Source organism: Paracoccus sp. SCN 68-21, from assembly GCF_001724535.1.
Lineage (GTDB): Bacteria > Pseudomonadota > Alphaproteobacteria > Rhodobacterales > Rhodobacteraceae > Paracoccus > Paracoccus hibiscisoli.
Map to the genome: position 1 here is coordinate 54,731 of NZ_MEES01000005.1, position 105,016 is coordinate 159,746.

Consider the following 105,016-nt stretch of genomic DNA (forward strand, 5'->3'; position numbering starts at 1 on the left):
AACCGGTTGACCGTGGTCCCCGCCACGCTGTCGGGCAGGCCCGCGCGGATCACCGCCTGGCGGGCGATGTTGCCGCCCGTCGCGGCCTCGGGGTAACCGCAGCCCCAGATGCTGTCCTCGATCAGGGCGGGGTCGATGCCCGCACGCTCGACCACGGCGCGGGTGGTGGCCCCGGCCAGCACGGCCCCGTGGGTCTGGTTGAAGGCGCCGCGTTTCGCGCGACCGATAGCGGTGCGGGCGGTGGACACGATGACGGGGTGTTTCATGACTGCGGTTCCTTGTTCAGGTCGGCAAACCGGCGGCCCGTGGCCACCAGATCGACCAGCAGCGGCGCAGGCCGCCAGAAATGGTCATCCATTTCGGCAAAGTGGCGGATGTCGGCCAGGATGCGGTCCAGGCCATGGGCGTCGGCCCAATGCATCGGCCCGCCGCGCCAGCGCGGAAAGCCATAGCCGTTCAGCATCACCACATCGACATCCAGCGGCCGGGCGGCGGTGCCGTCAGCCACCACGCGGGCGGCCTCGTTCACCAGGGCGGCCATGGTGCGGGCCACGATCTCGGCATCCGTGAAATCGCGGGGCGTCAGGCCCAGATCGGCGCGCACGGCCGCCAGCAGCGCGGGCAGGTCGGGGTTCGGCACCGGAGGCTTGGCGGCGTAATCGTAATAGCCGCGCCCCGATTTGCGGCCCAGATGGCCCTGTTCGTACAGGCGGTCGGCAAAGACCGGCACGCGGTCGCGCGGATGGCGGTCGGCGGCCTTGCGCTGGCGGGTCATGTAACCGATGTCCAGCCCGGCCAGATCGGTCACCGCATAGGGGCCCATTGCGAAACCGAAATCGGTCAGCGCGCGGTCCACGGCGATCGGATCGGCCCCGTCCAGCACCATCGCATCCACCGCCGCGCGGTAATGCGACAGGATGCGGTTGCCGATGAAGCCGTCGCAGACGCCCGCCCGCACCGCGATCTTGCCCAGACGTTTCGCCAGCGCGAATCCGGTGGCCACGGCGCGAGGGCTGGTACGGTCGGCCACGACGACCTCCAGCAGGCGCATCACATGCGCCGGAGAGAAGAAATGCAGCCCCAGCACGTCGCCCGGCCGCGCGGTCGCATCGGCGATGGCGTTCACGTCCAGATAGGAGGTGTTGGTCGCCAGCACCGCGCCCGGTTTCGCGACCCGGTCCAGTTCGGCAAAGACCTGATGCTTGACGTCCATGGATTCGAACACCGCCTCGATCAGCAGATCGGCCTGGGACAGGGCGGCGTAGTCGGTGTCGGTGCGGAAGGCCCCCGACAGGATCGTGTCGCGCCGGTCGGCGGCCAGCTTGCCGCGCGCGACGGCTCCGTCCAGCAGGCCCGACACGGTGCCGCGGGCCTTGCTCGCGGCGGCATCGTCGCGTTCGATCAGCGTGACGTCCAGCCCGGCCAGCAGGCAGGCGGTGGCGATGCCCGCGCCCATCAGCCCGCCGCCGACGATGCCCACGCCGTCCAGCGGCGCAGCCTGGGCCTGGCGCAGCTGCGGCAGGTGGCCGACCGCGCGTTCAGAGAAGAATGCGTGGATCAGGGCGGCGCGCTGCGGGCTGTCCATCAACGCCAGAAAGCCCGCGCGTTCGACCGCCATGCCTTGGTCAAAGGGCAGCGCCAACCCTTCGGTCACCACATCGACGGCGATGGTCTGGGCGATCTGGCCGGGCAGCTTGCGCGCCAGCGTGGCCTTGAGCGCATCGGTGGCGGCGGGGTCCGCGTCGGGCGCGGGCAGATCGCCGGTGCGGCGCGGCGGCTGGCCCGCCAGGGTTTCGGCCAGGGCGATGGCGTCGGCGTTCAGGTCGCCCGTGGCCAGCGCGTCGATCAGCCCCAGCTCCAGCGCCTGCGCGGCGGGGATCTGGCGGGCGCTGGTGATGATGTCCAGCGCCGGGGCCAGTCCGGTCAGGCGCGGCAGGCGCTGCGTGCCGCCCGCGCCGGGCAGCAGGCCCAGGGTCACCTCGGGCAGGCCCATGCGGGCGGAGGGAGCGCTGATGCGGGCGTGGCATCCCAGGGCCAGCTCCAGCCCGCCGCCCAGGGCGGTGCCGTGGATGGCGGCGACGACGGGTTTCTCCAGCGCCTCGATGGCTGTGATCACGTCGGGCAGGAAGGGCTGCTGCGGCGGACGCCCGAATTCCGAGATATCGGCCCCCGCCACCCAGGTGCGGCCTGCGCAGAGGATAACGGCGGCCTGCGCCTGATCGTCGGCGGCAAAGGCGCGGGCGGCCTCCATCAGCCCGGCGCGCACGGCCTGGCCGGTGGCGTTCACCGGCGGGTTGTCGATGGTGATCAGGCCGATGCGGCCCTGGCGTGCATAGGTGACGGGCATGGGAAACCTCTTAGTCGTTCGGGCTGCCGGACCAGGCGGGGATGCCGTCGGTGCCGACCAGCCGCTGCAGGCGGGCCACGGTGTCGCGCAGCATGGGGCCGACCTGGGCCTGGATGCGGTCGGCGGGCAGCACGTCGTCCAGCGCGCCGCAGGAAAAGGCCACCGGCCCCGCCAGCCGCGCCGAGCGGAACGGCACCGACACCGCCGAGATGTTGGTGGAATAGCGCAGCGCCTGCGGCACCACCGCAAAGCCCTGCGCGATCAGCTGGGCGCGGGCCTGCATGCGCAGATCGGCCAGCGGCGTGCCGTCCAGCGGCGCCTCCGGCCCTTCGGCCAGCAGCGCGGCGAATTCGTCCCGCGTCGAGGCCCCCAGCAGCGCCAGCCCCGAGGACGAGCTGCCGATGGGCAGGCGGTGCCCGACCTCCAGCCAGATCGAGGCCGCGCGCTGCGGCCGCCAAGTGCGCATCAGCGCGACCTTGTCGCGGTCGCGCACGGCGAACAGGACCAGCGTGCCGGTCTGGTCGGCCAGCGCCTGCATCATGTCCTGCGCGGGGTCCAGAAAGGCCAGCGACGCCGCCGCGACATGGCCCATCGCCAAGAGCGTGGGGCCGGGGCGATAGCGGTCGTTGCGCTGTGGCTGCGTCAGATAGCCCAGGCAGCCCAGGGTGAAGGTCAGCCGCGACACGGTCGATTTCGGCAGGCCGGTGCGTTCCGCGATCTGGGCATTGGTCAGGCCGTCATCGCCCGCCCGGAAGGCGCGCAGCACGGACAGGCCCCGCGCCAGGGTGGTGGCAAAGTTGCGGTCGTCCTCATAATCGGGGCGCAGGTCGTCGGTTTGCAGATCCGGGGTCATCACATCGACCCCGGGATCAGCAGCGAGATGATCGGGAACAGGATCAGCAGCACCAGCACCAGAAAGTCGATGACCAGGAACCGGCTGACGCCCGCAAAGATCTTGTCGATGCTGACATTCTTGGTGACGTTGCTGACGACAAAGACGTTCAGACCCACGGGGGGCGTGATCAGCCCGATCTCCAGCAGCTTGACCACGATGACGCCGAACCAGATCAGGTTCAGGCCATAGCCCTCGACCAGCGGCACCATGAAGGGCAGCGTCAGGACCATGATCCCGATCGGGTCCAGGAACATGCCCAGCACGATATAGATCACCACCACGACCAGCATCAGCATGGCAAAGGACAGCTGCGCATCCGACACCATGCCCACGACCGCGCCCGCCATGCCCGTCAGCGCGACGAAGCTGACAAAGATCTTGGCCGCCCCCGCGATCAGGAAGATCGCCGCCGTCTGGACCAGGCTTTCGCGGATCGCGCGCCACAGGATCTCCAGCGTCAGGCGGCGTTGGGCGAAACCGATCAGCGTGGTCAGAACGACGCTGACGGCGGCGGCCTCGGTCGCGGTGAAGATGCCGCCATAGATGCCGCCGACGATCACGACGAACAGCATCAGCGCAGGCCATGCCGCGATGGCCGCGTCCATGCGGCTGGCGGTGCCCGCCTCTCCCGCGGGGGCCGCCTTGGGGTCGCGGGCGACCCACCAGGCGATGACCAGCAGCATCCCCACCAGGGACAGCAGGCCCGGCAGGATGCCCGCCAGGAACAGCTGCGCGATCGAGGTCTCGGTGAAGATGCCATAGAGGATGAAGAGGACCGATGGCGGGATCAGCGACCCCAGCGTGCCGCCCACCGCCACCGATGAGGTGGCCAGGCGCGGGTCGTATCCCATGCGCAGCATCTCGGGCACGCAGATGCGGCCCATGGTCGAGGCGCAGGCGATGGACGACCCCGAAATGGCCGAGAACCCGCCGCAGCCCAGCACCGATGCCATCGCCACGCCGCCCGGCAGCTGCCGCAGCCAGACCGCGGCGGCGTCATAGATGCGCGTGGTGATGCCCGCATAGAAGGCGATGTTGCCCAGGGCCACGAACAGCGGCACCATCGACAGATCGTAGGAATGCACCAGATCGAAGAAGTTCGAGAACACGACAGAGCTGGTCGGGTTCAGCGCCCGTTCGGGCATCCACGCCCCGGTGCGGGTCGCATAGACCAGAAAGGTGCCCACGCTGGCCACGCCCGCCAGCGCGAAGGCGATGGGCACGCGCATGGCCAGCAGCACCAGAACCGCCACCATGGCGACAAGGCCGATCGTCATCGGGTCCATCAGTTCACCTCGTTTCCGTCGGCATCGTGCAGGATGTCGCCGCGCCGCAATTGCGCCACGTCGCCCACCAGCAGGATCGCCAGCCGCACCCACATCAGCGCCAGTCCGATCATGAACAGCGCGATGCCCGGCCAGCGGGGCAGGTTCAGGTCGCCGTAATAGAATTCGCCCGACCGCCAGGCCTGACCGGTGACGCGCCAGGACGCGTAGATCAGCGGGATCAGTGCCAGCAGGCCGATGACATGGCCCGCCACAATCAGCCGCGACCGCACGCGCACCGGCATGCGGTCGGACAGGAAGGTGACGGCGACGTGGCTGCGTGCCGCCGTCGCCGCCGCCATGGGCAGGATGATGGCCGCGACCATCAGTTCACGCACCAGGATGATCGCGTCGGGCACGCTGGACCCCAGCACCGCACGCATCACGACATTGGCGAAGATCACCACGCCAAGCGCGATCAGCGCCAGCACGGAAAGGTCCAGCAGCGTCCGCTCGATCAGGCGCATGGGTCAGCCACGCTCCCAGGGATAGCCTTCGGCCTCCAGCTCGGCCGAGTATTGCGCGATGAGGGCGCGGTATTCCTCCAGCAGGGCGGGGCCGTCCAGACCGGCGGCGGTCGCACGGGCCGACCAGGCGTCCAGATAGGGCTGCGCGGCCTCGGTCAGGCGGGCGCGGTCGTCGTCGGAAAAGCGCACGATCTCTTTGCCGGCGTCTTCCAGCATGGCGATCGATTCGGCATTGGCCTCGCCGATGATGCGGCCGAACTCGTCGGCCAGACCCTCGCCCGCGGTCATGATGACCTGCTGCTGTTCGGGGGTCAGGTCGTCATAGAGGGCCTTGTTCATCACGATGCCCAGGGCGCCGACCTGGCCCCAGTCGATGAAGGTGTAGCTGTCGAAGACCTCATCGAACTTGAGCGCCGCGACCAGATAGGAATAGGTCTGGGTGCAGTCGATCAGCCCGTTCTCCAGGCCCTGATAGGCCTCATAGACGGTCATGTCGACCAGCGTGGCGCCGAGGTCGCGGAAGGTCTGGCCATAGGCGCCGACGCCGCGGACCTTCTTGCCCGCAAGCTGATCGACCGAGGTGACCGCCGATCCCTTGCAGCCCATCTGGACGGCGGACGTCGTATAGGTGCCCACATAGACCAAGCCCTGATTGGCCAGGTTCTGGGTGATCTGTTCATTGTTACGCATCAGCGCGTCGGTGGCCTTCATGCCCACCCAGGGGTCGGGATTGTCCAGCGGCAGGTCGGCGATGCCATAGGCCACCAGATCCTGCGGGAAATAGACGCCGATGACGCTGCCCAGATCGGCCACGCCATCGCGCAGCGACTGCACCGCGGCGCGTTCGGAAAACAGCGCGCCCCCCCAGGTGATGTCCAGGCGCAGATCGCCGCCCGACTGTTCGGCGACCTGATCGGCGAACCATTGCGTGGCCTCGGCGCGGGCGCCGCGGTTGGGGCCCGGCTCTCCGTAGATCAGCACGGTTTCGGCAAGGGTGGGGGCGGCGAAAGCTGCGGTCAGGCCGACAGCCATCAGCGCCGTCCGATACGACGGTGTGGTCATGGTGAAACTCCTCCCTGTTCCACTTTGCAGGCTGGCATTCCACTGTGCGGAACGCAAGCTGGAATTGACCGAAACGTGACCGCCACGCTATCTGGCGGTTTTCCGCCCAATGCCGGATGTTGCCCCCTCACGATCGGAGCTCCCATGACGCCCCACCCTGTCCGCCCGCTGATTGCCGCCCTGTGGCTGGCCTTTGGCATGGCCCTGCCCGCCACGGCCCAGACCCCCGACGTCCCCTTCACGGCCGCCCAGATCGAGGCGGCGCAATATGACGGCGGCCCGCTGCCCGCAGGGCGGTCGGCGCTGACCGCCAAGGTGCAGCTGCTGCTGGACCGGTCGGGTACCTCTCCGGGCGTCATCGACGGCTTCAAGGGCGGCATGAGCCAGAGCGCGATCAAGGCCTTTGAGCGGCGCACCGGTCTGCCCCAGGACGGGATCATGGACCCGCATGTCTGGAACCTGCTGCAATCCTTTGCCGAGCGTCCGGTCACCCAAAGCTATACCATCACCGAGGCCGATGCCGCCGGGCTGGCCGCGTCTATCCCGACCGATTACGCCGAAAAGGCGCTCATGCCCGCCATGGCCCATACCAGCGTGGCCGAGCGTCTGGGCGAGCGGTTCCACATGGACGAACGCTTCATCGAGTCCCTGAACCCCGGCGTGGCGCTGGTCCCGGGAGCCACGATCCAGGTGATGGCCCCGAACCCGCCGCTGCGCGGTCAGGTCACGCGCATCATCATCGACAAGGACAACCGCCGCGTCGCCGGATATAACGCCCGCGGCCAGATGCTGGTGGATTACCCCGCCACCATCGGCAGCAGCGCCACCCCCTCGCCCGAAGGGGTGCACAATGTGCGCACGGTCGCGATCAACCCCAACTATACCTACAATCCCGACGTGAATTTCCGGCAGGAGGGCAATGACCGCAAGCTGGTGATCCCGCCGGGGCCGAACGGGCCGGTGGGCACGGTCTGGATCGGCCTGACCAAGCCGACCTACGGCATCCACGGCACGCCGACGCCGTCGCAGCTGTTCTCGAACCAGTCGATGGGCTGCGTGCGCCTGACCAACTGGGATGCCGAGGAGCTGGCCGGCATGGTCGCCATCGGCGGCACCACGGTCGAGTTTCTGGATACGGGGGTGACCATCGCCGACGTGACCGGCAGCGGCACCGCCGTCAGCCCGCCCGTGGCCGACATCGCCCTGCCGCAGGACGGCACGCCCGCCCCCGCCACGCCCGAGCCCAGCCAGCCGCTGGCCCTGCCCGAGGCCGTCACCGCAGACATGCCCGCAGCCGACCCGGCGGCCTCCGCACCAGCCGCTGACCCGGCGATCCCCTCGGCCGATCCGCTGAGCGATGCGCTGACCGATGCCCTGCCCGACGGGTTCGTCGTCCCCGCGCCCGAGGCCGCCCAGCCATGACACGGGCCCTGGCGCTGGCGCTGATCCTGTCGGCACTGGCCCATCCGGCAGCGGCGCAGGATCGCCCACCGGAACGCCCCACCCCGGAAGAGCCCTTGGAGGCGCCCGATACCGAAGCGCCCGAAACCAAGGCGCCCGAATCGGAGGGGGCCGAATCGGAGGGGGCCGAATCGGAAGGGGGCGACAGTGACGGGGCGCAGCCCGAGGATGCCCCGGACCCTGCCACGTCCAGCGCCGGCACCGGGCAGGAGCCCTTTGGCCCGCCGCCCCCGCCGGTCTGGTTCACGCTGGCCGAATCGGATGCGCAATTCGATGCCTGTCGCCTGGCGCTGTCGGTGATGGGCGCGCGGTTCCGCCCGGTGGCGCCGGTCACCGACCCCGAGATGCGCGACTGCGGCATCGCCCGCCCCCTGCAGCTGGAGGCAATCCTGCCCGGCATCGCCCTGACCGGCGCGCCGGTGATGCGCTGTGACACGGCGCTGTCGCTGGCGCTGTGGACGCGCGATTTCCTGCAGCCTGCCGCCGCGCTGCTGCCCGATGCGCCGCGGCTGACCGGGCTGCAGACCGGCCCCGCCTATTCCTGCCGCGACCGCGTGGGCACCGGCGAGGCACAGCCCAAGCCGTCCGAGCATGGCTATGGTAATGCGATCGACGTGATGGGGTTCGTGTTCGACCAGGGCGATCCGGCGCCGATCCTGCCGCGCCAAGGCGACGGGGATGCGGTCGAAAGCTTCCAGAAGGCCGCACAGGGCACCGCCTGCCTGCTGTTCACCACGGTTCTGGGGCCGGGGTCGAATGCGGCGCATGACGACCACCTGCACCTGGACATCGCCGGGCGCAATGGCGGCTGGCGGCTGTGCGAATAGGGCTCAGCGGCTGTGCCGTTCCATGTCCAGATAGGTCGGGTCGAACCGGGCCAGCATGGCCAGGCCCTTCCAGTCCAGAATCGTGACATCCGCCCCCGACCAGCGCAGCAGCCCCCGGTCGCGCAGATCGCGCACCGCGCGGTTCACATGGATCGGCGAATAGCCCAGGATATCGGCCAGCTCGCGCTGCAGCAGCGGCAGGGCGAACTGATGGTTCGCCGCAGCACCCACCGCGTTCAGGCGCGTGTAGACCTCGCACAGCAAGTGGGCCAGATGCGCGCTGGAGCGCAGCGAGGCCGCCGCCACCAGCCATTGCCGATGCACCGCCGCGTCGATCAGCGTCGCCATCCACAGCAGGCGCGTCAGGTGAGGAAAATTCTCGGTGATCTTGATCAGCTCGTCATGGTCGACGAACTCGACCTCGGCATGGCCCACGGCCACGACGGAATGCTCCAGCCCGGCCAGCACGAAGCCGTGCAGATCGACGAAATCGCCCGGCACATGCAGCGCGGTGATGACGCGTTCGTCCGGCCGTCCGACCAGCTGATGCGACCGCGCCGACATGCCGCGCAGCATCATGCAGCTGCGCTTGGCCAGGCGGTCGACGGGGACGATCACCTCTCCGGGGGCAAAGCTGACATGCTGGGTCCGCAGGGCGCGCAGACGCGCCAGATCCCGTTCCGGCAGGCTGTCACGGCGTTGAAGGAAGCGGATAAAATACTCTGTGATCGCCATTCCGCCCTCCTTTCCAAAATTTGCCGGACACTTGCAAATCGCGATTCGGGGTGCAATGCCCGCCCGTCGCGTTCTAACATTGATCAATCGCCTAACGTCGCTGCGCCGCGCAAGGTTTCGCCTTGCGTGAAATGGACCGACTTACAGGCGGGCTCGCGGCAGGCGCAATGCCGCCTCCAGCGCGGCGAAACTCTCGGGAATGCCCGGACAGCGGCGGGTGACGAATTCGTCCAGCTGCGGGAACAGGCGCACGGCCTCGTCCAGCTTGGGGTCCGAACCGGGCGCATAGAGGCCCGCGCGGATCATCAGCTCTGATTCGGCATAGGCACCCAGGGCTGCGCGCGCCCGTGCGATGGCCACGTTCTCGACCGCGCTGGCGGCATCGGGCAAGGACCGCGAGACCGAGCGGACCACATCCACCGCCGGAAAGCGCCCGCGTTCCGCGATGGTGCGGTCCAGCACCACATGGCCATCCAGCGTGCCGCGCAGGATGTCGGCCACCGGCTCCTCCATGTCGGAGCCCGCGACCAGCACGCTGAAGATGCCGGTGATGTCGCCCGTGCCCTCGGGGCCTGGCCCCGCGCGCTCCGCCAGCCCCATGATCAGGTTCGACACCGAGGGCGGAAAGCCGCGATAGCTGGCCGGTTCGCCCGCCGCCAGGGCGATCTCGCGATGCGCCTCGGCAAAGCGGGTGATCGAATCGGCCAAGAACAGCACGTGGCGGCCCTCGTCGCGGAAATGCTCGGCCACGGCCATCGCGGCCCAGGCACATCGCCTGCGGATCAGCGGAGAGCGGTCCGAAGTCGCCGCCACGATCACGGTGCGGGCCATGCCCTCGGGGCCCATGGTCTTTTCGACGAATTCGCGCAGCTCGCGGCCGCGTTCGCCGATCATGGCGATGACCACCACATCGGCCTGCACCCCCCGCGCCATCTGTGACAGCAGCGTGGACTTGCCCACCCCAGACCCGGCGAACAGGCCGATCCGCTGCCCCGCGACCAGCGGCAGCAGCGTGTCAAAGACCGCCAGCCCGGTGGCCAGCCGCGCGCCAAGGCGTTTGCGCGTGACGGCGGGTGGGGCCTCGGCGCGAAAGTTCCGCTCGACCAGGCCCTGCGGCAGGGGGCGGCCGTCCAGCGGCTGGCCCAGGGGGTCGATGATGCGCCCGATCCAGGCGTCGCAGGGCGCGATTCGCGGCGCGAAGGCCAGCTGAACCTCGGCGCCGACGGACAGCCCCTCGATCGCGCCCTCGGGCAGGATCTGCGCGGCGCGGGGGGACAGGCCCACGACCTCGCCGCCCAGATCGGCCTGAGGCAGGGCGATTCGCACCCGGTCGCCCACCGAGGCGCGCCCGTTCAGCCCCTCGACCGCGATCAGGCCGGCGCGGATCGACTGGACGCGTCCGTAGTGCCGCGCCAGCCGCAGCTGCGACAGGCGGCGGGCGATCGATTCAAGTTTATCCATCAGGGCGTCCTCAACGGGGCTGCAATTTCGGGTCCTTGAAACGGTTTCTAAACCAATTGGGGTTAAGACCGGGTTTATCGAGATTGAGGAGAAGCCTCATGTTTGAGAAGATCGAGATGCTGAGAATGGCCCGCGCCATGGGCCTGCACACGCAAAGCCGCCATATCGAGGTGGCGCGCAACATCGCCAATGCCGACACGCCCGGATACCGGGCGCGCGACATGCAGCCCTTTTCGGAGGCCTATCGCAAGGCCGACGGGACGGGGCCGCTGCGGGTGTCGAATGCCCGCCACCTGGACAGCCCCGCCTGGTCGCCCGGCGGCGCGCGGGTGATCGAGACCGCGGGACCGGCCTCGCCCAACGGCAACTCGGTGTCGCTGGAGGATCAGATGGTCCGCGCCGCCGAGGTGAAAAGCCACCATGACCGATCGCTGGCCATCTATCGCTCCGGGTTGGACCTGGTGCGGTCCAGCCTGGGACGCAGGTAAGGAACCACCCCCATGACCGATCCGATTTCGCCGCTGCGCCTGGCAGCGTCGGGGATGCGTGCGCAGACCGAACGCCTGCGCCACACCGCCGAGAACATCGCCAATGCCGACACGCCCGGCTATCGCCGCAAGCTGGTCAGCTTTGAGGAGGCCGTGCGTTTCGGCCGACCCACGGGCGAGGTCGAGGCCGGGCGCATGCGCCTGGACCAATCCGTGCTGCCGCGCATCCACGACCCCGCGCATCCGATGGCCGACCAGGACGGCTATTACGACGGCTCGAACGTCGATCTGGTAATCGAGCTGGCCGACTCGCGCGAGGCGGGCCGCAGCTACGAGGCCAACCTGCGCATGTTCGAACAGACCCGCCAGATGAGCTCTGCTCTTCTCGATCTTATCCGCCGCTAGAAAGGCCGCCCCCCATGATCACCGGACTGAATGCCGCCAACGCCTATTCCGCCGCCCGCCAGGCCGTGGCCCCGGATGCGCAAAGCGCGTCCCAGACCCTGGCCCGCGTCGGCCAGGCGGCCGAGGACTTCGCCGCCCAGATGGCCCAGGTCGACCAGGTCTCGACCAGCACGATGATGGGTCAGACCAGCACCCAGCAGCTGGTCCAGACCATCGCCGAGGCCGAGCTGACCATGAACACCGTCGTCGCCATCCGCGACAAGGTGGTCGAGGCCTATCAGGAAATCCTGCGGATGCCCGTGTGATGGAAGGGACGCTGTGATGGGAGAGACGGTCCTTTTCGACATGCTGCGCCAGGCGCTGCTGATCGCGGTGCGGATCTCGGCGCCGTTGCTGGGGGTGGCGCTGATCGCGGGCGTGGTCATCGGCCTGTTCCAGGCGCTGACCTCGGTCCAGGAGATGACGCTGACCTTCGTGCCCAAGGTCGGGCTGATGCTGGTCGTGTTCTGGGTCTCCATGAGCTTCATGACCACCGCCCTGGCCGATTTCTACCTGGGCGAGATCATTCCCCTGATCGCGGGGCGCTGAGATGGACAACGCCATCTATGCCAGCCTGTCGCGTCAATCCGGCCTGATGGCCGAAATGCGGGTCGTGGCCAACAACATCGCCAATGCCAACACCACCGGATACCGCCGCGAGGGCGTGATCTTTGCCGAGCACCTGTCGGCGCTGGACCGTCAGGGCGACACGCTGTCCATGGCGCATGCGCGCGGCCGCCTGCTGGACCTGCAGCAGGGGGTGCTGACGCAGACGAACAACAGCATGGACCTGGCCATCGAGGGCGATGGGTTCTTTCTGGTCGAGGCCCCCGACGGGCTGCGCCTGACCCGTGCCGGCGCCTTCATGCCCTCGCCCGAGGGCGAGCTGATGACCGCCGAGGGCCACCGCCTGCTGGACGAGGGGCAGGCCCCCATCATCCTGCCCGCCGGCGCCAGTTCGGTCGCGGTGGGCCAGGACGGGACGCTGTCGTCGAACGGCCTGCCCTTTGGCCGCATCGGCCTGTTCACCCCGCCCGAGGGCGTGGACCTGTCGCGCCAAAGCGGCACCGCCTTCACCATCGACGGCGCCCCCCAGCCCGTCGAAGAGGGCCGCATCCGCCAGGGCTTTCTGGAGGAATCCAACGTCGATCCAATCATGGAGATCACCCGCATGATCGAGGTCCAGCGCGCCTATGAGCTGGGCCAGACCTTCCTGGATCGCGAGGATCAGCGGATCCGCGGCGCGATCACCGCCATGACCCGTTAAGGAGCCGCCATGAGAGCCCTGCAGATCGCCGCCACCGGCATGAGCGCCCAGCAGACCCGCGTCGAGGTCATCTCGAACAACCTCGCGAACATGTCCACCACGGGCTATAACGCGCGGCGGGCCGAATTTGCCGACCTGCACTACCAGCAGGCCGCCCGCCCCGGCAGCGTGACCGCCGCCGACGGCACCGTCATCCCGGCGGGCGTCCAGCTGGGCCTGGGCGTGCGCCCCACCGCCGTCAGCGTGAACCTGCAACAGGGCGCGCTGAACCAGACCGGCGGCGATCTGGACCTGGCCATCGAGGGCGACGGCTATCTGGAGGTGACGCTGCCCGCGGGCATCTCGGGCTATACGCGCGACGGCGGCCTGAAACGCTCTCCCGAGGGGCTGATCGTGACCTCGGACGGCTATCCGTTGGTCCCCAACATCACCATCCCCGACGACGCCCGCTCCATCACCATCAATGCCGGCGGCGAGGTCTATGCCTATTTCACCGACCGGGTCGAACCCGAGCTGCTGGGCCAGTTCACTTTGGCAGGCTTTGCCAACGAGAAGGGCCTGGAGGCGATCGGCTCGAACCTGTTCATCGAGACGGCGGCCTCGGGCGGGCCGCAGGTGGTGAATCCCGGCCAGGACGGACTGGGCACGCTGCGCCAGGGCTATCTGGAGGAAAGCTCGGTCGATGCCGTGCGCGAGATCACCGAGCTGATCAAGGCGCAGCGCGGCTACGAGCTGAACGCCAAGGTCATCACCGCCGCCGACCAGATGCTCGGCGCGACGACGCAGGTGCGGTGATGCGCGCCCTGGTCCTGATCCTGGCGCTGCTGCCCGGCGCCGTCCATGCGGGCGGCCTGGGCGCGGCGCGCACCCTGCCTGCGGGCAGCGTGATCGGCGCGGGCGATCTGCGCGTGGTCGACACCGACCGCCCCGGCCTGACCGATCCGTCTGCGGCCATCGGCATGCAGACCCGCATCACCATCTACGAGGGCCGCCCGCTGCACGCCAACATGCTGCAGGCCCCCCGCGTGGTCGGCCGCAACCAGATCGTCCGCCTGCGCTTTCAGCGCGGCGGGCTGCGGATCGACACCGAGGGGCGCGCCATGTCGGACGGCGCCGCAGGCGAGCTGATCCGCGTCATGAACATGGGCTCGCGCAGCACCGTCACCGCGCAGGTTCTGCCCGACGGCACGCTGGCCGTGCTGAACTGAAAGGAAAACCGATGAAACCCGCCACCCTGCTGTGCCTGATCCTGGCCGCCTCGGGCTGCGCCCGCGCCGTCAATGTCGGCCAGCCGCCACAGCTGACCTCTCCGCGCGACAGCGAGGAATTCCAGGCGATGACCAATCCGCCCCTGGACCTGACGCTGAATTCGGGCCGCCCTGAGGCCGCGGCCTCGCTCTGGGCCGGGACGCAGTCCTCGCTGATCAGCGACCGGCGCGCGGCCATCCGCGGCGACATCCTGACCGTGGTGATCGAAATCGACGACCGCGCCGAGATCAGCAACAGCAGCGGCCGGACGCGCACGTCGCGCGAGAATGTGTCGATCCCGCAGATGGTGGGCATCCCGCAGCGCCTGGCCGACAAGCTGCCCGAGGGCGCCAGCTTTGACGAGCTGGCCGATGCCTCGGCCTCGTCCTCGTATCGCGGCAACGGCAACATCTCGCGGCGCGACAAGCTGACGCTGCGCGTGGCGGCGACGGTGGTGGACACGCTGCCCAACGGATCGCTGCAGATCGAGGGCACGCAGGAGGTCCGCGTGAACTTCGAGCTGCGCGAGCTGACCGTCAGCGGCTTTGTCCGCCCCGCCGATATCGGCCGCAGCAACGAAATCGCCTATGACCGCATCGCCGGTGCGCGCATCAGCTATGGCGGCCGCGGCCAGATCACCGATGTGCAGCAGCCGCGCTATGGCCAGCAGATCGCCGACATCATCCTGCCTTATTGAGGTGCGCCCGTGATACGCAAGATCATTCCCCTGGCCCTGCCCGTCCTGGCCCTCGTGGGGGGGGCGGTCGCCGGCGACATGCTGCGCGCCCCCGCCCCGGATGCCGCCGCATCCGAGCATGCCGGCACCCCCGAGGCCGCAGGGGACGGCCATGGCGCGGCACCGGGCGGGCATGACGCCGCCCCCGCGGGCGAGGCCGCATGGTTCCAGTTCCCGACCCAGTTTTTCGTGCCGCTGGTGCGGCAGGGCGACCTGCAGGACGTGATGATCCTGACGCTGACCATGCAGACCGACAGCACCAGCCTGGGCGCCCTGGCGAAAAAGGAACACAGCCTGCGCGACGCGATGCTGCGGGCGCTGATGATCCATGCCAATACCGGCGGGTTCGACGGCAACTTCACCGCCGACCGCAACCTGGCGACGCTGCGCGAAGGACTGCTGCGCGCGGCCCGCGCCGCCACCGACCTGCCGGTCAGCGCCGTCCTGATCGAGGATATCGTCCGACAGCCCGGCTAGGCTTGCCCCGGGCGTCGCAAGACGTCACAACCTGCAGCACCCGGCGCGCGCCCCACGGCCGCGCCGGTTTTCGCATCGGTCGAAAGGGCTGCCATGACGTCTCCTCATGTGGTGATCCTGCTTGCCACCTATCAGGGCGCGGCGCATCTGCGCACGCAGCTGACCAGTATCGCCGGGCAATCCTTCGGGCGCTGGTCGTTGGTGGTGTCGGACGACAACTCGACCGATGGCACCCGCGAGATGGTCGCCGATTTCGCGCAGGATCGTCCGCCGGGGCAGATCCGCCTGATCGACGGGCCGCGCCAGGGGGCCACGGCCAATTTCCTGTCGCTTCTGGATCAGGTTCCCCCCGGCGCGTGGGCGGCGTTCTGCGATCAGGACGACCTGTGGTTCCCCGACAAGCTGGCGCGCGCGGTGGCCGCGATGGCGCATCAGACCGGGGCTGCGCATTACGCCGCGCGCACCATCATCACCGATGCCGATCTGCGCCCGCTGGTCCCCTCGCGACAGTTCCACAGGCCCTTGGGGTTCCGCAACGCACTGGTCCAGGCCTGCATGGCGGGCAACACCTCGGTCTTCAATGCCCGGGCGGTGGCCCTGCTGCAGGCGGCCGTCCCGCATGCGCGCCGCGCCGGGGTGATCTCGCATGACTGGTGGGCCTATCAGGTGACGGCAGCCCATGGCGCGCAGCTGATCCACGACCCGCGGCCCGCCCTGCTGTATCGCCAGCATGCCCGAAGCGAGGTCGGCCGCAACGATACCGCACCAGCCTTGGCCGCACGGTTCCGCAAGCTGATGGGAGGAGAGTTCGGCACCTGGCTGCGGGCGGGCCATGACAGCCTGGCGCCACTGGACCTGCCCCAAGACAGCCGACTGACGCTGGCACAGCTGGACCAGATGCTCAGCAGGCCCGGCTTGGCCGCAGTGGCGGCGCTGCGCCGCGGCGGGTTCTACAGACAGACCAGAGCCGCGACGGCGGCTCTGGTCCTGTCGGCCCTGACCGGGGCCCTGCGCGCCTGAGGCGCTATTCGACGATCAGGTCCGCATGCAGCGCCCCGGCCGAGTGGATCGATTTCAGGATGTCGATCATGTCGCGTGGGCGCACACCCAGGGCGTTCAGCCCGTCGACCAGATCGCTGAGGTTCGTCTCGCCTGCGACCTCGACAAAGCCGATGCCGGGTTCCTGCACCATCTCGACGGCAGTGCGGGGTACGGTCACCGTCTCGCCCTGGGCGAAGGGGTTGGGCTGGGACACCAGCGGCGCCTCGGCCACGCGCAGGGTCAGGTTGCCCTGGGACACCGCGACCCGCGAAATCCGCACCCGCTCTCCGACCACGATCGTGCCGGACTTGTGGTCGATCACGACCTTGGCGCGGTCCTCCGGCTCGATCAGCAGGTTCTCGATCCGGCCCACGACGCGGGCCGGGTTGACGTCGCCCAGACCCCGAAAGTTGACCACGATCGTGCCGCTGTCCAGCGTCACCGCCAACTGGCGGTTGAAATCGCGGTTGATCGCATCCTCGACGCGGGTGGCGGTGGTGAAATCGGCGTTGCGCAGCGCGATGCGGATGTCGTTGATCCCCGCAAAGTCGAACTCGACCTCGCGTTCGACGCGGGCACCGACCGGGATGCTGCCCGTGGTGGGGACACCCTCGACCACGCGGGCGGCATCGCCCTGGGCCGCGGCCCCCCCGGCAATGATCGAACCCTGGGCCACGGCATAGATGTTGCCGTCCGCCGCCTTCAGCGGGGTCATGACCAGCGTGCCGCCCAGCAGGCTCTTCGCATCGCCGATGGCCGCCACCTTCACGTCGATGCGGCTGCCAGAGCGGGCAAAGGGCGGCAGCGTCGCGGTCACGATCACAGCCGCGACGTTCTTGGACCGCAGCGCGTCATCGGTGACGTTGACGCCCAACCGCTCCAGCAGTCCGGCCAGCATGTCCTCGGTAAAGGGGGCGTTGCGCATCCCGTCGCCCGATCCGTCCAGGCCGACCACCAGGCCATAGCCCACCAGGTCGTTCCCGCGGACCCCGTCGAAATCGGCCAGATCCTTGATGCGCACCGGAACGGCCAATGCCGATATGCTGAAGGCCAACCACAGGATCAAGGCATGAATGACTGTTTTCACCGCAAATAATCCACCAGTTTGAGCTTCGACAACCGCGCCGTCACGGCATAGAGCGCTTCCAGCTGGCCCTGCACCTCGGTCAGGGCGGCAGCGGTTTCGAACGGATCGGCGCTGCGGATCTCGCCGCGGGCGCGTTCAAGCGCGTTCAGGCTGGATGTTCCTGTCACCTGAGCGCGTTCGACGACCTGCTGGGCCAGGCCGACGCGGCCCATCTCGCTCAGCATGCTGCTGTCGGCAGTTGTCATCTGCAGGCCGGCGGTCGTCATCAGCTGCCGCCGTTCGACCTGGTTTCCGGCCAGCGCGCCACGATCCATCACCGCAGCCATCGCCAGCCCCTTGAGCAGATCGCGCACCGCCGTAGAGGCTCCGGTGGTTTCCATCGGGACGGCCACCCCCTCGCCAACCGAGATGCGCTGTGCCGGGCCAAGCGTTCCGTGATAGGCAGTGTCCAGGAACCCGCCACCACCCTCCGGCGCGTCGAACCAGTCCGACACCGCCTGTGCGACATCGGCGGCCGTGGTCAGGGGCGCGGTGATGCCCTGCAGGATGTCCAGCATCTCAGCCGCGCTGGACAGGGGCACCACGTCGCTGGCCTCCCCAGAGAACAGATAGCGGTTGCTATTGGTCCCGTTCAGCCGCTGGATGACCGATTCGAAGGCATTGGCGACTTCGGCCGATCGCGTGCCAAGGACAGCAGCATCCCCGAACGGATCAACCGCCAGCGCAAATCCCAGCTCGGTCGTGCTCAGGCGCACAGACGCAAAGACATCCTGGATCGCCTGCAGGCGGATTGCGGCATCACTGCCGTTCTGGCGCAGCTGGCTGGTTAGCCGGATGCGGTTCTCGATCTCGTTCAGGGCGCGGGTGTTGCCCTCGAGGCGCTGGCCGACATCGGCCACCTGGCCCGACGCGACCTCTTGGGTCAGCGTGGACAGCGTCGTCTTGATCCGGTTCGAAGCGACCTGCAGGGCGTAGGCTCGGGCTTGGTCGCCGATACTGTTCAGGGTCACTGGCTTATATCCTCAGGATCTGGTTGATCATCTCGTCCACGGCGGACAGCACGCGGGCATTGGCGGCAAAGGACTGTTCGTATTGCAGCAACCGCTGCATCTCGGCGTCGCTGTCCACGCCCTCGGCCATCATGCTGGCCGACAGGGTGGACTGGCGGCTGCTGCGGACCGCCAGGTCGGCCTGGGCCTCGACGCGACGCGTGGCGACGCGCGATTCGACGGACCCGAACCGCGATGACAGGCTGCCATTGCCGGTAAAGCCGCTGCCGGGCTGCGCGGGACGTTGCGCATCCAGCGCGTCGACCAGCGCGTTCAGCACCGACGATTGCCCCACCGGCTCGCCATTGGGCGCCTGCAACCCCGATCGGAGACGCCACAGCTGCCCCCCCTGACCAGGATCGACGCTGGCGTTCAGCGCGATCCGTCCGGCCAGCCCGACCAGGGTGGCCGGATCGGCCCGTGCGCCTACATCGGTGAACAGACCAGCATCGCCGGCACCCAGGGTCGGATCGACCGCAGGGTCGGCCAGGCGCTGGTGCAATTCGAAGGCCATATCGTCCAGTTCGGACTGCAGCTGGGGGCCCAACTGATCGCGGATCTGGAAATTCGCCGCCAGCGACCCACCCCCGAACAGCCGCATCTGCGCGGCGCTCAGCGCGGTGCCGTTCAGCGTCAGCAACTCCAGCGGCGCGCCGACCACCTGGCCGGCAGTCACTTGGGCATTGCCCTGGACCCCCAGCCGCGCCGGGACGCTGCCGTCCAGCAGGACCGCGCCCTCGGCCGTAAACAGCGCGACCTTGCCGCCTTCGCGGGTGACCTCCTGCACCGGAACGATCCGGGCGATCCGGTCGATCTGCTGCTGGCGCTCGTCCATCAGCGGGGTGGCGTCCTTGCCATCCGCGTCCAGAACCGTGATGCGCGCGTTCAGATAGGCCACACGCTCCAGCGCGGCATTCACCGTGGCCACTTCGCTGGCGATGTCCTGCTGGGCCGTGCTGCGCGCCGCCTGGACGGCGGTCGAGGCCGCGTTCAGCCGACCGGCCAGGGCCGAGGCTGTGCTGACGATCTGGGACAGGCGGATCTCATCGTCGGGGCGGGCGGCGGCGGCGCTCAGCGCGGCCTGGAAATCGGTCAATGCGGTGGACAGGGCCTGCGGCTCTCCGGGCAGGCCCACGATCTTTTCCATCCCCTGGAAGAACGAGGCCCGCGCCGAAACATCGCCGACCGAGGATGCCGCCATCCGCGCCTCGGACAGCAGGCTGGCATTCACGATGCGGGTGATGCCATCGATGCGCACGCCCCCGCCCAGCAACTGGGCGGTCACCACCATCTCGCGCCGGGCATAGCCCGGCGTCATGATGTTGGACAGGTTCGATGCCACGACCTCGGTCCCGCGCGCGGTGGCGGTCAGTCCCGACATCGCATTCGATATCGCCTTTGCAATGCTCATGTCCGGCCTCCTGCGCGGGCCCCTGCGGGCGGATCAGCGTTTGATATTGGTGGTTTCCTGCAGCATCTCGTCCACCGTCTGGATGATCTTGGCGTTCGACGAATAGGCGCGCTGCGTGGTGATCAGATGGGTCAGTTCCTGGGCGATGTCCGTGGTGGACGCCTCGCGGGCATAGCCGGCAATCGCACCGGTCGGCCCGTCACCCGCATCCCACAGAAAGAAGCCACCCGAATCGGGCGAGGTCTTGAACGCCTGCCCCTCCATCGCGATCAACCCGTTCGGGTTCGGCACGTCCACGACCGGGATGCGGTATAGCGCCTTGACGAAGCCGGTGTCATAGGTCGCCTTGACGAACCCCTGAGCGTCGACCTCGACGCCCACCAGCTGACCGACCGGAGAGCCGTTCTTGGTGATATTGGACGGAGAGAAGCTGGCAGCCAGCTGCTTCAGCCCGCTGGCCCCGCCCGGCACGCCGATGACCAGTTCCATATTGCCCCCGCCCACATTCAGCGGAATCGCGCCGGAGGCTTCAACATACGGCCCGAAGGCACCGCCACCGATATCCTCGACAGTCGCCAGCGCGCCGCCGCCCGTCTGACTGTCGTCGAAGGTCACCCGGAAAGTCGAGATCACCGCGTTGTCCGAGGCGCTGTCGAGGATCTTGACCACCCAGCTGTTCGACATGCCGGGCGTCGTCGGCACATCAGGGGTGAAGGTGATGTCCAGCGATTCGGAGGTGCCCAGATTGCCGAAATACTCGACCTTCAGCGGCAGGGGCGCACCCGAACTGCCCGGCAGGGTCTGCGTGGCAGGAAGGTTCGCGCCCAGCATCACCTGGGTGGTGGGGTCGCCCTCGGGGCGGTTCGCCTCGATCCGGATGGGCTGCAGCGCGGCGGCCGTGTCACGCGCGACCAGTGGCATGGTGCCGTCGCCCGCGGTGGGCCAGCCCATCAGCACCAGCCCGCTTTCGTTGCGCAACAGCCCGCTGGCATCGGGACGGAACGCGCCTGTCCGCGTCATCATCAGGGATGGCGCATTGCCGCTGGTCGCGTCGTTCAGCGTGGTCACCGGCAGCATGCCGCGCCCGGTCATCGCCAGATCCAGCGCGTTCGAGGTCGTCACGATGGCCCCGTCCTGCGACACCGACCGGGTGGTCGAGGCGCGCACGCCGCCTGCGGTGTACAGCCCTGCCCCCTGCCCCACGACCAGCGAGTTGAAGGCGGTCTCGACCCGTTTGTAGCCGAAGGTCGAGGCATTCGCGATATTGTCCGAGATCGTGCCGAGACGGGACGAATTCGCCGTCAGGCCGGACACGCCGGCATTCATCGCTGAGGAGATGGACATGGACAGACACCCTTCTGATTTCGGTCTTGTCTGCCACCCTGCCCCGGAACGCTTAAGATAAGGCTAATCGGACCGCCTATCTCAGTAAAATCAGCTCAACCCGGTTGTTCAGCGGGTCCATCGGATTGGGCCGGCGCGGCTTGCGGTCGCCAAAGGCGCTGACCCGCTGCACGCGTTTTCCGTTGAATCCCTGCTGTTCCAGCAGGTTGCGCACCGTGTGCGCCCGCGCATCCGACAGCGGCCAGACCGGAGAGGCCAGCAGCGTTTCGGGATAGGCCCGCACATGCCCGGTCAGCGCCACGTCGTTGCGCACGTGACCGATCACCCGGGCGATGATTCCCATCAGCTCGCTCAGCGCAGGCTGGGGCTGGGCGGTGTCGTCCACGAACAGCGGCGCATCGGTCAGATCGCCCAGCTCGATCACCAGGCCCTCATCGGTCATGCGGGTGACGACATGCTGCAGCAGGTTGGTCAGCTGGGCCGATTCGGCGCCCGTGCCGGTCAGGCTGTCCTGGACGGCCTTGGCGACCTCCTCGAAATCGCCGGCCTTGTCGGTGTCGGGCAGCGGCGCCTCGATCGCGTGGCGCACGCCCTCATCCGTACCTTCGCCGCCGCCGCTGGTGGTCGACGAGGGCGTCTGGATCACGGTCGGCGCGAAATAATCGGCCAGGCCCGATTTCTGATCCTCGGTCGTGGCGCTCAAGAGCCACAAGAGCAGGAAGAACGCCATCATCGCGGTCACGAAATCCGCATAGGCCACTTTCCAGGCGCCGCCGTGATGGCCGCCCTCGGACGAGGCCTCGATCCGCTTGATGATGATGGACGGCCCGTTCAGCCCCTTGCCCGCAGCCATGATGTCACCCTTTGTTCCAGTCAGACTTCCTTGTCGCCGGAGCAAAGGTTTCAGGCAAGTTAACGGATCAAATGCGCCCTATTCATAGCTGCGGCGATCCTCGATGACCTTGCCGTCATTGGGCAGGCTGCCGGGCGCGACCAGCTGAACGTCGGCGCGCATCTTCAGCGTCTCCATGACCGAGGCCGCGTAATCGCCGCCCTGCCCCGCCGTCTCCAGCTGGACGGTCATCACGTCCATCTCTCCCTGGCGGTCGGCGATGACGCGGGCGCGCGACACGTCCGCATGGCGCGCGACCAGGGCCGCGACCTGTTCGGGGCGCACGAACATGCCCTTGATCTTGGTGGTTTGATCGGCGCGTCCCATCCACCCCTTGATGCGCATGTTCGTGCGACCACAAGGGCTGGTGCCCGACATCACCGCCGACAGATCGCCCGTGGCAAAGCGCACCAGCGGATAGTCCGGGTTCAGCGTGGTCACCAGAACCTCTCCGACCTCGCCCTCGGGGACCGGATCGCCGGTGCCGGGGCGCACGATCTCGACGATCACGCCCTCATCGACGATCATCCCCTCCAGCGCCTCGCTCTCATAGGCGATGTTGCCCAGATCGGCGGTCGCATAGCATTGCCGCGTCACGATCCCGCGGTCCGCATACAGCGCGCGCAGCGACGGGAACAGCGCACCGCCGCCCACCACCGCCTTGGTGAAGGACAAGACCTCGCCCATCTCGTCGGCGCGGTCCAGGATCACCTTGAGGAAATCGGGCGTGCCGGCATAACAGGTCGTGCCAATGTCGACGGCCGCGCGCACCTGCAGTTCTGTCTGCCCGGTGCCGGCGGGCAACACGGCCGCGTCCACCGCCCGCGCGCCTGATTCGAACATCATCCCGGCAGGCGTCAGGTGATAGCCGAAGCAGTTCTGGACGATGTCTCCCTGCCCCACGCCCGCGGCATGCAGGAAGCGGCCAAGCCGCCACCAGTCGCCGTCGCGCCGACCGGGTTCATAGATCGGGCCGGGGCTCTGAAAGATGTGGTCGAACTGCGCGGCGGGGCGGGTGGTATAGCCGCCGAAGGGGGGCTGCTTGCGCTGCGCCTCGGACAGCTCGGCCTTGCGGATCACCGGCAGGCGGGCCAGCGCGGCGCGGTCGGTCACTGCCTCCGGCTCCACGTCGCGCAACAGGCGCGCCATCGCGGGGGCCAGCTTGGCGCGGCTCAGCGCCAGCGGCAGGGCCTGGGCCAGCGCCTCGGCGCGCTGACCCTCGTCGCGCGTTTCCAGTTCGTCGTAATATCCCATGATGACCCCCTCAGGCCAGCCAGCGCTTGCGCCGGCGATAGCTGCGCACGTCGCGGAACGATTTGCGTCCCTCATCCGACATGCCCAGATAGAATTCCTTGACGTCCGGGTTCTCGCGCAGCTGCGCTGCCGGACCCTCCATCACCACGCGGCCATTCTCCAGGATGTACCCCTGATGCGCATAGCGCAGCGCCACGTTGGTGTTCTGCTCGGCCAGAAGGAAGGTCACGCCCTCGCCCTCGTTCACGGCCTTGACGATCTGAAAGATCTGCTCGACCAGCTGCGGGGCCAGGCCCATCGACGGCTCGTCCAGCAGGATCATCTGCGGGCGCGACATCAGCGCGCGACCCATCGCGGTCATCTGCTGCTCACCGCCCGACGTGTATCCCGCCTGGCTTTTCCGCCGCTCGCGCAGGCGCGGGAAATACTCATAGACCATCTCCAGGTCGCGCTTGATCGCCGCCGATCCGTCGCGGCGGGTATAGGCGCCGGTCAGCAGGTTCTCCTCGACGGTGAGATGCTCAAAGCAGTGGCGGCCCTCCATCACCTGAATGACGCCGCGCCGGACCAGCGATGCGGGGTCCTGGGCGGTGATGTTGTCGCCCTGATAGGTGATCGAGCCCTTGGTCACCTCGCCCCGTTCACTGGCCAGCAGGTTCGAGATCGCCTTGAGCGTTGTCGTCTTGCCCGCCCCGTTGCCCCCCAGCAGCGCGGTGATGCCGCCTTTCGGCACGGTCAGGCTGACACCCTTCAGCACCAGAATGACGTGGTTATAGATGACCTCGATGTTGTTCACATCCAGCAGCGTCTCGCGGTTCTCGGCATCGAACATGGGCGGTCCCCTTGATTGCGGAACCGGCGGCGGGGTGACCGCCGCCGGTCATGGATCAGTTGCAGCGCGCGGTCAGGCCCGCCTCGGCGGCATAGGCCGCGCTGTCCTCGGCGACCAGCGGGTCCAGGATCTCGGCATCCGGCTCGATGAAGTCGGTGATCAGCGACCAGCTGCCCTCACCGGCATTCCACTGCTGCATGCGGGCCAGGCCGTCGCCGCCGTGGTTCTCGCAAGACAACGCGATGGGGGCGCCGAAATCGGGCAGGCCCAGCTCGGCCATGCGTTCGGCGGTGATCTCCAGCGCCTCAAAGCCGTCGCGCATCTGCGCGGGCGTGATCTCGGAGGTGCCGGCCAACTCCTGCGCCTTGGCGATGGCCTCGGCGATCACCAGCGCCGCATAGGCGCCGCGCGAATACAGCACGCTGCCCGCCTGATCGCCCGCACCCGCGGCCTTGCCCGCGTCGTAGACGTATTGCTGCAGGTCGTCATACAGCGGATAGTCGCGGCCCACCCCGTGGAAGGTCAGCGCCTTGTAGCCATCCGCCCCGGCACCCGCCGCGCGCACGTCGTTCTCCGAGCCGGACCACCAGATGCCGATGAACTTGTCCATCGGAAAGCGGATGTTCACGGCCTCCTGGATGGCGACCTGGTTCATCACGCCCCAGGCATACATGATCACGTAATCGGGCCGGTCGCGGCGGATCTGCAGCCATTGCGACTTCTGCTCCTGGCCGGGCGCATCGACCGGCAGCAGGTTCAGCTCGAACCCGTGCTTTTCGGACAGCTCCTCCAGGGTGCGGATCGGCTCCTTGCCATAGGCCGAGTTGTGATAGACCAGCGCGATCTTCTTGCCGGACAGATCGCCGCCCTCCTGCTCCAGGATATGCTTGACCGCGACCGAGGCCCCGTCCCAGTAGTTCGCAGGCGCGTTGAACACCCATTCAAACACCGAGCCGTCCTTGGCCGAGGTGCGCCCGTAACCCGGCGTGTACAGCGGGATGCCGTCTTGGCTGATGCGCGGGATCAGCTGATAGGTGATGCCGGTGGACAGCGGGTTCAGCACCAGCGGGTTCTGGGTGCGCAGCGATTCATAGCACTCGACCCCCTTTTCGGTGTTGTAGGCCGTCTCGCATTCCGGGACCTGCACCAGCTGGCCGCCGATGCCGCCGTCGCGTTCGTTCAGCAGGGTGAAGTAATCGGCAAAGCCGTCGGCATAGGGGATGCCGTTCGCGGCATAGGGCCCGGTCCGATAGGACATGTTCGGCACGATCAGATCGGCCAAGGCGGGGGTCGCGACCATCATCGTGGTGGCCAGGGCGGCAAGGGTCAGTTTCATTGCGGGTCTCCTCCCAGAGATGCGATGCCGGTTGCCCGGTTCTTCGGTTTAATGCGGGAACGGCCAGAGGCGCAGCTTGTCCTTGGCCAGGCGCCACAGGCGCGCCAGGCCGTGCGGCTCGACGATGAGGAAGGTCACGATCAGCGCGCCCACGATCATCAGCTCGATATGGGCGGCCAGATCGGTGGGCCAGCCAAGCGTGCCGACCAGGGTGTTCTTCAGCAGCACCGGCAGCAGGACCAGGAAGGCCGCGCCGGCAAAGCTGCCGAAGATGCTGCCCAGGCCGCCGATGATGATCATGAACAGGACCAGAAAGCTTTTGTTGATGCCGAAGGCCTCGCCGACCTCGGCCGCGCCCAGATAGACCGCAAACAGCAGCGCGCCCGCGATGCCCACGAAGAAACTGGAGACCGCAAAGGCCGACAGTTTCGCACGGAGCGGGTTCACGCCGATGATCTCGGCCGCGATGTCCATGTCGCGGATCGCCATCCACTTGCGGCCCAGGCTGCCCCGCGTCAGGTTGCGCGCCAGCCACGCCAGAGCAAAGGCAAAGACCAGGCAGACCAGGTATTTCGCAGGCGCGCTGGCGGCGGGGCCGGTCACGGCCTGGTCGAACACCGTGCGCGTCGGCGCGGTGATCTGGCCCGAGGCCGAGTAGTTGTAGAACCACGGCACCTTGTTGAAGAGCCAGACCAGGAAGAACTGCGCGGCCAGCGTCGCGACCGCCAGGTAGAAGCCCTTGATGCGCAGGCTGGGCAGGCCAAAAAGGACGCCGACCGCGGCGGTGATCAGCCCCGCCAGCAGCACATGGATGGCGATGCTGACATCGGGGAACGCGGTCATCAGCTTGTAGACCGCATAGGCGCCCACCGCCATGAAGCCGCCGGTGCCCAGGCTGACCTGTCCGGCATAGCCGGTCAGGATGTTCAGCCCCATCGCCGCGATCGCATAGATCAGGAAGGGCACCAGCACCGCATTCGCCCAGTAATCGTTGATGACGAAGGGGATGATGCCGAAGGCCACAGCCAGGATCGCGTAATAGCCCCAGCGGTCCAGCCGGATCGGAAAGGTCTGGCTGTCGTCCCGGTAGCTGGTCTTGAAGTCGCCTGCCTCGCGATAGATCATGCGGTCGTTCCCTGTGCTGCGGTCGCCGCGGGGGCCAGCCCCCGCACCCCCGGGATATTTTTCTGAAGAAGAAGGGCCATGGTCACACCCGTTCGATGATGCGTTCGCCGAACAGGCCCTGGGGTCGGAACACCAGGAAGACCAGCGCCAGCACATAGGCGAACCAGTTCTCGGTCGCGCCGCCGACCATGGGGCCGATGGTGAATTCGAACAGTTTCTCGCCCACGCCGATGATCAGGCCGCCCACGATGGCGCCGGGGATCGAGGTGAAGCCGCCCAGCATCAGCACCGGCAGCGCCTTGAGCGCGATCAGCGACAGGCTGAACTGCACCCCCGATTTCGTGCCCCACATGATGCCCGCGACCAGCGCCACGAAGCCCGCGATGGACCAAACCATCACCCAGATGAAGCGCAGCGAGATGCCCACCGACATCGCCGCCTGATGGTCGTCGGCCACGGCGCGCATGGCGCGGCCCTGCTTGGTGTATTGGGCGAAGGCCACCAGCGCCGCGACGAGCATCGCCGCGATCAGCGTGGCCCAGAGGTCCAGCCGGTCGATGAAGAAGCCGTAGCCGAACCAGGTGGCGGTGACCTCCTCGATGCCGTCCGAGATGCCCTGCGGCAGGCCCACGTTCAGCGTCTTGATGTCGGCGCCCCACATCACGTCGCCCAGGCCCTCGAGGAAATAGGCCAGCCCGATGGTCGCCATGAACAGGATGATCGGCTCCTGCCCCACCAGGTGCTGGAGGACCAGCTTTTCGATCAGAAAGGCCAGCAGCACCATGACCAGCGCGGTCAGCGCCACGGCCAGCACCGCAGGCACCGTCCAGCCGAAATGGTGCAGCGAGGTCCCGAAGGTCGCGTTGATCAGATGGGCAAAGGGCACCTGGCCGTTCTGGATGCCCACCAGGGTCAGCGCCGCAAACAGCGCCATCACCCCCTGGGCATAGTTGAACACCCCCGACGCCTTGAAGATCAGCACGAAGCCCAGCGCCACCAGCGCATACATGACCCCGGTCATCAGGCCGTTCATCACGACCTCCATGCCGAAAATGAATTGGTCCATCACGCGGTTCCTTTCGGGTCAGTCATGCGGTCAGTCATGGGCCACCCCCAGATAGGCGTCGATCACCGCCTGATTGCTGCGCACCTCGGAGGGCGTGCCGTCGCCGATCTTCTTGCCGTAATCCATCACGACCACCCGGTCGGACAGGTCCATGACCACGCCCATGTCGTGTTCGATCAGGCAGATCGTGGTGCCGAACTCGTCGTTCACCGATAGGATGAAGCGGGACATGTCCTCCTTTTCCTCGACGTTCATGCCGGCCATCGGCTCGTCCAGAAGCAGCAGGTTGGGTTCCGCCGCCAGCGCACGGGCCAGCTCGACCCGCTTTTTCAGGCCATAGGGCAGACGGCCCACGGGCGTCTTGCGGATGTTCTGGATTTCCAGAAAGTCGATGATCCGCTCGACCGCGGCGCGGTTCTCGATCTCCTCGCGCTCGGCGGCACCCCACCAGAGGGCCTGGGACAGGAACCCCGCCTTCATCTTGTTCAGGCGGCCGGTCATGATGTTGTCCAGGACCGACATGCCTTCGAACAGCGCGATGTTCTGGAAGGTGCGGGCGATGCCCAGACGGGCGACCTGATAGGGCTTCATCGCCGGGCGCACCTGGCCCTTGAAGATGACCTGGCCGTCCTGCGGGTGATAGAACCCCGAAATCACGTTCAGCATCGACGACTTGCCCGCCCCGTTGGGGCCGATGATGGCGCGGATCTCTCCCTGCCTTATGTCAAAGCTGATGTCCTTGATGGCGACCACGCCGCCAAAGCGCAGGGTGATGTTTCGCAGCTCCATCACCACGGGGCCGATCTGGCGGCCATCGGCGGTGACGTAGCCGTCCTGTGTCATCGCGTTCATTGGGCTGCTACCTTCTGGCGGGCCGCGTCGCCATAGACGCGGGCATCCTCGATGCGCAGGGTCGCGCTGATCGCACCCTTTCGGCCATCCTCATAGGTGACCTCGGTGCGGGTATGGATGCTGGTCGAGCCGTCATAGAGCGCGGTGACCAGGTCGTGGAACTTCTCGGTGATGACGGCGCGGCGGACCTTACGGGTGCGGGTCATCTCTCCGTCGTCGGGGTCCAGCTCCTTGTGCAGCACCAGGAACCGGTGGACCTGACAACCCGACAGCATCGGGTCCTGCGCGACCGAGGCGTTCACGGCCTCCACGTGCTCGCGGATCTGGGCATAGACCTGTGGGTGGCCCGCCAGTTCCTGATAGCTGCCATAGGCGATGTTGTTCCTTTCCGCCCAGTTGCCCACCGCGGTCAGGTCGATGTTGATCATCGCGGTGCAGAAATCGCGGCCATTGCCGATGACCACGGCCTCCAGGATGTTGGGATAGAACTTCAGCTTGTTCTCGACATATTTGGGCGCGAACATCGTGCCGTCGGCCATGCGGCCCACGTCCTTGGCGCGGTCGATGATGCGCAGATGGCCGGTCGCCTCCTCGAAGAAACCGGCGTCGCCCGTTGCCACCCAGCCCTCGGCATCCTTGGTCGATGCGGTGCTGTCGGCGTTCTTGTAATATTCGACGAAGGTTCCGGGGCTGCGGTAATAGACCTCTCCGTTGTCGCCGATGCGCACCTCGACGCCAGGGCTGGGCACGCCGACCGTGTCGGAGCGCACCTGCCCGTCGGGCTGCTGGGTGATAAAGACCGACGCCTCGGTCTGACCGTAGAGCTGCTTCAGGTTGATCCCCAGGCTGCGGTAGAAATCAAAGATCTCGGGGCCGATCGCCTCTCCGGCGGTATAGCCCACGCGCACGCGGCTGAGACCCAGGGTGTTCTTCAGCGGGCCAAAGACGAAGATCTTGCCCAGGGCATAGGCCAGCTTGTCGCCAAAGCTGACCGTCTTGCCGTCCAGCAGCGCAGGACCTGCGCGATGCGCCACCGCCATGCCGCGCTTGAACAGCCAACGCTTCAGGCGGCTGGCATCCTCCATGCGGATCATGACCGATGTCAGCTGCGTCTCGAACACGCGCGGCGGCGCAAAGAAGTAGGTCGGCCCGATCTCGCGCATGTCGGTCATCATCGTGTGCGCCCCCTCGGGGCAGTTCACCGTGAAGCCGGACCACATCGCCTGACCCATCGAAAAGATGAAATCGCCGACCCAGGCCATCGGCAGATAGGCCACGATCTCCTCGACCTCGGTCAGGTTGTCGAATTCGGCGGTGTTGCGGGCGGTCTCGATGATGTTGCGGTTGGACAGGACCACGCCCTTGGGCTTGCCGGTCGTGCCGCTGGTATACAGCATCACGCAGGTGCTGTCGTAATCCAGCCCCGCGATGATCGCGTCCAGCCGCGGCCCCAGCGTCGCCGCCCCGGCGCGGCCCTGCGCCTGCACATCGGCCAGCGCCGCCATGTTGTCATGGTCGTATTTCCGCAGGCCCCGCGTGTCGGTATAGATGATGCGGGCGCTGGCGCCGGTGGTCTGCTCGACCTCCAGCACCTTGTCGACCTGCTCCTGATCGCCGCACAGCACGAACCGCGCGCCGCAATGATCCAGCACATAGGCCATCTCGGCGGCGACCGCGTCCTGATACAGCGGCACCGGCACCGCGCCGCACATCTGCGCCGCGATCATGCCCCAGTAATGCGCCGGGCGGTTGCGCCCGATGATCGCCATGTGATCGCCGGGCTTCAGCCCCTGCGCCATCAGCCCCATCGCCAGGGCGCGGATCTCTTCGGCAGCCTGGGACCAGGTCCAGCTCTGCCAGATCCCGTATTCCTTTTCGCGATAGGCCGGCCTGTCGCCGAACCGGGCGACGTTGCGCGCCAGCAGTGCGGGCACGGATTGCAGGTCGCCCGGGGGCGTTGTCTGAACGGTCATCTGTCCTCCCTCAAGGCGCTGTTGCACCCGGCCGCGCGGCACCTCCCCGTGCTGTTGCGGCCCGATCAGCTTTGGCCCCAATCCTTGCGCCAGTTTTGCCCGATTCCAACAAAATGTTACGCCGCTTTCGCAAAGGCCCCGCCGGTGCTAACGCTTTGCCCCGGAGGAGACCCCATGACCCAGCCCGCCGCACCGATCACCCCGGAGGCGATCCGCGACGACCTGACCCTGTCGGGGCTGAACCTGATCGGGCAGGCGCTGTCGATCTTTGACGCCGATCTGCGGCTGGCGGTGGCCAACCGGCAGTATCAGGCGATGTTCGATCTGCCCGACGCGCTGACCCGCCCCGGCACGCATTTCGAGGACACGATCCGCTATCTGGCCCGGCGCGGCGAATATGGCCGGGTCCAGGACCCCGAATCGGCGGTGGCGCTGCGCGTGGCGCAGGCCCGGACGTTCCAGCCGCATTACTTTGAACGCGAACGCGCCGATGGTCGATGGGTCGCGGTCGAGGGGGCACCCCTGACCCAGGGGGGCTGGGTCACCGTCTATACCGACATCACCGACATCAAGCGCCAGGAGCAGCTGCTGCGGGCGCGCTCAGACGCGCTGTCCGAACAGGTGCTGCTGAATGCCGAAAGACTGGCGGCGGCGAACCGCAAGCTGGCCGCGACCAACGCCGCCCTGTCCGAGGCGCAGCGCATCCTGACCCGGACCGAGGCCCGCACCCGCCAGGTGACCGAGATGGTGCCCGCCCATATCGCCCATATGGACGCGCAGCTGCGCTATACCTTCTCCAACCGGCGGCTGCCGGTGGTCTTTCCCGGCGCCGCGGGCAACATCGTCGGCCTGACGCTGGAGGAGGCTCTGGGCGCGGCCACGGCCCGCACCCTGCGCCCCTATATGGAACGCGCGCTGGCCGGCGATCCGCAGGTGTTCGAGATCACGCATCCGACCTCGGGGCGGCGCATCCGCATCGCGCTGACGCCGGACCGCGACGGCCAGGGCGTCTATATCCTCTCCACCGATGTCAGCGCCGAGGTCCAGTCGCGCGAGGCGCTGGCCCATGCGGCGCGGCGCAACCTGGCGGCGCGGCTGACCAGCGGCATGGCGCATGATTTCGGCAACCTGCTGACGATCATCCTGGGGCTGCAGGCGCGCCTGGCCGCCCGCGATCTGCCCTCTGATGCGGCCGAGGACGTCCAGGCCACGCTGGCCGCCGCCCGGCGCGGGGCGTCCCTGCTGGACCGGCTGGCGCAGATCACCGGCGCGCGCGAACCCGCGCTGGAGCCCACCGACCTGCCCGCGCTGCTGGACGATCTGGCGGTTCTGGCGCGCCCGTCGCTGGCCGAGGGCACGCGGCTGGACCTGGCCGTGGCCCTGCCGCCGGGGCAGCTGCTGCTGGACCCCGGCGCGCTGCAGGATTCGCTGCTGAACCTGGTGCTGAACGCGAATGCGGCGATGACCGCGCCGGGGGTCATCACGCTCAAGGCGCGGCGCAGCGGCGACTGGCTGGAGCTGTCGGTCGGCGATACCGGCCCCGGCTTCACCCCCGAGGCGCTGACCCGCGCGACCGAGCCGTTCTTCACCACGAAAAAGGGCCAGGGGTCGGGCCTGGGCCTGTCGATGGTCTATGACCAGACCAAGATGGTCGGCGGCACGATGCGCCTGTCCAACGGGCCACGCGGCGCGCAGGTGATGCTGCGCCTGCCCTGGCGTCCGGTGACGCGGCGCATGGTCCTGCTGGTCGAGGATGACGACCTGATCCGCGCGCAGGTCCGCGACCAGCTGACGGCCTTGGGCCATGCGGTGATCGAGGCCGCGTCGCTGTCGGAGGCGCGGGCGCTGACCGACCTGCCCGATCTGGGGGTGATCCTGTCGGACATCCAGCTGGGCGACGGCCTGGGGGTCGAGATGGCCCGCGCGGCGCCGGGCGGAGTGCCGCTGATCCTGATGACCTCGCTGCCGCCGGGGGACCCGTTGCGCGATCTGGCGCCGGGGCCGGTGCTGACCAAACCCTTTTCGCAGGCCCGGCTGGCGGCGGCGCTTTCCGCGCTCCGGCCCTCAGCCGAGGATACCCCATGACCGACGCCCCCCTGATCGCCATCCTGGACGACGAGCCCGAGATCCGCCGCCTGCTGTCCGCCGCGCTGGAACAGGCGGGGTTCCGCACCCAGTGCTTTGCCCGCGCGACCGAGTTCGAGGCGGCGCTGCGCCGCATCACGCCGGACGCCTGCCTGATCGACCTGGGTCTGCCCGACCGGGACGGGCTGGCGCTGGTACACAGGCTGGCCTCCGATTCGGGGGCGGTGATCATCATCGTGTCGGGGCGCGCGCAGGTGCAGGACCGGGTGACGGGGCTGGAGCTGGGGGCCGACGACTACATCACCAAGCCGTTCGAGCCGGCCGAGGTCGTGGCCCGCATCCGCGCCCGCCTGCGCAAGCCTGCCCAAGGCACGGCGCACCGCCCCCAAACCCTGCGCTTTGCTGGCTGGACCGCGGATTTCGACCGCTATCTGCTGACCGCGCCCGACGGCACCGAGACGCCCCTGTCCCACGCCGAGGCCGAGGTCCTGCGCCTGTTCACCGACAACCCCCGCCGCCTGATCACCCGGGCGCAGATGCTGGAGACCCTGGGCGGCTCAGCCGGCGACAGCTTTGACCGGGCGATGGACGTCCGTATCTCACGGCTGCGCACGAAGCTGGGCGAGGACCCGAAGAACCCCCGCCTGATCAAGACGATCTACGGCGCGGGCTACATCTTTCTGGCCGAGATCGCCTGATCCCCGCATCCCGGCCACAGGCCAGAACCGACGGCGCCCTCTGCCCTTCGGGCGGTGGCGGCGAAAGCCGGCCCCCATCGAGGGGGCCATCTTTCGCGGCGGGGGCGATGCCCCCGCGGGCAGCCCCCGCGTGCGCCATGGCGGATTGGCACCGGTCCCATGCCGCGCCTTGGCTGGCGGGATGTCCCCGCAGGGGGGTCCGGGGGGACGGGAAGTCCCCCCGGCGCCGGTTCCGAAAGATTGGGTACCACGGCCGGTATGGCGGCGCGGTCCCATCCGCTGATGGCCTTGCTGTCCATGAACTCCTCCAGCCCCATCACCCCGCCTTCGCGCGCGCGGCCCGATTTCTTGACGCCGCCAAAGGCCGACCCGGCCCCGCGCGATTCGCCGTTCATCTCGACCATGCCCGACCGCAGCTGCCGCGCCACGCGGTTGCGCCGCGCGCCGTCCTGGCTCTGGACGTAGTTCGTCAGGCCGTAGGGCGTGTCATTAGCGATGGCCACGGCCTCCTCCTCGCTGTCGAAGGGGATGATCGACAACACCGGGCCAAAGATCTCCTGCTGCGCCACGGTCATGTCGTTGGACACATCCGCGAACACCGTCGGCCGCACGAAATAGCCGCGGTTCACCCCCTCGGGCAGGCCGGTCCCGCCGGCGACCAGGCGCGCGCCTTCGTCGATGCCCGCCTGGATCAGGCCCTGGATCTTGTCCCACTGCGCGCGCGACACGACCGGACCGATATGGCGGCCCGGCTGATGGGCCGTCGCCACAGCGGTCTCCTCGGCCACCCTGGCCGCGACCTCGACCGCGCGGTCATAGACCGACCGCTCGACCAGCATCCGCGTCGGCGCGTTGCAGGACTGACCGGTATTGTAGAAGCAATGCCGCGCGCCCCGCACCACCGCCTTGTCGTCGGCATCGGCAAAAACGATGTTGGCGCCCTTGCCGCCCAGCTCCAGCACGACCTTCTTCAGGCTGTCCGCCGCCGCCTTGCTGATCGCTATCCCTGCGCGGGTCGACCCGGTAAAGCTGATCATCTCAACGTCGGGATGCACCGACAGCTGGCTGCCCACGCCCGCCCCGTCGCCGTTCACCAGGTTGAACACGCCCGCGGGCACGCCCGCCTCGTGCAGCACCTCGGCAAAGACCATCGACGACAGGGGCGCGATTTCGGAGGGCTTCAGCACGCAGGTATCCCCCGCCAGCAGCGCCGGGATCACCTTCAGCGTCACCTGGTTCATCGGCCAGTTCCACGGCGTGATCAGACCGACCACGCCCACCGGCTCCCACGCGACCATGCTGGTCGGGGCATGATCGCCCAACGGCCGCACGAACTGGAACTCCTTGAAGGCGGTGATGAAATTGCGCGTGTGCCAGGCCCCGGCCTCGGCCTGATCGGCCCGCGACATGTCCTGCGGCGCGCCCATCTCCAGGCTGATCGCGCGGGCGATATCGGGCATGCGGCGCTCGTACACCTCCAGGATACGCTCGACCACGGCCAGACGCTCGGCGGGCGGCGTCGCGGCCCAGGCCGGAAAGGCGCGCTTGGCCGCGGCCACCGCGGCATCCGTATCCGCCTGCCCGCCAAGAGAGATCACCGCCACCGCCTCCTCGGTCGAGGGGTCGATCACCTCCAGGTCGCGCGCCTGTGCCGGGGCCACCCAGGCCCCGTCGATATAGAATTTCCGCTGGTCCAGAATCTGGGACATCTCGCACTCCTCATGCATCATGCGCAAAGCCTGTCACCGCGCAGCGCCCGCCGCAACCCCGCAGCCAGTCGCATGCAAGGACGCGAATGTGTCACGCCGCCACGGCCTTCCATTTGCCGCCGCAGCGCTTATCTATGGGCGAACCGCAACCGGCTGAAAGGACATCCCCATGGGCCTGCGCATCAATGACATCGCCCCCGACTTCACCACCGATTCGACCGAGGGCCAGATCCGCTTTCACGACTGGCTGGGCGACAGCTACGCGATCCTGTTCAGCCACCCCAAGGATTTCACCCCCGTCTGCACCACCGAATTCGGCGCCGTGGCCCAGCTGGCCGGAGAGTTCGAAAAGCGCAACACCAAGGTCCTGGGCGTGTCCGTCGACACGGTCGAGGAGCACGTGAAATGGAAACGCGACATCGCGCAGTTCGCCGGCACCCCGGCCAATTTCGCGATCATCGACGACACCTCGCTGACGGTCGCCAAGGCCTATGATATGCTGCCCGCCGAGGCCTATCTGCCCGACGGCCGCACCCCCGCCGACAGCGCCACCGTGCGCACGGTGTTCATCGTAGGCCCCGACAAGAAGATCAAGCTGATGATGATCTATCCCATGACCATCGGCCGCAACTTCGCCGAGATCCTGCGCGCGCTGGACGCGATCATCAAGACCGACGGCCAGCCCATCGCCACCCCCGCGAACTGGGTGCCCGGTCAGGACGTGATCGTGGCCCTGTCGCTGGACGACAAGGCCGCCGAGGCGAAATACGGCCCCCTGGACATCAAGCTGCCCTATCTGCGGTTCGCCAAGGACCCCGCCTGATCACGGCCAGCCGTAATGGCCCATCAGGGCGGCGATGGCCCGGTCATTGCCGCCCTGCCCGGCGGCGGGGCGGTTCACCGACCGCAGGCTGACGGCCTGGCTGCCTTGCCATTCCAGAATGCGTGCCCGTCCGCCGGTCTTGGCGGGCCGCGATCCGGCCAGCCGGTGCATCCAGTAAAGCCAGATGTCATCCGCTCCCGGCGCCAGGCGCATGAACAGATCGTCCCGGGTCACATCCGCATGAAACACGCCGGGCGCATAGATCACACCCGACACGCCGGTCGGAAAGACCAGCGGTCCCGCTTCGGGCACTGCGATGTTGTGATCCCAATCCTCGTATCCGGCAGGGGCCGTGCCGGCCATCACCACCCGATGCGCGCGCAGGCAGGCGATGCCCGCGCCCCCGGCCACCACCGCCACCAGCCGCTCCAGCCAATCGGCGGGATAGAACAGATCGTCATCCGCGGTGGCGACAAAGGCATCGGGATGCGCCATCAGCGTCGGGATGATCTTCTTGTAGGACCGCCAGTCGGGACAGATGCGGATCTCCAGCCCCGGCATAGCCGCGACCTCCGGCGGCAGGCGGTGCTGATCGCCCTCGTCCAGCCATAGGATCAGACGGTCGGGCTGCACAGTCTGGCGGGTCAGCGCGCGCAATGTCGGCGCCAGCGTGGCGAAACGCGCGGCATGGCTGGTCAGCGACACGATCAGCGGGCCGGACAAACCGTGCGGGCGGCCTGGCCGGTCGGGCCGCGCGGCGATTTCGGCCAGGGCGCGGGCCTGGCGGCGGCGCCGCTTGAACCGGCGGAACGCGTCAGAGATCACGGGTTTTCCCAGGCCTTGCGCAGCCAGCCGATATCACCGATGCGCCGGTACCATTTGTGCCCGCGCCCGGAAAAGACGTCCTCCATCTTGGGCGCGCCTGCGAACAGCACGATCTTCGCGCCTTCGGGCAACGACGGGTCGCGCAGATAGCTGACCAGATTGCGCGGCACACAGTCGTTCTTGAAGCTGACGCACCAGCCCTTGGGCCAATAGTGCAGATGCCCGTGCGCGGCCAGCTGCGCCGACTGGAACTGCTGGCTGATCTCGTAGTCCCGCGTGGCCGCCGCCGGATCGGCCAGATAGGCGTCCAGCACATAGCCATGCGCACCCACCTGATAGCGGAACACGCTGGAATTGCCGACGCTGTGCAGGAACCGGTCGCGGGGCGGATTGACGCGGCGCAGCGGCTTGGCGCGGAACAGGTCGTCGTCGCGGATGATGAAGAAATCGCCCGGCAGGTCGAAGAACGGCCCCAGATCGTCCACCACCACCAGATCGATGTCCAGAAACAGCGCCGTCCCCGACAGGCTGGCATCCGGGCCGCCCAGATCGCGCCGGAACAGCGCCAGCTTGCGCCAGCGCGTGTCGCCATGCCCCTCAGGCAGCCCCAGCTCGGGCAAGGGCAGTGCCTCGATCTGCGGATCAAGGCCCGTGGCGTCGTCAGTAAAGCAGACAAAGCGATGCGGCCGGTCCAGATGACGCGCCACCTGCGCCGCCAGCCGGTTCACGTCGGCACTGGAATAGAGCGTGCCCCATTTCATCGTCAGGATCAGGAAGGGACTTTGCGTCATGGCTGTCCACGCTCGCGTCCGACGCGATTCGAGAATCGGGCCCGGACCCATTGGCCGAACGTATGTCCCCGCGGAGGCTTGGGCACATTCTGAACGGTCCGAGCACGGTCATCTTGCAGATGCGACACGTTACCCTCGGCCTCAAATGCCATCCTGGGGTTAAGCAGCCACGCCTTCGCTGCATAGAGATCGCATGGCCAGTCAGCCTGGAATGAGACGGGCGTTGCATGGCTCATCAGCACCGCTGCCGAATCACACCGCAGGGCATACGCCATGGTACTCGTCGCCCGGTTCACGGCCCGTTGCATGGATGCAGTGGGGGAAAGACGCTTTCGTGAAAATGCCAAGCCACGCCCATATCGATAATGAAACAGTATCATTGGAACCTGTTGGTGCTGCCGCATGGTCATGAGGTCCAGCAATTCGGGCGCCAAGCGTGCGTCATCTTCAAAGATAACAGCTCCGGGCAGTCCATCATCCAGAATTTTCGCGTAGATGGCACGGTGTGACAGGGCGCAAGCGAACTCACCATCTGTCATGTCCCGCCCCAACGCCTGGCGCGCGCCGTCCCGATTGATCAGAGCCTCGCAATCGGAAGGTAGTCCGTTTCGGCCATCGACACCAAAAAATAATTGTGGCGAAAACCCCGCTCCCTCCAGCTGGGACAACAGCGGCGCACGCCGCGCGTCATCACCGGGCAGGGTCAGCACAAAGATGGGCCAATAGTCCATGGAAACCTCGCATGAAAAAGCCGGCCCCGGACGCACCGGGGCCGGCTTGGGATCAGTCGATTACTCGGCCGATTCCTGCATCGTCTCGTCGATCTCGGCACCGGTCTCCTGGTCGACCATCTTCATGCCCAGACGGACCTTGCCGCGATCGTCAAAGCCCAGCAGCTTGACGCGGACCTCCTGGCCCTCCTTCAGGATCTCGTTGGGGTGACCCAGACGGCGGTTGGCGATCTGGCTGACATGCACCAGCCCGTCCCGCTTGCCGAAGAAGTTCACGAAGGCCCCGAAATCGACCAGCTTGACGACCTTGCCGACATAGACCTTGCCCTCTTCGGGCTCGGCCACGATCGAATAGATCATGTCATAGGCCTTCTTGATCGAATCGGCATTGGCCGAGGCGATCTTGATCACGCCGTCATCGTTGATGTCGACCTTGGCGCCCGAAACCTCGACGATCTCGCGGATGACCTTGCCGCCCGAACCGATCACTTCACGGATCTTGTCGGTCGGGATCTGCATCGTCTCGATGCGCGGCGCGTGCTCGCTGAACTCGCGACGGCCTTCGGTCAGGGCGTTGCCCATCTCGCGCAGGATGTGCAGACGGCCGTCCTTGGCCTGGGCCAAAGCCTGCTCCATGATCTCGGGGGTGATGCCCGCGACCTTGATGTCCATCTGCAGCGACGTGATCCCGTTCTCGGTCCCCGCCACCTTGAAGTCCATGTCGCCCAGGTGATCCTCATCGCCCAAGATGTCGGTCAGCACCGCGAAGCGGCCGTCATCCTCCAGGATCAGGCCCATCGCCACGCCGGCGACCGGCGCCTTGAGCGGCACGCCCGCATCCATCATCGACAGCGAACCGCCGCAGACCGATGCCATCGAGCTGGACCCGTTCGATTCGGTAATCTCGGACACGACGCGGATGGTGTAGGGGAAGTCCGTCGCCGCGGGCAGAACCGCCTGCAGCGCGCGCCATGCCAGCTTGCCGTGGCCGATCTCGCGGCGGCCGGGGCTGCCCACACGACCCACTTCGCCGACCGAATAGGGCGGGAAGTTGTAATGCAGCAGGAAGTTCGAACGCGAATTGCCGTGCAGCGCGTCGATGATCTGCTCATCGTCGCCGGTGCCCAGCGTGGTCACGACCAGCGCCTGCGTCTCGCCGCGGGTGAACAGCGACGATCCGTGCGTGCGCGGCAGGATGCCGACCTCGGACACGATCGGACGGACGGTCTTGGTGTCGCGGCCGTCGATGCGGGCGCCGCCGCTGATGATGTCACCGCGCAGGATGCCCGATTCCAGCTTCTTCAGCGCCGAACCCAGGTTGGCATCGGCCAGCTCTTCCTCGGTCAGGGCGTCCTTGACCTTGGTCTTGGCGGCGGTGATCGCCTCCTGACGCTCGGACTTGTCGCGGATCGCATAGGCGGCGCGCATGTCGGCCTCGCCCAGCGACTTCACGCGGTTGTACAGCGCGCTGTAATCCGGCGACTGGAAATCGAACGGCTCCTTGGCGGCATCCTCGGCCAGGTCGATGATCAGGTCGATCACCGGCTTGATCGCGTCATGGCCGAACTTGACCGCGCCCAGCATCTCTTCCTCGGTCAGCTCATAGGCTTCCGATTCGACCATCATCACCGCGTCGGCGGTGCCGGCGATGACCAGGTCCAGGCGCTGTTCGGGGTTGTTGCGCAGCTGGTCCATGTCCTGGACCTCGGGGTTCAGCACATATTCGCCGTTCGAGAACCCGACGCGCGCACCCGCGATCGGACCCATGAAGGGCACGCCCGAGATGGTCAGCGCGGCGCTGGCGGCGATCATCGCGACGATGTCGGGATCGTTGACCAGATCGTGCGACAGCACGGTGCACATCACCAGCACTTCATGCTTGAAGCCGGGGGCGAACAGCGGGCGGATCGGCCGGTCGATCAGGCGCGCGGTCAGCGTCTCCTTCTCCGACGGACGCGCCTCGCGCTTGAAGAAGCCGCCCGGGACCTTGCCGGCGGCATAGTATTTTTCCTGGTAATGCACCGTCAGCGGGAAGAAGTCCTGACCGGGCTTCGGCGCTTTTGCAAAGGTGACGTTGGCCATGACGCTGGTCTCGCCCAAGGTGGCGATGACGCTGCCGTCTGCCTGGCGGGCAACCTTGCCCGTTTCCAGCGTCAGGGTTTCCTGACCCCACTGGATCGATTTCTTCACTTCGTCAAACATCTGATGTCCTCAAGGGGTGCACCGGCCCTCCGGCCACCCATGTCATATGGCGGCCCCATTGCCGCCGCCCCTATCCTTTGCATGTGCCCCGGGGCCGGGCCTCACGTCGCAGATGTTCGGCGTTTACAGGAAATTCCCCTGTTTGGAAAGTGGCGTGACCGACCCCGCCCGATCCGGGCGGGGTCCTGCCGGGGCGACGGCGCGGCCGTCAGCCCCGCCGCGTCATGCGGCCTTCAGGTTCAGGGCCGGGGCGGCGGGGCGGCCCCCGTCCGGTGCCGCCACGCGGTCGGCGGTGCGGGTATCCTCGGCCCGGAACAGGTCGCGGATCGCGGCATAGTTGCGTGCCGCCAGGCTGGTCAGACGCTCCTGCTGCAGCTTGCCTTCGGCAAAGCTGCGGGCCTGCGCCTCCTCCGAGGCCTGGTCCACGGCGCTGCGCGGCGCGGGGGCCGGGGCGCCGGTGGTCACCGACACCGAGGCCGGGGCCGCCTCACGCTCGGCCCGCTCGACCGCGCGGGCCATCCGCTCGGGATCGCTGGCGGCGGGTTGCGCCTGACCCTGCTGGGCGGTCTGGGCGGCGGGCGCCTCGTCCGCAGGGGCGGGGGCCGCGGCCCAGCTGTCCTCGGCCGGGGCGACCTGCTGGGCGGGGGCGGTCTCTCCCTGCGCGGCGGGCGCCGTCTGGGTCGGCGTGGGTTCGGTGGTCTTGGTCTCGGTTGGGGCTGCGGTGCGTGTGCCGCCCCAGCCGCCGGTCAATCCGCTGATCAACATGATGGTCTCCGGGGGTTGTGATCCCGCAGCCTTAACGTTTGATTAAACAGAGACCAAATCCACATTGCCTCTAATTTTAACGGCCCGGCCCGGCGCAACACCCGGTTAACGGGGCGCGCGCAAGCGGTGTACGCGCTGTGCACGCCCGGTGCCTTGGCGGTGCATGCCCGGTGCGGCCCAAATCCCAGCCCCTGCTGGCCCCGACGGCACCCCGCCCGATCCGGGCACCATCCCGCGCAACAGGCAACGCGCGCCGTTGCGTTAACGCAGAACGCCCGCGACCTGGGTCGCGGGCGTTCCGGCATCGGTTCGGGTGGGGCGTCGCCTCAGCGACGCAGGCCCAGCTTGCCGATCAGGGCGGTATAGCGCGCCTCTTCCTTCTTCTTCAGATAGTCCAGCAGCTTGCGGCGCTGTGCGACCATCATCAGCAGACCACGACGCGAGTGGTTGTCTTTCTTGTGCGACTTGAAGTGCTCGGTCAGGGTGGCGATGCGCGAGGTCAGGATCGCGACCTGGACCTCGGGCGAACCGGTGTCGCCTTCCTTGGTGCCGAATTCTGCGATGACGCGGGCTTTTTCTTCGACGGTGATCGACATCGGGATCTCCTTTCGGATGAAGGGTGAGGGCGCAGGCCGGGATGTCGTCCAGCAAGGTCCATGAAACACCGCAGGGCCGGATGCCCGGCGGATGGGCGCGTCTAACCGAAACCGCCCCGAAAGGAAAGCCCCCTCAGGCCCGGACCGCGACGATCTGCACGTCCTCGGCGCGCAGCCCGCCCGACTGCAGCAACCGCCCGACCGGATCGCCATTGACCTCCAGCAGGAAGGTCCCGTCCTGGTCCTCGCGCAGGGTCACCTGCGCATCGGCGGCGATCCCGGCATCCAGATGCAGCACCAGCCGATCCTCGGCGCTGTCGAAATCCGCAATGGTGGCAAGGCCTTGCCCCGTATGGCGCAGCACGAACAGATCCGACCCGGCATTCCCCGAGGCAAAGTCGTTCGCCCCCGGCATCAGCGTGTCGTCGCCCTCTCCGCCGTTCATCCAGACGGTTTCGGGACCGTCATGGCCGATCAGCACGTCATCGCCGCGGCCCCCGTCCAGGTCGTCCGACCCGGCGGTCGAGACCAGCAGATCGTCGCCGTCATGGCCCGACAGGATGTCGTTGCCTGCCCCCCCGAACAGGGTGTCGTCGCCCTCACCGCCCATCAGCGTGTCGTCGCCGTCATCGCCGAACAGCAGGTCGTCACCGCCCTGCCCGGCCAGCAGATCGTCGCCATCCCCGCCATGCAGCACGTCATTCCCGCCCTGCCCATAGGCGGCGTCGCCCTGGATCCAGTCGTCGCCATCCCCGCCGTGGATCGTGTCGTCGCCCAGGCCACCGCGCAGGTCGTCGCCGCCACCCCCGCCGCGAATCAGGTCGTGACCGGTCGTGCCCATCAGGATGTCCAGATCGTCCGACCCCTCGATGATCGAATCGACATCCGGCTCCTCGGGCTGGGGTTCGGGCTCGGGCTGGGGGGTCAGCGGCGGCAGGGCCTCGGGGTCGTCGTCGCGGCCGTCCTGATCGTCCTGGTCCTCATCGTCCTCTTGCTGCGACGAGGACATGCCGCCGACATCGATGATCAGGCCGGCCAGCATCATTCCCAGAATTCCGCCCAGAATCACCATCGTCCCAGATCCCGCCCTTGACCGGCCCCATGCCGCAGAGCCGACAATACCGCAGTCGGAACTGCCCCCGAACGGAAAAGTTGATAAAACCTTAACGCGCCCCCGCCCCTGCGGGCCAAGGCTGTATCAAGACCCACCAGCGCGGCGGGGCACGTCCGGGGAGGCGGAGTATCGCTGTCCTTTTCTGGCGAAAAGCCCCGGTCGTTCGAACAGGAAGTCCAGTGTGAGGGTCCCGGCGGCACAGCAAAGCGCTACGAAGCGCCAATCAGCGCCGGATGGCATGCATCAGCTGCCGGATGCCGATCAGCGCGACCTCGCTACGCATGTTCTTCAGCCGCCGAGTCAGGAAGTCGGCGTGCACATCCCAGCTTTGACCCTGCCAAACGGATGCTCGACCGCGCAGCGGCGCAGCGTCATCGGATCGGGATCGCGGTCGAGCCTCTGCCAAACGCCCTCGCCCGACCTGGCCGGGCGCGGCACGGTCGTGGTGATCCACGCCTCGCGGCACTCAAAAATCTCACGGCCACTGAAACACCTCTTGTCGGTGATGGTGTTCAGCTCATCGCGCCGTAACGCCTTCTTGGTCACGATCGAAGCCTCGGATAGTGACCTCATGCGCGACGAACAAAGGCGACTGGCGATCTTGCCCCTGGTGAAATTCCGGTCGCGGTTGTTCACAGCCATGATCTGGGCTTGCCGTCGATGGCACCACCGTTCGCGCACCGGAACTCCGCGATGGTCATGTGGTTGGGCGTCAGGCGCCGGACAGCCGCATCACCGCGACACTGCGCCCGGCCTCGCGCTCGGACCTTCGTCTGGAGGGGATGCGGTTCAGATAGCCGTAGACGACAAGCTTCAGCAGCTTCACCGGATGATAACCCGGCCGCCCCGTCCGTGCAGCCAGGGCGCGAACGAACCCGAGAGCAGGCAGATCAAGCTCATCGACAAACGGATCGACAGCGCGAAGGTCATCTTCACCGATCCAGTCGCCAAGTCGATCCGGGAACAGCGGCGTCTGACTGCGTTGCACCCCTTCGATGAAGCCGGTCATGGACTGGCCTCCTGACGTCGGAAAGCATGGCACCGCCAGGTTTTGACACAGGCTCGGCCCATAGGCCACCGGCGGACACGCCAGGCCAAAGGGCCCGCGCGGACGTGAAAAAACCCGCCTTGCGGGGCGGGTTGTCTCGTCGTTTTCGTCGTGACCTGCCGGATGCCCGGCCAGGGCGCGCGCCGATCAGCCCTGGCGGGCCTTGAAGCGGCGGTTGGTCTTGTTGATCACGTAGATGCGGCCCTTGCGGCGCACCACCTGACAGTCGCGGTGCCGGCTCTTGAGCGAGCGGAGCGAATTGCGAACCTTCATCGGTCTTCTCCATCATCGCGGCGCAGCGCTGCCGCCAGGAAAACGAAATGCCCCCGGTTGTGGCCGGGGGCGGCGAAATAATGGTGGGCGGTACTGGGATCGAACCAGTGGCCACTACGATGTCAACGTAGTGCTCTACCGCTGAGCTAACCGCCCGTTCCTTGGATGCAGCCCCGTCTTCTTGCGAAAATCCGGTGCAACCCCCTCGGTCGGAATGCCTATACCGGGGGTCTTCGGGGTATTCAAGGCCTATCCGACCGGTATTTTTCGGGTTTATATGGCACCGTTGCGCCGGATGCCGGGGTCTGCCCTTGTCACAGTCTGACCTGCCCTATGTGCTGCACCGCCCCGACACCTGGCTGTCGGGCGTGATCTTCGCATCGCCCCATTCGGGCTGCGACTATCCGGACTGGTTCCTGGAGGGCACGCGCCTGCCCGTGCCCGTCCTGCGCTCGTCCGAGGATGCCTTTGTCGACCGCCTGATCGCCCCGGCGCAGGCCTTGGGCGCGGTGACGCTGGCCGCCCGCGTGCCGCGCTGCATCGTGGACCTCAATCGCGGCCCCGACGAGATCGACCCCCTGGTCGTGCGCGGCGTGCCCCGTCATCCGCTGAACCAGCGCACCCTGGCCGGGCTGGGGGTGATTCCCCGCGTCGTCAGCCAAGGCCGGGTGATTCACGAGCGCCAGATCGACCGGGCCGAGGCCGACCGCCGAATCGCCGCCTGCTGGCGTCCCTATCACATCGCGCTGGCCCGGCTGATCGCGCAGGCCCGCGCCCGATTCGGGCAGGCCATCCTGATCGACATGCACTCCATGCCCCATGACGCGCTGTCGCATCTGCAGGGCGAGCGGCCCGACATGGTGTTGGGCAACCGCCACGGGCTGTCCGCGGCCGCCCGCGTGTCCGATGCCGTCTGCGCCGCAGTCGAGGCCGAGGGCTGGACCATCCGCCGCAACACGCCCTTTTCCGGGGCCTATATCTGTTCGGCCTATGGCCGTCCGGCGCAGAACGTCCATGTCGTCCAGCTGGAGATCGACCGCTCGCTCTATATGGACGAACCGACCATCACCCCGCGCCCCGATTTCGACGATTTCGCCGCCCGGATGGCCCGCGTGATCGCCGGGCTGGCCGCGCTTGGCGCGGATCGCGCGGGCGGCCGGATCGCCGCGGAATAGGCGTGGAGGCGTTTCACGGCGCCAAGCTGTGGCTGACGCAGGCCGACCGGATGCTGGTCTATTTGCGCGACGACCGGCCCGGCCTGCCCTTTGCGGCGCATTGGGACCTGCCTGGGGGCGGCCGCGAGGGGGACGAACCGCCCCTGTCCTGCGCGCTGCGCGAGATGGCCGAGGAATTCGGCCTGCATCTGGACCCGGGCGGCTTGGCCGGGCGCCCCTTCGTGTCGCATGCCGACCCGCGCATGATATCCTGGCTGTTCGCGGGACGGATCAGCACCAACCAGATCGCCGCGATCCGATTCGGCGACGAGGGGCAGTGCTGGCGGATGATGCCCGTGGCCGAATACCTGGCCCATCCCCGGGCGATCCCGCATTTCTGCCGCTGGATCGCCGCGATGGGCGCGGGTTAGGCCAGCTCGGCCAGGATGGCCTGCGCGGCGGCGCGGGGGTCCGCGGCCTGCCAGATCGGGCGACCGACGACGATGTGATCCGCGCCGGCGGCGATGGCCGATGCGGGGGTCTCGACCCGCTTCTGATCGCCCAGGGCAGCGCCTGCGGGCCGGACGCCCGGCGTCACGATCAGGCGCGATCCGGGCAGGGCGCGGATGTCGGCGGCCTCGCGCGGGGAACAGATGATGCCGTCGGCCCCGGCATCAAAGGCCCGCGCCGCACGCTCCACGGTGATGGCATGCAGATCGCCCGGCCGCATCATCCCCGCATCCAGATCGGCCCGGTCCAGCGAGGTCAGGATGGTGACCGCCAGGATCTTCATGTCGGACCCCGCAGCACCCTGTTTCGCCGCCGCCACCACATGCGGGTCGCCATGCACCGTCAGGAAATCCAGGTCGAACTGCGCCAGCCCCCGCACCGCGGCCTCGACCGTGGCTCCGATGTCGAACAGCTTCATGTCCAGAAAGATGCGCTTGCCGTGGTCCTGCTTCAGCTCACTGGCCAGCGCCAGGCCGCCGCCGGTCAGCATGCCCAGACCGATCTTGTAGAACCCCACGGCGTCGCCCAGCGTCTCTGCCAGGGCCAGCCCGTCCAGCACGTTCGGCACATCCAGCGCCACGATCAGCCGGTCATCCATCGCCCAGTCCCTTTCTTTGTTCCGGCCTGCTTATGGCACGCTTGAAACCACCCCGCGACCCCCCCAAATCTGATCCATCAGACCCGGACCGGGGCGTGCCGCAACAGGGCGCCACCAGCACGGGGGCTTTGCAAAAGGAGTACTGCCGATGAACATGGACAAGTTCACGGAACGGTCGCGCGGCTTCCTGCAATCCGCCCAGACCATCGCGATCCGCGAGAATCAGCAGCGCGTGATGCCCGAGCATCTGCTCAAGGCGCTGATGGATGACGACCAGGGCCTGGCCTCGAACCTGATCACCCGCGCGGGCGGCGACGCCAAACGCGTGCGCGAGGCGGTGGATGCCGCCGTGGCGAAACAGCCCAAGGTCAGCGGCTCGGGCAGCGGGCAGGTCTATGTGGACCCGTCGCTGGTCCGCGTGCTGGACGAGGCGGAATCGGTGGCCAAGAAGGCCGGCGACAGTTTCGTGCCCGCCGAACGGGTGCTGATGGCGCTGGCGATGGTGAACACCAATGCCCGTGATGCGCTGAGCGCGGGAAAGGTCAACGCGCAGGCGCTGAACGCGGCCATCACGGACATCCGCAAGGGCCGCACCGCCGATACGGCATCCGCCGAGGACAGCTATGAGGCGCTGGAGAAATACGCCCGCGACCTGACCCAGGCCGCCCGCGACGGCAAGATCGACCCGATCATCGGCCGCGATGAGGAGATCCGCCGCGCCATGCAGGTCCTGTCGCGGCGCACCAAGAACAACCCCGTGCTGATCGGCGAACCCGGCGTCGGCAAGACCGCCATCGCCGAAGGCCTGGCCCTGCGCATCATCGACGGCGACGTGCCCGAAAGCCTGCGCAACAAGCGCCTGATGGCGCTGGACATGGGCGCGCTGATCGCGGGCGCGAAATATCGCGGCGATTTCGAGGAGCGGCTGAAGTCGATCCTGAAGGAGATCGAGACCGCCGCGGGCGAGATCATCCTGTTCATCGACGAGCTGCACACGCTGGTCGGCGCGGGCAAGGGCGACGGCGCGATGGATGCGGCCAACCTGATCAAGCCAGCCTTGGCGCGCGGAGAGCTGCATTGCGTCGGCGCGACCACACTGGACGAATACCGCAAGTATATTGAAAAGGACGCGGCCCTGGCCCGGCGGTTCCAGCCGGTGCTGGTCGAGGAACCCACCGTCGAGGACACGATCAGCATCCTGCGCGGCATCAAGGAAAAGTATGAGCTGCACCACGGCGTGCGGATCAGCGACGCGGCCCTGGTCGCGGCGGCGACCCTGTCGCACCGCTACATCACCGACCGATTCCTGCCCGACAAGGCGATCGACCTGATGGACGAGGCCGCATCCCGCCTGCGGATGGAGGTCGACAGCAAGCCCGAGGAGCTGGACCAGCTGGATCGTCAGATCCTGCAATTGCAGATCGAGGCCGAGGCGCTGAAGAAGGAGGACGACGCGGCCTCCAAGGACCGGCTGGAGCGGCTGGAGAAGGACCTGTCCGGCCTGCAGGAGCGCAGCGCCGAGATGACGGCCCGCTGGCAGGCCGAACGCGACAAGCTGCAGGGGTCACGCGACCTCAAGGAACAGCTGGACCGCGCCCGCGCCGACCTGGACCAGGCCAAGCGCGAGGGCAATCTGGCCCGCGCCGGAGAGCTGTCCTATGGCGTCATTCCCGGCCTTGAAAAGCAGTTGGCCGAGGCGGAAAACGGCGGGGCCGACGGGTTGATGGTCGAGGAAGCCGTCCGCCCCGAGCAGATCGCCGAGGTCGTCGAGCGCTGGACCGGCATTCCCACCAGCAAGATGCTGGAAGGTCAGCGCGACAAGCTGCTGAAGATGGAGGAGCAGATCGGCAAGCGCGTCATCGGTCAGGCCGAGGCCGTGACGGCGGTGTCAAACGCTGTACGCCGGTCGCGCGCCGGTCTGAACGACGAGGATCGCCCCCTGGGGTCGTTCCTGTTCCTGGGGCCCACCGGCGTCGGCAAGACCGAGCTGACCAAGGCGTTGGCCGAATACATGTTCGACGATGACAGCGCGATGGTTCGCATCGACATGTCCGAATTCATGGAAAAGCATTCCGTGGCCCGGCTGATCGGCGCGCCTCCGGGCTATGTCGGCTATGACGAGGGCGGCGTGCTGACCGAGGCCGTGCGGCGGCGTCCCTATCAGGTGATCCTGTTCGACGAAGTCGAAAAGGCGCATCCGGACGTCTTCAACGTGCTGCTGCAGGTGCTGGACGACGGGGTGCTGACCGATGGACAGGGCCGGACGGTGGACTTCAAGCAGACGCTGATCATCCTGACCTCGAACCTCGGGTCTCAGGCGCTGTCGCACCTGCCCGAAGAGGCGGATGCATCGGATGCCCGCCATCAGGTGATGGAGGCGGTGCGCGGTCATTTCCGCCCCGAATTCCTGAACCGCCTGGACGAGATCATCATCTTCCGCCGCCTGTCGCGGACGAACATGGACGGGATCGTCACGGTGCAGATGGCGCGGCTGGAGAAACGTCTGGCGGGTCGCAAGATCACGCTGGACGTGGACGACGCGGCACGGATGTGGCTGGCCGATCAGGGCTATGACCCGGTCTTTGGCGCGCGCCCGCTGAAGCGGGTGATCCAGCGCGCGCTGCAGGATCCGCTGGCGGAACTGCTGCTGTCCGGAGAGGTCATGGACGGCGCGACGGTCACGGTCAGCGCCAGCCCCGAAGGCCTGCTGGTGGGCGACCGCGTGGGCCATGCCGGGCCGCGGCTTGGCGCGATCGGCGAAGGCCCGCGCCCAAAGGTCCACTGAAACAATGGCCCCCGGAGCGATCCGGGGGCCGTTTTCCGTTCAGGGCATCTCGGCCAGGAAGGCCTTGACCAGCGCCGCCGAATTCTCGGAGGCCAGCGACATGAAGACGCCCATCTCGTTCTCGCCCTCGCCGCCGCCGGCCAGGTCGGACAGCGACCGGAAGGCGATGAACGGCACCTGGTTCGCCCAGGCCACCTGCGCCACGGCGGCCGATTCCATGTCCACAACCTGCGCCTCGAAGGTCGTGGACAGCCAGTCGCGCAGGCCCGCATTGTCCATGAAGGACGACCCCGACACGCCGTTCCCGCCGACGCGGATCTGCGGCGCCGTGGTCAGGCAGTCGTTCTGGGCATTGCAGTCGGCCAAATCGGTCACCTCGGCCACGCGGGCTGCGACCTCCAGCAGGGCCGGGTCGGCGGGGAACCAGAACCGCGTCTCGGGTTCGCCCCGGTCGGATGCCACGGTCGTTTCGCGGGTAAAGATCATGCCTTCGTTCGGAAAGGGCGATGCCAGAAAGCCGGGCAGTTCGAACCCGTCGCCGACCTGACGCGCCATGACTGTTTCCAGCCACTGGCCCCACTGATCGGCCACGACCACGTCGCCGATGTTCAGCATCGGATCGATGCCGCCCGCGATACCCGAGAACACGATCGCCTCGATGTCGAACCGCTCCAGCGCCATCTGGGTGGTCATGGCCGCGTTGACCATCGACACGCCTGACAGGAACAGCACGACCTCCTGCCCCGACAGGGTGCCGGTGATGAACTCGGTGCCGTTGATGGTCTGCGTCTCGGCCCCCTCCAGATCAGCCTGCAGGCTGATCCATTCCGGCTCGAATGCCGACATCACGGCGATGCGGGGCGTGTCGTCCGCGGCCTGGGCGGCCAGGGGCGCGGCAGACAGCATCAAGGCAAGGGCAGGACGGATCATGGGACGGGCCTTTCACGATGTGCAATTCCGCCCCCGGCTTAGGCCGCCCCGCCCGTGATAGCCAGAGGCCGCGCCCTGTCGCCGCGTCACGGCTTGCCCACTGCCCAACAGGCGGGCATCGTGGCACAAATCCTAGGGAGGTTATCCATGCTGCCACCGATCCTGCAGGGCCTGCGCATTCCGGTCGTCGCCTCGCCCATGTTCATCGTCTCGGGGCCCGATCTGGTCATCGCGCAATGCAAGGCGGGCATCGTCGGCAGCTTTCCAGCGCTGAACGCGCGCGAGCGTGAGGGCGAGCCGTCGATGCTGGACGCCTGGCTGACCCGGATCGAGGAGGAGCTGGACCGCCACAACCAGGCGAACCCGGACCGCCCCGCCGCCCCCTTCGCCGTCAACCAGATCGTGCATCGCAGCAATGCCCGGCTGGAGCGCGACATCGAGATCTGTCACCGCCACAAGGTGCCGATCTGGATCACGTCCCTTGGCGCGCGGGTCGAGGTCAACCAGGCCGCCCATGATTGCGGCGGCATCGCGCTGCATGACGTGATCAACAACATGTTCGCGAAAAAGGCCGTCGAAAAGGGCGCCGACGGGCTGATCGCGGTGGCGGCGGGCGCGGGGGGGCATGCGGGGCCGCAATCGCCCTTTGCCCTGATCCAGGAGATCCGCGAATGGTTCGACGGGCCGCTGCTGCTGTCGGGGTCGATTGCCACGGGGCGCGCGGTGCTGGCGGCGCAGGTGATGGGAGCGGATCTGGCCTATATCGGCAGCCCCTTCATCGCGACCGAGGAGGCGAACGCCCAACCCGACTACAAGCAGATGATCGTGGACAGCACGGCGGCCGACATCGTAACCTCGTCGCTGTTCACGGGCGTGTCGGGCAACTATCTGGCGCCCTCGATCCGCAAGGCGGGGCTGGACCCGGACAACCTGGCGGCGGCGGATGCCAGCGCGATGAATTTCAGCGACGGATCGTCGAAACCCAAGGCCTGGTCCACCATCTGGGGCGCGGGCCAGGGCATCGGCGCGGTGCGCGCGGTGGAACCGGCGGGCGTGCGCATCGACCGGCTTGCGACGGAATATCACGCCGCGAAAGAGGCCGTTTCGCGCCTGTGACCTTTGCGGATGGGCGGTCCGATCCCCATATGGAGGGACGAACTGCCCATCCGTGGAGGACCCGATGGCCTATGAGAAAACCCCCGACGCGATCGCCCGACTGACCCCCGAGCAGTATCGCGTGACCCAGGAGAACGGCACCGAGCGCGCCTTTACCGGCGAATACGACCACCATTTCGACGCCGGCCTCTATGTCGATGTCGTCTCGGGAGAGCCGCTGTTCGTCAGCAGCGCCAAATACAATTCCGGCTGCGGCTGGCCCGCCTTCACCAAGCCCGTCGAGGGCAACGTGACAGAGCATCGCGATGTCAGCCACGGCATGGTCCGCATTGAGGTCCGATCCAAGCACGGCGACAGCCACTTGGGGCATGTGTTCCCGGACGGACCGCAGGATCAGGGCGGGATGCGGTATTGTATCAATTCGGCATCCTTGCGGTTCGTACCCAAGGACCGGATGGAGGCCGAGGGCTATAGCGACTATCTGGCCCAGGTCGAGGAGGTGCATCATGACTGAGCGCGCGGTTCTGGCGGGGGGCTGTTTCTGGGGCATGCAGGACCTGATCCGGCGCATGCCGGGGGTGGTGTCCACGCGGGTCGGCTATAGCGGCGGCGACGTGCCGAACGCCACCTATCGCAACCACGGCACCCATGCCGAGGCGATCGAGATCATGTTCGATCCGGACCTGATCAGCTATCGCCGGCTGCTGGAGTTCTTTTTCCAGATCCACGATCCGTCCACGCCGAACCGGCAGGGCAATGATATCGGGCCGGGCTATCGGTCGGCGATCTATTACGCCGATGATGCACAAAGGCAGGTCGCGCTGGACACGATCGTGGATGTAGATGCCTCGGGCATCTGGCCAGGTCGCGTAGTGACCGAGGTCGAGCCGGTGGGCGATTTCTGGGAGGCCGAGCCCGAGCATCAGGATTATCTGGAGCGGTTCCCCAACGGCTATACCTGCCACTTCCCGCGCCCCGATTGGGTCCTGCCCAAACGCGACGCAGCCGAGTGACGAGAAGGCGCCCCGGAACTTGGTTCCGGGGGGCTTTTTTGCGTCCCGCGACGGCCGGGGGGCTGCCGCCCCCCGGACCCCCCGCCCACCGCGATCACGCCCTCGTGGTCAGCGACGCGGCGGCCTGACCCGGAACACCGCGCAATAGAGCGCCGGCACGAAGACCAGCGTGACCAGCGTGCCGGCGATGATGCCGCCCATCATCGCATAGGCCATCGGCCCCCAGAACACCTGCCGCGAGATCGGGATCAGCGCCAGCGACGCCGCCGCCGCAGTGAGCAGGATCGGGCGGGCGCGGCTGTCGGAGGCCTCGAACACGGCGTCCCACTGGCTGCGGCCCTTGTGCAGCAGCTCCTGGATCTCGTGGACCAGGATGACCGAGTTGCGGATCAGGATGCCGATCAGCGCCAGGATCCCCAGGATCGCCACGAAGCCCATCGGCACTCCGAAGGGGACCAGCACCGCCACCACCCCGATCAGCCCCAGGGGTGCGGCGGCGATCACCACCAGCGAGGCGCGGAACCCCTGCATCTGCGCCATGACCAGCACCGCCATGATCAGCAGCATTACCGGCACCGCCGCCGCGATCGGGGCCTGGCTGTCGGCAGAGCTTTCGACGCTGCCGCCCACCGCGATGCGGACATCGGAGGGCAGGGTCGCCTGGTATTCGGCCACCTGCCCGGCCAGCGCGGTGACCAGCGTCGCGGGCTGATCGGCGGTGGCGATGGCGGCCTTGACCGTCACCGTGGGCAGGCCGTTACGCTGCATGATCAGCGGCTGTTCCGACCCGTATTCCAGCGTCACCAGCGCGGCCAGCGGCACCGTGCGGCCGTCCGACAGGTTCAGCTGCACGCTGCGGATCGAATCCAGCGACTGGCGGTCATCGGCCATGCCACGGACCACCACGTCGATCAGGAAGATGTCGTCGCGCAGCTGCGTGACCCCGGCCCCGCTGAACAGCGCGGTCAGCGCCTGCGCGATATCCGCGCTGGTCACGCCCAGCTGGCGGGCCTGATCCTGATCGACCACCAGGCGGACCATGCGCGCGGGCTCGTTCCAGTCCAGGGCGATGTCGCGCAGGCGCGGCTCGGACGCGATCAGCGTGGCCAGGCCCTGGGCCGCGTCGCGGGCGGCATCGGCATCGGGGGCGGTCACGCGATACTGCACCGGCTTGCCGACGGGCGGGCCGATTTCCAGGTTCTTGACATAGATGTCGACGCCCGGAAATTCGGCGGCCGCCAGCGCGTTCAGCCGCGCCTTGACCCGGTCGCGGGCGGCCAGGTCGGGGGTCTGGATCACGATCTGGCCCATATGCGGCCCCGCCGTCGGCACGTCCATCGACAGCACAAAGCGCGGCGCCCCCTGCCCCACATAGGAGGTCCAGAACAGCACGTCGTCATCGCCCGCAAGGCTGGCCTCCAGCCGGTCCATGTCGGCGCGGGTACGCGCGATGGACGCGTTCTGGCGTTCGGTGATGTCGACCAGGACCTCGGTCCGGTCCGAGGTCGGGAAGAACTGCTGTTCGACGAACCGCATCCCCCAGACCGATGTCGCAAAGATCGCCAGCGTCACCGCGATGGTCAGCCATTTCAGCCGCATCGCCACGCGCAGCAGGCGGCGAAAGCCCCGCCGCAGGCGCCCCGGCCCCGCATGGCCATGCCCCATGTCGGCCCGCAGGAAGGTCACGCCCAACAGCGGCGCGAACAGCACCGCCACGACCCAGGACACGACCAGCGACACCGCGATGACCACGAACAGCGAAAACGTGAACTCGCCCGCGGCAGAGCTGTTCAGCCCGATCGGGATGAAGCCCGCGACCGTCACCAGCGTCCCGGTCAGCATCGGGAACGCGATCGAGGTCCAGGCATAGCTGGCCGCATCGGTCAGCGATTCCCCGATCTCCAGCCGTGAGATCATCGTCTCGATGGCGATCATCGCGTCATCGACCAAAAGGCCCAGGGCGATGATCAGCGCGCCCAGAGAGATCCGCTGAAGCGTGATGCCGTACAGGTCCAGGATGACGAAGGTGATCGCCAGGCACAGCGGAATGGTCAGCGTCACCACCAGCCCCGCGCGCAGCCCCAGGCTGATGAAGCTGACGACCAGCACGATGGCCACGGCCTCGGCCAGGGCGGTGACGAAATGACCCACGGCCTCCTCGACGACATGGGGCTGGTCGGCGATCTTGGCCATCTCGATGCCGATGGGCAGGTCGGCGGCAATGCGGTCCATCAGCGTGTCCAGCTCCGCGCCGAACTCCAGGATGTTGCCACCCTGACGCATGCCGATCTGCAGCCCGATGGCGGGCTGGCCGTCGTAACGGAACAGCGATTGCGGCGGGTCGCGATAGCCGCGCGTGACACTCGCCACGTCGCCCAGGTTGAAGAACCGCTCTCCGACGCGCAGGTTCACGGCCTCGATCGAGGCCGCACCGTCGAACTGGCCGCCGATGCGCAGCAGGATGCGTTCGGGGCCCGCCTCGATCACGCCCGAGGGCGCGATGGCGTTCTGCTGGGCCAGGGTGGCGATCACTTGCGCCTGGTTCAGGCCCAGGGCCGCCAGCCGCGCGGCCGAGAATTCCAGGAACACCTGCTCGTCCTGCACGCCCAGCAATTCGGTCTTGCCCGCCGCATCCAGCGCCGCGACCTGACGGCGGATCGCCTCGACCCGGTCACGCAGCTCGCGCGGCGTGAATCCGTCGGCGGTGAAGGCATAGATGTTGCCATAGACGTCGCCAAAGCTGTCGTTGAACTGAAAGCCTGCGAATTCCTGCGGGAAATCGGGGCGGATGTCGCCCATCATCTGGCGCACGCGCTTCCACACCTCGGGGACGGCGGGGCCGCGGATGGTGGGGTCCAACTCGACATAGACGACCGCCTGGCCGGGGGCGGTGACCGATCGGGTAAAGTCCAGCTCGTCCAGCTCCTCCAGCTTGGTCTCGATGCGGGTGGTGACCTGGGTCAGCGTCTCGTCGATGGTGGCGCCGGGCAGGGCGGCTGCGATGATCATCGTCTTGATGGTGAAATCCGGGTCTTCCTCGCGGCCCAGGTTCAGATAGCTGATGGTGCCCGCGATCATCGACACGATCAGCAGGAACCACACAAAGCTGCGATGCCGCAGCGCCCAGTCCGACAGGTTGAATCTCACGGCTGCAGCCTCCGGCCGACGGGCTGGCCGGGGGCCAGGGATTTCACGCCGCGAATGACGACCTCGTCGCCCGCGTTCAGGCCCCGCGTGATCGACACGCGCCCGCGGAACGGGGCCGCGGCCTCGACCGCGGCGGGGTCGACGCGGGCCGCCCCGCCCTCGCGGGTAACGCGCCAGACAAAGGGTCCGTCAGCGCCCGCAACCACCGCCTCGGCGGGCAGCGACAGCGACGGCGCATCGGCCGTGCCAAAGCGCGCGCGGACCAGCGCCCCAAGGCGAAAGGGCGCCTCGGGCGGCAGGGTCAGATACAGCCGCCGCGTGCGCGTGGCGCTGTCGGCGACGGGGTCGATGCGGTCCAGCCGCGCGGTCACCCCGGCCTGCGGATCGCTGCGGTGCCAGACGGTAAAGCCCGCGCCCGGCTCCAGCCCGATCAGGGCCTGTTCGGGCAGGTCGATCACCACCTCAGGACTGTCCTGCGCGGACAGCTGGATGACGGGCGCGCCCGCCCCCACCACCGCGCCCGGCGCCTCGAAGACGGCGCTGATGACGCCGGCAAAGGGCGCGGTCATGCGGGCGAACCCCTCGGCATCCTCGGCGCGCAACAGTTCGGACCGGGCCTGTTCGACCGCGGCGCGGGCGGCGCTGGCGGCCTGGCGGGCCTGCTCCAGCTGGGCGCCGGGGGCGACGTTGCGCGCGGCCAGGGCCTGGGTCCGCTCCAGCGTGGCCTGGGCGGTGCGGTCCTGCACCTCGGCCGCGTCCAGGGCTGCACGGGCGGCGCGGGTCGTGGCGGCCAGATCGTCGGTGGACAGCCGCGCCAGCAGATCGCCCGCCGCGACCCGGTCACCCAGATCGACGGGCCGCTCGACCATCCGCCCCAGGGTCTGAAAGCCCAGCTGGACCTGCGTGCGGGCCACGACGACGCCGGGAATCCAGCGCGCATCCGGGCCGCGATCGGCGACGATATCGGTGACCACGGGGCGCGGCGGACCCGCAGGCTCCTGCGCCTGCCCGCCGAAACTCAGCCAATCGGGCAACGACAGGGCCGCCGCCGGGCCGCAGGCCAGCAGCAGCGCAAGGGCCAGAACCGCGCGCCTCATGGCCGGACCTCGGCGGGCTGCACGCGGCGGCCGGGATAGAGCAGCTGCGCCCCGTCGCCGACCACCTGCTGGCCATCCGCCAGCCCGTCCGAGACATAGATCGTCCCGTCCCCGAAATGGCTGATCGTGACCGGCGCCAGCGCCACGCGCCCGTCATCGCCCACGATCCAGACCGCCGGGTCGTCGCCCGACCGCATCAGCGCGGTCCAGGGGACCACTACCCCCTCCTCCAGCGCCAGACCCAGATGCCCGCGCACCGATGCGCCCAGCAGGGCGGTCCCGTCCTGGGCCATGTCGATGCGGGCGCGCACGGCGACGGTGCCGGTGCGCGGATCGACCAGGGGGGCGATCTCGGACACGGTGGCGGTCATGTCGGGGCGGTCGATATCCAGCGTCTCCAGCCGGACCTGACGGCCCAGGATGTCGCGCAGGACCGGGTCGTCGGGGGCCTGGAACACCGCCTCCAGGCCCGACAGCGCGGCCAGCGTCAGCACCGGCTGCGCGGCGGCGACCACCTGACCGGGGGCCAGCGTCTTGGCCGTCACGACCGCATCGGCAGGCGCGCGCAGGACGGTATCGTCCAGCGCCCGGCGCGCCTGATCGGCCGCCGTCTCGGCCCGTTCCAGCGCGCCCTGGGCCTGGGACAGCGCCTGTTCGGCCTGATCGGCGGCCGCCCGCGTGCCCACGCCGCGTGCCAGCAGGGCCGCGGCACGGTCCCGGGCCTGGCGGGCCTGCTCGACGCCTGCGCGGGCGGCCGACAGCCCGGCCTCGGCCACGTTCAGCGCCTGATCCTGCTGGACCGCGTTCAGCCGCGCCAGGGGCTGGCCCTGCGTGACCCGGTCGCCCTCGGCCACCAGCAGCGCAGTCACCCGGCCGCCCTGGCGAAAGCCCAGCTCCAGCGTGTCGATGGCCTCGATCTGGCCGGTCAGCTGCATGTCCAGATCCAGCGGCTGCATCCGCGCGGTCACGATGGTGACGCGGATGTCGGGCGGGGCGGGCTGCGCATGGCCGGGCAGCCCGGACAGCAACAGGACAAGGGGGAGCGATCTGAACATGGGGGGCGGGGTCCACGACTGGTGTCGCCCCAGCTTTCGGCGCTTTCCCGTGCCTTGAAAAGCCCCCATTCTCTAGGTCACGTCGGCCTTTCGATGAAATTCCTCCCGATCCCAGCTGGCATCGCGCAGGATGCGGGCCAAAACCTCGACCGCCCGCGACACATCCTCCAGATCGTTATACAGCGGCGCGAACCCGAACCGCAGCACGTCGGGCGCGCGGAAATCGCCCACCACCCCCGCCGCGATCAGCGCCTGCATCACCGCATAGCCCTGCGGATGGCGGAACCCCACCTGCGATCCGCGCATGGCGGGGTCGCGCGGGCTGTTCAGCACCAGGTCGGGGCACTGGGCCTCGACCCCCACGATGAACGCCTCGGTCAGCGCGATGGATCGCGCGCGCAGGGCGGCCATGTCGACCGTGTCCCAGATGTCCAGCGATGCCTCCAGCGCGCTCAGCGCGATGACCGGGGGCGTGCCCACGCGCATCCGCTCGATCCCCGGCGCGGGGCGATATTCCTGGTCAAAGGCAAAGGGCGCGGCATGGCCCATCCAGCCCTGCAGGATCGGTTCCGCGACCTCGGCATGGCGCGGATGGGTCCAGATGAAGGCGGGCGCCCCCGGCCCGCCGTTCAGGTACTTGTAGGTGCAGCCGACCGCGAAATCGGCATCCGATCCCAGCAGGTCGACATCGACCGCCCCCGCCGAATGGGCCAGGTCCCAGATGGCCAGCGCGCCCGCCTCATGCGCGCGGGCGGTCAGGGCCGGCATGTCGTGGCGGCGGCCGGTGCGGTAATCGACCTCGGTCAGCATCAGCACGGCCAGATCGGGGCCGATGGCGGCCTCGACCGCCTCGGGGGCCACCACGCGCAGGGTCGCGCCCAAGGCGCGCGCGATCCCCTCGGCCACGTACAGGTCCGACGGAAAGTTGCCGCTGTCCGACAGGATCACCCGGCGGTCGGGCCGCAGGGCCAGCGCCGCGCTGAGCGCCTGGAACACCTTGATCGACAGCGTGTCGCCCATCACCACCTGCCCCGCGCCCGCGCCGATCAGCCGCGCGATGCGGTCTCCGACCTTGCGCGGCTGGACATACCATCCGGCCTTGTTCCAGCCGGTGATCAGCATCTGGGACCATTCATCCGCCATCATCGCGGCCACCCGGTCGGCGGCGGCACGGGGCATCGGCCCCAGGGAATTGCCGTCCAGATAGGTCATGCCGTCCGGCAGGTGGAATGCGGCGCGGGTCTTGGTGAAATCAGTCATCGTGGGCTCCCTCTTGACGCGACGATAGCGCCGCGATTGGCTGCCCGAAAGAGGGGGAACCGATGCTGTATCAGATCACCGATTGGGACGACGCCTATGCCAATGGCGCGTATATCCCGAATGCCGATGCCTATGTCCCCCGCTGGACCGACGCGGCGGCGGCCTTTCGCGACGCCCATCCGCCGCAGGATCTGGACCGCGGGCATCTGTTCCTGCCCGAAGGCACCCCGCACGGGCTGATGGTGTTCATCCATGGCGGCTACTGGATGCGGTTCGACCCGTCGCTGTGGTCGCATCTGGCGGCGGGCGCGCTGGCGGTGGGCTGGGCCTGCGCGATGCCCGGCTATCCGCTGGCACCCGATGCGCGCATCGCTGACATGACCCGCATCGTGGCCGATCAGATCGCGGACGCGGCAGCACGGGTGGCGGGGCCGGTGGCGCTGAGCGGCCATTCGGCGGGCGGCCACCTGGCGGCGCGGATGATCTGTCCGGGCGTGCTGCCCGATGCGGTGGCGGCGCGCGTGACGGCCTGCCTGCCCATCTCTCCGCTGAGCGACCTGCGCCCGCTGATACGCACGGCGATGAACGACACGCTGCACCTGGACGCGGCCGAGGCCACCGCCGAAAGCCCCGCCCTGCTGGAGCCACGCGCGGGCATCCCGGTCACCTCGTGGGTCGGCGAGGCCGAACGACCGGAATTCATCCGCCAGGCGCGGCTTCTGGCGGATGTCTGGGCGGGGCTGGGGGCGGCGACCGACTGCGTCATCGACCCCGGCCGCCACCATTTCGACGTGATCGCGGCGCTGGCGGACCCCGCCAGCCCCCTGATGCGCCGCCTGCTGGGTTACAGCGGCTGACGATAGTCGAACGTGTCCGGGTCCGGCCCGGTGCGATGGCCGCGGTCCAGCGCGTCGATGGCCGACATCTCCTCGGGCGTCAGGGTGAAATCCAGCACGTCGAAATTCTCGGCCAGACGCTCGGGCCGCTCGGATTTCGGAATGACCGACAGGCCGTGCTGGATGTGCCAGCGCAGGATCACCTGCGCCACCGTCCGCCCCGTGCGCGCAGCCGCATCGCGGATCGCGGGCGCATCAAAGCTGTCGCCGCGCCCCAGGGGGGTCCAGCTTTGCGTGACGATGCCCAGCTGCTTGTTCACCGCCCGCAGCGGCGCCTGCACCAGCGAAGGGTGCAGCTCGATCTGGTTCAGCACGGGCGCGACGCCCGTCTCGTCGATCATGCGGCGCAGATGCGGCTCGTGGAAATTGGCGACGCCGATGGACCGGACCCGGCCTTCGTCCCGCAGGCGGATCAGCGCCTTCCAGGTCTCGACATAGGCGTCCATCGCGGGCAGCGGCCAGTGGATCAGATACAGGTCCAGATACTCCAGCCCGCAGCGCTCCATCGTCGCGTCAAAGGCCCGCAGCGCCGCATCATGACCCTGCGCATCGTTCCACAGCTTGGATGTGACAAAGATCTCGTCGCGCGCCACGCCGCTGTCGCGGATGCCCTGCCCCATCCCGGCCTCGTTCTTGTAGGCCGCGGCACCGTCGATCAGCCGGTATCCGATGCGCAGCGCCTCGGCCACGACGGCGGGGGTGGCCGCGTCTTCGATCTGCCAGATCCCGGTGCCCAGCTGGGGCATCGTCCGTCCGTCGTTCAGCGTCATCATCGGTTGGGTCATCGCGTCATCCTTTGGCTCATGCCCGCCCCAACGCCCGGACCTGCCTGCGGTTCATCCCGCCCCGGAACCCCGCGCACCCGGTGGCGGTTGTGCCGCGCGCCATACCCGTCGCGAAAGGCCCCCCAATGGACCCCCAGGTCATTCCCTTCGACCTCTCCCGGATGTTTCTGGGCGACCACCCGCCCCTGTTCTATGCCGAGATCCTGTTCCGCACCCTGCTGATCTATGTCTATGCCCTGCTGATGATCCGCTGGATCGGCGGGCGCGGCGTGGCGCAGCTGTCGATGGTCGAGTTCCTGCTGGTCATCGCGCTCGGCTCGGCGGTGGGGGACGCGATGTTCTATCCCGACGTGCCGCTGCTGGCGGCCATCGCGGTCATCACCATCGTCGTGGGGCTGAACAAGATCCTCGACCGCTTGATCGTGCGCTTTGACCGCGCCAAGCGCATCATCGACGGCCGCCCCGTGGCGCTGGTGCTGGACGGGCGCATCCTGCCCGGCGCGCTGTCCCATCGCGACCTGGGCGTCTCCGAGATCAAGGCCATGCTGCGCCTGGCGGGCATCGCCAACCTGGGCGAATTGCGCGCCGCCTACCTGGAGGCGGGGGGCGGGCTGTCGGTCTTTCGCCGCGCCACGGCCCAGCCCGGCCTGTCGCTGCTGCCGCCCGATCACCTGGTGAACCCCGACCCGCTGCCGGACAAGCCGCTTGCGATGGACGGGCAGACATGCTGTTGCCTCTGCGGCGCCCTCAGCGGGGCGCAGATCATCGCCACCCGCGCGCCCTGCCCCGAATGCGGCGGGCGGGCGTGGCTGGCCCCCGAATGGCCCGAAGGGGCCGCGCCCGCCCCCGGCGGCGCCAAACCGATGGAGTGACCGATGAAGGTCTTTACGCTGGTCGTCGAACTGGGCCGCCGCGCGGGCGACGGCCTGCCCAAGGGCGCCACCGGCGCGGGCCTTGTCTGCTATGCCGCAGGCCATGACGAGCCCGAGGCCGTGCGCGAGACCGTGGCCATCCTGAAACAGGCCGACATGGCCCCGCTGGACGTGACCGGATACGGCACGCTGGAGGAGCGCCTGGCCGACGGCCATGAGATCGACGAGGCCGAACGCGCGCTGATGGACCGCGCCCTGGCCGAGAATTCGGTGATCATCGCGCAGATGACGCCCTGGTTCGGGGACGCGCCCGACCCGGAATCGCTGCTGCACTAAGGGGCGGGAAAAGCGGGCACCGCGCCCTACCCAAGGCGGAATCCTTGGGCTAGACTGACCGGAATGAACCAAATCCGGGCCACAGATCCGGGTCAAGAAAACTTCGGCAGTCCAGAACAGGCGATTCCTTCATGTCCATTTCCCGCATCTTCCTGTCCACCACCCTGATCGGCGCGCTGGCGGCCTGCGCGTCGCCCGTGTCGCGCATGCCCAGCACGGGCGGCCCCTCGATCCCGGCCAATGTCACCGTCACGCCCATCCCGCCCGCCGCCCCCGGCGACGAGGCGGGGCTGCAGCGCTTCGTCCAGCAGTTCCGCGCCCGCGCCGTCTCCTCGGGCGTGTCGCCCGCGACCTATGACCGTGCCATGGCGCTGGCCCGCTACAACCCCGACGTGATCCGTCTGGACCGCCGCCAGGCCGAATTCTCGCGGCCCGTCTGGCTGTATCTGGACAGCGCGGTGTCGGATGTGCGCATCACCACCGGCCGCCAGAAGCTGGCGCAGCTGGCCCCGACCCTCGCCCGGATCGAGGCGCAATACGGCGTCCCGCGCGAGGTCGTCCTGTCCGTCTGGGGCATGGAATCGAATTTCGGCGCGAACCGGGGCCGGATGCAGATCATCCCCTCGCTGGCGACGCTGGCCTATGACGGCCGCCGCGGAGAGATGTTCCAGAACCAGCTGATCGCCGCCCTGCGCATCATCCAGGCGGGCGATATCGACCCCGCCGGCATGCTGGGCAGCTGGGCGGGCGCGATGGGCCATACCCAGTTCATGCCGACCTCGTATCTGGAATACGCGGTCGATTTCACCGGCGACGGCCGCCGCGACATCTGGTCCGAGGACCCGACCGACGCGCTGGCATCGACCGCCGCCTATCTGGCCCGCAACGGCTGGCAGCGCGGTCAGGCCTGGGGCGCCGAGGTCCAGCTGCCCGCCAACTTCAACATGAGCCTGATCGGCAAGGGCACCCGGCGCGCCGACTGGTCCGGGATGGGCGTGCGCCGCATCGGCGGCGGCGCGATGCCGTCGGGCAGCGGCTCGATCATCATGCCGGCGGGGGCGCGGGGTCCGGCCTTCTTCATCGGCGATAACTTCCGCTCGATCCTGCGCTACAACAACTCGGACAACTATGCCCTGGGCGTGGCCTTCCTGGCCGAACGCATCGCGGGCCGTCCGGGCATCCAGGGCGCCTGGCCGCGCAGCGACCGCGCCCTGTCCACCAGCGAACGCGAAGAGATCCAGCGTCGCCTGGCCCAACGCGGCTTCTATCAGGGAGAGATCGACGGGCTGTTCGGCTCGGCCACGATGGAATCGGTTTCGGCCTTCCAGCGCTCGATCGGGGTGACGCCGGACGGCTATCCGACCTCAATCCTGCTGGACCAGCTGCGCCGGTGACGGAGGACACCGACGGCCTCGCCCCCGCGGGGCCGTTCACGCCAGAGGAGCGCGCGGCGGTCTATCGCGCGATCCGCCAGCGCCGCGACGTGCGCAGCCAGTTCCGCCCCGACCCGGTGGACCCGGCCACGCTGCGCCGCCTGCTGCAGGCCGCGCATGACGCGCCCTCGGTCGGGCTGTCGCAGCCGTGGAACTTCATCCTGATCCGCGACCCGGGCACCCGCCAGCGCCTGCATGACGTGTTCCAGGCCGCCAATGCCCAAGCCGCGACCCGCTTTCCCGACCGCAAGGCGCTCTATTCCTCGCTGAAACTGCAGGGCATCCTGGAGGCGCCGGTGAACCTGTGCATCACCTGCGACCGCACGCGCGGCGGGCCGCATGTGCTGGGCCGCACCCATGACGCGGCCACCGACCTCTATTCGACAGCCTGTGCGGTCCAGAACCTGTGGCTGGCCGCGCGGGCCGAAGGCATCGGCGTGGGCTGGGTCAGCATCTTCGATCTGGACGATCTCAGCCACATCCTGGCCCTGCCCGACCATGTCGTGCCGGTGGCCTATCTGTGCATCGGCCATGTCACCGAACTGTATCAGCAGCCCGAATTGCAGGCGCGGGGCTGGGCCGACCGCCTGCCGCTGGACGATCTGATCTTTCAGGACTCATGGGGCACGCCGCCCGCCTGACCCTCAGGCCAGATGGGGGCGGAACGCCTCCAGCACCTCGGCATAGACGGCGCGCTTGAAGGGCACGATCCCCTCCAGCAGGGCATCCGCCTGCATCCATTGCCACTGGTCGAATTCGCGGTGGTCGGTGTCGATCCGGATCTCGGAATCCTGGCCCAGGAACCGCAGCAGCAGCCATTTCTGCCGCTGCCCGCCAAAGCGGCCCTTCCAGATCCGGCCCACCATGTCGGGCGGCAGGTCATAGAACACCCAATCCGGGCTCTCGGCCAGAACCTCGACCCGGTCGGCGGGCACGCCGGTCTCCTCGGTCAGCTCGCGCAGGGCGGCCTCGCGCGGGGTCTCGCCCGCGTCGATCCCGCCCTGCGGCATCTGCCAGGCGCCCGGCATGTCGATGCGCGCGCCCGCAAAGATCAGGCCGTCGCGGTTCACCAGCACGACACCCGCGCAGGGGCGATAGGGCAGGCCGCCCGGCCCGGTCCGCTCACTCATCCCTGATCGGGCGCGTCGGTGCCGCCAGCGCCCTCGCCGGTGACGGCGGGGGTTTCTGCGGCAGGCACCTGATCGGCGCGGAAATTCACCGCCGCCAGGCCCTTCAGCACGTCGACCGCATAGGCCAGCTGGTAATCCTCGTCGCGCAGCGCGGCGGTGGCCTCCAGCTCGGCGGCCTCGCGGTCCATCTGCTCGCGCTCCTCGTCGCTGACCTCATTGCCCAAGGCACCGCGCAGACCGGCTTCCGAGCGGCTGAAGTTGCTGGAGCTGCGCGCCTCGTCCTCCTCTGAGGTCGGCGCGGGCCGGGGCTGGGCCACCAGGATGTCGGGCTGCACGCCCAAGGCCTGGATCGACCGCCCCGACGGCGTGAAATAGCGCGCGGTGGTCAGCCGGATGGCACTGTCGGCGGTGACCGGCATCACGGTCTGGACCGATCCCTTGCCGAAGGACTTCTCGCCCACCACGATGGCGCGGCGATGATCCTGCAACGCGCCCGCGACGATCTCGGAGGCGCTGGCCGAACCGCTGTTGATCAGCACGACCATCGGCTTGCCCTGGGCCAGATCGCCGGTCTCGGCGTTCCAGCGCTCGCTCTCTTCAGGGTTGCGGCCCCGGGTGCTGACGATCTCTCCGGCATCCAGGAACGCGTCCGACACGCTGATCGCCTGGTTCAGCAACCCGCCCGGATTGTTGCGCAGATCCAGAACGAAACCGGTCACCCGGTCGATTCCGCCCGCCTCCTCGACAGCCTTGTCCAGCTCGGCGCGCAGCGTGTCATAGGTTTCGTCGTTGAAGGTCGACACGCGCAGCACGACCGCATGCCCCTCGACGCGCGACCGCACCACGGTCAGCTTGATCGTGTCGCGGGCCATGGTCAGGTCGAACGGCTCGCTCTCGCCCTCGCGCAGGATGGTGATGGTGATCTCGGATCCGATGGGGCCGCGCATCATGTCGACCGCGCTGTCCAGCGGCAGGCCCAACAGCGATTCGCCGTTCACATGGGTGATGAAATCGCCCGGCTCGACGCCCGCATTGGCGGCGGGCGTGTCGTCGATGGGGGCCACGACCTTGACCAGCCCGTCCTCCTGGCTGACCTCGATGCCCAGGCCGCCGAAACTGCCGCGAGTCTGGGTCTGCATGTCGGAATAATCGTCCGCCGACAGGAAACCCGAATGCGGGTCCAGCGATGTCAGCATGCCGTTGATGGCCGCCTCGATCAGCTCCTTGTCGTCGGGCGCCTCGACGTAATCGGAGCGGATGCGCTCGAAGATGTTCCCGAACAGCTCCAGCTGCTGATAGATTGAGGTGTTGCTGCGGTCGGCCTCCTGCGCCAGCAGCGGGCCCGCGATCTGGGTTGTGGCCAGCGCCCCGGCCAGAACGCCCCCCAGGCCTGCGATCAGATAATGTTTCATGGCGGTCTTTCCTGCCTCAGTCCTGTTGCGGGTCGACGACGGGATTCAGCACGAACCAGTCGGCGGGGTCCAGCGTTTCATTGCCGCGGCGCAATTCCAGATACAGCGATTCGCTGCGCCCGGCCTCGGCCCCGCGGGCGGCATCCAGGACGAACTGCGCGCCGAATTCCTGCGCGGGGGCCTCTGCGCCCCCCATCAGGCCCACCGGATCGCCCGCCTTCAGCACGTCGCCCACCTCTCCGAAGACCTGGCTGAGGCCGGCGAAAATCATAAGATAACCGCGCGCGGGCTCGGTGATCATCACATTGCCGTAATCCAGGAAGGGCCCGCGATAGCGGATCGTCGCAGGCCAGGGCGTCTGAACCAGGGCGGCGGGCGCGGTGGCGATCACCCATCCGGGCCGGCTGACCCCCGCCGCATCGGGTTCCGCATAGGGGCGCAGCACGGTGCCGACGACCGGCAAGGGCAGGCTGCCCTGCGCGCCCTCGAAATCGTCCATGGGCGCGCCCACGTCCTTTTCCATCCGCGCGATGCCGGTGGCAAAGCCCTCCAGACTGTCGGCCGCCTCGCGCAGCGCCTGCAGCTCGGCCGGGTCCTCGTCATAGCGCAGCGGCATGGAGCTGCGGTCGGTGACCGCGCTGGCCAGCAGGCGCCGCGCCTCCTGCACGCTGTCCAGCCCGCTGCCCAGCATGCCGGCGGCATTGGCCTGCAGCTGGCGCACGGTGGCGATCTCGTCCAGATCCTCCTGCAGGGCCTCGGCCTGGGCGCGCAGGCCCGGCGTGACGCCCGACAGGATCATCCCGGACCGCGCATTGGCCAGCCCCCCCGCCGGATGCAGCAGCATGGTCGATTCGGGGCTTTGCTGCAGGGCGGTCATCGCGCCCAGCACGCGCGACAGCTGGCCGCGCTGCGCCTCGAACCGGGTGCGCAGCTCGGCCTCGCGGGCGGTGGCCTGGCGCAGACCGTCGCGCAGCGCCGACAGGCCCAGCTCATAGCCGCGGATCACCTCGGTCAGGGCGGTGACCTGATCGTCGGCGGCCACCGCATCGGCCAGCTGGCCGATGGCCGCGCGCAGCAGGGCGGCGGCGGCCTCGGCATCGGCGACGGCCTGGTTGGCGGGGCTGGGCTGCGACCAGGCAGGCGCGGCCAGCGCGGCACACAGCATCAGGGCAAGGCGCATCTTCATCGTGCGATCAGGCTTTCCCCGGTCATCTCGGCGGGCTGCGGCAGCCCCATCAGGTCCAGCACGGTGGGCGCCAGATCGGCCAGACGCCCGTTACGCAAGCCACGCACGCCCGGCGCGCCATAGACGATCACCGGCACCGGGTTCAGCGTATGCGCGGTATGCGGCCCGCCGGTCACCGTGTCGATCATCTGTTCGCAATTGCCGTGATCGGCGCAGATCACCGCCGCACCACCCGCGGCATCCAGTGCCTCCAGCATGCGGCCCAGGCCGCGATCCACCGCCTCGCAGGCGCGGGCGGCTGCGACGATGTCGCCGGTATGGCCGACCATGTCGGGGTTGGCATAGTTCACGACGATCAGGTCATACCCCTCTCCGATGACCCGGACCAGCGTGTCGGTCACCTCGGCCGAGGCCATCTCGGGGGCCAGATCATAGGTCGCGACCTTGGGGCTTTGCGGCATGTGGCGGTCCTCGCCCGATTCGGGCGTCTCCTTGCCGCCGTTTAGGAAGAAGGTCACATGCGGATATTTCTCGGTCTCGGCCAGGCGGAACTGGCGCAGGCCATGGGCCGCGACCCAGGCCCCCAGGGTGTTCTGGACCTGGCGCTTGGGATAGGCCGCCTGCATGAAGCGGTCATGCCGCGTCGAGTAATCGACCATGCCCAACATCGCCGCCCAATCGGGGCGCGCGCTGGCGTCAAAGCCGTCGAAATCCGGGTCGCCCAGGGCCGACAGGATCTCCCGTGCGCGGTCGGCGCGGAAGTTGAGGCAGAACACCCCGTCCCCGTCCCGCGCGCCCGCATAGCCGCCGATGACGAAGGGGCTGACGAATTCGTCCATCTCGCCGCGTGCATGGGCGGTGGCGATGGCCTGGGCCACGTCCGGCGCTGCCTCTCCCCGGCCCGCGACGATGGCGGCAAAGGCACGCTCGACCCGCTCCCACCGGGTGTCGCGATCCATCGCGTAATAGCGCCCGATCAGCGTGCCGATGCGCGCGCCCTCGGGCAGGCCCGCCTGCAGCACCTCCAGGAAGGCGGGTGCCGAATCGGGGGCCACGTCGCGGCCGTCGGTGATGGCGTGGATCACCACCGGCACGCCCGCGCCAGCCACGGCCCGCGCGGCGGCCAGCACATGCACCAGATGCCCATGCACGCCGCCATCCGAGATCACGCCCAGCAGATGCGCCGTCCCGCCCGTGGCCTTCAGCCGATCGATGAAGGCCAGCAGCGCCGGGTTCCGGCCAAAGCTGCCCTCCTCGATCGCCAGGTCGATCGCGCCCAGATCCATGGCGACCACGCGGCCCGCGCCGATATTGGTGTGGCCGACCTCGGAATTGCCCATCTGGCCGCGCGGCAGGCCGACATCGGGGCCGTGCGTGACCAGCGTGGCATGCGGATGCTGTCGCATCAGCCGGTCGAAATGCGGGGTGGCGGCGCGGTCGGGCGCGCTTTGGTCCGGGCGGTCGGACAGGCCCCAGCCGTCAAGAATGCACAGGATCACGGGTTTGGTCATCGGAGCCTCGCGGTTTTGACCCTGTCTATCGCCGCCGGGCGCGCGCGGCAACCAAGCGACCGGGGGCCAGCCCCCGGACCCCCGGGATATTTGCGTGAAGAAGAAGGGGCGGCCCGGATCAGGCGCGGTGGTAGGGGGAGCCCGCGAGGATCGTGGCCGCGCGATAGAGCTGTTCGGCCAGCATCACGCGGACCAGCAGATGCGGCCAGACCATCCGGCCCAGGCTGATCTGCCAATCGGCGCGCGTCCGCAGGTCGAGGTCCAGCCCGTCCGCGCCGCCGATCACGAAGCACACATCGCGCGCCTGGTCCCGCCAGCCCGCAAGCCGCGCCGCGAATTCTGGCGAGGTCGGCTGATCGCCGCGTTCGTCCATCATCACCACCGCCGCGCCGGGTGGGATGGCGCGAGACAGCAGGGCGGCCTCGGCGGCCATGGTGCCGGCGCGGCGGTCCTCGACCTCATGGACCGACACGGCCGGCAGCCCCAGGCTGCGGCCGGTCTTGGCGAAACGGTCAAGGTAGTCTGCGACCAGCGCCGCCTCGGGGCCGGTCTTCAGCCGCCCCACGGCGGCGATGTCGATGCGCATCGGCGCGGATCAGACCAGCGGCTGATAGGTCGACGGCTCGGCCGGTTCGCGGATACGGGCCAGCGCATCGGCGGGCAGCCACATCTTTTCCAGCTGATAGAAATCGCGGACCTCCGGGCGGAAGACATGCACGATCACGTCATCGGTGTCGATCAGCACCCAATCGCCGGCATCCTTGCCCTCGATGCGGGGGCTGCGGCCGGTGACCTGCTTCACGCGCTCGGCCAGCTTTTCCGCGATGGCGCCCACCTGGCGCGAGCTGCGCCCCGAGGCGATGACCATGTGGTCGGCAATGGCCGTGCGGCCGCGCAGGTCGATGGTGATGACCTCCTCGGCCTTGTCGTCATCCAAGGAATTCAGCACCAAAGCCAGCATGTCATCGCTGCTGTGCTGGCTGGAATGCTGGGTCGAAGTCGGCCGACCGGCCGACGGGGCGTCTTGTGACAGGGTGTAGTCCTCCGGTCCGCGCGCCGATGACCCCCGGCGCAGGGGTTCCCCCAACATAGCATCTTTTCGGCCCGTCTCAATCTCTCGCGGCATTTTCCTTGGGGCGGACGCGCTTGCCAGCGGGCGGATGCTGGCCTAATCTGGCCGGATGATGCGTTATTTCGACATTCACGACCGCGCGCGCCTGCCGGGCCGCTTCTACGGCGAGATGCTGGGCGTGACCGCGCAGGGCTGACGGCTGTCCGTCCCTGCCCCCCTGCATCACAGCCGAAAGACCTCAGCCATGACCCCTGCACGCACGCTTTACGACAAGATCTGGGACGCCCATGTGGTGGATCGCCAGGATGACGGCACCTGCCTTCTGTATATCGACCGCCATCTGGTCCACGAGGTGACCAGCCCGCAGGCCTTCGAGGGGCTGCGCATGACCGGCCGCACGGTCCGCGCCCCCGAACGCACCATCGCCGTGCCCGATCACAACGTGCCCACCACGCTGGACCGCCAGCAGGGCATCGACAACGAGGAATCGCGCATCCAGGTCGATGCGCTGGACCGCAATGCCCGCGAATTCGGGGTGCATTACTATCCGGTGACCGACATCCGCCAGGGCATCGTGCATATCGTCGGCCCAGAACAGGGCTGGACCCTGCCCGGCATGACCGTCGTCTGCGGCGACAGCCACACCGCGACGCACGGCGCCTTCGGCGCGCTGGCCCATGGCATCGGCACCAGTGAGGTGGAACATGTGCTGGCGACCCAGACCCTGATCCAGGGCAAGTCCAAGAACATGAAGGTCGAGATCACCGGCCGCCTGGCCCCCGGCGTGACCGCCAAGGACATCGTCCTGCGCATCATTGCCGAGACCGGCACGGCGGGCGGCACCGGCCATGTCATCGAATATTGCGGCAAGGCGATCCGCAATCTGTCGATGGAAGGCCGCATGACCATCTGCAACATGGCGATCGAGGGCGGCGCCCGCGCCGGTCTGATCGCCCCGGACGAGGTCACCTTCAACTACGTCAAGGGCCGCCCCCATGCGCCCAAGGGCGCCCAATGGGAGGCCGCCGTCGCCTGGTGGAAGACGCTGTTCTCTGACCCCGACGCGCATTTCGACAAGGTCCTGACCATCCGCGCCGAGGATATCGCCCCCACCGTCACCTGGGGCACATCCCCCGAAGACGCCCTGCCCATCACCGCATCGGTTCCCGCGCCCGAGAGCTTTACCGGCGGCAAGGTCGATGCCGCGCGCCGGTCGCTGGACTACATGGGCCTGACCGCTGGCACGCCGCTGACCGAGATCACCATCGACGCGGTCTTCATCGGATCGTGCACCAATGGCCGGATTGAGGATCTGCGCGCCGCCGCCGACGTGCTGCGCGGCCGCAAACTGGCGCCTGGCGTGCGCGGCATGGTCGTGCCCGGATCGGGCCTGGTGCGGGCCATGGCCGAGGAGGAGGGGCTGGACGTCATCTTCACCAATGCCGGTTTCGAATGGCGTCTGGCGGGGTGTTCGATGTGCCTGGGGATGAACCCCGACCAGCTGAAGCCGGGCGAGCGTTGCGCCGCGACCTCGAACCGCAACTTCGAGGGGCGCCAGGGCTACAAGGGCCGCACCCACCTGATGAGCCCCGCGATGGCGGCGGCGGCGGGTGTGACCGGCCATCTGACCGACATCCGCGAATTCGCAGCCCAGCCCGCCTGAAGGACAGATCATGGACAAGTTCACCACCCTGACCGGCATCGCGGCCCCCATGCCCCTGGTCAACATCGACACCGACATGATCATCCCCAAGCAGTTCCTGAAGACCATCAAGCGGTCTGGCCTGGGCGTGAACCTGTTCGACGAGATGCGCTATGACCGCGACGGAAACGAGATCCCCGATTTCGTCCTGAACCGGCCCGCCTATCGCGACGCCCAGATCCTGATCGCGGGCGACAATTTCGGCTGCGGCAGCTCGCGCGAACACGCGCCCTGGGCCCTTCTGGATTTCGGCATCCGCTGCGTGATCTCGACCAGCTTTGCCGACATCTTCTTCAACAACTGCTTCAAGAACGGCATCCTGCCCGTGGTCCTGCCCCAGGACGCGGTCGACGCGCTGATGCGCGACGCCGAAAAGGGCGCCAATGCCCGCATCACCGTCGATCTGGACAGCCAGACCGTCACCGGCGCGGACGGCACGGCCTATGCCTTTGACATGGACCCGTTCCGCAAGCATTGCCTGATGAACGGATTGGACGATATCGGCCTGACGATGGAAAAGGCCCCCGCCATCGACACGTTCGAGCAGCAGATGGCCCAGGCCCGCCCTTGGATCTGAGGGCCCTTGCCCTGATCGCCCTCGCCACGCCGGCGGGGGCCGACACGCTGCGCCTGGCCACCTGGGATTCCGGCCTTTCGCGAAACGGGCCGGGGCTTCTCTTGCGCGACATCGCGCGGGACGATCCGCAGGTGCTGGCCGCGGCCCGCGTCATCGCCCATGCGGCCCCCGACGCGATCCTGCTGACCGGGTTTGACTGGGACCTGGATCACCGCGCCCTGACCGCCTTCGCTGCCCTGCTGGAGGCGCAGGGCCACCCCATGCCCCACCGCCATGCCGGCCAGCCCAATCGCGGGTTGCAGACCGGCCTGGACCTGGACGGCGACGGCCGCCCGGGCAGGTCCCGTGACGCGCAAGGCTATGGCGATTTCACCGGGCAAAAGGGCCTGGCGCTGTTGTCGCGCCTGCCCATCGCGGCGGTGACCGATCACACCGCGACGCTCTGGCGCGACCTGCCCGACAACCGCATGCCCGAAAGCCCCCATGCCGACATCCAGCGCCTGTCCAGCAGCGCCCATTGGGACGTGGCCCTGACCACGCCCGACGGCCCCCTGCACCTGCTGGCCTTTGCCGCGACGCCCCCCGCCTTTGAGCCCCGCAACGCCGCCCGCAACCATGACGAGGCGACCTTCTGGCTGTCCCACCTGCCCGACGCCCCCTTCGCGATCATCGGGAACCTGAACATCGACCCCCAGGACGGCGACGGCGACCCCGCCACGCTTCAGGCGCTGCTGTCCGTCACCCAGGACCCGCAGCCGCGCGGCGCGTTCCAGCCGCCCCAGACCGGCCCCAATGCGAACCAAAACGGAGACCCGGCGCTGGACACCGCCGAATACGACCGCGCGCCGGGGAACCTGCGGCTGGACTATATCCTGCCCGCGACCGCCCTGCGCGTCACGGATGCGGGGGTGATATGGCCCGCGCCCGACGATCCGCTGGCGGAATCCGTGGCGCTGGCGTCCCATCGCAAGCTGGTCTGGGTCGATCTACACCTCGAATGAGGTGACCGCCCCCCAGGCCGCATCCAGATCCTCGGCCCCGACGCAATAGGGCGGCAGAACATAGACGGTGTTCCCCAAGGGCCGCAGCAGCACACCCTGATCCAGGCAATGCGCCCGCATCCGCGGCCCGACCTCTGACAGATAGCCGCCCTCGGGCACGACCAGATCCGCCGCCGCAATCGTCCCACATTGGCGGATATTGGTGAAGCGCCCGTCCAGCCGCGCCAGCCGGTCCGCCTGCATCGCGGCCAGCGCATCCAGCCGCGCCTGCATGGGGCTGGCCTGCCACAGCCGCACCTGCGCCAGCGCCGCCGCGCAGGCGATCGGGTTCGCGGTATAGCTGCTGGAGTGGTAAAACGTCCGCCGCCGGTCCGTCGACCGATGCGCCTCAAAGATCCGCCCGCTGGCCAGCGTCGCCGCCAGCGGCATCACGCCCCCGGTCAACCCCTTGGATGTGCACAGGATATCCGGCGCGACGCCTGCGTGATCACAGGCCCACAGCCGCCCCGTGCGCCCCCATCCGGTCATGACCTCATCCGCGATCATCAGCACGTCATGCCGGTCGCAGATCGCCCGCAGCCCGGCCAGAACGCTGGCGGAATACATCCGCATCCCCCCCGCGCCCAGCACCAGCGGCTCCAGAATGATCGCCGCCATCCGGCCGCTGGCCGCCAGAACCTCGAAGGCCGCCAGCGTCGCCGCCCCGTCCCCCTCGGGAAAGGGCAGCCGGTCCACCCCGAACATCAGCGGGTCATAGGCGGCGTTGAACACCCCCCGCTCGCCCACGCTCATCGTGCCGATGGTGTCGCCGTGATAGCTGTCCTCGATCACCGCGATGCGGTGGCGGCCGTCGCCCTCGTGCCGCCAGTATCCCAGGGCCATCTTCAGCGCGACTTCGACCGCAGTCGATCCGCTATCGCTGTAGAAGACGTGGTCCAGCCCCGCGGGCGTCATCGCCACCAGCGCCTCGGCCAGCTCCTCGGCGGGCGCATGGGTCAGGCCCGCAAAAATCACCTGATCCAGCCGCCCGGCGGTCTCGCGGATCGCCTCGACGATCTCGGGCTGGTTATGGCCATGCGTCACCACCCACCAGCTGCTGATCCCGTCCAGCAAAGGCCCGCGGTCGGTCTGGATAAAGGCCCCCGCGCTGCCCGTGGCGCGCGGCGGCGCGGGCTCGGTCCCGTGCTGAAAGAACGGATGCCAGACGGCGCTCATGCGAAATCCTCCACCCGGAACGCGGCCCGCATCGCCGCCGACAGGCTGTCCCGGTCCAGCCGGTCCAGCAGGGGCAACCGCCCCAGCACGCGGACCTGCCCGATCTGCCCGATCGTCGCCATGTTGTCGTCATTGGCAGGGCCGACAGAGGCCACCCCATGCACCGGCACCCCCCGCGCGCGCAGGCTCTCCAGCGCGGTCAGGCTGTGGCTGATCGTGCCCAGCCCCGTGGCGCAGACCACGATCACCGGCACCTGCCAGCGCGCGAACAGATCGGCATACAGAACCCGCCGCGTGACGGGCACCAGCGCGCCCCCCGCCCCCTCGATCACCAGCCGCGCGGCGCCGGGCATCACCCAGGCCTCCGGGTCCAGCGTCACGCCCTGCAACTCCGCCGCCCGATGCGGCGACAGCGGCTCGCGCAGCAGAACCGCCTCGGGATGGGTGCGCGCGCCCGACAGCCGCTCGACCTCGGCACGGTCGGTGCCGGGCTGCGGGGCAGCACCGTGCGTTGTCGGTGTACGCCCTGTGCACGGGCTGTGCCCCCCCGGTGCATCGGCGGTGAGGGACTCATTCGCGACATTCCCCGCCAGCCCGGACTGCACCGGCTTCCAGTAGTCTGCTCCGATCAGACCGCACAACCCGGCCGCAAAGACCGTCTTGCCGACATCGGTTCCGGTGCTTGTGATCACAAATCGGGCCATAGCTCCTCCAGCGTCTCGGCCAGGCGGATCACCTCCGCCCGCGTGGCATTCAGCGTCAGCGACACCCGCAGCCGCGATGTCCCCTCGGGCACGGTCGGCGGCCTGATCCCGCGCACATCGAACCCCCGCGCCTGCACCGCTGCGGCCAGATCCATCGTCCCGGCATTCGGCCCGACGATCAGCGGGACGATCTGACTGCCGCTCAGCGACACCTGCGGTAGCCGCCGCCCCATCTCGGCCCCAAAGGCCGCGACATGCCCCGCCAGCGTCGCCTGCCGCCACGGCTCATCACGCAGAATCGCCAGCGATTCCAATCCCGCCGCCGCCATCAGCGGCGAAGGCGCCGTGGCAAAGATGAACGGCCTGCATCGGTTGATCAGGAAATCCACCAACACCCGCGCCCCGCAGATCAGCGCCCCCGACCCGCCCAGGGCCTTGCCCAAGGTATGCAGGGTCACGACATTCTCGCGCCCCTCCAGATGATGCGCCAGACCCCGCCCCTGCGGCCCATAGACCCCCGTCGCATGCGCCTCGTCCACCATCAGGAAGCCATGCGCATCCGCCAGCACCATCAGATCGTCCAGCGGCGCCCGGTCCCCGTCCATGCTGTAGAGGCTCTCGACCGCGATCCAGACAGCGCCGCGCCCACCCCGCGCCCGCCACCCTGTGATCACATCTTCGGCGTGACCGACATCGCCATGCCGAAATGTCGCGACCTCCGCTCGCCCGGCCCGCGCCCCCTCATGCGTGCTCGCATGCGCCAGCGCATCCATCAGCAGCAGATCCCCCCGCTGCGGCAGCGTTGTGATCACAGCGAAATTCGCCACATAACCGCCGCCGAACCCCAGACAGGCCTCAGCCCCAAAGAACCGCGCGGCCTCGGTCTCGAACCGCGCCTGCATCTCGGTCTCGCCGCGCAACAGCCGCGACCCCGCCGCCCCCACGGGAACCCCGTGCTCCAGCGCCCGTCGCATCGCCGAAACCATCCGCGGCGCCTGCGCCAAACCGATGTAATCATTCGACGAAAAATCAATCCCGCGACGCCCCGACAGCGACCGCAACCGCGCCTCGCCCTCCAGAACCGCCAGATCCCGCCGATACACCGCCAGCCGATCCAAGCCGTGCCCCTTCTTCTTCATGCAAATATCCTGGGGGTCCGGGGGTGAAACCCCCGGCCGTCAGCGCAGGATCGGAATCGCCGGATCATCCGCCAGCAACGCGGCACGACGGGCCTCGTCCGGCGCGTGTTCATGCGCGACCATCGGCTGCAGGCCCAGCTTGGCGAACAGACGCATGTCGCTCTCCTCCTCAGGGTTGTCCTTGGTCAGCAGCGTGTCGCCCACAAAGATCGAATTGGCCCCGGCGAAAAAGCACATCGCCTGCATCTCGTCCGACATGGCGGTGCGTCCTGCGGACAGGCGGACATGGCTCTGCGGCATCATGATCCGCGCGGTGGCGATCATGCGGACGAATTCGATCGGATCGACCGGCGCGGCATTTTCCAGCGGCGTGCCCTCGACCGGGATCAGCATGTTGATCGGCACGCTGTCGGGCGGCGAGGGCAGGTTCGCCAGCGTCACCAGCATGTCCACGCGGTCCTGCCGCCCCTCGCCCAGCCCCAGGATGCCCCCGGAACAGACCTTGATCCCGGCCTGCCGCACCGCTTCCAGCGTGTCGATGCGCTCGGCAAAGGTCCGGGTCGTGATCACGTTGGGATAATGCGCTTCGGACGTGTCGATGTTGTGGTTGTAGTAATCCAGCCCGGCCTCGGCCAGCTGCGCGGACTGGTCAGCATCCAGCATGCCAAGCGTCATGCAGGTCTCCATCCCCAAGGCCTTCACCCCCTCGATCATGGCGACGATCTGCGGCATGTCCCGCGCCTTGGGACTGCGCCAGGCGGCCCCCATGCAATAGCGCGTGGCCCCCGCGTCGCGCGCGCGGCGGGCCTCGGCCAGGACGCGCTGAACCTCCATCAGCTTGGATGCGGACAGGCCGGAATCATGGCGCGAGGACTGGCTGCAATAGCTGCAATCCTCGGGGCAGCCGCCGGTCTTGATCGACAGCAGGCGGCTCAGCTGCACGCGGTTGGGGTCGAAATGCTGACGATGCACGGTCTGGGCCTGAAACAGCAGGTCCATTAACGGCTGATCGAACAGCGCGCGTGCCGCCTTGGCGGTCCAGATCTGGCGGTGGCCGTCGATGTTCGGATCGCTGTGCAGCATGGCTTCCCCCTTGGCTTGAGGGTTGCCTAGCATCCCGGCTGCGGGCTGTCCAATCCCGCGCGACGGTCAGAACCGGTCCTTGCGACGGCGCGCGTCCTCCTGCTGACCCAGCCCCAGCAGGGCCTCGGCGCGCCCGAACTCGCGCGCGGCCTTCTGGCGGGCGATCTCGAACCGGGGGGTCATGCGCTGCAATTCGTCACCGGCATGGCGCAGCTCCCGCGCGGCGCGGCCGGCCTGGGCGTTGGCGACCCGCGCCTCGGGCAGCGACAGCGGCGCCGTGCTGTCATAGCTCTGCGCCAGCGCCGCCTGCAGCGAATCCACGCGCTGGCGCGCCACCGTCATATGCGCGTTGAAGGCCGCAAAGGTCTTGAGCTGCCGTTCGGCCTTCAACCGCGCGATCTGCTCCAGCTGTTGCAACTGTTTGATCCGGTCTACCACCCTGCCTTGGCCTTCTGTCGCATCTTTTCGGCAAAGCGGATGGCGGCGGCCACCGCAGCGAAATGGGTTCGGTCGATTTCCTCACCGATCTTGACCTGGGCATGGATCGCGCGGGCGCAGGGCGGATCGGACCAGATCGGCACGCCCGCCTCGGTCGCCTTGGCGCGGATGCGGGCGGCGACCTCGTCGGTGCCCTTGGCCACGCAGACCGGCGCCCGCCCCGACCCCCGCGACCATTGCAGCGCGACGGCGTAATGTGTGGGGTTCACGATGATCACATCCGCCTTGGGGACATCGGTCAGCATCTGCTTCATCGCGATATCGACCGCCCGCTGGCGCCGCGCCGCCTTGAGATGCGGATCACCCTCGGAATCCTTGAACTCGTCCTGCATCTCCTTGCGGCTCATGCGGTTCTTGCGGCGGTGGCTGAACCATTTCCACAGCATGTCGGGCACCGTGAACAGGACCGACACCGCAAGGCCAAGCATCAGCACCTGCCCCAGAATCACAACCAGCGCGGTGATCCACTGCCCGTCCGCCATGGCCGAGGCCGCGATCCGGTCCAGCAGAGAGACATAGAGAAACCATCCCCCCAGACAGACCAGCGTCGCCTTGCCCACCGAAAAGGCGAATGTGACCAGGCCGTCCGACCCGAATTTCTGCCCGGCATTCTTGACCGGGTTGATGCGCTTGAAATCGAAGGCCAGCTTCTGCGGGGAAAAGATCAGGCTGCGCGTGGCGATCAGCCCCACCAGAATCGCCACGACCAAAATCGCCGCCAGCCCGACCGTCATGAACCCGGCAAATGCGCCCATGGCGCGGGCCACCGGGGCGATCCCCTCCGGACTCCACCCCTCGGAGCCCAGGGCGCGGGTGGCCATGGCCATCCAGTGGCGCGCCGCATAGCCCGACAGAACCACAAAGGCCAGGAAGGCCGCCAGATACATCATCGTCACGTTCAGCTCGGTCGAGCGGGGAATATCCCCCTTTTCCCGCGCCCGCTGAAGCTTCTGGTCGGTGGCCTCGAATTGCTTGTCGGTGCTGTCCTCGCTCATCTGCCTGACCTACGGAATCGCGGGCAGCATGAAGGACAGGACGGCATTCGCCCAGATCCCGACCAGCAGCGGCGCCAGGATCGCCAGCCCCATCAGCGCCAGAAGGATCGAGGCGGGCGCCCCGATGAAGATGACCGGCAGCGCCGGCATCACCCGGTTGATGACCCCGGACAGCGCCTGATACAGAAACCCGCCAAGCGTGAACGGCGCCGCCAGCATCATCGCCAGCCAGAAGCTGTCGGCCACGATGCGCACGACGGCCATCGCCAACCCCTCGACCTGAGGCAGTGCCGCGGGCGGCCACAGGCGCAGGCTGTCGGCCATCAGCTCGACCAGCATGATCGGCAGGCCCATCGCCATCAGGATCGCCAGTCCCGCAAGATGCAGCATGTTGCCGATCGGATGGGGCGACATCTCGTTCTGGATGCCCATGATCTGCGACAGGGACGCTGTCGCGGCGATCGCGGTGGTCGCGATGTCGATGGCCAGGGTCAGCAGACGCAGCATGATCCCGGTGGTGAAACCCAGCACCATCTCGACCGCCACCTGACCGGCCATGGCCAGGCTGTCCGTCGGCATGTCGGGGCCGGGCGCGACTCCCGCTAGCAGCGGCGTCAGCGCCAGCGCCAGCGCAACCTTGACCCGCGCCGAGATCACCCGCTCACCCAGTCCAGGCAGGGCCAGGACGCAGGCCTGGACGCGGATATAGACCAGCACCAACGCCCAGTCCGCGCCCGGATAGACGGCCTGAAGCTGGTCCCACATCATGCGGCCTCGACAGTGCCCAGCAGGCGCAGCTCGGCCGCGGGGTCGATCTCCTCCAGGCCCAGGACGGGAACGGCCATGCCGTTGGCGCCCAGAACCGCCCGCACCATGCGTCGGCGGTGATCGGGGGCGACCAGCACCGTCCGGGCCACCGGTTCGGCCAGCGCAAGCGCGCTGCGGACGGCATCGATCAGCTTCTTGGACAGGGCGGGCGTCATGGCGCCGCCGCCTGCGCGACCGGTCTCCGCGTCGGCGCGGACGAACTCTGCCTCCCATGCGGGGTGCAGCTGCAGGGCGGCGATGCGACCGGCCTCGTCGGAATATTGCTGGGTGATCTGGCCGCGCAGGCGCTTGCGCACCAGCTCATAGATCATCTCGGGCTGCTCGATGCTGCGGAACTCGCAGATCGCATCGACGATCAGCGGCAGGTTGCGGATCGAGATCCGCTCCTCCAACAGGGCGCGCAGGATCGCCAGCAGCGTCTCTGGCGTGACCTTGTCGGGCATCATCGCGTCGAAATACTTGCGATAGCGCTCGGCGCGGCCGGTATCCGACAGCGTCTTCAGCTCCTCGATCTGGCGCTGCATGGCGCCCAGGGTCAGCAGCGAGGGCAGGTTGGCCTTGACCACCTCCATCAGGTGGGTGGACAGGACCTCCATCGGGGTGACGACGGTGGCCCCCATCGTTGCCGCATCCTCCTGATCGGCGGGCAGAATCCACCGTGCCGGGCTGGAATAGACCGGTTCGCGGACCGCAATGCCGCGCAGATCGGCCAGCACCCCCTCTGGCCCAAGGGCAAGGATCTCGGAGGGGCGCAGAGTTCCGCGACCGCGGATCACGCCGTGGATGCGGATCTGATAGTCGCCCGGGGGCAGATCATCGGTATCGGTGATGCGCACGTCGGGCAGGATCAGGCCAAAGCTGCGCGCGATATGGATGCGCAGGTTGCTGATGCGACTGCCCAGACCGCGCGCCTGATCCAGCGCCGTCACGATTAGGTCCGATCCGATCTCGACGCTGATGTCGTCGGTGTCCAGAACGTCGCCGATGCGCGCTGCTGGCTTGGTTCCGGCCTCGGCTGCGGGCAGATCGGGCAGAGCCTCCTCGGCGCGGCGCTGTCGTCGGGCGATGCTCCAGGACAACAGGGCCATGGACCCGGCGATTGCAAAGAACAGCATCCGGGGCATCCCCGGCACCAGCGAGATCATCACCATGGACGCGGCCACCATCGCGGCGGGCTGCCAGCTGCGGGTGAATTCGCTGGACATCAGGCTGGCGGTGGTCTCGGTAGCGCCGCCCCGCGACAGCAGCAGCGCGGCCGCCATCGACGTGATCAGCGAGGGGATCTGGCTGACCAGCCCGTCGCCGATGGTCAGGTGCGAATAGGTCGACATGGCCTCGCTCATCGGCATGCCGTGGACGGTGATGCCCACCGCCAGACCAATGCACAGGTTGATCAGCGTGATCACGATGCCCGCGACCGCGTCGCCCTTGACGAACTTGGAGGCGCCGTCCAGCGAGCCGAAAAAGCTGATCTCGCGCTGTTCCTGGATGCGGCGGCGCTTGGCCTCCTGATGGTCGATGGCGCCGGCGTTCAGATCGCCGTCGATAGCCAACTGCTTGCCCGGCAGCGAATCCAGCGCAAAGCGTGCGGCGACTTCGGCCATCCGGCCCGAGCCCTTGGTGATGACCATGAAGTTCACGACCGAGATCACCGCAAAGATGGTGATGCCGACCAGGATCGACCCCCCCGCGACGAAATCGGCAAAGCCGTTGATGACCTTTCCCGCCGCCTCCTTGCCGTTCTGGCCTTCGGTCAGGATCAGCCGGGTGGAGGACACGTTCAGCGACAGGCGGATCACCAGGCTGATCAGCAGCAGGACGGGAAAGGCCTGAAAATCGGTCGGTTTTTCGACCAGAGAGGCCATGACCAGCACCAGCACCGCCGACGCGATCGAGATGGCGATACCGAAATCCAGCACCCCCGCAGGCAGGGGAATCACCAGAGAGATGACCACAAGCACAAGGCCGCCCGTGACAAGCAGGGGCGCATCCAGATATTTGTTGGACTTGCCCGACAGGGCGGCGATGGGTGTCATTCGCGGATCTCCGTTCTGGTGGCCGCGGGGCGCAGAAGGTCGTCAAGCGACCAGGGTCGTTCGGTCAGCAGGCCAAGGCGGCGCAGATAGGCGATGGCGTGCAGCCGGTCGGCGCTGTCCATCTGCATCAGCATCACGCGGTAGTCGCGGGGCAGGCCCTGCCCGGACAGCAGCCAGTCCGAGGCCGTCTGCCTGAAGCTGTCCAGATCGGGACCCGGCGCGTCCTGGGCCGCGACCGGCCCCGCCATCACCGCAATCGCGATCACAAGGCCAAGCCGGGTCATCAGGCGGCCTTCTTCAGCTCGCGCAGCGCGCCTTCCAGCGTGTCAAAGCTGGGGCGCACATGTTCGGGCACCGTCTGGCGGCCCACCTCGACACACAGCGTCGTGGCGTGCTGATGCAACCCGGCGACCAGGACCGATTTCACCACCTCGTAGAAGCCCAGATCCTGCTTGACCACCGCGCCCAGCCTGTTGGCCAGCGGCGCGACGAAGCCATAGGACAGGAACACGCCCAAAAACGTCCCGACCAGCGCGCCGCCGATCATCTTGCCCAAAATGACGGGCGGCTGATCGATCGAGCTCATGGTCTTGATGATGCCCAGCACGGCGGCGACGATGCCCAGGGCGGGCAGCGCGTCGGCCATGGTCTGGAGTGCGTGGGGGACGTGCATCTCCTCCTCGCGCATCACGGCGATGCGGCGCGAGAGCATGTCCTCGACCTGATAGGGATCGTCATAGTTCAGACTGGCCGAGCGCAGCGTATCCGAGATCAGCGAGACCACGTTGTGATCGGCCGCCAGCCGGGGATAGGCCGTGAAGATCGGCGATTCCGACGGGTTCTCGATATGCTGCTCCAGCGCGACGGGGTTTTCGCGCGCGATCTTCAGCAGCTGGAACATCAGGCACAGGACATCCTGGTGATCCTGCGCCGTCCATTTCGGGCCCTTGAAGGCGCGGACCAGCCCGCCCACCGTGGCCTTGAGGACATGCGTGTCATTGCCCAGCAGATAGGCACCGACGGCGGCGCCCATGATCATCATCATCTCGAACGGCAGGGCGTGCAGGATGACGCCCATCTTGCCGCCGGCCAGAAGATAGCCGCCGAAGACCATGACCAGCGTAAGAATAATTCCGACGAATCCGAACATTGCGTTGGGTCCTTATGGGTTGCGGACACTGCGCGCGCCCATCTGGGCGGTCAGCAATGCGGCCTGGCGGGGTTCGACTGCGGCGATGATCTTGGCGCCGGTCTCGGGTTTGACGCGCATCAGGATCTCGGCCGCGAAATCGGCGGGAAGGTTGGTCAGGATGGCGGCGGCCTCGGCCGGCTTCATCTGGTCGTAAAGCGCGATCAGGCGTTCGATGTCGGTGCGCACGGCCTCGGTCGAACCGTTCTGGCGGGCGGTGATGCTGCCTTGGCGGGCGCGCAGCTCGGCCAGGCGTTCGCGCAGCGTGCTTTCGGCCTGCTCCAGCGCCGCCTTGCGGGCGTCGATCGATTCCATGTAGCGCTCGATCCGTAGGGCGCGGTCGCGCAGCTCCTCTGCCAGGGCGACGGCCTCGGGGACGTCGCCGCACCCGTCCAGCAGATCGGCGGGCGCCGCCACGGCGGCAAAGATGCGCGACAGGTCCTGGCCCTGCCACAGCATCGCCCCCGCCGGCAGGGCGAACAGCAGCGTCAGGACAGGCAACAGGTGCTTAGCCATGATTGACCTCGCGCTTGCGCAGACGGCGCGACGCGCCGGCGGGTTGGGGGACCTCGGCGGCGGCGGCCCCGATCCGCTGGCGCAGATCCCAGATGGCGCGCTCGCGGCGGGCGGTCTCAATCTCATCGGCCAGGCGCTCGCTGGCGGCGGTCGCCTCGTCGCGGGCGGCGCGGATGGCGCGTTCCAGGCGGTCGACCTCGGCGGCCATCACGGCAATCGCGCCGCCCAGACCGCTTTCAAGGTTGTTCATCTTGCGCAAGCGGCGCGCCAGGGTCAGGCAGAAGACGCCCAGCCCGACGCAGGCCACCAGCAGCAGGATCTGCATCAGTTGTTCCAGGGTCATTTGAATCGAAACTCCGTGATCAGAAGGTCCTTGACCGGCTCCTCGCCCAGGACGAAGCGGGTGCGCGTGACCAGTTCGGCGCGGATCACCTCAAGGACGCCGCGCTTGTCATAGGCCGCCGGATCGACGCCCGAGAGGAAGGTCGTGAAGGCATCCGACACGCGCGGCATCAGGTGGGTCACCTCGCCCTTGTGCGCGGTGTCGGTCTCGATCGTGGCGGACAGGACCAGGGAGCGGGACCGTCCTCCGGGAATCACGATCTCGATCGTGGGGATGTCGATGAATTCGACGCTCATATGCTCGGTCGAGACGGGGGCCTTCTCGCCACCGGCGAACAGCCCCGAGGGCGACCAGAACCCAAGATAGCTGGACGCGAAACCGCCCCCGCCCAGCACCAGCGTCGCCACCAGTGGCACCAGCAGGCCCTTCTTGCGGGATGCCTTTTCGGGGGCTGCTGCAACTATGTCGGTCATCGTGATTCTCCGTCCTGACCAGACCGAAATATCAGCTTGCGACTAACCAAATCTTAACATCGCCCATGTCATTTCAGGGTCAGACGACTATGACGCGATGATTCGAAGGGGAACGGTTTTGCAAAAACTGCAGGACTACTGGAACGAGCGAAGCTCTCAACAGCGGATGATCCTGGGGGCGGCTTTCCTTGGGACCTTCCTGGTGATCGCGGGGTTCGGCTGGCTGGCCAGCAGGCCCAGCATGGCCCTGATCTATGGCGGACTGGACAGCGCGCAGGCAGGCGAGGTCATCGCCGGGATCGAGCGCGCGGGCATTCCCTACGAGGTGCGGGGCGACGCCATCTGGGTCGCCTCCGATCAGCGCGACCGGCTGCGGATGGACCTGGCGGCGCAGGGGCTGCCTGCCGCCACCAGCACCGGCTATGAACTGCTGGACGGGATGTCGGGCTTCGGCACGACATCGCAGATGTTCGACGCCGCCTATTGGCGCGCCAAGGAGGGCGAGTTGGCCCGCACCATCCTGGCCCTGCCCAATGTCCAGACCGCCCGCGTCCACCTGGCGATCGAGACGGGGCGCGGCTATCGGCGCGATCAGAACGGCACGGCGTCGGTGACGCTGACCACGAATGGCGGGGTGATCACCCGCGATCAGGCGGCGGCGCTGAAATACCTGGTCTCGTCGGGCGTGCCCGGCATGCAGCCGGAGCGGGTCACCGTCATCGATACGCAGCGCGGCATCATCGCCGCGACCGAGGATCAGACCGGCGCCGATCGCGCCGCAGAGATGAAGCGCAACGTCGAACGCATCCTGGAGCCGCATGTCGGCGTAGGCAACGCCATCGTGGAGCTGAACCTGGACCTGCTGACCGAAACCGAGCTGTTTACCGAACAGCGGTTCGACCCCGAGCAGAGAGCGTTGATTTCGACCGTCACCGAGGAGACCACCGATCAGAGCAACTCGACCGGGACGGGTGCGGTGACCGCCGCCTCGAACCTGCCCGACGCGCAGGAACAGCCCGGCGACACCAGCCAGAGCAACCGCGCCGAGAACCGCAGCCAGTCCAACTACGAGGTCAGCCGCGTGACCCGCGAGGTCCAGCGCCAGCCGGGCGCCACCCGCCGCCTGACCGTGGCTGTGCTGGTCAACGGCGTGCCGCAGGCAGGCGCCGACGGCACCACCACCCTGGCCCCCCGGTCCGAGGCCGAATTGCAGACCCTGCGCGAGCTAGTCGCCTCGGCCGTGGGCTTTGACGAGGCGCGGGGCGACCAGCTGACGGTCAAATCCCTGCCCTTCGCCCTGCTGGGTGAGAAAGGAACGCTGGCGACCCCCGGCTTCATGGACCGGCTGGCGTTGAACGATCTGGCGCGGATCGCCCTGATCGGGCTGTTCGCGATCGCCGTGATCCTGATGGTGCTGCGCCCGATGATGCGCAACCGTGCCGCAGCCCCCGCGGTGCCGGCCCTGGATACCAGCCTGCCGCCGATGCCGCCGATGATGTCGGGCCTGAACGGCTTTATCGACGACGAACCGTCGCCCGATAGCCCGCGCATCGTCCCGATCGAGTTCCCGGGCCTGGAGCAGCTGTCGCTGCCGCCCGCAGACCCCGTAGAGCGCCTGAAGGCGATGATGAAGGAGCGGCATGAGGAAAGCGTCAAGATCCTGTCCGGCTGGATCGACAACAAGGAGAAGGTGAATTGAGCCTGGCCATGTTCAAACTGGAATCTTTCTCGAATGCGGTGGCCGCCCGCCCGGTCGAGGCGACCTTCACCCAGGCGGACCTTGACCAGGCCCATGGGGACGGGAGGGCGCAGGCCCGCGCCGAACTGGAGGATCAGCAGCTGCGCCAGCTGCAATCCAGCCTGGAGGAGGTCGCCGCCAGCCTGGCGGCGGACGAGGCCCGGCGCAAGCAGCTGCGGCAGGAGGCGGTGGATGCCCTCTCACCGATCCTGCATCAGATCCTGGACCTGATGGCACCCCCGCTGACCTCGCGCCGCCTTGAGGAGGCGCTGCGCTCCGAGCTGACGCATCTGGCCCAACGCGCCAGCCCGGTGGGGGTCCAGATCGCGTGCAGCGCGCGTCTGCGCGACATGGTCGCCCGCTGCCTGGCCGAGGCGGGGCTGCAGGGGATCGACCTGTCCGACCGCGCCGAGGACATCATCACCGTGACGCTGCAAGGCGGCCGGATCGAGTTCACACCCGACAGCATCGCGGGCGACATCCGCGCGCTGATCGCGGAAATCACCCAGGAGGACAGCACATGGACGCATTGAAGCATCTGATCGACACCGACACCATCCAGGTCGAGGTGACCATCCGCCTTGGCCGGACGCGCCAGACCGTGGCCCAGCTGTCGTCGCTGCGCCCCGACGACGTGCTGATGCTGGACCAGTCGATCGAGGACGGGGTCGAGATCTGCGTCGGCGACAAGGTCATCGCCCGCGGCGAACTGACCGGCGACGGCACCGCCGAGGACCGGTTGTGCGTCCGCGTCCTGGGGGCGACAGAGGCATCGTGACCCGCGTCCTGACATCGGCCCTGGTCCTGACCCTGCTGCCATCCGCCGTGATGGCACAGGGTCTGGGCGATGCGCTTGGCGCGGGCCTGGGCGAAAACGCGGTCATGCTGGTGCTGCTGCTGACGGCGCTGTCCCTGGCGCCGGGCATCGCGATCATGGTCACCGCCTTTCCGTTCATCGTGACCGTGTTGTCCATCCTGCGCCAGTCCATCGGCCTGCAGCAATCGCCGCCCAACATGCTGATCGTCAGTCTGGCGATCTTTCTGACCTGGTTCATCATGGACCCGGTCCTGCGCGAGGCATGGACGGTCGCAGGCCTGCCCCTGCAGGAGGGTCAGATCGGCATCGCCGAAGCGTTCCAGCGCGGCATCGTGCCCTTCCAGGGCTTCATGGAGGCGCGCACCGACCCGGACACCCTGGCCAACCTGTCCGACATCGCCCCCGGCACCGGACCCGAGAACCGCCTGTCGGTCCTGATCCCGTCCTTCATGCTGTCCGAGATCCAGCGGGCGTTCGAGATCGGGTTCCTGATCGCCCTGCCCTTCCTGATCATCGATCTGGTGGTGGCGGCGGTGCTGATGTCGATGGGTATGATGATGCTGCCCCCGGTGGTGGTGTCACTGCCCTTCAAGCTGGCGTTTTTCGTCGTGGTCGATGGATGGGGCATGATCGCAGGCGCGCTGGTGCGCAACTATACCGGGGGGTGAGCTTCCGACCGCGCCCTCAGGCCCGGTCGGAACGGCGCGCGGCCAGATCGTCGATGCCCATGACGGACAGGACCTTTTCCTCGATATGCTGGGCGTTCAGAGCCGAGCTGTCATACATCGCCCGAGGCGCGTCATGGTCCACGAAGGCGTCCGGCAGCACCATCGACCGGAACCGCAGCCCGGTGTCGAACGCGCCCTCCTCGGCAAGCAGATGGGCGACATGGCTGCCAAAGCCGCCGACCGCGCCCTCCTCGATGGTGATCAGCGCATCGTGGTCGCGCGCCAGCGCCAGGATCAGGTCGCGGTCCAGCGGCTTGGCAAAGCGCGCATCGGCCACGGTCGGCGTGATGCCACGCGCCATCAGCGCCTCGCGGGCGGTCATGACCTCGGACAGGCGCGTGCCGAAGGACAGGATCGCGACGCCCTTGCCTTGGGCGATCATGCGGCCCTTGCCGATGGGCAGGACCTGGCCACGCTCAGGCATCTCGACCCCGGTGCCCTCGCCGCGCGGAAAGCGGAAAGCGATGGGGCCGCTGTCATGGGCCGCGGCGGTGGCGACCATATGAACCAGCTCGGCCTCGTCGGCGGCGGCCATGACCACGAAACCGGGGAGGTTCGCCAGAAAGCCGATGTCATAGGCGCCCGAATGGGTCGGCCCATCCTGGCCCACCAGCCCGGCGCGGTCGATGGCAAAGCGAACGGGCAACCCCTGCACTGCCACGTCATGCACGATCTGGTCGTAGCCGCGCTGAAGGAAGGTCGAATAGATCGCGACGAACGGCTTCATGCCCCCCGCCGCCAGACCGGCCGCAAAGGTCACGGCATGCTGTTCGGCGATGCCCACGTCGAAACAGCGGCGCGGAAAGCGCTGCGCGAACTGCTTCAGGCCGGTGCCATCCGGCATGGCGGCCGTGACCCCCAGAATGCGGTCGTCGCGCCCGGCCTGATCGATCAGCGCCTGCGCGAATACCGCCGTATAGCTGGGCGCGTTGGACTTCGCCTTGGCCTGCACGCCGGTGATGACGTCGAACTTGCCCGTGGCATGGCCCTTGTCGGCGGCGGTTTCGGCGGGGGCATAGCCCTTGCCCTTTTTCGTGACCACATGGATCAGCACCGGCCCGTCTGCCCGCGCCCGCACCGTGCGCAGCAAAGGCAGCAGCTGTTCCATGTCATGCCCGTCGACCGGACCGATATAGGAAAACCCCAGCTCCTCGAACAGGGTGCCGCCGACGGTCATACCCTTGAGCATCTCCTTGGCCCGGCGCGCGCCCTCCTGCAGGGCGTCGGGCAGCATGCCGACTGCGCCCTTTGCGACCGCCTTCAGCTCCTGAAAGGGACCGCCCGCATAAAGCCGCGTCAGATACGAGGACATCGCGCCGACCGGGGGTGCGATCGACATCTCGTTGTCGTTCAGGATCACGAACAGGCGCTTGCCCTCGTGGCCCGCATTGTTCAGCGCCTCATAGGCCATGCCCGCGCTCATGGCGCCGTCGCCGATGACCGCGATCGCGTCGCCCGGATCGCCGCCCAGCTCTCGCGCCATCGCAAACCCCAGGGCCGCGCTGATCGAGGTCGAGGAATGTCCCGCCCCGAACGGGTCATAGGGGCTTTCCGCCCGCTTGGTAAAGCCCGCCAGACCGCCGCCCATGCGCAGGGTGCGGATGCGGTCGCGCCGCCCGGTCAGGATCTTGTGCGGATAACACTGGTGGCCCACGTCCCAGATCAGCTTGTCGCGCGGCGTGTCGAACACCGCGTGCAGCGCCACGGTCAGCTCGACCACGCCCAAGCCTGCGCCCAGATGGCCGCCGGTCACGCTGACGGCGCTGATCGTCTCGGCCCGCACATCATCGGCCAGCTGGCGCAGCTCGGCATCAGTGAGGGATTTCAGGTCGGACGGCAGGGTCACGCGGTCCAGTATCGGCGTCTTGGGTCGATCGGTCATGGCTGGCCCTCCTCCGGGGCGGGCGTTCAGGTGTCGCGCTCGATAATGAAACGCGCAAGGTCGTGCAAGTTCCCGGCCCGGTCACCATATTGCGACAGCGCCTTGGTGCCGACGGTGACAAGACGCCGCGCCTCGGCCTGCGCGGGGGCCAGGCCCAGCAGCGACACGAAGGTCGCCTTGCCCGCGCCGGCATCCTTTCCGACGCGCTTGCCGGTTACGGCCTCGTCGCCGGTCACGTCCAGGATGTCATCAGCGATCTGAAAGGCCAGGCCCAGGGCCACGGCATAGCGGTCCAGCGCGCCTGCGTCTTCGCCCGCGATCAGCGGCCCGGCGGTGGCCGCGAACCGGATCAGCGCGCCGGTCTTGCCGCCCTGCAGTTCGGTGATCGCGGCCAGATCCAGCGGCGTGCCGGCGGTCTCGGCGGCGATGTCCAAGGCCTGCCCCCAGACCATGCCCGCCGCCCCCGAAGCCTGCGCCAGCGCCGCGACCAGCCGCACCCGCCCATCGGGCGTGCCGATGCGCGAATCGGCCAACAGGCCGAAGGCCAGCGTCTGCAGCGCATCGCCCGCCAGAATCGCGGTCGCCTCGGTCCAGCGGATATGCACCGTGGGCTGGCCGCGCCTGAGGTCGTCGTCATCCATCGCAGGCAGGTCGTCATGGACCAGGCTATAGGCATGCAGCGCCTCGACCGCCGCCGCCACGGGCAGGGCCGCGTCGTCGGCAACCCCGTGCAGCCGCGCCGATTCCATCACCAGAAAGGCGCGCAGCCGCTTGCCCCCCTTCACGCCATAGCGCATCGCGTCGCGCAGATCGCCGCCGGGCAGCGCGTCGATGGCACGGTCCAGCTCTGCCTGGACCTGGGCCCGGACGGCGTCCAGACGATCCTGCATCACAGCCCCTCGGCCGGGGTCAGTCCGGCGGGCTGGCCATTGGCGGCCAAAGTGATCTTTTCGACCCGCTCCTCGGCCTCGCGCAGGCGGGCCTCGCAATGCGCGCGCAGGGCCGCGCCGCGTTCGTACAGCGCGATGGATTCCTCCAGCGTGGCTTCTCCGGTCTCCAGCTTGCCGACCGTGGCCTCCAGCTCACGCATGGCCTCCTCGAACGAGAGGGTGGTGATATCGCTCATTTCGCGGCCTCCATCAGCACGTCAACATGGGCCCGCACGCTGCGGCTCAGGGCCTGGAGGTCATAGCCACCTTCCTGGCAGGATACCACCGGGGCGCCGCCCGCCGCGTCCAGGATCTCGCGCGTCAGGGCGGCGTAATCCTCGTCATCCCAGTCCAACTGCGCCAGCGGATCATCGCGATGCGCGTCGAACCCGGCCGAGATCAACACCAGCTGCGGCGCAAGGTCGCGCATCCGCGCCAGCGCGCCGCGCCATTCCGACAGGGCCAGCGCGCCATCCGTTCCCGGCGGCAGCGGCAGGTTCACGACCTGGCCATGCGCGCCCCGTTCGGACGCGGCTCCGGTCCCGGGCCACAGCGGCGACTGCTGGCTGGTGATGAACAGCACCCGCGCCTCGTCCCACAGCAGATCCTGTGTGCCGTTGCCGTGATGCACATCGAAATCCAGCACCGCCACCCGATCCAGCCCGTGATGATCCAGCGCGCGTTTCGCCGCGATGGCCACGGTGCCGAACAGGCAGAACCCCATCGACGTGGCGGTTTCGGCATGATGCCCCGGCGGGCGCATAGCGACGAACGCGGCCCGTGCCTCACCGGCCAGCACCGCATCGACGGCCGCACAGGCCCCGCCCACGGCCCGCAACGCGGGCTCCAGGCTACCGGGCGACAGATGCGTGTCGGCGTCGATCTGGCGCGTGCCCGCCTGCGGCACCGCATCGCGCAGCCCCTGCAGATAGGCGGCCGGGTGACAGCGCAGGACCTCGGCATCGGGGGCCAATGGCGCCTCGCGCCGGTCCAGCGGCAGCCCCTCCAGCGCGGCCATCACCGCGTCAAAGCGGGCCACCTGCTCGGGGTGGCCATCGGGCGTCACATGGCGGCGCGCGCTGTCATGGGAATACAGGATCACGGTCATTCATCTCCTCCGAAGCGGCAGGCTAGAAGCCCCACCCCGGATCGACAAGGCCACAGCCTCTTCTTCACGAAAATATCCCGGGGGAGTCCGCAGGACGGGGGCAGAGCCCCCAGCAACGCCGGTCAGGCGATCAGCCGCTGGCCGTCATGCGCCGACGGGGTCAGCACCATCAGCGCCCCCTCCGGCTGATCCTCGGCAAAACGCACCTCAGTGAACTGCTGGGTCCGGCCAAGGCGCGGCCCCTCGGTCAGCACATGATGCGTCCGGCCGACCTGCGCCTGCAGATGCGCGGCCAGCGCTGCATCGCCCGCCGCCCGCAGCCGCGCGGCGCGGTCGCGGATGGCGGGGCCGGGCACGGCGGGCATGCGCGCGGCGGGTGTGCCCTTGCGCGCCGAATAGGGGAACACATGCAGGAAGGTCAGGCCGCAATCCGCGACCAGCTTCAGCGAATTGTCGAACATCGCCTCGGTCTCGGTCGGGAAGCCGGCAATGATGTCGGCGCCAAAGACCATGTCGGGGCGCAGCCGCCGCGCCTCCTCGCAGAAGGCGATGGCGTCGTCGCGCAGGTGGCGGCGCTTCATCCGCTTCAGGATCATGTCGTCGCCCGCCTGCAGCGACAGGTGCAGATGCGGCATCAGACGCGGCTCGGTCGCGATGGCCAGCATCAGGTTCTCATCCGCCTCGATCGAATCGATCGAGCTGATGCGCAGCCGCAGCAGGTCCGGCACCAGCCGCAGGATGCGCATGACCAGATCGCCAAGCCGCGGCGTGCCCGGCAGGTCGGCGCCCCAGCTGGTCAGGTCCACCCCGGTCAGCACGACCTCGTTGAAGCCGCGACCGACCAGCCGCTTGATCTGCTCGATCACGACGCCCGCGGGCACCGACCGGGAATTGCCGCGACCGAAGGGGATGATGCAGAAGGTGCAGCGGTGATCACAGCCGTTCTGGACCTGCACATAGGCGCGGTGCCGCCCGAACCCGTCGATCAGGTGGCCCGCGGTTTCCCGCACCGACATGATGTCGTCCACGACGACCTTTTCGGTGTCCCCGATCAGGTCGGGGGCGCGCAAGGACGCCCAGGTGGCGGGCTGCATCTTTTCGTGATTGCCGATGACCTTGGTGACCTCGGGCATGGCGGCAAAGGTCTCGGGTTCGGTCTGGGCGGCGCAGCCGGTGACGATGACTGGCACGCCCGGGTTCTCGCGCGACAGGCGGCGGATCTCCTGGCGGGCCTTGCGCACGGCCTCGGCGGTGACGGCGCAGGTGTTCACGACGACCGCGCCGGACAGGCCCGCGGCCGCGGCCATCTCGCGCATGGCCTCGGTCTCATAGGCGTTCAGACGACAGCCCAGGGTGGAGAAGACCGGCGCGCTCATGCCAGCCACGCGGGCGTCAGGCGCCCCTCGAAGACGATGGCGGTCGGCCCCTCCATCCAGACGCCATCCGCGCGCCAGTCGATCAGCAGCTGCCCGCCCGGCACATGCACGGTGACCCGCCGATCCGTCAGCCCGCGCCGCGCCGCAGCCACCACCGCCGCGCAGGAACAAGACCCCGAGGCCAGCGTCGGCCCCGTCCCGCGTTCCCAGATGCGCAGCCGGATCGCGTCGCGCGACAGGACCTGCACGACCTCGACATTGGTGCGTTGGGGATACAGCGGGTGATGCTCATGCTCCGGCCCGAAGCGGTCCAGATCGACCGCATCGGCGTCATCCACGAAGAAGGTCACATGCGGATTGCCCATGCCGGTCGCCACCGGATCACCGGCGATCGGCAGGTGGTCGATGTCGACATCGCGGGCCAGCGGGATCGCCTGCCAGTCCAGCACCGGCGGCCCCATGTTCACGCGGGTCAGCCCAGCCCCCGCATCCTCGGCCAAAAGGACGCCATGATCGGTGCGCAGGCGCAGCGCGGTGGCCCCGGTCTGGTCCATCAGCCAGCGCGCGATGCAGCGCGTGGCATTGCCGCAGGCCGCCGACAGCGACCCGTCCGCGTTCCAGAAGACCAGCCGCGCATCGGCGTCATCGCAATCCTCGACCCCCGCCAGTTGGTCAAAGCCCACGCCGCGATGTCGGTCCGCTATGCGCGCGACAAGGCCCGCGTCCGGCCGGGCCAGCCCGCCGCGCAGATCCAGAACCACAAAGTCGTTGCCCAGCCCATGCATCTTGAGGAAAGGCAGTCCGGTCGAATGAGAATGCGTCATGGCCGCGATATAGTCCCGGCAGGAGGATTCCGCCAGATGGTTCATTTTTCCGCTTGACGCCACCGGCCACCCCCCCTAGGAACCGCCTCGTGATGGGCCCATAGCTCAGTTGGTAGAGCAACTGACTTTTAATCAGTGGGTCACAGGTTCGAATCCTGTTGGGCTCACCACTGTACTTCCTGCTTTTATCTTCGTGGCACGCAGCACTGCTTTTGCGGTTGCGCGTTCACGCATTTGTCGCCCCAAGGCGGATTGCGGTCCGCCGTCGCGATGGCGACACTGGCCCCTTTCCACGCCCCAGGCCAGGACGGCAGATGCCCCAGACACCCTCTGCCCTGCACCGCACCAGCTATGGCCGCAGGCTGGTGCAGGCCTTTGCCGCGCTGGCCGCGCTGGCGCTGTTGCTGGCATGGCTTGGCTGGCATGTGCTGCAGCAGGCCGAACAGCATGTGCTGCGCGGCCGTATCGCCAGCGACATCTTTACCACGCTGACCAGCTTCAGCCAGGACAAGGCACAGCTGCGCAACTGGAGCTATCGCCGCATCCTGGGCCAGCCGGCGACGGCGGACCGGCGCGACGGGCTGATCGACAGCATGACCCGGCACCTGACCCTGTTCCAGGCGCTGCAGGACCATGCCCCGGCGCATCCCGCCCCGCCCGAGGATCAGGCCCGCAGCCGCACGCTGACCCTGCTGCGTGCCACCGTGGCCAAGCTGGATGCCGAGACGCAGGCCCTGCTGCCGGGCGCTGCCGGGGGCGCGCTGGACCGGTTCGACCGCGAATTCGACCGGGTCGCGGTGACCGACATTCCCGCCCTGCTGGAAGAGAGCCTTCGCGCCGAACAGCGGGCGCTGGACCTGGAACGCCAGCGCGCCGATGACAGCCTGCGCGACGCGCGGCGGCTGTTCGTGGGCGCCTCGGCCGGCGGGGTGGCGCTGAGCCTGATGCTGGCGCTGTGGCTGGCGGCGCGGCTGCGCCAGCCGCTGCGTCGGCTGGATGCGGGCCTGCGCGCCTATGCGCGTGGCGATTTCGGGCACCGCTTTGACGGGTTCCGCGACCGCGAATTCGTGGCCCTAGGCCATCAGCTGAACGCCATGGCCGCCGAGGTCGTCCAGAACCGCCAGCGCGAGGCCCAGTTCCGCAACCAGCTGGAGGCCGCCGTGCGCGACCGCACCCGCGATCTGACGCAGGCGCTGGATCACCTGGCCGCCTCGGAGGGCGCGCGTCAGCAGCTGATGGCCGATATCGGGCACGAATTACGCACCCCCGTCACCGTCATCCGCGGAGAGGCGCAGGTGGCGCTGCGCGACCCGGGTCCGGGCTTGGACAGCCACCGCCAGGCTTTGGGCCGCATCGTCGACGTGACCCGCCAGATGGGCCGCCTGATCGAGGATCTGCTGGTTTTCGTGCGCGACCCTGCCGGAACGCCCGCCGTCCGGCCGCGCGCCATCGCGCTTGGCACCGCGCTGAGCCCGGCGCTGGAGAATGCCGCCCGGCTGGCCGCACCGCGCGGGATCGGGCTGCAGGCCGATGACGCCGTGGCCGCCACGCGCGTGCTGGCCGACCCCGACCGGCTGTCGCAGGCCGTCGCGGCGCTGCTGGACAACGCGCTGCGCTATTCCCACGACGGATCGCGCATCACACTGCAGGTTCTGCCAGACGAGGATGAGGTCGCGCTGCAGATCCGCGACCACGGCATCGGCATCGACGACCGCGACCTGCCGCATCTGTTCACGCGGGGCTGGCGCGGGGCGCAGGCGCGGATGCACCGGGCCGACGGGCTGGGGCTGGGGCTGGCCATCGCCCGCGATCTGGTCGAGATGCAGGGCGGCAGGCTGTCGCTGGCCGCGGCATCCGGGGGCGGCACCGTGGCCACGCTGCGCCTGCCGGCGCCTGACGCTGATTCCGGACCGTGAAAGGCACCGCATGGACATCCTGCTGATCGAGGACGACCCCCGCGTCGCCGATTTCCTGACCCGCGGCCTGACCGCCGAGGGCTATTCGGTCCAGCGTCGCGCCTGCGGGCGCACGGGCCTGGACGCCGCCGAACGCTTCGCCCGCGACTGTCGCGACCGCGCAGCGCTAGGGGTGGTGATCCTGGACCTGATGCTGCCCGGAATGGACGGGCTGACCCTGTGCCAGGCGCTGCGCCAGCGCGGGCACGAGGTGCCGGTGCTGATGCTCAGCGCGCTTGGCGAAAGCCACGAGCGGGTCGAGGGGCTGCGGCGCGGGGCCGACGACTATCTGCCCAAGCCCTTCGATTTCGACGAATTGCTGGCCCGGATCGAGGCGCTGATGCGCCGCGCCGCCCGCCCGATGGGCAGCCCTGCCGCGACCATCGGCGCAGTCACGCTGGACCGCGCCGTGCCCGGGCTGCGCAACGGCGCGGCGCTGGTCGCGTTGACCGCCCGAGAGATGGCCCTGATCGAGCTGCTGGTGGCCGCACGCGGCGCCACCGTCAGCCGCGAGCGCATCCTGGCCCGCGTCTGGCAGGCCGATCGCGACCCGCTGACCAACGTGGTCGACGTCTATGTCAGCCGGCTGCGCCGCAAGCTGGAGGAGCTGGACCCCCGCCTGCGCATCGTGGCGATCCGGGGGCTGGGCTATCGCCTGCCCCCTCCCGACCCCTGACCCGAGCGGCAGGCCTCATTCCACCGCGAAGGGCAGCGAGGAATGATGCAGCACGATGCGCAGATCGCCCTGGGCGTCGCGGCTAAAGCCCCAGGTCTTGTCCACGGTGGTGACCGCGCCGCTGGCATCGGTGATCAGCACGTTGCCCATCGTCAGCGCGGTGTCGCCCTCGATATGGATGGCCACGTTCTCGATCTGCACATCCGTCCATCCCTTCAGCGCAAAGCCCGAATCGCCCGAGAATTCGGGGTCGTGGCCCACGAAATAGGACAGCGCCCCGTCGCGCGTCGTGCGAAAGGTCTGCGGCCCGCCGGTCAGGGTCGGCTTGAACAGGACCGGGCCCGCGTCAAAGGCATAGAGGCTGTCCAGAACCGCCTCGGCCGCGCTGCGGGCCTCGTCGATGCCGCCCTCGGCATGGGCGGCCGAGATGCGCACTAGCGCCTCGCCCCAGGCCGCCTGCGCCTCCTCGACCTCGGCGGGGGTGATCTGGGCGGCGGGGGTGGCGGCCAAGGCCGCGCCGGTCCCCAGGATCAGCGTGGATGCGGCAAAGGCGGCGGTGCGCAGGGGTTTCATCATGCTTGTCTTCCTTTCAGCCATCGCGCGGACCATCCGCGCGGCGTCCCCACCCAGATGGTGCGCCAGGCTGAACGCTGTCTGAGCCCAGGATGAACGCAACATTAACAGAGCCGGGGGCCGGACATATCGCGGCCCAGATGTGATGACGGCGCGACGTCCTGGGCACTGGCCCTTCGGGCGCGCAGCGGATACATCTGGCTCATGCGCAAGATCACCCTTCCCGAACGCCCCGACCTGGCCGCCAAGGCCGCTGAGGTCGGTTTCACCTTTGCCCATATGCATGGCGAGCCCTATTGGGACGAAACCAGCGCCTATCGGTTCACGCTGGCCCAGATCGAGGATGATCTTGAGGGCCCCGCGACCGAGTTGCATGCCATGACCCGCCAGGCGGTGGACCGCATCGTGGCCGACCCCGAGCTGATGACCCGCATGGGCGTCCCCGAGGCGCATCACGCGCTGGTCGCGGACAGCTGGGCCAGGAACGAGCCCGAGCTGTATGGCCGGATGGATTTCGCCTATGACGGCTCCGGCCCGGCGAAACTGCTGGAATACAATGCCGACACGCCGACGTCGCTGTACGAATCGGCCGCGTTCCAGTGGCAGTGGCTGGAAGATCAGATGGCGGCGGGCCACCTGCCCGAGGGCGCCGACCAGTTCAACGGCATCCACGAGGCCCTGGTCGAGCGGTTCCGCGAGCTGTTCGCGCCCGATACCGACATCCACTTCACCGCCGCCGCAGGCAATGCCGAGGATTACGCCACCGTCGAATCGATGGCCTGGGCCGCGCGCGAAGCCGGGATGGGCGCGCATTACAGCGATCTGGACAAGCTGGCCGTCAGCAAGGACGGACAGTTTCTGGACGCCGACGACCGCGTGATCGGCACCCTGTTCAAGCTGTACCCTTGGGAGGATCTGCTGGCCGACGACTATGCCCGCCACATCGCGGGGGCGGGCTGCCTGTTCCTGGAGCCCGCCTGGAAGGCCGTCGTGTCGAACAAGGGCCTACTGCCTGTGCTGTGGGAGATGTTCCCGGGCCATCCGAACCTGCTGCCCGCCTTTTTCGCCGATGACGTGGCCCCCGCGCTGGTCGAGGGTGGCCAGCCCGACCCCGCCATCGCCGCGGCCTTTGCGCCCGTGGCCGAGCAGTTCCGCGCGGGCCATGTGGTCAAGCCGATCTTTTCGCGCGAGGGCGCGGGCGTCGTCATCGTCGAGAATGGCGATGTCACCGAGGCGTCGGCCAACCACGACTATGACGCGCATCCGCGCATCGTTCAGGCCTATCACCCGCTGCCCGAATTCGACGGCTTTCGCCCGGTGATCGGGGCGTGGATCGTCGGCCGCGACTGCGTCGGCATCGGCATCCGCGAGGATCACGCCCGCATCACCCAGGATCTGTCGCGCTTCAAGCCGCATTTCATCGCGGATTGATCCGCCAAGGAGGACCCATGAGAAAACGTTCCAGAACCGTCGCGCTGACCATCCTTGGCGCCGCAGCCTTCACCGTCGCGGGCTGTCGCGACGAACAGGTCGATGCGCAGGCCTTTCCCGATCTGGCCAGCTGCCAGGCGGCCGCCAGCCAGGACGGGCTGATCACCGCCGCCGAATGCAACCAGGCCTTCGCCGAGGCGCAGGCCCTGCATGTCGAGGCCGCCCCCCGCTATGACAGCCTGGCCGTCTGCGAGGAGCAGCACGGCGCAGGCAATTGCGGCTCCGAGGCGCAGCAGGGCGCGGGCGGGTCGGGCGGCATCTTCATGCCGCTGCTGGCGGGCTATCTGATCGGGTCGATGCTGGGCCGCGCGACCGGGGGCATGGCCGCGTCGCAGCCGATGTACCGCAATGCGCAGGGCGGGTTCACCAACGCCTCGGGCACGACCAATTTCGGCAGCAATGCGGGCCGCGCGCAGATGTCGTCGCAGAACTTTGCCCGCCCCGCCGCGACCGCCGGACAGGCGCCGATGACCCGCGCCACCGCCGGATCGCGCGGCGGCTTTGGCAATGCAGGCAGCGCCCGCAGCAGCGTCGGCGGCTGACCCACGCCCCGCCTGCCCCCGTGACGGGCAGGCGGGAACCATTTCGTCGCAGCCGCATTTCGCCTGTTGACCCCGGCCCGCCAGAATGGCCCGATCACAGTCACGTCATTCGCGCGACAGGAGAGACCTGCGATGAAAGCCCTTACCCCCCTCGCCGCGCTGCTGATCGGCATGGCTTCCGCCGCCGCGGCCCAGGACATCACCGTGTCATCCAAGATCGACACCGAAGGTGGCCTTCTGGGCAACATGATCCTGATGGCGCTGCAGGATGCGGGCCTGCCCGTGCAGGACCGCCTGCAGCTGGGCGGCACCCCGATCATGCGCGATGCGATCACCTCGGGTCAGATCGACATCTATCCCGAATACACCGCCAACGGTGCCTTCTTCTTCAACGAGGCCGACAGCGAGGTCTGGAAGGACGCGCAGGCCGGTTTCGACCGCGTGTCCGAGCTGGACATGGAGCAGAACGAGATCGTCTGGCTGAGGCCCTCGCCCGCGAACAACACCTGGGCCATCGCCCTGCGCCAGGATCTGGCGTCCGAGAACGGGCTGGAGACCATGTCCCAGATGGGCGAATGGATCGCCGGCGGCGGCGCGATCAAGCTGGCGGCATCGACCGAATTCGTGACCTCGGCCGCGGCGCTGCCGGCGTTCCAGGAGACCTATGGCTTTGCGCTGACCCCCGATCAGCTGGTGCAGCTGTCGGGCGGCGACACGGCCGCCACCATTGCGGCTGCGGCGCAGCAGACCTCGGGCGTGAATGCGGCGATGGTCTATGGCACCGATGGCGGCATCGCGCCCGCGGGTCTGGTGGTGATGGCCGATGATCAGGGCGTCCAGCCGGTCTATCAGCCCGCCCCCATCATCCGCGCCGAGGTTCTGCAGGCCCACCCGGAGATCCGCGACATTCTGGCGCCGATCTTCGACAGCCTGGACCTTGAGACCCTGCAGGAGCTGAACGGCCGCATCCAGATCGGCGGAGAGCCCGCCGCAACCGTCGCCCGCGACCACCTGACCCAAGCGGGTCTGCTGGACTGATGCGCCCCCGGCTGGACCGGCCCGGCCTGCTGTTCGCGATTGTCGGACTGGCAGGGTTGGCCCTGCCGCTGGTGCAGTTCAAGCCCAACCGCATCGTCCCCGGAGAGGGGCTGACCCTGCCCGCCGCCCTGCCCTGGGGCTGGCCGCTGCTGCTGACGCTGGCGGCGGCGCTGGTGGCGGGCTGCCTGCGCTGGCCCTCCGTTCTGCGCCTTGTTGCGGCGGCGGCGGGTCTGCTGACGGTGCTGCTGGCGCTTGGGGCGGCGGCCACGCATTTGACACCGCCCGACAACACGCTGGCGCGGGTGGCGCCTGCGGCGGGTTTCTGGCTGATGGCGCTGGCCTTTGCGCTGATGCTGGCCGATGCGCTGGCGCGGATGAACCCCGCGCTGTGGCTGCGCTGGCTGATCCTGGCGGGGGCGGTCGTCGCCACGGGCGTGCTGCTGGCCTCGGGCGCGCTGGACGGGGTGTCCGTCATGCGCGAATACGCCGCGCGCCAAGACATCTTCCTGCGCGAGGCGCGGGCGCATCTGACGCTGGCCTTCGGGTCCCTGACGCTGGCGTTGCTGGTGGGGTTGCCGCTTGGGGTGGCGCTGTATCAGGCGCGGCGGCTGAGGGGCCCGGTCCTGTCGGTGCTGAACATCCTGCAGACGATCCCGTCGCTGGCGCTGTTCGGGGTGATGATCCCGATCTTTGGCTGGATCGCGGCCAATGTGCCCGGCGCGGCGCAGGCCGGGGTGGCGGGCATCGGCCTGTTCCCGGCGCTGGTCGCGCTGTTTCTCTATTCCCTGCTGCCGGTCGTATCGAACACCCTGACCGGGCTGACCGGCGTGAACCCCGCCACGCGCGAGGCCGCGATCGGCCTTGGCCTGACGCAGCCGCAACTGCTGGTGCAGGTGCTGATCCCGCTGGCGCTGCCGGTGCTGCTGGCGGCGGTGCGGATCGTGCTGGTCCAGAATATCGGGCTGGCGGTCATCGCGGGCCTGATCGGCGGCGGGGGGTTCGGGACCTTCGTCTTTCAGGGCCTGAACCAGACCGCGATGGATCTGGTCCTGCTGGGCGCCCTGCCCACCATCGCGCTGGCGCTGATTGCCGGCATTGCCCTTGATCTGCTGGTGCGTTCCAGCCGGAGGTCCGCATGATCGACATCCAGAACCTGACCCGCATCTATGACGGCCGCGCCGCCGTCGACGATGTCAGCCTGACGGTCGAGGCGGGCCAGATCGCAGCCCTTGTCGGCACGTCGGGGTCCGGCAAGACGACGCTGCTGCGCATGATCAACCGGCTGGTCGAGCCCTCCAGCGGGAGCGTGCTGATCGACGGGCAGGACACGCGCGAGGTCGCGCCCCACCTGCTGCGCCGCCGCATCGGCTATGCGATCCAAGGCCACGGGTTGTTCCCCCACCGCACGGTCGGCCAGAACATCGCCACCGTGCCGCGCCTGCTGGGCTGGGACCAGAGCGCGATCCGCGACCGGGTGGACGAGCTGCTGTCCCTGTTCCAGATGGAGCCCGACCAGTTCCGCGACCGCATGCCCCATGAGCTGTCCGGCGGCCAGCAGCAGCGCGTGGGCGTGGCCCGCGCCTTGGCGGCGAAACCCGACCTGCTGCTGATGGACGAACCCTTCGGCGCGCTGGACCCGGTGATCCGCGCCAAGGCGCAGGCCGATCTGCGCGACATCCAGCGCCGGCTTGGCACCACGCTGATCCTGGTCACCCATGACATGGAGGAGGCCGTCACACTGGGCGACCGCATCGCCGTCATGGACAAGGGCCGACTGGTCCAATACGCCCCCCCGACCGAAATCCTGACCGCCCCCGCCACGCCCTTCGTGCGCGACCTGATCGGGCTGGACCAGCGGCCCTTCCACCTGCTGTCGCTGACCCCGGCCCATGCCCTGGCCCGCGACGGCCAGGCCGACGGCCCCGCTTTGCCCCGCGACGCCACGCTGCGCGACGCGCTGGCCGAATGCCTGTGGAGCGGGCGCGACGCCCTGCCGGTCGAGGGGGGCGGCGTCATCACCCTGGCCGCGCTGCGGGCCCAGGCCGCACCTCAGGCGCGGGCGGCGGAATGATCGGACGCGTCCTGCTGGCCCTGGCCGCGGTTGTGCTGGTGGCGTTCCTAGCCAGCCCGGACAGCTTTGCCGCGGTGTTCGAGCCGTTCACCCGCAACAACGCACCGCCGATCTATCGCCAGACGCCGCTGTGGTCGCTGACCCTGTCGCATCTGACGCTGGTGGCGCTGGCGGTGGCGGCATCGACCGTCGTGGCGCTGGTGCTGGCGGTTCTGGTGACGCGACCTGCCGGGCGCGAGTTCCTGCCTCTGGCGCGCACGATCACCAGCGTCGGACAGACCTTTCCGCCCGTAGCCGTGCTGGCCTTGGCCGTGCCGATCATGGGGTTCGGCGCCGGCCCGACGCTGGTGGCGCTGTTCCTCTATGGCCTGCTGCCGGTGTTCGAGAACACCCTGGCGGGCCTGACCACCCAGCCCCCCAACGTGGCCGAGGCCGCGCGCGGCATGGGCCTGACCCCCCGCCAGCGCCTGTGGCAGGTCGAGCTGCCGCTGGCACTGCCGGTGATCCTGGGGGGGATGCGGCTGACGGCGGTGATCTCGCTTGGCACCGCCACCATCGGCTCCACCGTCGCGGCTCGCACCCTGGGCGAGGTCATCATCGCGGGCCTTCTGTCCGCCAACACGGCGTTCGTGCTGCAGGGCGGGCTGGTCGTGGGCATCATCGCCGTGCTGATCCACGAGGGGTTTCAGGCGCTGGAACGCCGCGCCCGCGCCCGGATCGGCCAGGCCTAGCCGCGCAGCGCCGCCGCCAGCCCGCCGGTCGCGGGCGGCACGTCGTCGAACCGGATGCCCGCCTCGATATGGCGCAGATGCTGGTCCAGCAGGGACAGGGCGCGCGCCTCGTCCCGCGCGGCGATGGCGGCGACGATGCCCGCATGTTCGTCCTCGGCGCATAGCGTCGCGTGGCCTTGGGCATACAGCCCGATGATCAGCGAGGACCGCATCGTCAGCTCGTCCAGATAGCGCGCCAGCACCGGGTTGCGCCCGATGCGCGCCAGCAGGATGTGGAACCCCCGCGACAGCCGGATCAGCGCAGGGCGGTTGTCATGGCCGCGCGCCGCGTCCTCCTGCGCCAGATGCCGGCGCAGATCGGCCAGATCGGTCGCGTCGGCCAGGCGGACGGCGTTGCGGCAGATCGTCGTCTCGATCGCGCGGCGGGCCTGAAACACGTCGCGGGCATCCTGCGGCGTGGGGGTGGCGACATAGGCGCCGCGATTGGGCAGGTGATCGACCACCTGCCAGCCGGTCAGCATCGACAGGGCGCGCCGCACATGCGCGCGGTTGCAGGCAAAGATGTCCGACAGCGCCTGTTCGCCCAGCTTGGTCCCGGCCACCAGCCGTTGATCGGCGATGGCGTCTAGGATGCTGTCCACGATCAGGGTGTCTAGCGGCTTCTCCATGGTTTCCAAATTGCACCTTCCTTAAGCCTTCGCAATATCGTTCCGCTTTGGAATGCGGCAGAAAAATATGATTACTGATTGTTAACAATCAGTGGTAACAATGATGCGACTCAGAGAGGAACCGCCGATGAAGCTGGTCGTGATCAACCCCAATTCCACCGCGTCGATGACCGACAAGATCGTCGAGGCCGCCCGCGCCGTGGCCTGTCCCGGCACCGAGGTCGAGGGCCGCACCGCGCATGGCGCCCCCGCCAGCATCGAGGGCCATTTCGACGAGGTCATGTGCGCCGCCCACCTGCTGCGCGAGGTCCAGGAGGCCGAGGGCCAGGGCGCCGACGCCATCGTGGTGGCCTGTTTCGACGACCCCGCCATCGGCGCCTGTCGCGAGGTCGCGACCGGCCCCGTGCTGGGCATCTGCGAGGCGGGGGTCAAGGCCGCCAGCATGATCGCCACGTCGTTCAGCATCGTCACCACCCTGCCCCGCTCGGTCCCCGTGATCGAGGAACTGGTGCGCCGCTATGGCCTGGATCACCAGTGCCGCCGCGTCCGTTCCGCCGAAATTCCGGTGCTGGCGCTGGAACAGCCCGGTTCGGATGCACGCGCCCGCGTGCGTGCCGAGATTCTGCGCGCCATCGAGGAGGACCGCTGCGAGGCCGTGCTGCTGGGCTGCGCGGGCATGGCCGACCTGACCGAGTGGCTGTCCGCGGAATGCGGCATCCCGGTCATCGACGGCGTCACCGCCGCCACGACATTCGCCGAGGCGCTGGTCCGCGCCGGGCTGCGGACCTCCAAGATCGGGGCCTATGCGCACCCGATCCAAAAATAAGAAAACGCTCATCCTCCGACAGGGAAGAACCCCATGACCACAACCACGATGACCGGGGGCGCGGTCCCCCATGACGACAAGAAGATCGGCGAGGAAAGCCTGGCCCCCCAGCAGACCCGCATCATGGGCCCCTGGTCCTATTTGTTCGCCTGGCTGGGCGGCTGCGTCAGCATCGGCACCTTCACGGTCGGATCGGGCCTGGTCGGCACGCTGAACCTGCTGCAGACCGTGCTGGCCATCGCCATCGGCTGCGGCGTCATCGGCCTGGCGCTGATGATCAACGGGCGCGCGGGGCACAAATACGGCATCCCCTTCATGGTCCAGGCGCGTGCGGCCTATGGGTTCTCGGGCACGCGGCTGCCGGCGCTGGTGCGTTCGGTCCCGGCGATCGTCTGGTACGGGTTCCAAAGCTGGATCGGCGCGGGGGCGCTGAACCTCGTGTCGGAAACCATGTTCGGATATTCAAACATCTGGGTGTTCTTTATCGGCTTCCAGTTCCTGCAGATCGGCCTGTCGGTGCTGGGTTTCCACGGCATCAAATGGCTGGAGAACATCGGCGCGGTCTTCATCATCGGCGCGCTAATCTACATGTTCTTCAGCGTCATCGGGCGCTATGGCGACCAGATCAGCACCAACCTGATCCAGGCCGAAGGCACCTGGGGCGCGCCCTTCTGGGGGGCCACGATGCTGTTTCTGGGCGTCTATTCCACAATGATGCTGAACGTGTCGGATTATTCGCGCGAGTTGCAGCATGGGGTCGGGCGGGGACGGCAGGTGGCGATCTATGCCAACTCGATCCTGCCCGCGACGCTGTTCATGGGGCTGATCGGGCTGATGGTGTCATCCGCCACCGGAGAGGTCGATCCGATCCGCGTCTTTTCCAGCGCGGTGGACAACCCGGTCCTGCTGGTGGTGACGCTGCTGTTCATCGCATTTGCGCAGGTGACGACGAACATCCTCAACAACGTGGTGCCGCCCGCCTATGCGATGATGGATGTGTTCAAGCTGCCCTTCAAGGCGGCGGCGGTGATCGTGGGCCTGCTGGCCTTTGCGACCTTCCCCTGGCTGCTGGTGCGCGACGAATCCGCGGCGGGGCTGGGCCTGTTCATCCGCACCTACAGCGCGTTCCTGGGGCCGATCTTCGCGGTGCTGGTGGTCGATTACTACATCGTCCGCCGCCAGACCGGTGGGTTCTATTCTGAAATGCGACACGCCATGATTTGCTGGTGTTTACAGATCGAGGAGCTCCCCCGTGACGTCGCATCTCACCCTCTCCGAGCGCCG

105 protein-coding genes, 2 tRNA genes and 2 pseudogenes (1 of these 109 only partly in view) are annotated in these 105,016 nt (G+C 68.3%); 44 read left to right on the forward strand and 65 right to left on the reverse strand.

What is annotated here, in order from left to right:
• The 6 genes in view from ABS73_RS02610 to ABS73_RS02635 are tightly spaced (at most 10 nt apart) and all read right to left on the reverse strand, a layout consistent with a single transcriptional unit that may run on beyond the window.
• Positions 1–266, reverse strand: the 5' portion of a protein-coding gene (locus tag ABS73_RS02610) for an acetyl-CoA C-acyltransferase (RefSeq protein ID WP_277020119.1). Its footprint begins 910 nt before the window's first position; 266 of the gene's 1,176 nt are visible here — the first part of the coding sequence; its start codon is at positions 264–266; its stop codon lies off the left edge, out of view.
• Positions 263–2,347: an FAD-dependent oxidoreductase gene (locus ABS73_RS02615; RefSeq protein ID WP_277020117.1), complete on the reverse strand. Its 2,085-nt coding sequence runs from the start codon at positions 2,345–2,347 to the stop codon at positions 263–265. Before ABS73_RS02615 ends, ABS73_RS02610 begins: the two co-directional genes overlap by 4 nt.
• A gap of 10 nt (positions 2,348–2,357) precedes the next feature.
• On the reverse strand, positions 2,358–3,200 hold the full coding sequence (locus ABS73_RS02620; RefSeq protein WP_277020115.1) for an IclR family transcriptional regulator: 843 nt from the start codon (positions 3,198–3,200) through the stop codon (positions 2,358–2,360).
• Complete coding sequence (locus tag ABS73_RS02625; protein WP_277020113.1) at positions 3,200–4,528, reverse strand: TRAP transporter large permease; 1,329 nt, start codon at positions 4,526–4,528, stop codon at positions 3,200–3,202. Before ABS73_RS02625 ends, ABS73_RS02620 begins: the two co-directional genes overlap by 1 nt.
• Positions 4,528–5,034, reverse strand: coding sequence for a TRAP transporter small permease (locus ABS73_RS02630; RefSeq protein ID WP_277020111.1), 507 nt, complete (start codon positions 5,032–5,034; stop codon positions 4,528–4,530). Before ABS73_RS02630 ends, ABS73_RS02625 begins: the two co-directional genes overlap by 1 nt.
• A 3-nt stretch (positions 5,035–5,037) precedes the next feature.
• Entirely contained in the window at positions 5,038–6,096 is a 1,059-nt protein-coding gene (locus tag ABS73_RS02635) for a C4-dicarboxylate TRAP transporter substrate-binding protein (RefSeq protein WP_277020110.1), read from the reverse strand.
• Positions 6,097–6,240: 144 nt separating this feature from the next.
• Between ABS73_RS02635 and ABS73_RS02640 the strand changes: the two genes are divergently transcribed.
• Both ABS73_RS02640 and ABS73_RS02645 read left to right on the forward strand, forming a co-directional pair.
• Positions 6,241–7,518, forward strand: a complete 1,278-nt coding sequence (locus tag ABS73_RS02640; RefSeq protein ID WP_277020108.1) for a L,D-transpeptidase family protein — start codon at positions 6,241–6,243, stop codon at positions 7,516–7,518.
• On the forward strand, positions 7,515–8,384 hold the full coding sequence (locus ABS73_RS02645; protein ID WP_277020106.1) for an extensin-like domain-containing protein: 870 nt from the start codon (positions 7,515–7,517) through the stop codon (positions 8,382–8,384). The genes ABS73_RS02640 and ABS73_RS02645 overlap by 4 nt, the downstream gene beginning before the upstream one ends.
• A 3-nt stretch (positions 8,385–8,387) precedes the next feature.
• Here ABS73_RS02645 and ABS73_RS02650 read toward each other — a convergent pair whose 3' ends face one another.
• Positions 8,388–9,119, reverse strand: a complete 732-nt coding sequence (locus ABS73_RS02650) for a Crp/Fnr family transcriptional regulator (RefSeq protein WP_277020105.1) — start codon at positions 9,117–9,119, stop codon at positions 8,388–8,390.
• A gap of 141 nt (positions 9,120–9,260) precedes the next feature.
• Complete coding sequence (locus ABS73_RS02655) at positions 9,261–10,583, reverse strand: FliI/YscN family ATPase (RefSeq protein WP_423805168.1); 1,323 nt, start codon at positions 10,581–10,583, stop codon at positions 9,261–9,263.
• Between the two features lie 95 nt (positions 10,584–10,678).
• On the opposite strand from ABS73_RS02655, the gene ABS73_RS02660 reads away from it, so the two are divergent.
• The 10 genes from ABS73_RS02660 to ABS73_RS02705 all read left to right on the forward strand — a co-directional run bounded on the left by ABS73_RS02660 (position 10,679) and on the right by ABS73_RS02705 (position 16,260).
• Positions 10,679–11,068 carry a FlgB family protein gene (locus ABS73_RS02660; RefSeq protein ID WP_277020102.1) on the forward strand — a complete coding sequence of 130 codons (390 nt, stop codon included), beginning with the start codon at positions 10,679–10,681 and terminating at the stop codon, positions 11,066–11,068.
• Between the two features lie 12 nt (positions 11,069–11,080).
• Positions 11,081–11,473, forward strand: a complete 393-nt coding sequence (gene flgC / locus ABS73_RS02665; protein WP_277020100.1) for a flagellar basal body rod protein FlgC — start codon at positions 11,081–11,083, stop codon at positions 11,471–11,473.
• Between the two features lie 14 nt (positions 11,474–11,487).
• Positions 11,488–11,778 carry a flagellar hook-basal body complex protein FliE gene (fliE, locus tag ABS73_RS02670; protein ID WP_277020098.1) on the forward strand — a complete coding sequence of 97 codons (291 nt, stop codon included), beginning with the start codon at positions 11,488–11,490 and terminating at the stop codon, positions 11,776–11,778.
• A 16-nt stretch (positions 11,779–11,794) separates the two neighbouring features.
• Positions 11,795–12,061, forward strand: a complete 267-nt coding sequence (locus ABS73_RS02675) for a flagellar biosynthetic protein FliQ (RefSeq protein WP_136854779.1) — start codon at positions 11,795–11,797, stop codon at positions 12,059–12,061.
• A gap of 1 nt (position 12,062) precedes the next feature.
• Entirely contained in the window at positions 12,063–12,779 is a 717-nt protein-coding gene (locus ABS73_RS02680) for a flagellar hook-basal body complex protein (protein WP_277020095.1), read from the forward strand.
• A 9-nt stretch (positions 12,780–12,788) separates the two neighbouring features.
• Positions 12,789–13,574, forward strand: a complete 786-nt coding sequence (gene flgG / locus ABS73_RS02685; protein WP_277020093.1) for a flagellar basal-body rod protein FlgG — start codon at positions 12,789–12,791, stop codon at positions 13,572–13,574.
• Complete coding sequence (gene flgA / locus ABS73_RS02690) at positions 13,574–13,987, forward strand: flagellar basal body P-ring formation chaperone FlgA (protein WP_136854782.1); 414 nt, start codon at positions 13,574–13,576, stop codon at positions 13,985–13,987. Before flgG ends, flgA begins: the two co-directional genes overlap by 1 nt.
• Before the next feature lie 11 nt (positions 13,988–13,998).
• On the forward strand, positions 13,999–14,724 hold the full coding sequence (flgH, locus tag ABS73_RS02695; protein WP_286693389.1) for a flagellar basal body L-ring protein FlgH: 726 nt from the start codon (positions 13,999–14,001) through the stop codon (positions 14,722–14,724).
• A 9-nt stretch (positions 14,725–14,733) separates the two neighbouring features.
• Positions 14,734–15,240, forward strand: coding sequence for a hypothetical protein (locus tag ABS73_RS02700; protein WP_136854784.1), 507 nt, complete (start codon positions 14,734–14,736; stop codon positions 15,238–15,240).
• Positions 15,241–15,333: 93 nt separating this feature from the next.
• A complete protein-coding gene (locus tag ABS73_RS02705) occupies positions 15,334–16,260 on the forward strand; it encodes a glycosyltransferase (protein ID WP_286693390.1) in 927 nt (308 codons plus the stop codon).
• Positions 16,261–16,264: 4 nt separating this feature from the next.
• On the opposite strand, the gene ABS73_RS02710 is transcribed toward ABS73_RS02705, so the two are convergent.
• From ABS73_RS02710 to ABS73_RS02765, 12 genes are all read right to left on the reverse strand, one after another.
• Positions 16,265–17,302 carry a flagellar basal body P-ring protein FlgI gene (locus tag ABS73_RS02710; RefSeq protein WP_409596254.1) on the reverse strand — a complete coding sequence of 346 codons (1,038 nt, stop codon included), beginning with the start codon at positions 17,300–17,302 and terminating at the stop codon, positions 16,265–16,267.
• 62 nt (positions 17,303–17,364) lie between these two features.
• Entirely contained in the window at positions 17,365–18,378 is a 1,014-nt protein-coding gene (locus tag ABS73_RS02715; RefSeq protein WP_277022164.1) for a flagellin family protein, read from the reverse strand.
• A 4-nt stretch (positions 18,379–18,382) separates the two neighbouring features.
• Positions 18,383–19,828, reverse strand: a complete 1,446-nt coding sequence (gene flgK, locus ABS73_RS02720) for a flagellar hook-associated protein FlgK (RefSeq protein ID WP_277022161.1) — start codon at positions 19,826–19,828, stop codon at positions 18,383–18,385.
• A 33-nt stretch (positions 19,829–19,861) separates the two neighbouring features.
• Positions 19,862–21,172 (reverse strand): flagellar hook protein FlgE, encoded by a 1,311-nt coding sequence (locus ABS73_RS02725; RefSeq protein ID WP_277022159.1) that lies wholly within the window; start codon positions 21,170–21,172, stop codon positions 19,862–19,864.
• A 76-nt stretch (positions 21,173–21,248) separates the two neighbouring features.
• Positions 21,249–22,025, reverse strand: coding sequence for a flagellar motor protein MotB (locus tag ABS73_RS02730; RefSeq protein ID WP_277022157.1), 777 nt, complete (start codon positions 22,023–22,025; stop codon positions 21,249–21,251).
• A 78-nt stretch (positions 22,026–22,103) separates the two neighbouring features.
• Positions 22,104–23,318, reverse strand: coding sequence for a phenylacetate--CoA ligase family protein (locus ABS73_RS02735; RefSeq protein ID WP_277022153.1), 1,215 nt, complete (start codon positions 23,316–23,318; stop codon positions 22,104–22,106).
• 10 nt (positions 23,319–23,328) lie between these two features.
• A complete protein-coding gene (locus ABS73_RS02740; RefSeq protein WP_136854792.1) occupies positions 23,329–24,150 on the reverse strand; it encodes an ABC transporter ATP-binding protein in 822 nt (273 codons plus the stop codon).
• Positions 24,151–24,205: 55 nt separating this feature from the next.
• Entirely contained in the window at positions 24,206–25,486 is a 1,281-nt protein-coding gene (locus ABS73_RS02745) for an ABC transporter substrate-binding protein (protein WP_277022151.1), read from the reverse strand.
• Positions 25,487–25,534: 48 nt separating this feature from the next.
• Complete coding sequence (locus tag ABS73_RS02750; protein ID WP_136854794.1) at positions 25,535–26,611, reverse strand: branched-chain amino acid ABC transporter permease; 1,077 nt, start codon at positions 26,609–26,611, stop codon at positions 25,535–25,537.
• An 82-nt stretch (positions 26,612–26,693) separates the two neighbouring features.
• Positions 26,694–27,677: a branched-chain amino acid ABC transporter permease gene (locus ABS73_RS02755; protein ID WP_423805181.1), complete on the reverse strand. Its 984-nt coding sequence runs from the start codon at positions 27,675–27,677 to the stop codon at positions 26,694–26,696.
• A gap of 30 nt (positions 27,678–27,707) precedes the next feature.
• Complete coding sequence (locus ABS73_RS02760; protein ID WP_136854795.1) at positions 27,708–28,529, reverse strand: ABC transporter ATP-binding protein; 822 nt, start codon at positions 28,527–28,529, stop codon at positions 27,708–27,710.
• Complete coding sequence (locus ABS73_RS02765) at positions 28,526–30,502, reverse strand: AMP-binding protein (protein WP_277022143.1); 1,977 nt, start codon at positions 30,500–30,502, stop codon at positions 28,526–28,528. Before ABS73_RS02765 ends, ABS73_RS02760 begins: the two co-directional genes overlap by 4 nt.
• A gap of 174 nt (positions 30,503–30,676) precedes the next feature.
• Between ABS73_RS02765 and ABS73_RS02770 the strand changes: the two genes are divergently transcribed.
• Together ABS73_RS02770 and ABS73_RS02775 are read left to right on the forward strand one after the other, a co-directional pair.
• On the forward strand, positions 30,677–32,587 hold the full coding sequence (locus ABS73_RS02770; protein WP_277022141.1) for a hybrid sensor histidine kinase/response regulator: 1,911 nt from the start codon (positions 30,677–30,679) through the stop codon (positions 32,585–32,587).
• Positions 32,584–33,285 carry a response regulator transcription factor gene (locus ABS73_RS02775; RefSeq protein WP_277022139.1) on the forward strand — a complete coding sequence of 234 codons (702 nt, stop codon included), beginning with the start codon at positions 32,584–32,586 and terminating at the stop codon, positions 33,283–33,285. Before ABS73_RS02770 ends, ABS73_RS02775 begins: the two co-directional genes overlap by 4 nt.
• A gap of 260 nt (positions 33,286–33,545) precedes the next feature.
• Here ABS73_RS02775 and ABS73_RS02780 read toward each other — a convergent pair.
• Positions 33,546–34,994: pseudogene (locus ABS73_RS02780) on the reverse strand (aldehyde dehydrogenase family protein); the annotation flags it as partial.
• A gap of 169 nt (positions 34,995–35,163) precedes the next feature.
• On the opposite strand from ABS73_RS02780, the gene ABS73_RS02785 reads away from it, so the two are divergent.
• Positions 35,164–35,817 carry a peroxiredoxin gene (locus tag ABS73_RS02785; RefSeq protein WP_136854807.1) on the forward strand — a complete coding sequence of 218 codons (654 nt, stop codon included), beginning with the start codon at positions 35,164–35,166 and terminating at the stop codon, positions 35,815–35,817.
• On the opposite strand, the gene ABS73_RS02790 is transcribed toward ABS73_RS02785, so the two are convergent.
• The 10 genes and pseudogenes from ABS73_RS02790 to ABS73_RS02835 form a co-directional block, all read right to left on the reverse strand.
• The gene (locus ABS73_RS02790; RefSeq protein WP_277022138.1) at positions 35,818–36,642 is read right to left on the reverse strand and encodes a glycosyltransferase family A protein; all 825 of its coding nucleotides are present in this window, start codon (positions 36,640–36,642) and stop codon (positions 35,818–35,820) included.
• Entirely contained in the window at positions 36,639–37,433 is a 795-nt protein-coding gene (locus ABS73_RS02795; protein ID WP_277022137.1) for a hypothetical protein, read from the reverse strand. Before ABS73_RS02795 ends, ABS73_RS02790 begins: the two co-directional genes overlap by 4 nt.
• Entirely contained in the window at positions 37,430–38,164 is a 735-nt protein-coding gene (locus ABS73_RS02800; RefSeq protein WP_277022135.1) for a glycosyltransferase family 25 protein, read from the reverse strand. Before ABS73_RS02800 ends, ABS73_RS02795 begins: the two co-directional genes overlap by 4 nt.
• 60 nt (positions 38,165–38,224) lie before the next feature.
• On the reverse strand, positions 38,225–40,366 hold the full coding sequence (pnp, locus tag ABS73_RS02805; RefSeq protein ID WP_277022133.1) for a polyribonucleotide nucleotidyltransferase: 2,142 nt from the start codon (positions 40,364–40,366) through the stop codon (positions 38,225–38,227).
• A gap of 222 nt (positions 40,367–40,588) precedes the next feature.
• Complete coding sequence (locus tag ABS73_RS02810; RefSeq protein ID WP_277022131.1) at positions 40,589–41,131, reverse strand: hypothetical protein; 543 nt, start codon at positions 41,129–41,131, stop codon at positions 40,589–40,591.
• A gap of 326 nt (positions 41,132–41,457) precedes the next feature.
• The gene (rpsO, locus tag ABS73_RS02815) at positions 41,458–41,727 is read right to left on the reverse strand and encodes a 30S ribosomal protein S15 (RefSeq protein WP_136854813.1); all 270 of its coding nucleotides are present in this window, start codon (positions 41,725–41,727) and stop codon (positions 41,458–41,460) included.
• Between the two features lie 133 nt (positions 41,728–41,860).
• Positions 41,861–42,799: a calcium-binding protein gene (locus ABS73_RS02820; protein ID WP_277022128.1), complete on the reverse strand. Its 939-nt coding sequence runs from the start codon at positions 42,797–42,799 to the stop codon at positions 41,861–41,863.
• Positions 42,800–43,426: 627 nt separating this feature from the next.
• Positions 43,427–43,850: pseudogene (locus ABS73_RS16830) on the reverse strand (transposase); the annotation flags it as partial.
• A gap of 186 nt (positions 43,851–44,036) precedes the next feature.
• Entirely contained in the window at positions 44,037–44,162 is a 126-nt protein-coding gene (ykgO, locus tag ABS73_RS02830; RefSeq protein WP_042245282.1) for a type B 50S ribosomal protein L36, read from the reverse strand.
• An 81-nt stretch (positions 44,163–44,243) separates the two neighbouring features.
• Positions 44,244–44,318, reverse strand: a tRNA-Val gene (locus ABS73_RS02835).
• A gap of 155 nt (positions 44,319–44,473) precedes the next feature.
• On the opposite strand from ABS73_RS02835, the gene ABS73_RS02840 reads away from it, so the two are divergent.
• Both ABS73_RS02840 and ABS73_RS02845 read left to right on the forward strand, forming a co-directional pair.
• Positions 44,474–45,337, forward strand: coding sequence for an N-formylglutamate amidohydrolase (locus ABS73_RS02840; protein WP_277022102.1), 864 nt, complete (start codon positions 44,474–44,476; stop codon positions 45,335–45,337).
• A 2-nt stretch (positions 45,338–45,339) separates the two neighbouring features.
• Positions 45,340–45,747 (forward strand): NUDIX hydrolase, encoded by a 408-nt coding sequence (locus ABS73_RS02845; RefSeq protein WP_277022100.1) that lies wholly within the window; start codon positions 45,340–45,342, stop codon positions 45,745–45,747.
• Here ABS73_RS02845 and pyrF read toward each other — a convergent pair.
• Positions 45,744–46,424: an orotidine-5'-phosphate decarboxylase gene (gene pyrF, locus ABS73_RS02850; protein ID WP_277022098.1), complete on the reverse strand. Its 681-nt coding sequence runs from the start codon at positions 46,422–46,424 to the stop codon at positions 45,744–45,746. The genes ABS73_RS02845 and pyrF overlap by 4 nt on opposite strands.
• Positions 46,425–46,572: 148 nt before the next feature.
• Between pyrF and clpB the strand changes: the two genes are divergently transcribed.
• Positions 46,573–49,209 (forward strand): ATP-dependent chaperone ClpB, encoded by a 2,637-nt coding sequence (gene clpB / locus ABS73_RS02855; RefSeq protein WP_277022095.1) that lies wholly within the window; start codon positions 46,573–46,575, stop codon positions 49,207–49,209.
• A gap of 39 nt (positions 49,210–49,248) precedes the next feature.
• On the opposite strand, the gene mtnN is transcribed toward clpB, so the two are convergent.
• Positions 49,249–50,139: a 5'-methylthioadenosine/S-adenosylhomocysteine nucleosidase gene (gene mtnN / locus ABS73_RS02860; RefSeq protein ID WP_277022093.1), complete on the reverse strand. Its 891-nt coding sequence runs from the start codon at positions 50,137–50,139 to the stop codon at positions 49,249–49,251.
• Between the two features lie 147 nt (positions 50,140–50,286).
• Here mtnN and ABS73_RS02865 point away from each other — a divergent pair, with 147 nt between their 5' ends.
• The 3 genes from ABS73_RS02865 to msrA all read left to right on the forward strand — a co-directional run bounded on the left by ABS73_RS02865 (position 50,287) and on the right by msrA (position 52,268).
• Positions 50,287–51,255, forward strand: coding sequence for an NAD(P)H-dependent flavin oxidoreductase (locus ABS73_RS02865; protein WP_277022092.1), 969 nt, complete (start codon positions 50,287–50,289; stop codon positions 51,253–51,255).
• 64 nt (positions 51,256–51,319) lie between these two features.
• The gene (gene msrB, locus ABS73_RS02870; protein WP_277022089.1) at positions 51,320–51,769 is read left to right on the forward strand and encodes a peptide-methionine (R)-S-oxide reductase MsrB; all 450 of its coding nucleotides are present in this window, start codon (positions 51,320–51,322) and stop codon (positions 51,767–51,769) included.
• Entirely contained in the window at positions 51,762–52,268 is a 507-nt protein-coding gene (gene msrA / locus ABS73_RS02875; protein WP_277022088.1) for a peptide-methionine (S)-S-oxide reductase MsrA, read from the forward strand. Before msrB ends, msrA begins: the two co-directional genes overlap by 8 nt.
• A 108-nt stretch (positions 52,269–52,376) precedes the next feature.
• Here msrA and ABS73_RS02880 read toward each other — a convergent pair whose 3' ends face one another.
• From ABS73_RS02880 to kynU, 4 genes are all read right to left on the reverse strand, one after another.
• Entirely contained in the window at positions 52,377–55,415 is a 3,039-nt protein-coding gene (locus ABS73_RS02880; protein ID WP_277022085.1) for an efflux RND transporter permease subunit, read from the reverse strand.
• Positions 55,412–56,512: an efflux RND transporter periplasmic adaptor subunit gene (locus tag ABS73_RS02885; RefSeq protein WP_277022082.1), complete on the reverse strand. Its 1,101-nt coding sequence runs from the start codon at positions 56,510–56,512 to the stop codon at positions 55,412–55,414. Before ABS73_RS02885 ends, ABS73_RS02880 begins: the two co-directional genes overlap by 4 nt.
• Positions 56,509–57,567: an efflux RND transporter periplasmic adaptor subunit gene (locus tag ABS73_RS02890; protein WP_277022080.1), complete on the reverse strand. Its 1,059-nt coding sequence runs from the start codon at positions 57,565–57,567 to the stop codon at positions 56,509–56,511. Before ABS73_RS02890 ends, ABS73_RS02885 begins: the two co-directional genes overlap by 4 nt.
• Before the next feature lie 72 nt (positions 57,568–57,639).
• Positions 57,640–58,827: a kynureninase gene (gene kynU / locus ABS73_RS02895; RefSeq protein ID WP_277022078.1), complete on the reverse strand. Its 1,188-nt coding sequence runs from the start codon at positions 58,825–58,827 to the stop codon at positions 57,640–57,642.
• 62 nt (positions 58,828–58,889) lie between these two features.
• Here kynU and ABS73_RS02900 point away from each other — a divergent pair, with 62 nt between their 5' ends.
• The gene (locus tag ABS73_RS02900; RefSeq protein WP_277022076.1) at positions 58,890–59,684 is read left to right on the forward strand and encodes a hormone-sensitive lipase; all 795 of its coding nucleotides are present in this window, start codon (positions 58,890–58,892) and stop codon (positions 59,682–59,684) included.
• On the opposite strand, the gene ABS73_RS02905 is transcribed toward ABS73_RS02900, so the two are convergent.
• Positions 59,672–60,508 carry an aldo/keto reductase gene (locus ABS73_RS02905; protein ID WP_277022074.1) on the reverse strand — a complete coding sequence of 279 codons (837 nt, stop codon included), beginning with the start codon at positions 60,506–60,508 and terminating at the stop codon, positions 59,672–59,674. The genes ABS73_RS02900 and ABS73_RS02905 overlap by 13 nt on opposite strands.
• A 125-nt stretch (positions 60,509–60,633) precedes the next feature.
• On the opposite strand from ABS73_RS02905, the gene ABS73_RS02910 reads away from it, so the two are divergent.
• The 4 genes from ABS73_RS02910 to bluB all read left to right on the forward strand — a co-directional run bounded on the left by ABS73_RS02910 (position 60,634) and on the right by bluB (position 63,790).
• Positions 60,634–61,380, forward strand: a complete 747-nt coding sequence (locus tag ABS73_RS02910; protein WP_277022072.1) for a DUF421 domain-containing protein — start codon at positions 60,634–60,636, stop codon at positions 61,378–61,380.
• 3 nt (positions 61,381–61,383) lie between these two features.
• Positions 61,384–61,716, forward strand: coding sequence for a DUF8846 family protein (locus ABS73_RS02915; protein WP_136854830.1), 333 nt, complete (start codon positions 61,384–61,386; stop codon positions 61,714–61,716).
• 131 nt (positions 61,717–61,847) lie between these two features.
• Positions 61,848–63,110 (forward strand): lytic murein transglycosylase, encoded by a 1,263-nt coding sequence (locus tag ABS73_RS02920; RefSeq protein WP_277022069.1) that lies wholly within the window; start codon positions 61,848–61,850, stop codon positions 63,108–63,110.
• Complete coding sequence (gene bluB / locus ABS73_RS02925; protein WP_277022068.1) at positions 63,107–63,790, forward strand: 5,6-dimethylbenzimidazole synthase; 684 nt, start codon at positions 63,107–63,109, stop codon at positions 63,788–63,790. The genes ABS73_RS02920 and bluB overlap by 4 nt, the downstream gene beginning before the upstream one ends.
• Before the next feature lie 3 nt (positions 63,791–63,793).
• Here bluB and ABS73_RS02930 read toward each other — a convergent pair whose 3' ends face one another.
• The 6 genes from ABS73_RS02930 to rsfS all read right to left on the reverse strand — a co-directional run bounded on the left by ABS73_RS02930 (position 63,794) and on the right by rsfS (position 69,349).
• Complete coding sequence (locus ABS73_RS02930; RefSeq protein WP_277022066.1) at positions 63,794–64,279, reverse strand: RNA pyrophosphohydrolase; 486 nt, start codon at positions 64,277–64,279, stop codon at positions 63,794–63,796.
• On the reverse strand, positions 64,276–65,691 hold the full coding sequence (locus tag ABS73_RS02935; RefSeq protein WP_277022064.1) for a S41 family peptidase: 1,416 nt from the start codon (positions 65,689–65,691) through the stop codon (positions 64,276–64,278). Before ABS73_RS02935 ends, ABS73_RS02930 begins: the two co-directional genes overlap by 4 nt.
• A gap of 16 nt (positions 65,692–65,707) precedes the next feature.
• Positions 65,708–66,877 carry a murein hydrolase activator EnvC family protein gene (locus ABS73_RS02940; RefSeq protein ID WP_286693392.1) on the reverse strand — a complete coding sequence of 390 codons (1,170 nt, stop codon included), beginning with the start codon at positions 66,875–66,877 and terminating at the stop codon, positions 65,708–65,710.
• Positions 66,874–68,388: a 2,3-bisphosphoglycerate-independent phosphoglycerate mutase gene (gene gpmI, locus ABS73_RS02945; RefSeq protein ID WP_277022058.1), complete on the reverse strand. Its 1,515-nt coding sequence runs from the start codon at positions 68,386–68,388 to the stop codon at positions 66,874–66,876. Before gpmI ends, ABS73_RS02940 begins: the two co-directional genes overlap by 4 nt.
• Before the next feature lie 118 nt (positions 68,389–68,506).
• Positions 68,507–68,974, reverse strand: a complete 468-nt coding sequence (gene rlmH / locus ABS73_RS02950; RefSeq protein WP_277022055.1) for a 23S rRNA (pseudouridine(1915)-N(3))-methyltransferase RlmH — start codon at positions 68,972–68,974, stop codon at positions 68,507–68,509.
• A 9-nt stretch (positions 68,975–68,983) separates the two neighbouring features.
• The gene (rsfS, locus tag ABS73_RS02955; protein WP_277022053.1) at positions 68,984–69,349 is read right to left on the reverse strand and encodes a ribosome silencing factor; all 366 of its coding nucleotides are present in this window, start codon (positions 69,347–69,349) and stop codon (positions 68,984–68,986) included.
• Between the two features lie 355 nt (positions 69,350–69,704).
• Here rsfS and leuC point away from each other — a divergent pair, with 355 nt between their 5' ends.
• Genes leuC through ABS73_RS02970 form a run of 3 tightly spaced genes read left to right on the forward strand, consistent with a single transcriptional unit; the run spans position 69,705 to position 72,740 of the window.
• Positions 69,705–71,123 (forward strand): 3-isopropylmalate dehydratase large subunit, encoded by a 1,419-nt coding sequence (gene leuC / locus ABS73_RS02960; protein WP_277022050.1) that lies wholly within the window; start codon positions 69,705–69,707, stop codon positions 71,121–71,123.
• 10 nt (positions 71,124–71,133) lie between these two features.
• Positions 71,134–71,739: a 3-isopropylmalate dehydratase small subunit gene (gene leuD, locus ABS73_RS02965; RefSeq protein ID WP_277022048.1), complete on the forward strand. Its 606-nt coding sequence runs from the start codon at positions 71,134–71,136 to the stop codon at positions 71,737–71,739.
• The gene (locus tag ABS73_RS02970) at positions 71,730–72,740 is read left to right on the forward strand and encodes an endonuclease/exonuclease/phosphatase family protein (protein ID WP_277022046.1); all 1,011 of its coding nucleotides are present in this window, start codon (positions 71,730–71,732) and stop codon (positions 72,738–72,740) included. The genes leuD and ABS73_RS02970 overlap by 10 nt, the downstream gene beginning before the upstream one ends.
• On the opposite strand, the gene ABS73_RS02975 is transcribed toward ABS73_RS02970, so the two are convergent.
• The 13 genes from ABS73_RS02975 to ABS73_RS03035 form a co-directional block, all read right to left on the reverse strand.
• Complete coding sequence (locus ABS73_RS02975; protein ID WP_277022043.1) at positions 72,726–73,955, reverse strand: adenosylmethionine--8-amino-7-oxononanoate transaminase; 1,230 nt, start codon at positions 73,953–73,955, stop codon at positions 72,726–72,728. The two genes, ABS73_RS02970 and ABS73_RS02975, sit on opposite strands and share 15 nt — an antisense overlap.
• The gene (gene bioD / locus ABS73_RS02980) at positions 73,952–74,659 is read right to left on the reverse strand and encodes an ATP-dependent dethiobiotin synthetase BioD (protein WP_277022041.1); all 708 of its coding nucleotides are present in this window, start codon (positions 74,657–74,659) and stop codon (positions 73,952–73,954) included. The genes ABS73_RS02975 and bioD overlap by 4 nt, the downstream gene beginning before the upstream one ends.
• Positions 74,644–75,798, reverse strand: a complete 1,155-nt coding sequence (locus ABS73_RS02985) for an 8-amino-7-oxononanoate synthase (protein ID WP_277022038.1) — start codon at positions 75,796–75,798, stop codon at positions 74,644–74,646. The genes bioD and ABS73_RS02985 overlap by 16 nt, the downstream gene beginning before the upstream one ends.
• Before the next feature lie 39 nt (positions 75,799–75,837).
• On the reverse strand, positions 75,838–76,881 hold the full coding sequence (gene bioB / locus ABS73_RS02990) for a biotin synthase BioB (RefSeq protein ID WP_277022036.1): 1,044 nt from the start codon (positions 76,879–76,881) through the stop codon (positions 75,838–75,840).
• A 66-nt stretch (positions 76,882–76,947) separates the two neighbouring features.
• Complete coding sequence (locus ABS73_RS02995) at positions 76,948–77,319, reverse strand: hypothetical protein (RefSeq protein WP_136854847.1); 372 nt, start codon at positions 77,317–77,319, stop codon at positions 76,948–76,950.
• Positions 77,313–78,374, reverse strand: coding sequence for a flagellar type III secretion system protein FlhB (gene flhB, locus ABS73_RS03000; RefSeq protein ID WP_136854848.1), 1,062 nt, complete (start codon positions 78,372–78,374; stop codon positions 77,313–77,315). Before flhB ends, ABS73_RS02995 begins: the two co-directional genes overlap by 7 nt.
• A 9-nt stretch (positions 78,375–78,383) precedes the next feature.
• Entirely contained in the window at positions 78,384–79,139 is a 756-nt protein-coding gene (locus ABS73_RS03005) for a flagellar biosynthetic protein FliR (protein ID WP_277022031.1), read from the reverse strand.
• Positions 79,139–81,238 (reverse strand): flagellar biosynthesis protein FlhA, encoded by a 2,100-nt coding sequence (locus ABS73_RS03010; RefSeq protein ID WP_277022028.1) that lies wholly within the window; start codon positions 81,236–81,238, stop codon positions 79,139–79,141. The genes ABS73_RS03005 and ABS73_RS03010 overlap by 1 nt, the downstream gene beginning before the upstream one ends.
• On the reverse strand, positions 81,235–81,522 hold the full coding sequence (locus tag ABS73_RS03015; protein ID WP_277022026.1) for a hypothetical protein: 288 nt from the start codon (positions 81,520–81,522) through the stop codon (positions 81,235–81,237). Before ABS73_RS03015 ends, ABS73_RS03010 begins: the two co-directional genes overlap by 4 nt.
• Positions 81,522–82,388, reverse strand: coding sequence for a flagellar motor stator protein MotA (gene motA, locus ABS73_RS03020; protein WP_136854852.1), 867 nt, complete (start codon positions 82,386–82,388; stop codon positions 81,522–81,524). The genes ABS73_RS03015 and motA overlap by 1 nt, the downstream gene beginning before the upstream one ends.
• 12 nt (positions 82,389–82,400) lie before the next feature.
• Entirely contained in the window at positions 82,401–82,943 is a 543-nt protein-coding gene (locus ABS73_RS03025) for a MotE family protein (RefSeq protein WP_277022023.1), read from the reverse strand.
• Positions 82,936–83,286 carry a hypothetical protein gene (locus ABS73_RS03030; RefSeq protein ID WP_277022021.1) on the reverse strand — a complete coding sequence of 117 codons (351 nt, stop codon included), beginning with the start codon at positions 83,284–83,286 and terminating at the stop codon, positions 82,936–82,938. Before ABS73_RS03030 ends, ABS73_RS03025 begins: the two co-directional genes overlap by 8 nt.
• Positions 83,283–83,759: a flagellar basal body-associated FliL family protein gene (locus ABS73_RS03035; RefSeq protein WP_136854855.1), complete on the reverse strand. Its 477-nt coding sequence runs from the start codon at positions 83,757–83,759 to the stop codon at positions 83,283–83,285. Before ABS73_RS03035 ends, ABS73_RS03030 begins: the two co-directional genes overlap by 4 nt.
• A 118-nt stretch (positions 83,760–83,877) precedes the next feature.
• Between ABS73_RS03035 and fliF the strand changes: the two genes are divergently transcribed.
• From fliF to fliP, 4 genes are read left to right on the forward strand one after another with little or no spacing between them, the layout of a single operon-like run.
• Positions 83,878–85,458 (forward strand): flagellar basal-body MS-ring/collar protein FliF, encoded by a 1,581-nt coding sequence (fliF, locus tag ABS73_RS03040; RefSeq protein ID WP_277022016.1) that lies wholly within the window; start codon positions 83,878–83,880, stop codon positions 85,456–85,458.
• An 8-nt stretch (positions 85,459–85,466) separates the two neighbouring features.
• A complete protein-coding gene (locus ABS73_RS03045; RefSeq protein WP_277022013.1) occupies positions 85,467–86,030 on the forward strand; it encodes a hypothetical protein in 564 nt (187 codons plus the stop codon).
• Positions 86,018–86,275, forward strand: a complete 258-nt coding sequence (locus tag ABS73_RS03050; RefSeq protein ID WP_136854858.1) for a FliM/FliN family flagellar motor C-terminal domain-containing protein — start codon at positions 86,018–86,020, stop codon at positions 86,273–86,275. Before ABS73_RS03045 ends, ABS73_RS03050 begins: the two co-directional genes overlap by 13 nt.
• A 50-nt stretch (positions 86,276–86,325) precedes the next feature.
• Complete coding sequence (gene fliP, locus ABS73_RS03055) at positions 86,326–86,982, forward strand: flagellar type III secretion system pore protein FliP (RefSeq protein WP_277022174.1); 657 nt, start codon at positions 86,326–86,328, stop codon at positions 86,980–86,982.
• A gap of 16 nt (positions 86,983–86,998) precedes the next feature.
• Here fliP and dxs read toward each other — a convergent pair whose 3' ends face one another.
• From dxs to dapF, 6 genes are all read right to left on the reverse strand, one after another.
• Positions 86,999–88,924, reverse strand: coding sequence for a 1-deoxy-D-xylulose-5-phosphate synthase (gene dxs / locus ABS73_RS03060; RefSeq protein WP_277022010.1), 1,926 nt, complete (start codon positions 88,922–88,924; stop codon positions 86,999–87,001).
• A gap of 26 nt (positions 88,925–88,950) precedes the next feature.
• Positions 88,951–89,814, reverse strand: coding sequence for a polyprenyl synthetase family protein (locus ABS73_RS03065; protein WP_277022008.1), 864 nt, complete (start codon positions 89,812–89,814; stop codon positions 88,951–88,953).
• On the reverse strand, positions 89,814–90,050 hold the full coding sequence (locus ABS73_RS03070) for an exodeoxyribonuclease VII small subunit (RefSeq protein ID WP_277022006.1): 237 nt from the start codon (positions 90,048–90,050) through the stop codon (positions 89,814–89,816). The genes ABS73_RS03065 and ABS73_RS03070 overlap by 1 nt, the downstream gene beginning before the upstream one ends.
• The gene (locus tag ABS73_RS03075; RefSeq protein WP_277022003.1) at positions 90,047–90,961 is read right to left on the reverse strand and encodes a histone deacetylase family protein; all 915 of its coding nucleotides are present in this window, start codon (positions 90,959–90,961) and stop codon (positions 90,047–90,049) included. The genes ABS73_RS03070 and ABS73_RS03075 overlap by 4 nt, the downstream gene beginning before the upstream one ends.
• 122 nt (positions 90,962–91,083) lie before the next feature.
• Positions 91,084–92,337 (reverse strand): tRNA (N(6)-L-threonylcarbamoyladenosine(37)-C(2))-methylthiotransferase MtaB, encoded by a 1,254-nt coding sequence (gene mtaB / locus ABS73_RS03080; RefSeq protein ID WP_277022001.1) that lies wholly within the window; start codon positions 92,335–92,337, stop codon positions 91,084–91,086.
• Complete coding sequence (gene dapF / locus ABS73_RS03085) at positions 92,334–93,161, reverse strand: diaminopimelate epimerase (protein ID WP_277021999.1); 828 nt, start codon at positions 93,159–93,161, stop codon at positions 92,334–92,336. The genes mtaB and dapF overlap by 4 nt, the downstream gene beginning before the upstream one ends.
• Before the next feature lie 94 nt (positions 93,162–93,255).
• On the opposite strand from dapF, the gene ABS73_RS03090 reads away from it, so the two are divergent.
• The 3 genes from ABS73_RS03090 to ABS73_RS03100 all read left to right on the forward strand — a co-directional run bounded on the left by ABS73_RS03090 (position 93,256) and on the right by ABS73_RS03100 (position 95,792).
• Positions 93,256–93,331: transfer RNA gene (locus tag ABS73_RS03090), tRNA-Lys, on the forward strand.
• A 144-nt stretch (positions 93,332–93,475) separates the two neighbouring features.
• Entirely contained in the window at positions 93,476–95,077 is a 1,602-nt protein-coding gene (locus ABS73_RS03095; RefSeq protein WP_277021996.1) for a sensor histidine kinase, read from the forward strand.
• Positions 95,078–95,087: 10 nt separating this feature from the next.
• Complete coding sequence (locus tag ABS73_RS03100) at positions 95,088–95,792, forward strand: response regulator transcription factor (RefSeq protein WP_277021993.1); 705 nt, start codon at positions 95,088–95,090, stop codon at positions 95,790–95,792.
• A gap of 15 nt (positions 95,793–95,807) precedes the next feature.
• On the opposite strand, the gene ABS73_RS03105 is transcribed toward ABS73_RS03100, so the two are convergent.
• Positions 95,808–96,368, reverse strand: a complete 561-nt coding sequence (locus tag ABS73_RS03105) for a metal-independent carbonic anhydrase family protein (protein WP_277021992.1) — start codon at positions 96,366–96,368, stop codon at positions 95,808–95,810.
• Between the two features lie 201 nt (positions 96,369–96,569).
• Between ABS73_RS03105 and ABS73_RS03110 the strand changes: the two genes are divergently transcribed.
• The 6 genes from ABS73_RS03110 to ABS73_RS03135 all read left to right on the forward strand — a co-directional run bounded on the left by ABS73_RS03110 (position 96,570) and on the right by ABS73_RS03135 (position 102,238).
• On the forward strand, positions 96,570–97,796 hold the full coding sequence (locus ABS73_RS03110) for a glutathionylspermidine synthase family protein (protein ID WP_277021990.1): 1,227 nt from the start codon (positions 96,570–96,572) through the stop codon (positions 97,794–97,796).
• Positions 97,797–97,813: 17 nt separating this feature from the next.
• The gene (locus ABS73_RS03115; RefSeq protein ID WP_277021988.1) at positions 97,814–98,398 is read left to right on the forward strand and encodes a DUF1190 domain-containing protein; all 585 of its coding nucleotides are present in this window, start codon (positions 97,814–97,816) and stop codon (positions 98,396–98,398) included.
• A 132-nt stretch (positions 98,399–98,530) separates the two neighbouring features.
• On the forward strand, positions 98,531–99,436 hold the full coding sequence (osmF, locus tag ABS73_RS03120; protein WP_277021987.1) for a glycine betaine ABC transporter substrate-binding protein OsmF: 906 nt from the start codon (positions 98,531–98,533) through the stop codon (positions 99,434–99,436).
• Positions 99,436–100,575 carry an ABC transporter permease gene (locus tag ABS73_RS03125; protein WP_277021984.1) on the forward strand — a complete coding sequence of 380 codons (1,140 nt, stop codon included), beginning with the start codon at positions 99,436–99,438 and terminating at the stop codon, positions 100,573–100,575. The genes osmF and ABS73_RS03125 overlap by 1 nt, the downstream gene beginning before the upstream one ends.
• Positions 100,572–101,507, forward strand: coding sequence for an ABC transporter ATP-binding protein (locus ABS73_RS03130; RefSeq protein WP_277021981.1), 936 nt, complete (start codon positions 100,572–100,574; stop codon positions 101,505–101,507). Before ABS73_RS03125 ends, ABS73_RS03130 begins: the two co-directional genes overlap by 4 nt.
• Positions 101,504–102,238: an ABC transporter permease gene (locus ABS73_RS03135; RefSeq protein ID WP_277021978.1), complete on the forward strand. Its 735-nt coding sequence runs from the start codon at positions 101,504–101,506 to the stop codon at positions 102,236–102,238. The genes ABS73_RS03130 and ABS73_RS03135 overlap by 4 nt, the downstream gene beginning before the upstream one ends.
• On the opposite strand, the gene ABS73_RS03140 is transcribed toward ABS73_RS03135, so the two are convergent.
• The gene (locus tag ABS73_RS03140) at positions 102,235–102,906 is read right to left on the reverse strand and encodes a GntR family transcriptional regulator (RefSeq protein ID WP_277021975.1); all 672 of its coding nucleotides are present in this window, start codon (positions 102,904–102,906) and stop codon (positions 102,235–102,237) included. The two genes, ABS73_RS03135 and ABS73_RS03140, sit on opposite strands and share 4 nt — an antisense overlap.
• A 127-nt stretch (positions 102,907–103,033) precedes the next feature.
• On the opposite strand from ABS73_RS03140, the gene ABS73_RS03145 reads away from it, so the two are divergent.
• Both ABS73_RS03145 and ABS73_RS03150 read left to right on the forward strand, forming a co-directional pair.
• Positions 103,034–103,732, forward strand: a complete 699-nt coding sequence (locus ABS73_RS03145) for an aspartate/glutamate racemase family protein (RefSeq protein WP_277021973.1) — start codon at positions 103,034–103,036, stop codon at positions 103,730–103,732.
• A gap of 33 nt (positions 103,733–103,765) precedes the next feature.
• Positions 103,766–105,016: NCS1 family transporter (locus ABS73_RS03150; protein WP_286693393.1), on the forward strand; the 1,251-nt coding region annotated here is incomplete at its 3' end.

Excerpts from the sequence above, each read along its gene's own strand:
- ABS73_RS02615 (WP_277020117.1), bottom strand. The coding sequence starts at position 2,347 with ATGCCCGTCACCTATGCACGCCAGGGCCGCATCGGCCTGATCACCATC.
- ABS73_RS02620 (WP_277020115.1), bottom strand. The coding sequence starts at position 3,200 with ATGACCCCGGATCTGCAAACCGACGACCTGCGCCCCGATTATGAGGAC.
- ABS73_RS02625 (WP_277020113.1), bottom strand. The coding sequence starts at position 4,528 with ATGGACCCGATGACGATCGGCCTTGTCGCCATGGTGGCGGTTCTGGTG.
- ABS73_RS02630 (WP_277020111.1), bottom strand. The coding sequence starts at position 5,034 with ATGCGCCTGATCGAGCGGACGCTGCTGGACCTTTCCGTGCTGGCGCTG.
- ABS73_RS02635 (WP_277020110.1), bottom strand. The coding sequence starts at position 6,096 with ATGACCACACCGTCGTATCGGACGGCGCTGATGGCTGTCGGCCTGACC.
- ABS73_RS02640 (WP_277020108.1), top strand. The coding sequence starts at position 6,241 with ATGACGCCCCACCCTGTCCGCCCGCTGATTGCCGCCCTGTGGCTGGCC.
- ABS73_RS02645 (WP_277020106.1), top strand. The coding sequence starts at position 7,515 with ATGACACGGGCCCTGGCGCTGGCGCTGATCCTGTCGGCACTGGCCCAT.
- ABS73_RS02650 (WP_277020105.1), bottom strand. The coding sequence starts at position 9,119 with ATGGCGATCACAGAGTATTTTATCCGCTTCCTTCAACGCCGTGACAGC.
- ABS73_RS02660 (WP_277020102.1), top strand. The coding sequence starts at position 10,679 with ATGTTTGAGAAGATCGAGATGCTGAGAATGGCCCGCGCCATGGGCCTG.
- flgC (WP_277020100.1), top strand. The coding sequence starts at position 11,081 with ATGACCGATCCGATTTCGCCGCTGCGCCTGGCAGCGTCGGGGATGCGT.
- fliE (WP_277020098.1), top strand. The coding sequence starts at position 11,488 with ATGATCACCGGACTGAATGCCGCCAACGCCTATTCCGCCGCCCGCCAG.
- ABS73_RS02675 (WP_136854779.1), top strand. The coding sequence starts at position 11,795 with ATGGGAGAGACGGTCCTTTTCGACATGCTGCGCCAGGCGCTGCTGATC.
- ABS73_RS02680 (WP_277020095.1), top strand. The coding sequence starts at position 12,063 with ATGGACAACGCCATCTATGCCAGCCTGTCGCGTCAATCCGGCCTGATG.
- flgG (WP_277020093.1), top strand. The coding sequence starts at position 12,789 with ATGAGAGCCCTGCAGATCGCCGCCACCGGCATGAGCGCCCAGCAGACC.
- flgA (WP_136854782.1), top strand. The coding sequence starts at position 13,574 with ATGCGCGCCCTGGTCCTGATCCTGGCGCTGCTGCCCGGCGCCGTCCAT.
- flgH (WP_286693389.1), top strand. The coding sequence starts at position 13,999 with ATGAAACCCGCCACCCTGCTGTGCCTGATCCTGGCCGCCTCGGGCTGC.
- ABS73_RS02705 (WP_286693390.1), top strand. The coding sequence starts at position 15,334 with ATGACGTCTCCTCATGTGGTGATCCTGCTTGCCACCTATCAGGGCGCG.
- flgK (WP_277022161.1), bottom strand. The coding sequence starts at position 19,828 with ATGAGCATTGCAAAGGCGATATCGAATGCGATGTCGGGACTGACCGCC.
- ABS73_RS02725 (WP_277022159.1), bottom strand. The coding sequence starts at position 21,172 with ATGTCCATCTCCTCAGCGATGAATGCCGGCGTGTCCGGCCTGACGGCG.
- ABS73_RS02730 (WP_277022157.1), bottom strand. The coding sequence starts at position 22,025 with ATGGCTGCGGGCAAGGGGCTGAACGGGCCGTCCATCATCATCAAGCGG.
- ABS73_RS02735 (WP_277022153.1), bottom strand. The coding sequence starts at position 23,318 with ATGGGATATTACGACGAACTGGAAACGCGCGACGAGGGTCAGCGCGCC.
- ABS73_RS02740 (WP_136854792.1), bottom strand. The coding sequence starts at position 24,150 with ATGTTCGATGCCGAGAACCGCGAGACGCTGCTGGATGTGAACAACATC.
- ABS73_RS02745 (WP_277022151.1), bottom strand. The coding sequence starts at position 25,486 with ATGAAACTGACCCTTGCCGCCCTGGCCACCACGATGATGGTCGCGACC.
- ABS73_RS02750 (WP_136854794.1), bottom strand. The coding sequence starts at position 26,611 with ATGATCTATCGCGAGGCAGGCGACTTCAAGACCAGCTACCGGGACGAC.
- ABS73_RS02755 (WP_423805181.1), bottom strand. The coding sequence starts at position 27,677 with ATGGACCAATTCATTTTCGGCATGGAGGTCGTGATGAACGGCCTGATG.
- ABS73_RS02760 (WP_136854795.1), bottom strand. The coding sequence starts at position 28,529 with ATGAACGCGATGACACAGGACGGCTACGTCACCGCCGATGGCCGCCAG.
- ABS73_RS02765 (WP_277022143.1), bottom strand. The coding sequence starts at position 30,502 with ATGACCGTTCAGACAACGCCCCCGGGCGACCTGCAATCCGTGCCCGCA.
- ABS73_RS02770 (WP_277022141.1), top strand. The coding sequence starts at position 30,677 with ATGACCCAGCCCGCCGCACCGATCACCCCGGAGGCGATCCGCGACGAC.
- ABS73_RS02775 (WP_277022139.1), top strand. The coding sequence starts at position 32,584 with ATGACCGACGCCCCCCTGATCGCCATCCTGGACGACGAGCCCGAGATC.
- ABS73_RS02785 (WP_136854807.1), top strand. The coding sequence starts at position 35,164 with ATGGGCCTGCGCATCAATGACATCGCCCCCGACTTCACCACCGATTCG.
- ABS73_RS02795 (WP_277022137.1), bottom strand. The coding sequence starts at position 37,433 with ATGACGCAAAGTCCCTTCCTGATCCTGACGATGAAATGGGGCACGCTC.
- ABS73_RS02800 (WP_277022135.1), bottom strand. The coding sequence starts at position 38,164 with ATGGACTATTGGCCCATCTTTGTGCTGACCCTGCCCGGTGATGACGCG.
- pnp (WP_277022133.1), bottom strand. The coding sequence starts at position 40,366 with ATGTTTGACGAAGTGAAGAAATCGATCCAGTGGGGTCAGGAAACCCTG.
- ABS73_RS02810 (WP_277022131.1), bottom strand. The coding sequence starts at position 41,131 with ATGTTGATCAGCGGATTGACCGGCGGCTGGGGCGGCACACGCACCGCA.
- rpsO (WP_136854813.1), bottom strand. The coding sequence starts at position 41,727 with ATGTCGATCACCGTCGAAGAAAAAGCCCGCGTCATCGCAGAATTCGGC.
- ABS73_RS02820 (WP_277022128.1), bottom strand. The coding sequence starts at position 42,799 with ATGGTGATTCTGGGCGGAATTCTGGGAATGATGCTGGCCGGCCTGATC.
- ykgO (WP_042245282.1), bottom strand. The coding sequence starts at position 44,162 with ATGAAGGTTCGCAATTCGCTCCGCTCGCTCAAGAGCCGGCACCGCGAC.
- pyrF (WP_277022098.1), bottom strand. The coding sequence starts at position 46,424 with ATGGATGACCGGCTGATCGTGGCGCTGGATGTGCCGAACGTGCTGGAC.
- clpB (WP_277022095.1), top strand. The coding sequence starts at position 46,573 with ATGAACATGGACAAGTTCACGGAACGGTCGCGCGGCTTCCTGCAATCC.
- mtnN (WP_277022093.1), bottom strand. The coding sequence starts at position 50,139 with ATGATCCGTCCTGCCCTTGCCTTGATGCTGTCTGCCGCGCCCCTGGCC.
- ABS73_RS02865 (WP_277022092.1), top strand. The coding sequence starts at position 50,287 with ATGCTGCCACCGATCCTGCAGGGCCTGCGCATTCCGGTCGTCGCCTCG.
- msrB (WP_277022089.1), top strand. The coding sequence starts at position 51,320 with ATGGCCTATGAGAAAACCCCCGACGCGATCGCCCGACTGACCCCCGAG.
- msrA (WP_277022088.1), top strand. The coding sequence starts at position 51,762 with ATGACTGAGCGCGCGGTTCTGGCGGGGGGCTGTTTCTGGGGCATGCAG.
- ABS73_RS02885 (WP_277022082.1), bottom strand. The coding sequence starts at position 56,512 with ATGAGGCGCGCGGTTCTGGCCCTTGCGCTGCTGCTGGCCTGCGGCCCG.
- ABS73_RS02890 (WP_277022080.1), bottom strand. The coding sequence starts at position 57,567 with ATGTTCAGATCGCTCCCCCTTGTCCTGTTGCTGTCCGGGCTGCCCGGC.
- kynU (WP_277022078.1), bottom strand. The coding sequence starts at position 58,827 with ATGACTGATTTCACCAAGACCCGCGCCGCATTCCACCTGCCGGACGGC.
- ABS73_RS02900 (WP_277022076.1), top strand. The coding sequence starts at position 58,890 with ATGCTGTATCAGATCACCGATTGGGACGACGCCTATGCCAATGGCGCG.
- ABS73_RS02905 (WP_277022074.1), bottom strand. The coding sequence starts at position 60,508 with ATGACCCAACCGATGATGACGCTGAACGACGGACGGACGATGCCCCAG.
- ABS73_RS02910 (WP_277022072.1), top strand. The coding sequence starts at position 60,634 with ATGGACCCCCAGGTCATTCCCTTCGACCTCTCCCGGATGTTTCTGGGC.
- ABS73_RS02915 (WP_136854830.1), top strand. The coding sequence starts at position 61,384 with ATGAAGGTCTTTACGCTGGTCGTCGAACTGGGCCGCCGCGCGGGCGAC.
- ABS73_RS02920 (WP_277022069.1), top strand. The coding sequence starts at position 61,848 with ATGTCCATTTCCCGCATCTTCCTGTCCACCACCCTGATCGGCGCGCTG.
- ABS73_RS02930 (WP_277022066.1), bottom strand. The coding sequence starts at position 64,279 with ATGAGTGAGCGGACCGGGCCGGGCGGCCTGCCCTATCGCCCCTGCGCG.
- ABS73_RS02935 (WP_277022064.1), bottom strand. The coding sequence starts at position 65,691 with ATGAAACATTATCTGATCGCAGGCCTGGGGGGCGTTCTGGCCGGGGCG.
- ABS73_RS02940 (WP_286693392.1), bottom strand. The coding sequence starts at position 66,877 with ATGAAGATGCGCCTTGCCCTGATGCTGTGTGCCGCGCTGGCCGCGCCT.
- gpmI (WP_277022058.1), bottom strand. The coding sequence starts at position 68,388 with ATGACCAAACCCGTGATCCTGTGCATTCTTGACGGCTGGGGCCTGTCC.
- rlmH (WP_277022055.1), bottom strand. The coding sequence starts at position 68,974 with ATGCGCATCGACATCGCCGCCGTGGGGCGGCTGAAGACCGGCCCCGAG.
- rsfS (WP_277022053.1), bottom strand. The coding sequence starts at position 69,349 with ATGCTGGCTTTGGTGCTGAATTCCTTGGATGACGACAAGGCCGAGGAG.
- leuC (WP_277022050.1), top strand. The coding sequence starts at position 69,705 with ATGACCCCTGCACGCACGCTTTACGACAAGATCTGGGACGCCCATGTG.
- leuD (WP_277022048.1), top strand. The coding sequence starts at position 71,134 with ATGGACAAGTTCACCACCCTGACCGGCATCGCGGCCCCCATGCCCCTG.
- ABS73_RS02975 (WP_277022043.1), bottom strand. The coding sequence starts at position 73,955 with ATGAGCGCCGTCTGGCATCCGTTCTTTCAGCACGGGACCGAGCCCGCG.
- bioD (WP_277022041.1), bottom strand. The coding sequence starts at position 74,659 with ATGGCCCGATTTGTGATCACAAGCACCGGAACCGATGTCGGCAAGACG.
- ABS73_RS02985 (WP_277022038.1), bottom strand. The coding sequence starts at position 75,798 with ATGAAGAAGAAGGGGCACGGCTTGGATCGGCTGGCGGTGTATCGGCGG.
- bioB (WP_277022036.1), bottom strand. The coding sequence starts at position 76,881 with ATGCTGCACAGCGATCCGAACATCGACGGCCACCGCCAGATCTGGACC.
- flhB (WP_136854848.1), bottom strand. The coding sequence starts at position 78,374 with ATGAGCGAGGACAGCACCGACAAGCAATTCGAGGCCACCGACCAGAAG.
- ABS73_RS03005 (WP_277022031.1), bottom strand. The coding sequence starts at position 79,139 with ATGTGGGACCAGCTTCAGGCCGTCTATCCGGGCGCGGACTGGGCGTTG.
- ABS73_RS03010 (WP_277022028.1), bottom strand. The coding sequence starts at position 81,238 with ATGACACCCATCGCCGCCCTGTCGGGCAAGTCCAACAAATATCTGGAT.
- ABS73_RS03015 (WP_277022026.1), bottom strand. The coding sequence starts at position 81,522 with ATGACCCGGCTTGGCCTTGTGATCGCGATTGCGGTGATGGCGGGGCCG.
- motA (WP_136854852.1), bottom strand. The coding sequence starts at position 82,388 with ATGTTCGGATTCGTCGGAATTATTCTTACGCTGGTCATGGTCTTCGGC.
- ABS73_RS03025 (WP_277022023.1), bottom strand. The coding sequence starts at position 82,943 with ATGGCTAAGCACCTGTTGCCTGTCCTGACGCTGCTGTTCGCCCTGCCG.
- ABS73_RS03030 (WP_277022021.1), bottom strand. The coding sequence starts at position 83,286 with ATGACCCTGGAACAACTGATGCAGATCCTGCTGCTGGTGGCCTGCGTC.
- ABS73_RS03035 (WP_136854855.1), bottom strand. The coding sequence starts at position 83,759 with ATGACCGACATAGTTGCAGCAGCCCCCGAAAAGGCATCCCGCAAGAAG.
- ABS73_RS03045 (WP_277022013.1), top strand. The coding sequence starts at position 85,467 with ATGTTCAAACTGGAATCTTTCTCGAATGCGGTGGCCGCCCGCCCGGTC.
- ABS73_RS03050 (WP_136854858.1), top strand. The coding sequence starts at position 86,018 with ATGGACGCATTGAAGCATCTGATCGACACCGACACCATCCAGGTCGAG.
- fliP (WP_277022174.1), top strand. The coding sequence starts at position 86,326 with ATGGCACAGGGTCTGGGCGATGCGCTTGGCGCGGGCCTGGGCGAAAAC.
- dxs (WP_277022010.1), bottom strand. The coding sequence starts at position 88,924 with ATGACCGATCGACCCAAGACGCCGATACTGGACCGCGTGACCCTGCCG.
- ABS73_RS03065 (WP_277022008.1), bottom strand. The coding sequence starts at position 89,814 with ATGCAGGATCGTCTGGACGCCGTCCGGGCCCAGGTCCAGGCAGAGCTG.
- ABS73_RS03070 (WP_277022006.1), bottom strand. The coding sequence starts at position 90,050 with ATGAGCGATATCACCACCCTCTCGTTCGAGGAGGCCATGCGTGAGCTG.
- ABS73_RS03075 (WP_277022003.1), bottom strand. The coding sequence starts at position 90,961 with ATGACCGTGATCCTGTATTCCCATGACAGCGCGCGCCGCCATGTGACG.
- mtaB (WP_277022001.1), bottom strand. The coding sequence starts at position 92,337 with ATGAGCGCGCCGGTCTTCTCCACCCTGGGCTGTCGTCTGAACGCCTAT.
- dapF (WP_277021999.1), bottom strand. The coding sequence starts at position 93,161 with ATGACGCATTCTCATTCGACCGGACTGCCTTTCCTCAAGATGCATGGG.
- ABS73_RS03095 (WP_277021996.1), top strand. The coding sequence starts at position 93,476 with ATGCCCCAGACACCCTCTGCCCTGCACCGCACCAGCTATGGCCGCAGG.
- ABS73_RS03100 (WP_277021993.1), top strand. The coding sequence starts at position 95,088 with ATGGACATCCTGCTGATCGAGGACGACCCCCGCGTCGCCGATTTCCTG.
- ABS73_RS03105 (WP_277021992.1), bottom strand. The coding sequence starts at position 96,368 with ATGATGAAACCCCTGCGCACCGCCGCCTTTGCCGCATCCACGCTGATC.
- ABS73_RS03110 (WP_277021990.1), top strand. The coding sequence starts at position 96,570 with ATGCGCAAGATCACCCTTCCCGAACGCCCCGACCTGGCCGCCAAGGCC.
- ABS73_RS03115 (WP_277021988.1), top strand. The coding sequence starts at position 97,814 with ATGAGAAAACGTTCCAGAACCGTCGCGCTGACCATCCTTGGCGCCGCA.
- osmF (WP_277021987.1), top strand. The coding sequence starts at position 98,531 with ATGAAAGCCCTTACCCCCCTCGCCGCGCTGCTGATCGGCATGGCTTCC.
- ABS73_RS03125 (WP_277021984.1), top strand. The coding sequence starts at position 99,436 with ATGCGCCCCCGGCTGGACCGGCCCGGCCTGCTGTTCGCGATTGTCGGA.
- ABS73_RS03130 (WP_277021981.1), top strand. The coding sequence starts at position 100,572 with ATGATCGACATCCAGAACCTGACCCGCATCTATGACGGCCGCGCCGCC.
- ABS73_RS03135 (WP_277021978.1), top strand. The coding sequence starts at position 101,504 with ATGATCGGACGCGTCCTGCTGGCCCTGGCCGCGGTTGTGCTGGTGGCG.
- ABS73_RS03140 (WP_277021975.1), bottom strand. The coding sequence starts at position 102,906 with ATGGAGAAGCCGCTAGACACCCTGATCGTGGACAGCATCCTAGACGCC.
- ABS73_RS03145 (WP_277021973.1), top strand. The coding sequence starts at position 103,034 with ATGAAGCTGGTCGTGATCAACCCCAATTCCACCGCGTCGATGACCGAC.